Annotated in this window: 104 protein-coding genes, 3 rRNA genes, 1 pseudogene and 1 riboswitch (2 of these 109 cut by a window edge); of the genes and pseudogenes, 62 read left to right on the forward strand and 46 right to left on the reverse strand. The window is 70.1% G+C overall.

Annotated features, from left to right (window positions below; all coding sequences use genetic code 11):
* Positions 1-181, forward strand: partial view of a hypothetical protein gene (locus OG623_RS30640; RefSeq protein ID WP_406150836.1) — the 3' end only. It extends 734 nt beyond the left edge of the window; 181 of the gene's 915 nt are visible here — the last part of the coding sequence; the start codon falls outside the window, past its left edge; the stop codon is at positions 179-181.
* 129 nt (positions 182-310) lie between these two features.
* Here the strand turns inward: OG623_RS30640 and ptsP are convergent, their stop codons facing one another.
* Together ptsP and OG623_RS30650 are read right to left on the reverse strand one after the other, a co-directional pair.
* A complete protein-coding gene (gene ptsP / locus OG623_RS30645; RefSeq protein ID WP_406150837.1) occupies positions 311-1,981 on the reverse strand; it encodes a phosphoenolpyruvate--protein phosphotransferase in 1,671 nt (556 codons plus the stop codon).
* Positions 1,982-2,067: 86 nt separating this feature from the next.
* Positions 2,068-2,517, reverse strand: coding sequence for a PTS glucose transporter subunit IIA (locus OG623_RS30650; RefSeq protein WP_406150838.1), 450 nt, complete (start codon positions 2,515-2,517; stop codon positions 2,068-2,070).
* A 738-nt stretch (positions 2,518-3,255) separates the two neighbouring features.
* Here OG623_RS30650 and OG623_RS30655 point away from each other — a divergent pair.
* The 13 genes from OG623_RS30655 (at position 3,256) to OG623_RS30715 (ending at position 18,615) form a co-directional block, all read left to right on the forward strand.
* Positions 3,256-4,781 (forward strand): 16S ribosomal RNA (locus OG623_RS30655).
* 296 nt (positions 4,782-5,077) lie between these two features.
* Positions 5,078-8,202: ribosomal RNA gene (locus OG623_RS30660) — 23S ribosomal RNA — on the forward strand.
* 79 nt (positions 8,203-8,281) lie between these two features.
* A 5S ribosomal RNA gene (gene rrf, locus OG623_RS30665) occupies positions 8,282-8,398 on the forward strand.
* The 16S, 23S and 5S rRNA genes sit together here, the layout of an rRNA operon.
* A gap of 147 nt (positions 8,399-8,545) precedes the next feature.
* Positions 8,546-9,154 carry a CDP-alcohol phosphatidyltransferase family protein gene (locus tag OG623_RS30670; RefSeq protein ID WP_401516905.1) on the forward strand — a complete coding sequence of 203 codons (609 nt, stop codon included), beginning with the start codon at positions 8,546-8,548 and terminating at the stop codon, positions 9,152-9,154.
* A gap of 113 nt (positions 9,155-9,267) precedes the next feature.
* Positions 9,268-11,763: a sugar phosphate nucleotidyltransferase gene (locus tag OG623_RS30675; RefSeq protein WP_406150839.1), complete on the forward strand. Its 2,496-nt coding sequence runs from the start codon at positions 9,268-9,270 to the stop codon at positions 11,761-11,763.
* A gap of 97 nt (positions 11,764-11,860) precedes the next feature.
* Positions 11,861-12,781, forward strand: a complete 921-nt coding sequence (locus OG623_RS30680; RefSeq protein ID WP_406150840.1) for a DUF881 domain-containing protein — start codon at positions 11,861-11,863, stop codon at positions 12,779-12,781.
* On the forward strand, positions 12,778-13,110 hold the full coding sequence (locus OG623_RS30685) for a small basic family protein (protein WP_003970459.1): 333 nt from the start codon (positions 12,778-12,780) through the stop codon (positions 13,108-13,110). The genes OG623_RS30680 and OG623_RS30685 overlap by 4 nt, the downstream gene beginning before the upstream one ends.
* Before the next feature lie 5 nt (positions 13,111-13,115).
* Positions 13,116-13,982 carry a DUF881 domain-containing protein gene (locus OG623_RS30690; RefSeq protein ID WP_406150841.1) on the forward strand — a complete coding sequence of 289 codons (867 nt, stop codon included), beginning with the start codon at positions 13,116-13,118 and terminating at the stop codon, positions 13,980-13,982.
* Positions 13,983-14,172: 190 nt separating this feature from the next.
* Entirely contained in the window at positions 14,173-14,949 is a 777-nt protein-coding gene (locus tag OG623_RS30695) for an FHA domain-containing protein (protein WP_406150842.1), read from the forward strand.
* Positions 14,950-14,991: 42 nt separating this feature from the next.
* Positions 14,992-15,738, forward strand: a complete 747-nt coding sequence (locus tag OG623_RS30700) for a MerR family transcriptional regulator (protein ID WP_406150843.1) — start codon at positions 14,992-14,994, stop codon at positions 15,736-15,738.
* 53 nt (positions 15,739-15,791) lie between these two features.
* A complete protein-coding gene (locus tag OG623_RS30705; RefSeq protein WP_006123076.1) occupies positions 15,792-16,265 on the forward strand; it encodes a bifunctional nuclease family protein in 474 nt (157 codons plus the stop codon).
* A gap of 169 nt (positions 16,266-16,434) precedes the next feature.
* Positions 16,435-17,052, forward strand: a complete 618-nt coding sequence (locus tag OG623_RS30710; protein WP_406150844.1) for a MerR family transcriptional regulator — start codon at positions 16,435-16,437, stop codon at positions 17,050-17,052.
* Positions 17,053-17,127: 75 nt separating this feature from the next.
* On the forward strand, positions 17,128-18,615 hold the full coding sequence (locus OG623_RS30715) for a DNA polymerase IV (RefSeq protein WP_406150845.1): 1,488 nt from the start codon (positions 17,128-17,130) through the stop codon (positions 18,613-18,615).
* Here the strand turns inward: OG623_RS30715 and OG623_RS30720 are convergent.
* Positions 18,537-18,908 (reverse strand): PRC-barrel domain-containing protein, encoded by a 372-nt coding sequence (locus OG623_RS30720; protein ID WP_406150846.1) that lies wholly within the window; start codon positions 18,906-18,908, stop codon positions 18,537-18,539. The two genes, OG623_RS30715 and OG623_RS30720, sit on opposite strands and share 79 nt — an antisense overlap.
* A 132-nt stretch (positions 18,909-19,040) precedes the next feature.
* Positions 19,041-19,136, forward strand: a riboswitch (glycine riboswitch).
* Positions 19,137-19,326: 190 nt separating this feature from the next.
* On the opposite strand from OG623_RS30720, the gene gcvP reads away from it, so the two are divergent.
* Positions 19,327-22,212, forward strand: a complete 2,886-nt coding sequence (gcvP, locus tag OG623_RS30725; RefSeq protein ID WP_406150847.1) for an aminomethyl-transferring glycine dehydrogenase — start codon at positions 19,327-19,329, stop codon at positions 22,210-22,212.
* A gap of 137 nt (positions 22,213-22,349) precedes the next feature.
* On the opposite strand, the gene OG623_RS30730 is transcribed toward gcvP, so the two are convergent.
* Complete coding sequence (locus OG623_RS30730) at positions 22,350-22,556, reverse strand: DUF5999 family protein (protein ID WP_406150848.1); 207 nt, start codon at positions 22,554-22,556, stop codon at positions 22,350-22,352.
* A gap of 287 nt (positions 22,557-22,843) precedes the next feature.
* A complete protein-coding gene (locus OG623_RS30735) occupies positions 22,844-23,449 on the reverse strand; it encodes a hypothetical protein (protein ID WP_406150849.1) in 606 nt (201 codons plus the stop codon).
* Positions 23,450-23,948: 499 nt separating this feature from the next.
* On the opposite strand from OG623_RS30735, the gene OG623_RS30740 reads away from it, so the two are divergent.
* Together OG623_RS30740 and OG623_RS30745 are read left to right on the forward strand one after the other, a co-directional pair.
* Positions 23,949-25,454 carry a glutamate-cysteine ligase family protein gene (locus OG623_RS30740; RefSeq protein ID WP_406150850.1) on the forward strand — a complete coding sequence of 502 codons (1,506 nt, stop codon included), beginning with the start codon at positions 23,949-23,951 and terminating at the stop codon, positions 25,452-25,454.
* 103 nt (positions 25,455-25,557) lie between these two features.
* On the forward strand, positions 25,558-26,337 hold the full coding sequence (locus OG623_RS30745; protein WP_406150851.1) for a CPBP family intramembrane glutamic endopeptidase: 780 nt from the start codon (positions 25,558-25,560) through the stop codon (positions 26,335-26,337).
* 24 nt (positions 26,338-26,361) lie between these two features.
* Here OG623_RS30745 and OG623_RS30750 read toward each other — a convergent pair whose 3' ends face one another.
* Entirely contained in the window at positions 26,362-27,228 is an 867-nt protein-coding gene (locus OG623_RS30750; RefSeq protein ID WP_406150852.1) for a PhzF family phenazine biosynthesis protein, read from the reverse strand.
* 127 nt (positions 27,229-27,355) lie between these two features.
* On the opposite strand from OG623_RS30750, the gene OG623_RS30755 reads away from it, so the two are divergent.
* Complete coding sequence (locus OG623_RS30755) at positions 27,356-28,414, forward strand: phosphotransferase (protein WP_406150853.1); 1,059 nt, start codon at positions 27,356-27,358, stop codon at positions 28,412-28,414.
* Between the two features lie 44 nt (positions 28,415-28,458).
* Here the strand turns inward: OG623_RS30755 and OG623_RS30760 are convergent, their stop codons facing one another.
* Positions 28,459-28,683: a helix-turn-helix domain-containing protein gene (locus OG623_RS30760; RefSeq protein WP_406150854.1), complete on the reverse strand. Its 225-nt coding sequence runs from the start codon at positions 28,681-28,683 to the stop codon at positions 28,459-28,461.
* A gap of 146 nt (positions 28,684-28,829) precedes the next feature.
* Between OG623_RS30760 and OG623_RS30765 the strand changes: the two genes are divergently transcribed.
* From OG623_RS30765 to OG623_RS30780, 4 genes are all read left to right on the forward strand, one after another.
* Positions 28,830-29,429 carry a PadR family transcriptional regulator gene (locus OG623_RS30765; protein ID WP_406150855.1) on the forward strand — a complete coding sequence of 200 codons (600 nt, stop codon included), beginning with the start codon at positions 28,830-28,832 and terminating at the stop codon, positions 29,427-29,429.
* A 232-nt stretch (positions 29,430-29,661) separates the two neighbouring features.
* The gene (locus tag OG623_RS30770; protein ID WP_406150856.1) at positions 29,662-30,207 is read left to right on the forward strand and encodes a Clp protease N-terminal domain-containing protein; all 546 of its coding nucleotides are present in this window, start codon (positions 29,662-29,664) and stop codon (positions 30,205-30,207) included.
* A gap of 67 nt (positions 30,208-30,274) precedes the next feature.
* A complete protein-coding gene (locus OG623_RS30775) occupies positions 30,275-31,300 on the forward strand; it encodes an EamA family transporter (protein WP_406150857.1) in 1,026 nt (341 codons plus the stop codon).
* Between the two features lie 154 nt (positions 31,301-31,454).
* Positions 31,455-32,408 carry a DMT family transporter gene (locus OG623_RS30780; protein WP_406150858.1) on the forward strand — a complete coding sequence of 318 codons (954 nt, stop codon included), beginning with the start codon at positions 31,455-31,457 and terminating at the stop codon, positions 32,406-32,408.
* 33 nt (positions 32,409-32,441) lie between these two features.
* Here the strand turns inward: OG623_RS30780 and OG623_RS30785 are convergent, their stop codons facing one another.
* Entirely contained in the window at positions 32,442-33,140 is a 699-nt protein-coding gene (locus OG623_RS30785; RefSeq protein ID WP_406150859.1) for a pyridoxamine 5'-phosphate oxidase family protein, read from the reverse strand.
* A gap of 35 nt (positions 33,141-33,175) precedes the next feature.
* On the opposite strand from OG623_RS30785, the gene OG623_RS30790 reads away from it, so the two are divergent.
* Positions 33,176-34,507 (forward strand): aminotransferase class I/II-fold pyridoxal phosphate-dependent enzyme, encoded by a 1,332-nt coding sequence (locus tag OG623_RS30790; RefSeq protein WP_406150860.1) that lies wholly within the window; start codon positions 33,176-33,178, stop codon positions 34,505-34,507.
* Here OG623_RS30790 and OG623_RS30795 read toward each other — a convergent pair.
* Positions 34,498-35,457 carry a DMT family transporter gene (locus tag OG623_RS30795; RefSeq protein ID WP_406150861.1) on the reverse strand — a complete coding sequence of 320 codons (960 nt, stop codon included), beginning with the start codon at positions 35,455-35,457 and terminating at the stop codon, positions 34,498-34,500. The genes OG623_RS30790 and OG623_RS30795 overlap by 10 nt on opposite strands.
* Before the next feature lie 73 nt (positions 35,458-35,530).
* On the opposite strand from OG623_RS30795, the gene OG623_RS30800 reads away from it, so the two are divergent.
* On the forward strand, positions 35,531-36,457 hold the full coding sequence (locus tag OG623_RS30800; protein WP_406150862.1) for a LysR substrate-binding domain-containing protein: 927 nt from the start codon (positions 35,531-35,533) through the stop codon (positions 36,455-36,457).
* Here OG623_RS30800 and OG623_RS30805 read toward each other — a convergent pair whose 3' ends face one another.
* From OG623_RS30805 to OG623_RS30820, 4 genes are all read right to left on the reverse strand, one after another.
* A complete protein-coding gene (locus OG623_RS30805; RefSeq protein WP_406152081.1) occupies positions 36,458-37,663 on the reverse strand; it encodes a cytochrome P450 in 1,206 nt (401 codons plus the stop codon).
* Between the two features lie 133 nt (positions 37,664-37,796).
* A complete protein-coding gene (locus tag OG623_RS30810) occupies positions 37,797-38,825 on the reverse strand; it encodes an ABC transporter substrate-binding protein (RefSeq protein ID WP_406150863.1) in 1,029 nt (342 codons plus the stop codon).
* An 82-nt stretch (positions 38,826-38,907) separates the two neighbouring features.
* Positions 38,908-39,822, reverse strand: coding sequence for an ABC transporter permease (locus tag OG623_RS30815; protein ID WP_406150864.1), 915 nt, complete (start codon positions 39,820-39,822; stop codon positions 38,908-38,910).
* Positions 39,812-40,627: an ABC transporter ATP-binding protein gene (locus OG623_RS30820; RefSeq protein WP_406150865.1), complete on the reverse strand. Its 816-nt coding sequence runs from the start codon at positions 40,625-40,627 to the stop codon at positions 39,812-39,814. Before OG623_RS30820 ends, OG623_RS30815 begins: the two co-directional genes overlap by 11 nt.
* A gap of 212 nt (positions 40,628-40,839) precedes the next feature.
* Between OG623_RS30820 and OG623_RS30825 the strand changes: the two genes are divergently transcribed.
* Both OG623_RS30825 and OG623_RS30830 read left to right on the forward strand, forming a co-directional pair.
* Positions 40,840-42,528: an ATP-binding protein gene (locus tag OG623_RS30825; RefSeq protein WP_406150866.1), complete on the forward strand. Its 1,689-nt coding sequence runs from the start codon at positions 40,840-40,842 to the stop codon at positions 42,526-42,528.
* Positions 42,525-43,217, forward strand: a complete 693-nt coding sequence (locus OG623_RS30830) for a response regulator (RefSeq protein WP_406150867.1) — start codon at positions 42,525-42,527, stop codon at positions 43,215-43,217. The genes OG623_RS30825 and OG623_RS30830 overlap by 4 nt, the downstream gene beginning before the upstream one ends.
* Positions 43,218-43,253: 36 nt before the next feature.
* On the opposite strand, the gene OG623_RS30835 is transcribed toward OG623_RS30830, so the two are convergent.
* Positions 43,254-44,819 carry an AMP-binding protein gene (locus OG623_RS30835; protein WP_406150868.1) on the reverse strand — a complete coding sequence of 522 codons (1,566 nt, stop codon included), beginning with the start codon at positions 44,817-44,819 and terminating at the stop codon, positions 43,254-43,256.
* Positions 44,820-45,039: 220 nt separating this feature from the next.
* Between OG623_RS30835 and OG623_RS30840 the strand changes: the two genes are divergently transcribed.
* Complete coding sequence (locus tag OG623_RS30840; RefSeq protein WP_406150869.1) at positions 45,040-46,206, forward strand: TetR/AcrR family transcriptional regulator; 1,167 nt, start codon at positions 45,040-45,042, stop codon at positions 46,204-46,206.
* Positions 46,207-46,234: 28 nt separating this feature from the next.
* Here the strand turns inward: OG623_RS30840 and OG623_RS30845 are convergent, their stop codons facing one another.
* Positions 46,235-47,443 (reverse strand): oxygenase MpaB family protein, encoded by a 1,209-nt coding sequence (locus OG623_RS30845; protein ID WP_406150870.1) that lies wholly within the window; start codon positions 47,441-47,443, stop codon positions 46,235-46,237.
* A gap of 257 nt (positions 47,444-47,700) precedes the next feature.
* Here OG623_RS30845 and OG623_RS30850 point away from each other — a divergent pair, with 257 nt between their 5' ends.
* The 11 genes from OG623_RS30850 (at position 47,701) to OG623_RS30900 (ending at position 58,429) form a co-directional block, all read left to right on the forward strand.
* Complete coding sequence (locus tag OG623_RS30850; RefSeq protein ID WP_406150871.1) at positions 47,701-49,326, forward strand: succinic semialdehyde dehydrogenase; 1,626 nt, start codon at positions 47,701-47,703, stop codon at positions 49,324-49,326.
* 8 nt (positions 49,327-49,334) lie between these two features.
* On the forward strand, positions 49,335-49,802 hold the full coding sequence (locus tag OG623_RS30855) for a DUF4334 domain-containing protein (protein WP_406150872.1): 468 nt from the start codon (positions 49,335-49,337) through the stop codon (positions 49,800-49,802).
* Positions 49,799-50,851: an alcohol dehydrogenase catalytic domain-containing protein gene (locus tag OG623_RS30860; RefSeq protein WP_406150873.1), complete on the forward strand. Its 1,053-nt coding sequence runs from the start codon at positions 49,799-49,801 to the stop codon at positions 50,849-50,851. Before OG623_RS30855 ends, OG623_RS30860 begins: the two co-directional genes overlap by 4 nt.
* Positions 50,852-50,903: 52 nt before the next feature.
* Positions 50,904-52,067: an acyl-CoA dehydrogenase family protein gene (locus OG623_RS30865; protein ID WP_406150874.1), complete on the forward strand. Its 1,164-nt coding sequence runs from the start codon at positions 50,904-50,906 to the stop codon at positions 52,065-52,067.
* A 259-nt stretch (positions 52,068-52,326) separates the two neighbouring features.
* Positions 52,327-53,211, forward strand: a complete 885-nt coding sequence (locus tag OG623_RS30870; protein ID WP_406150875.1) for a HipA family kinase — start codon at positions 52,327-52,329, stop codon at positions 53,209-53,211.
* The gene (locus tag OG623_RS30875) at positions 53,208-53,591 is read left to right on the forward strand and encodes a DUF3037 domain-containing protein (RefSeq protein WP_406150876.1); all 384 of its coding nucleotides are present in this window, start codon (positions 53,208-53,210) and stop codon (positions 53,589-53,591) included. The genes OG623_RS30870 and OG623_RS30875 overlap by 4 nt, the downstream gene beginning before the upstream one ends.
* 156 nt (positions 53,592-53,747) lie before the next feature.
* Complete coding sequence (gene fabG / locus OG623_RS30880; RefSeq protein ID WP_406150877.1) at positions 53,748-54,509, forward strand: 3-oxoacyl-ACP reductase FabG; 762 nt, start codon at positions 53,748-53,750, stop codon at positions 54,507-54,509.
* A 39-nt stretch (positions 54,510-54,548) separates the two neighbouring features.
* On the forward strand, positions 54,549-55,304 hold the full coding sequence (locus OG623_RS30885) for an SDR family oxidoreductase (protein WP_406150878.1): 756 nt from the start codon (positions 54,549-54,551) through the stop codon (positions 55,302-55,304).
* Positions 55,305-55,422: 118 nt separating this feature from the next.
* The gene (locus tag OG623_RS30890; protein WP_406152083.1) at positions 55,423-57,003 is read left to right on the forward strand and encodes an ABC transporter substrate-binding protein; all 1,581 of its coding nucleotides are present in this window, start codon (positions 55,423-55,425) and stop codon (positions 57,001-57,003) included.
* Between the two features lie 68 nt (positions 57,004-57,071).
* Positions 57,072-57,791: a uracil-DNA glycosylase gene (locus OG623_RS30895; RefSeq protein WP_406150879.1), complete on the forward strand. Its 720-nt coding sequence runs from the start codon at positions 57,072-57,074 to the stop codon at positions 57,789-57,791.
* 74 nt (positions 57,792-57,865) lie between these two features.
* Entirely contained in the window at positions 57,866-58,429 is a 564-nt protein-coding gene (locus OG623_RS30900; RefSeq protein WP_406150880.1) for a hypothetical protein, read from the forward strand.
* A gap of 66 nt (positions 58,430-58,495) precedes the next feature.
* On the opposite strand, the gene OG623_RS30905 is transcribed toward OG623_RS30900, so the two are convergent.
* Complete coding sequence (locus OG623_RS30905; RefSeq protein WP_406150881.1) at positions 58,496-59,008, reverse strand: DinB family protein; 513 nt, start codon at positions 59,006-59,008, stop codon at positions 58,496-58,498.
* Positions 59,009-59,023: 15 nt separating this feature from the next.
* Positions 59,024-59,674: a TetR/AcrR family transcriptional regulator gene (locus OG623_RS30910; protein WP_406150882.1), complete on the reverse strand. Its 651-nt coding sequence runs from the start codon at positions 59,672-59,674 to the stop codon at positions 59,024-59,026.
* An 82-nt stretch (positions 59,675-59,756) separates the two neighbouring features.
* On the opposite strand from OG623_RS30910, the gene OG623_RS30915 reads away from it, so the two are divergent.
* Positions 59,757-60,965, forward strand: a complete 1,209-nt coding sequence (locus OG623_RS30915) for an FAD-dependent monooxygenase (RefSeq protein WP_406150883.1) — start codon at positions 59,757-59,759, stop codon at positions 60,963-60,965.
* Between the two features lie 33 nt (positions 60,966-60,998).
* Complete coding sequence (locus OG623_RS30920) at positions 60,999-61,904, forward strand: Gfo/Idh/MocA family protein (RefSeq protein ID WP_406150884.1); 906 nt, start codon at positions 60,999-61,001, stop codon at positions 61,902-61,904.
* On the opposite strand, the gene lnt is transcribed toward OG623_RS30920, so the two are convergent.
* From lnt to OG623_RS30940, 4 genes are all read right to left on the reverse strand, one after another.
* Positions 61,828-63,423: an apolipoprotein N-acyltransferase gene (gene lnt, locus OG623_RS30925; RefSeq protein WP_406150885.1), complete on the reverse strand. Its 1,596-nt coding sequence runs from the start codon at positions 63,421-63,423 to the stop codon at positions 61,828-61,830. The genes OG623_RS30920 and lnt overlap by 77 nt on opposite strands.
* Before the next feature lie 106 nt (positions 63,424-63,529).
* The gene (locus tag OG623_RS30930; protein WP_406150886.1) at positions 63,530-64,000 is read right to left on the reverse strand and encodes a nuclear transport factor 2 family protein; all 471 of its coding nucleotides are present in this window, start codon (positions 63,998-64,000) and stop codon (positions 63,530-63,532) included.
* Positions 64,001-64,146: 146 nt separating this feature from the next.
* Positions 64,147-65,019: an undecaprenyl-diphosphate phosphatase gene (locus tag OG623_RS30935; RefSeq protein ID WP_406150887.1), complete on the reverse strand. Its 873-nt coding sequence runs from the start codon at positions 65,017-65,019 to the stop codon at positions 64,147-64,149.
* 170 nt (positions 65,020-65,189) lie between these two features.
* Entirely contained in the window at positions 65,190-65,960 is a 771-nt protein-coding gene (locus OG623_RS30940; protein ID WP_406150888.1) for a TVP38/TMEM64 family protein, read from the reverse strand.
* A gap of 743 nt (positions 65,961-66,703) precedes the next feature.
* Between OG623_RS30940 and tuf the strand changes: the two genes are divergently transcribed.
* The 3 genes from tuf (at position 66,704) to OG623_RS30955 (ending at position 69,697) form a co-directional block, all read left to right on the forward strand.
* Complete coding sequence (tuf, locus tag OG623_RS30945; RefSeq protein WP_406150889.1) at positions 66,704-67,873, forward strand: elongation factor Tu; 1,170 nt, start codon at positions 66,704-66,706, stop codon at positions 67,871-67,873.
* A 69-nt stretch (positions 67,874-67,942) separates the two neighbouring features.
* The gene (locus OG623_RS30950) at positions 67,943-68,794 is read left to right on the forward strand and encodes a patatin-like phospholipase family protein (protein ID WP_406150890.1); all 852 of its coding nucleotides are present in this window, start codon (positions 67,943-67,945) and stop codon (positions 68,792-68,794) included.
* Positions 68,795-68,851: 57 nt separating this feature from the next.
* Entirely contained in the window at positions 68,852-69,697 is an 846-nt protein-coding gene (locus OG623_RS30955) for a spermidine synthase (protein WP_406150891.1), read from the forward strand.
* On the opposite strand, the gene OG623_RS30960 is transcribed toward OG623_RS30955, so the two are convergent.
* A complete protein-coding gene (locus tag OG623_RS30960) occupies positions 69,659-70,969 on the reverse strand; it encodes an MFS transporter (protein WP_406150892.1) in 1,311 nt (436 codons plus the stop codon). The two genes, OG623_RS30955 and OG623_RS30960, sit on opposite strands and share 39 nt — an antisense overlap.
* 66 nt (positions 70,970-71,035) lie before the next feature.
* Positions 71,036-72,070: a hypothetical protein gene (locus tag OG623_RS30965; RefSeq protein ID WP_406150893.1), complete on the reverse strand. Its 1,035-nt coding sequence runs from the start codon at positions 72,068-72,070 to the stop codon at positions 71,036-71,038.
* A gap of 109 nt (positions 72,071-72,179) precedes the next feature.
* Here OG623_RS30965 and OG623_RS30970 point away from each other — a divergent pair, with 109 nt between their 5' ends.
* A complete protein-coding gene (locus OG623_RS30970) occupies positions 72,180-72,617 on the forward strand; it encodes a DUF4442 domain-containing protein (RefSeq protein ID WP_406152084.1) in 438 nt (145 codons plus the stop codon).
* A 128-nt stretch (positions 72,618-72,745) separates the two neighbouring features.
* Complete coding sequence (locus tag OG623_RS30975) at positions 72,746-73,423, forward strand: DedA family protein (RefSeq protein WP_406150894.1); 678 nt, start codon at positions 72,746-72,748, stop codon at positions 73,421-73,423.
* On the opposite strand, the gene OG623_RS30980 is transcribed toward OG623_RS30975, so the two are convergent.
* The gene (locus tag OG623_RS30980) at positions 73,424-74,011 is read right to left on the reverse strand and encodes a gamma carbonic anhydrase family protein (protein ID WP_406150895.1); all 588 of its coding nucleotides are present in this window, start codon (positions 74,009-74,011) and stop codon (positions 73,424-73,426) included.
* Positions 74,012-74,171: 160 nt separating this feature from the next.
* Here OG623_RS30980 and OG623_RS30985 point away from each other — a divergent pair, with 160 nt between their 5' ends.
* Positions 74,172-74,924 (forward strand): acyltransferase, encoded by a 753-nt coding sequence (locus OG623_RS30985; protein ID WP_406150896.1) that lies wholly within the window; start codon positions 74,172-74,174, stop codon positions 74,922-74,924.
* Positions 74,925-74,950: 26 nt separating this feature from the next.
* Here OG623_RS30985 and OG623_RS30990 read toward each other — a convergent pair whose 3' ends face one another.
* Entirely contained in the window at positions 74,951-75,817 is an 867-nt protein-coding gene (locus OG623_RS30990; protein ID WP_406150897.1) for an EamA family transporter, read from the reverse strand.
* A 93-nt stretch (positions 75,818-75,910) separates the two neighbouring features.
* On the opposite strand from OG623_RS30990, the gene OG623_RS30995 reads away from it, so the two are divergent.
* The gene (locus tag OG623_RS30995; RefSeq protein ID WP_406150898.1) at positions 75,911-76,495 is read left to right on the forward strand and encodes a helix-turn-helix domain-containing protein; all 585 of its coding nucleotides are present in this window, start codon (positions 75,911-75,913) and stop codon (positions 76,493-76,495) included.
* A gap of 83 nt (positions 76,496-76,578) precedes the next feature.
* A complete protein-coding gene (locus tag OG623_RS31000) occupies positions 76,579-77,133 on the forward strand; it encodes a YbaK/EbsC family protein (RefSeq protein WP_406150899.1) in 555 nt (184 codons plus the stop codon).
* Positions 77,134-77,189: 56 nt separating this feature from the next.
* Here OG623_RS31000 and OG623_RS31005 read toward each other — a convergent pair whose 3' ends face one another.
* The gene (locus tag OG623_RS31005) at positions 77,190-77,990 is read right to left on the reverse strand and encodes an aminoglycoside N(3)-acetyltransferase (protein ID WP_406152086.1); all 801 of its coding nucleotides are present in this window, start codon (positions 77,988-77,990) and stop codon (positions 77,190-77,192) included.
* A 157-nt stretch (positions 77,991-78,147) separates the two neighbouring features.
* Positions 78,148-78,564 carry a CoA-binding protein gene (locus OG623_RS31010; protein WP_406150900.1) on the reverse strand — a complete coding sequence of 139 codons (417 nt, stop codon included), beginning with the start codon at positions 78,562-78,564 and terminating at the stop codon, positions 78,148-78,150.
* Between the two features lie 82 nt (positions 78,565-78,646).
* On the opposite strand from OG623_RS31010, the gene OG623_RS31015 reads away from it, so the two are divergent.
* The 3 genes from OG623_RS31015 to OG623_RS31025 are packed head-to-tail and all read left to right on the forward strand — an operon-like array spanning position 78,647 to position 83,587.
* Positions 78,647-79,282, forward strand: coding sequence for a YigZ family protein (locus OG623_RS31015; RefSeq protein WP_406150901.1), 636 nt, complete (start codon positions 78,647-78,649; stop codon positions 79,280-79,282).
* A gap of 49 nt (positions 79,283-79,331) precedes the next feature.
* Complete coding sequence (locus tag OG623_RS31020; RefSeq protein ID WP_406150902.1) at positions 79,332-80,498, forward strand: exonuclease SbcCD subunit D; 1,167 nt, start codon at positions 79,332-79,334, stop codon at positions 80,496-80,498.
* Positions 80,495-83,587, forward strand: coding sequence for an AAA family ATPase (locus tag OG623_RS31025; RefSeq protein ID WP_406150903.1), 3,093 nt, complete (start codon positions 80,495-80,497; stop codon positions 83,585-83,587). Before OG623_RS31020 ends, OG623_RS31025 begins: the two co-directional genes overlap by 4 nt.
* Before the next feature lie 39 nt (positions 83,588-83,626).
* Here the strand turns inward: OG623_RS31025 and OG623_RS31030 are convergent, their stop codons facing one another.
* From OG623_RS31030 to OG623_RS31040, 3 genes are all read right to left on the reverse strand, one after another.
* On the reverse strand, positions 83,627-84,502 hold the full coding sequence (locus OG623_RS31030; protein WP_406150904.1) for an ATP-grasp domain-containing protein: 876 nt from the start codon (positions 84,500-84,502) through the stop codon (positions 83,627-83,629).
* 90 nt (positions 84,503-84,592) lie between these two features.
* Complete coding sequence (locus tag OG623_RS31035; protein WP_406150905.1) at positions 84,593-86,281, reverse strand: DUF885 domain-containing protein; 1,689 nt, start codon at positions 86,279-86,281, stop codon at positions 84,593-84,595.
* 93 nt (positions 86,282-86,374) lie between these two features.
* Positions 86,375-86,878, reverse strand: a complete 504-nt coding sequence (locus OG623_RS31040) for an Lrp/AsnC family transcriptional regulator (RefSeq protein ID WP_406150906.1) — start codon at positions 86,876-86,878, stop codon at positions 86,375-86,377.
* Between the two features lie 60 nt (positions 86,879-86,938).
* Here OG623_RS31040 and OG623_RS31045 point away from each other — a divergent pair, with 60 nt between their 5' ends.
* The gene (locus OG623_RS31045) at positions 86,939-88,159 is read left to right on the forward strand and encodes a trans-sulfuration enzyme family protein (RefSeq protein ID WP_406150907.1); all 1,221 of its coding nucleotides are present in this window, start codon (positions 86,939-86,941) and stop codon (positions 88,157-88,159) included.
* Here the strand turns inward: OG623_RS31045 and OG623_RS31050 are convergent.
* The 3 genes from OG623_RS31050 to OG623_RS31060 form a co-directional block, all read right to left on the reverse strand.
* Entirely contained in the window at positions 88,089-89,495 is a 1,407-nt protein-coding gene (locus OG623_RS31050; protein ID WP_406152087.1) for a GNAT family N-acetyltransferase, read from the reverse strand. The genes OG623_RS31045 and OG623_RS31050 overlap by 71 nt on opposite strands.
* A 107-nt stretch (positions 89,496-89,602) precedes the next feature.
* Positions 89,603-91,177 carry an alkaline phosphatase D family protein gene (locus OG623_RS31055; RefSeq protein ID WP_406150908.1) on the reverse strand — a complete coding sequence of 525 codons (1,575 nt, stop codon included), beginning with the start codon at positions 91,175-91,177 and terminating at the stop codon, positions 89,603-89,605.
* Between the two features lie 155 nt (positions 91,178-91,332).
* A complete protein-coding gene (locus OG623_RS31060; protein ID WP_406150909.1) occupies positions 91,333-92,835 on the reverse strand; it encodes a PLP-dependent aminotransferase family protein in 1,503 nt (500 codons plus the stop codon).
* A gap of 47 nt (positions 92,836-92,882) precedes the next feature.
* On the opposite strand from OG623_RS31060, the gene OG623_RS31065 reads away from it, so the two are divergent.
* From OG623_RS31065 to OG623_RS31075, 3 genes are all read left to right on the forward strand, one after another.
* Positions 92,883-93,827, forward strand: coding sequence for an EamA family transporter (locus OG623_RS31065; protein WP_406150910.1), 945 nt, complete (start codon positions 92,883-92,885; stop codon positions 93,825-93,827).
* 67 nt (positions 93,828-93,894) lie between these two features.
* Complete coding sequence (locus OG623_RS31070; protein ID WP_406150911.1) at positions 93,895-94,779, forward strand: RNA polymerase sigma-70 factor; 885 nt, start codon at positions 93,895-93,897, stop codon at positions 94,777-94,779.
* A 236-nt stretch (positions 94,780-95,015) separates the two neighbouring features.
* Complete coding sequence (locus tag OG623_RS31075) at positions 95,016-95,783, forward strand: GntR family transcriptional regulator (RefSeq protein WP_406150912.1); 768 nt, start codon at positions 95,016-95,018, stop codon at positions 95,781-95,783.
* A gap of 48 nt (positions 95,784-95,831) precedes the next feature.
* Here the strand turns inward: OG623_RS31075 and OG623_RS31080 are convergent, their stop codons facing one another.
* The 3 genes from OG623_RS31080 to OG623_RS31090 all read right to left on the reverse strand — a co-directional run bounded on the left by OG623_RS31080 (position 95,832) and on the right by OG623_RS31090 (position 98,954).
* Positions 95,832-96,989, reverse strand: a complete 1,158-nt coding sequence (locus OG623_RS31080; RefSeq protein ID WP_406150913.1) for an ROK family transcriptional regulator — start codon at positions 96,987-96,989, stop codon at positions 95,832-95,834.
* 131 nt (positions 96,990-97,120) lie between these two features.
* Positions 97,121-97,771, reverse strand: coding sequence for a response regulator (locus OG623_RS31085; protein WP_406150914.1), 651 nt, complete (start codon positions 97,769-97,771; stop codon positions 97,121-97,123).
* Positions 97,772-97,775: 4 nt separating this feature from the next.
* A complete protein-coding gene (locus OG623_RS31090; RefSeq protein ID WP_406150915.1) occupies positions 97,776-98,954 on the reverse strand; it encodes a sensor histidine kinase in 1,179 nt (392 codons plus the stop codon).
* A 107-nt stretch (positions 98,955-99,061) separates the two neighbouring features.
* On the opposite strand from OG623_RS31090, the gene OG623_RS31095 reads away from it, so the two are divergent.
* The 3 genes from OG623_RS31095 to OG623_RS31105 all read left to right on the forward strand — a co-directional run bounded on the left by OG623_RS31095 (position 99,062) and on the right by OG623_RS31105 (position 101,307).
* A complete protein-coding gene (locus OG623_RS31095) occupies positions 99,062-99,994 on the forward strand; it encodes an ABC transporter ATP-binding protein (RefSeq protein ID WP_406150916.1) in 933 nt (310 codons plus the stop codon).
* Positions 99,995-99,999: 5 nt separating this feature from the next.
* Complete coding sequence (locus OG623_RS31100; RefSeq protein ID WP_406150917.1) at positions 100,000-100,743, forward strand: ABC transporter permease; 744 nt, start codon at positions 100,000-100,002, stop codon at positions 100,741-100,743.
* A 126-nt stretch (positions 100,744-100,869) separates the two neighbouring features.
* Positions 100,870-101,307, forward strand: coding sequence for a hypothetical protein (locus tag OG623_RS31105; protein WP_406150918.1), 438 nt, complete (start codon positions 100,870-100,872; stop codon positions 101,305-101,307).
* Here the strand turns inward: OG623_RS31105 and mug are convergent.
* From mug to OG623_RS31120, 3 genes are all read right to left on the reverse strand, one after another.
* Complete coding sequence (gene mug, locus OG623_RS31110; RefSeq protein WP_406150919.1) at positions 101,241-101,876, reverse strand: G/U mismatch-specific DNA glycosylase; 636 nt, start codon at positions 101,874-101,876, stop codon at positions 101,241-101,243. The two genes, OG623_RS31105 and mug, sit on opposite strands and share 67 nt — an antisense overlap.
* Before the next feature lie 25 nt (positions 101,877-101,901).
* Entirely contained in the window at positions 101,902-103,344 is a 1,443-nt protein-coding gene (purB, locus tag OG623_RS31115) for an adenylosuccinate lyase (RefSeq protein ID WP_406150920.1), read from the reverse strand.
* An 80-nt stretch (positions 103,345-103,424) separates the two neighbouring features.
* Positions 103,425-103,790 (reverse strand): winged helix-turn-helix transcriptional regulator, encoded by a 366-nt coding sequence (locus OG623_RS31120; RefSeq protein ID WP_406150921.1) that lies wholly within the window; start codon positions 103,788-103,790, stop codon positions 103,425-103,427.
* A 110-nt stretch (positions 103,791-103,900) separates the two neighbouring features.
* Here OG623_RS31120 and OG623_RS31125 point away from each other — a divergent pair, with 110 nt between their 5' ends.
* The gene (locus tag OG623_RS31125) at positions 103,901-104,758 is read left to right on the forward strand and encodes an SDR family oxidoreductase (RefSeq protein ID WP_406150922.1); all 858 of its coding nucleotides are present in this window, start codon (positions 103,901-103,903) and stop codon (positions 104,756-104,758) included.
* An 11-nt stretch (positions 104,759-104,769) separates the two neighbouring features.
* Here the strand turns inward: OG623_RS31125 and OG623_RS31130 are convergent, their stop codons facing one another.
* From OG623_RS31130 to OG623_RS31145, 4 genes and pseudogenes are all read right to left on the reverse strand, one after another.
* On the reverse strand, positions 104,770-105,606 hold the full coding sequence (locus tag OG623_RS31130) for an SGNH/GDSL hydrolase family protein (protein WP_406150923.1): 837 nt from the start codon (positions 105,604-105,606) through the stop codon (positions 104,770-104,772).
* A gap of 69 nt (positions 105,607-105,675) precedes the next feature.
* The gene (locus tag OG623_RS31135) at positions 105,676-106,695 is read right to left on the reverse strand and encodes a hemolysin family protein (protein ID WP_406150924.1); all 1,020 of its coding nucleotides are present in this window, start codon (positions 106,693-106,695) and stop codon (positions 105,676-105,678) included.
* Entirely contained in the window at positions 106,692-108,032 is a 1,341-nt protein-coding gene (locus OG623_RS31140; protein ID WP_406150925.1) for a hemolysin family protein, read from the reverse strand. The genes OG623_RS31135 and OG623_RS31140 overlap by 4 nt, the downstream gene beginning before the upstream one ends.
* Before the next feature lie 166 nt (positions 108,033-108,198).
* Positions 108,199-108,312, reverse strand: a pseudogene (locus OG623_RS31145) (GNAT family N-acetyltransferase); the annotation flags it as partial.
* A gap of 112 nt (positions 108,313-108,424) precedes the next feature.
* Here OG623_RS31145 and OG623_RS31150 point away from each other — a divergent pair.
* Together OG623_RS31150 and OG623_RS31155 are read left to right on the forward strand one after the other, a co-directional pair.
* Complete coding sequence (locus OG623_RS31150) at positions 108,425-108,652, forward strand: hypothetical protein (protein ID WP_014157595.1); 228 nt, start codon at positions 108,425-108,427, stop codon at positions 108,650-108,652.
* Complete coding sequence (locus tag OG623_RS31155; RefSeq protein WP_406150926.1) at positions 108,649-109,020, forward strand: fic family toxin-antitoxin system, toxin component; 372 nt, start codon at positions 108,649-108,651, stop codon at positions 109,018-109,020. The genes OG623_RS31150 and OG623_RS31155 overlap by 4 nt, the downstream gene beginning before the upstream one ends.
* Positions 109,021-109,052: 32 nt before the next feature.
* Here the strand turns inward: OG623_RS31155 and bioD are convergent, their stop codons facing one another.
* The 3 genes from bioD to bioB are packed head-to-tail and all read right to left on the reverse strand — an operon-like array spanning position 109,053 to position 112,228.
* Positions 109,053-109,745, reverse strand: coding sequence for a dethiobiotin synthase (gene bioD, locus OG623_RS31160; protein WP_406150927.1), 693 nt, complete (start codon positions 109,743-109,745; stop codon positions 109,053-109,055).
* A 1-nt stretch (position 109,746) separates the two neighbouring features.
* A complete protein-coding gene (locus tag OG623_RS31165; protein ID WP_406150928.1) occupies positions 109,747-111,051 on the reverse strand; it encodes an adenosylmethionine--8-amino-7-oxononanoate transaminase in 1,305 nt (434 codons plus the stop codon).
* A complete protein-coding gene (bioB, locus tag OG623_RS31170) occupies positions 111,044-112,228 on the reverse strand; it encodes a biotin synthase BioB (RefSeq protein ID WP_406150929.1) in 1,185 nt (394 codons plus the stop codon). Before bioB ends, OG623_RS31165 begins: the two co-directional genes overlap by 8 nt.
* A gap of 143 nt (positions 112,229-112,371) precedes the next feature.
* Here bioB and OG623_RS31175 point away from each other — a divergent pair, with 143 nt between their 5' ends.
* On the forward strand, positions 112,372-113,241 hold the 5' portion of the coding sequence (locus tag OG623_RS31175; protein ID WP_406150930.1) for an 8-amino-7-oxononanoate synthase. It continues 279 nt past the right edge of the window; the window shows 870 of its 1,149 coding nt (coding positions 1-870); the start codon lies at positions 112,372-112,374; the stop codon falls past the right edge of the window.

Below are 113,241 nucleotides of genomic sequence, written 5' to 3' on the forward strand. Positions count from 1 at the left end.
CCCGGACCGGGTGCACGGCTGGCGGCTGCACCGAGGAAGTCTCCTGCCGCTCACGGCGGGCGCGGTGTTCAGCGCCTACTGCACCGACGCCGACACGGGAGAGCCGGTCCCACCGGAATCCGGCGTCGAGTACTGCGCGGGATTCGACCTCGGCGCCGACGCCCCGGAGGACCACCACTGACTGATCACCACGGACGGGCCGTCACCGACGGCCGGCACAGACGGCCATCACCGACGCGAAGGGGTTCCCACCGGAACCGGCGGGAACCCCTTCACCTCGGACACGTCCTGCCGCGCGCGGCGCCCGGCATCACTCGCCCGACAGCACCGCCTGTGCGGCGAGCCGGGCCTCGTCGGCGGAGTCCGCCGCACGCGCGGCGGATGCGGCGCGCTCGCACTGCGCGAGCGTGTGCTTCGCCAGCGTCGCCCGCACATAGGGAATGGACGCCGCACCCATCGAGAGGGAGGTGACACCCAGGCCGGTCAGCACACACGCCAGCAGCGGGTCCGAAGCGGCCTCACCACAGACACCACAGCTCTTGCCCTCGGCACTGGCGGCATCGGCCGAGAGCGCGACCAGGTCGAGCAGCGCCGGCTGCCACGGGTCCTGGAGCCGGGACACGGCCCCGACCTGACGGTCGGCCGCAAAGGTGTACTGCGCCAGGTCGTTGGTGCCGAGCGACAGGAACTCCACCTCCTGGAGGACCGAGCGCGCCCTGAGCGCGGCGGACGGAATCTCCACCATCGCCCCGAACTTCGCCTGGAGCCCCGCCTCACGGCAGGCGTCGGCGAACGCCTTCGCGTCCGCACGGTCGGCCACCATCGGGGCCATGACCTCCAGGTACACCGGAAGGCCCTCGGCCGCCTTGGACAGCGCCGTCAGTTGGGTCCGCAGCACGTCCGGGTGGTCGAGCAGGCTGCGCAGACCACGTACACCGAGCGCCGGGTTCGGCTCGTCGGCAGGGGTCAGGAAGTCCAGCGGCTTGTCGGCGCCCGCGTCCAGCACCCGCACCACGACACGTCCCTCGGGGAACGCCTCCAGCACCGCGCGGTACGCCGCGATCTGCTTCTCCTCGGACGGAGCCTGCTTGCTGTCGTCCAGGAAGAGGAATTCCGTACGGAACAGCCCGACACCCTCGGCACCGGCTTCCAGTGCCGCCGGAACATCACCGGGGCCGCCCACATTGGCGAGCAGCGGCACCTTGTGACCGTCGGAGGTGGCCCCGGGACCGGTCACCGCCGACAGCGCCGCCTTGCGGGCCGCAGCAGCGCTCTCCATCTCGGCACGCTTCTCCGCGCTCGGCTCGACGAAGATCTCACCGGTGCTGCCGTCCACGGCCACGACCGTGCCCTCGCCGATCTCGCCCGCTCCGGGGAGAGCCACGACGGCGGGCACCCCGAGCGCACGCGCGAGAATGGCGCTGTGGCTGGTCGGCCCGCCCTCCTCGGTGACGAAGCCGAGCACCAGCGTGGGGTCGAGCAGCGCCGTGTCGGCGGGAGCCAGATCTCGCGCGATCAGCACATACGGCTCGTCACTGTCGGGCACACCCGGCATCGGAACGCCGAGCAGCCGAGCCACGATCCGGTTCCGTACGTCGTCGAGGTCGGCGACCCGGCCCGCGAGGTACTCCCCGGCGTTGGCCAGCAGAGCGCGGTACGCGGCGAACGCGTCGTACACACCACGCTCGGCGGTGCTGCCGACCGCGATACGCCGCTCGACGTCGGCGATGAGCTCGGGGTCCTGCGCCATCATGGCCTGGGCTTCGAGCACGTGCTGTGCCTCGCCGCCGGCCAGATTGCCGCGCGCGATCAGGTCGGCGGCAACCGCTTCCACGGCCTGACGGGCACGTCCCTGCTCGCGCTCGGCCTCGTCCGCGGGAATCTGTTTGGCCGGCGGCTCGAGCACGGCGGTCCCCATGTGCCGAACCTCGCCGATCGCCACACCGTGGCTGACGCCGACGCCTCGCAGCGTTGTCTCCATTTCACCCGTCTCCGATTGTGCGGCGGCTGCGCCGCCGTGGTGGTTGCCCAACTGGCCGGTCACTCCCTCTTGCTGTTCCGAGGGTGTCACTGCCAGCCGAAGAGCGTGTCGCCGACCTTCACCTCGCCGTCCTCACGGACGTCGGAGAGGGACTCGGCAGTGGCTTCCAGAGCCACGACGGGACAGATGGCCGACTTGCCGGCGGTCTCGACGGCGGCCGGGTCCCAGCGGACGATGCCCTGCCCCCGGGTCACGGTGTCCCCCTTGTTCACAAGGAGCTCGAAGCCCTCACCGTTGAGCTGCACGGTGTCGATCCCGAGGTGGGTCAGCACGCCGTGGCCCTGGTCGTCGACAACGACAAAGGCGTGCGGGTGGAGGGAGACGACGATTCCGTCGACCGGCGAGACAGCCTCGGACGGCTCGCGCACGGGGTCGATGGCCGTACCGGGACCCACCATCGCTCCGGAGAACACGGGGTCGGGAACCGCGGTGAGCCCGATGGCACGGCCGGCAAGAGGGGACGTCACTGTGGTCATGGGGGCCTCTCAGAGGTGGGGATCCGTATGTCACCGCCGGGGCTGCTGGAGGGCGGCGTACTGATCAGCAGCGTAAGTCATATGAAGTCCCGGTTCCGCCTGAGAGCTACCGGTTGACCGACCTAGGGGTGCACCGGAAACGATTTGCCTCGTCTCACAGCCGCCGTGTACTGTCGTATCCCTGCTTGGCCCCCACACGACCTCGAGTCAGGGGCCGACAGTGACTCCCAAGCCCAGACTGTAACTCTTCTGATTATGCTCTCGCATGCCCGCGAGGCCTTCGATCGAAGAGGGACCCCCGGTCAAAGAGACCGGTAAAGGCCTGCTAGAGTCGGACTCGCCGGAAAGGGAAACGCGTAAAGCGAAGAACTGGAACGCGAATCGGTGGTGATTTAATCGCCGAGCAGTAACCCGCAGGATCCCGCTTCGGCCGGGAATCGGACACGAAAGAGTCTGATAGAGTCGGAAACGCAAGAACACGAAGGGAAGCGCCCGGAGGGGCCCGGTGAAACGGGACCGAAGGAAGCGTCCGTTCCTTGAGAACTCAACAGCGTGCCAAAAGTCAACGCCAGATATGTTGATACCCCGGCCTGCTTCGGCAGGTTGGTGGTTCCTTTGAAAAGTCCTACCGGTCCTTCGGGTCGGGTAGGCAACAACAGCGAGGACGCTGTGGACGACCGGTCTTATTCCGACTTGGTTGTTCCGCTCTCGTGTTGTGATCCCGATTACGGGAAAACATTCACGGAGAGTTTGATCCTGGCTCAGGACGAACGCTGGCGGCGTGCTTAACACATGCAAGTCGAACGATGAAGCCTTTCGGGGTGGATTAGTGGCGAACGGGTGAGTAACACGTGGGCAATCTGCCCTTCACTCTGGGACAAGCCCTGGAAACGGGGTCTAATACCGGATAACACTCTGTCCCGCATGGGACGGGGTTAAAAGCTCCGGCGGTGAAGGATGAGCCCGCGGCCTATCAGCTTGTTGGTGGGGTGATGGCCTACCAAGGCGACGACGGGTAGCCGGCCTGAGAGGGCGACCGGCCACACTGGGACTGAGACACGGCCCAGACTCCTACGGGAGGCAGCAGTGGGGAATATTGCACAATGGGCGAAAGCCTGATGCAGCGACGCCGCGTGAGGGATGACGGCCTTCGGGTTGTAAACCTCTTTCAGCAGGGAAGAAGCGAAAGTGACGGTACCTGCAGAAGAAGCGCCGGCTAACTACGTGCCAGCAGCCGCGGTAATACGTAGGGCGCAAGCGTTGTCCGGAATTATTGGGCGTAAAGAGCTCGTAGGCGGCTTGTCACGTCGGATGTGAAAGCCCGGGGCTTAACCCCGGGTCTGCATTCGATACGGGCTAGCTAGAGTGTGGTAGGGGAGATCGGAATTCCTGGTGTAGCGGTGAAATGCGCAGATATCAGGAGGAACACCGGTGGCGAAGGCGGATCTCTGGGCCATTACTGACGCTGAGGAGCGAAAGCGTGGGGAGCGAACAGGATTAGATACCCTGGTAGTCCACGCCGTAAACGTTGGGAACTAGGTGTTGGCGACATTCCACGTCGTCGGTGCCGCAGCTAACGCATTAAGTTCCCCGCCTGGGGAGTACGGCCGCAAGGCTAAAACTCAAAGGAATTGACGGGGGCCCGCACAAGCAGCGGAGCATGTGGCTTAATTCGACGCAACGCGAAGAACCTTACCAAGGCTTGACATATACCGGAAAGCATCAGAGATGGTGCCCCCCTTGTGGTCGGTATACAGGTGGTGCATGGCTGTCGTCAGCTCGTGTCGTGAGATGTTGGGTTAAGTCCCGCAACGAGCGCAACCCTTGTTCTGTGTTGCCAGCATGCCTTTCGGGGTGATGGGGACTCACAGGAGACTGCCGGGGTCAACTCGGAGGAAGGTGGGGACGACGTCAAGTCATCATGCCCCTTATGTCTTGGGCTGCACACGTGCTACAATGGCCGGTACAATGAGCTGCGATGCCGCGAGGCGGAGCGAATCTCAAAAAGCCGGTCTCAGTTCGGATTGGGGTCTGCAACTCGACCCCATGAAGTCGGAGTTGCTAGTAATCGCAGATCAGCATTGCTGCGGTGAATACGTTCCCGGGCCTTGTACACACCGCCCGTCACGTCACGAAAGTCGGTAACACCCGAAGCCGGTGGCCCAACCCCTTGTGGGAGGGAGCTGTCGAAGGTGGGACTGGCGATTGGGACGAAGTCGTAACAAGGTAGCCGTACCGGAAGGTGCGGCTGGATCACCTCCTTTCTAAGGAGCATCTAGGTTCCCTTCGGGGAATCCAGAGACCATTTCGTCGGCAAATGTTCGACGGTGGTTGCTCATGGGTGGAACGTTGACTATTCGGCACGGTGAGCTTGTTGTGTGAGTACTGCTTCGGCGTGGAAAGCGGAACAAGTTGATCGGGCCGGGCACGCTGTTGGGTATCTGAAGGTATGGCCGTAAGGCTGCCTTTGGTTGCCGGCCCCAGTGAACTCGCCTGTAAGGGTGGGGTGGTGGGTGGCTGGTCGTTGTTTGAGAACTGCACAGTGGACGCGAGCATCTGTGGCCAAGTTTTTAAGGGCGCACGGTGGATGCCTTGGCACCAGGAACCGATGAAGGACGTGGGAGGCCACGATAGTCCCCGGGGAGCTGTCAACCAAGCTTTGATCCGGGGGTTTCCGAATGGGGAAACCCGGCAGTCGTCATGGGCTGTCACCCGCTGCTGAACACATAGGCAGTGTGGAGGGAACGAGGGGAAGTGAAACATCTCAGTACCCTCAGGAAGAGAAAACAACCGTGATTCCGGGAGTAGTGGCGAGCGAAACTGGATGAGGCCAAACCGTATGCGTGTGATACCCGGCAGGGGTTGCGCATGCGGGGTTGTGGGATCTCTTTTTCATAGTCTGCCGGCTGTGAGACGAGTCAGAAACCGTTGATGTAGGCGAAGGACATGCGAAAGGTCCGGCGTAGAGGGTAAGACCCCCGTAGCTGAAACATTGACGGCTCGTTTGAGAGACACCCAAGTAGCACGGGGCCCGAGAAATCCCGTGTGAATCTGGCGGGACCACCCGCTAAGCCTAAATATTCCCTGGTGACCGATAGCGGATAGTACCGTGAGGGAATGGTGAAAAGTACCGCGGGAGCGGAGTGAAATAGTACCTGAAACCGTGTGCCTACAAGCCGTGGGAGCGTCGCTGGCAGCACTTGTGTTGTCAGTCGTGACTGCGTGCCTTTTGAAGAATGAGCCTGCGAGTTAGCGGTGTGTAGCGAGGTTAACCCGTGTGGGGAAGCCGTAGCGAAAGCGAGTCCGAATAGGGCGTTTGAGTTGCACGCTCTAGACCCGAAGCGGAGTGATCTAGCCATGGGCAGGTTGAAGCGGAGGTAAGACTTCGTGGAGGACCGAACCCACCAGGGTTGAAAACCTGGGGGATGACCTGTGGTTAGGGGTGAAAGGCCAATCAAACTCCGTGATAGCTGGTTCTCCCCGAAATGCATTTAGGTGCAGCGTCGTGTGTTTCTTGCCGGAGGTAGAGCACTGGATAGGCGATGGGCCCTACCGGGTTACTGACCTTAGCCAAACTCCGAATGCCGGTAAGTGAGAGCGCGGCAGTGAGACTGTGGGGGATAAGCTCCATGGTCGAGAGGGAAACAGCCCAGAGCATCGACTAAGGCCCCTAAGCGTACGCTAAGTGGGAAAGGATGTGGAGTCGCAGAGACAACCAGGAGGTTGGCTTAGAAGCAGCCATCCTTGAAAGAGTGCGTAATAGCTCACTGGTCAAGTGATTCCGCGCCGACAATGTAGCGGGGCTCAAGCGTACCGCCGAAGTCGTGTCATTCCAGCACATACCTCTAACGGGGGCTGGGATGGGTAGGGGAGCGTCGTGTGCCGGGTGAAGCAGCCGTGGAAGCGAGTTGTGGACGGTTCACGAGTGAGAATGCAGGCATGAGTAGCGATACACACGTGAGAAACGTGTGCGCCGATTGACTAAGGGTTCCTGGGTCAAGCTGATCTGCCCAGGGTAAGTCGGGACCTAAGGCGAGGCCGACAGGCGTAGTCGATGGACAACCGGTTGATATTCCGGTACCCGCTTTGAAACGCCCAGTACTGAATCAGGCGATGCTAAGTCCGTGAAGCCGGCCTGATCTCTTCGGAGTTGAGGGTAGTGGTGGAGCCGATGAACCAGACTTGTAGTAGGTAAGCGATGGGGTGACGCAGGAAGGTAGTCCAGCCCGGGCGGTGGTTGTCCCGGGGTAAGGGTGTAGGACGCACGGTAGGTAAATCCGTCGTGCATATAGTCTGAGACCTGATGCCGAGCCGATTGTGGTGAAGTGGATGATCCTATGCTGTCGAGAAAAGCCTCTAGCGAGTTTCATGGCGGCCCGTACCCTAAACCGACTCAGGTAGTCAGGTAGAGAATACCGAGGCGTTCGGGTGAACTATGGTTAAGGAACTCGGCAAAATGCCCCCGTAACTTCGGGAGAAGGGGGGCCATTTCTGGTGATCCGATTTACTCGGTGAGCTGGGGGTGGCCGCAGAGACCAGCGAGAAGCGACTGTTTACTAAAAACACAGGTCCGTGCGAAGCCGTAAGGCGATGTATACGGACTGACGCCTGCCCGGTGCTGGAACGTTAAGGGGACCGGTTAGTGCACTTTCGGGTGTGCGAAGCTGAGAACTTAAGCGCCAGTAAACGGCGGTGGTAACTATAACCATCCTAAGGTAGCGAAATTCCTTGTCGGGTAAGTTCCGACCTGCACGAATGGCGTAACGACTTCTCGACTGTCTCAACCATAGGCCCGGTGAAATTGCACTACGAGTAAAGATGCTCGTTTCGCGCAGCAGGACGGAAAGACCCCGGGACCTTTACTATAGTTTGATATTGGTGTTCGGTTCGGCTTGTGTAGGATAGGTGGGAGACTTTGAAGCGGCCACGCCAGTGGTTGTGGAGTCGTCGTTGAAATACCACTCTGGTCGTGCTGGATGTCTAACCTGGGTCCGTGATCCGGATCAGGGACAGTGTCTGATGGGTAGTTTAACTGGGGCGGTTGCCTCCTAAAGAGTAACGGAGGCGCCCAAAGGTTCCCTCAGCCTGGTTGGCAATCAGGTGTTGAGTGTAAGTGCACAAGGGAGCTTGACTGTGAGACCGACGGGTCGAGCAGGGACGAAAGTCGGGACTAGTGATCCGGCAGTGGCTTGTGGAAGCGCTGTCGCTCAACGGATAAAAGGTACCCCGGGGATAACAGGCTGATCTTCCCCAAGAGTCCATATCGACGGGATGGTTTGGCACCTCGATGTCGGCTCGTCGCATCCTGGGGCTGGAGTCGGTCCCAAGGGTTGGGCTGTTCGCCCATTAAAGCGGTACGCGAGCTGGGTTTAGAACGTCGTGAGACAGTTCGGTCCCTATCCGCTGTGCGCGTAGGAATATTGAGAAGGGCTGTCCCTAGTACGAGAGGACCGGGACGGACGAACCTCTGGTGTGCCAGTTGTTCTGCCAAGGGCATGGCTGGTTGGCTACGTTCGGAAAGGATAACCGCTGAAAGCATCTAAGCGGGAAGCCTGCTTCGAGATGAGTATTCCCACCCTCTTGAAGGGTTAAGGCTCCCAGTAGACGACTGGGTTGATAGGCCAGATGTGGAAGCCCGGTAACGGGTGGAGCTGACTGGTACTAATAGGCCGAGGGCTTGTCCTCAGTTGCTCGCGTCCACTGTGTTGGTTCTGAAATAACGAACGGCCGTGTTTTTGTCCGGTGTTGGTTAATTTCATAGTGTTTCGGTGGTCATTGCGTTAGGGAAACGCCCGGTTACATTCCGAACCCGGAAGCTAAGCCTTTCAGCGCCGATGGTACTGCAGGGGGGACCCTGTGGGAGAGTAGGACGCCGCCGAACTATTATTCCGGGAAAGCCCCGTGCCCTTGTGGCACGGGGCTTTTCTGCGTTCCGTGGGCCCTTCCTCCACCCCTGTGCACCGGTGCTCGGGGGCTGAGGGTAGGGTCAGGGGGCATCATTGGCACGTTCTTCACAGGAGGCCCCCGGGTGGAGGTCCAGGAGACTCGAGTTCAGACGGACCGAGTACTCACCATCCCCAACATCCTCAGCATGGCTCGCCTCGTCGGCGTACCGCTCTTCCTGTGGCTGATTCTCCGCCCCGTGTTCGGCGGGTCCAACAGCGACGGCTGGGCCCTGCTGGTTCTGATGCTGAGCGGTGTCAGTGACTACCTCGACGGCAAGCTCGCCCGCCGGTGGAATCAGATCAGCAGCCTCGGCCGGCTTCTGGACCCGGCTGCCGACCGCCTCTACATTCTTTCGACCCTCGTCGGGCTCACCTGGCGAGAGATCCTGCCACTCTGGCTGACAGCGGCCCTCCTCGCCCGTGAGCTGATGCTCCTCGTGATGGTAGGAATCCTCCGGAGGCACGGCTATCCGCCGCCCCAGGTGAACTTCCTAGGAAAAGCTGCAACATTCAACCTGATGTACGCCTTCCCCTTGTTGCTGCTCAGTGACGGAAGTGGTTGGCTTGCTTCGCTGGGCACCATTTTCGGATGGGCGTTCGCTGGGTGGGGTACAACCCTCTACTGGTGGGCAGGGATCCTCTACGTGGTCCAGGTCCGCCGTCTCGTCAAGGCGGATCAAGTAGCCGATTAGCTCGTTGATGTGGGGCCGCGCAGAGTCGCCGGCCCGCACCGGATGTGCTGTGGTGGTGCCCCGACGGGTGAAGTCGGCTCGACCGTCGTCTCTTCAAGGAGGACGTTTCCGACATGAAGGCCGTCGTGATGGCAGGCGGTGAAGGCACCCGCCTTCGCCCCATGACCTCGAGCATGCCCAAGCCGCTTCTTCCCGTGGCCAATCGGCCGATCATGGAGCATGTGCTGCGGCTGCTCAAAAGGCATGGGCTCAACGAGACAGTCGTTACCGTCCAGTTCCTCGCCTCTCTCGTCAAGAATTACTTCGGCGACGGCGAAGAGCTCGGGATGGAGCTCAGCTATGCCAACGAGGAGAAGCCACTCGGTACCGCGGGAAGCGTCAAGAACGCCGAGGAAGCCCTGAAGGACGACACCTTCCTGGTGATTTCCGGTGACGCCCTCACCGACTTCGACCTCACCGATCTCATCGCATTCCACAAGGAGAAGGGCGCACTCGTCACGGTGTGCCTCACCCGGGTCCCGAATCCACTCGAATTCGGCATCACGATCGTGGACGAAGAGGGAAAGGTGGAGCGCTTCCTGGAGAAGCCGACGTGGGGCCAGGTCTTCTCGGACACGGTGAACACGGGCATCTACGTCATGGAGCCCGAGGTCTTCGACTACGTCCAGGCCGACACCTCCGTGGACTGGTCCGGCGATGTGTTCCCGCAGCTCATGAAGGAAGGCAAGCTGATCTGCGGCTACATCGCGGAGGGCTACTGGGAGGACGTCGGCACGCACGAGAGCTATGTGAAGGCCCAGGCCGACGTGCTGGAACGCAAGGTCGACGTGGAGCTGGACGGCTTCGAGATCTCGCCCGGGGTGTGGGTCGCGGAAGGGGCGGACGTCCATCCCGACGCGGTACTGCGGGGGCCGCTGTACATCGGTGACTATGCCAAGATCGAAGCCGGTGCCGAGATCCGCGAACACACCGTCGTGGGCTCCAACGTCGTCGTGAAAACGGGCGCATTTCTGCACCGCGCGGTGGTCCACGACAACGTGTACATCGGGCAGCACAGCAATCTGCGCGGCTGCGTGATCGGCAAGAACACCGACATCATGCGTGCCTCGCGTATCGAGGACGGCGCCGTGATCGGCGACGAATGCCTTGTCGGCGAAGAGTCGATCATCCAGGGCAATGTCCGCGTCTACCCGTTCAAGACCATCGAGGCCGGTGCCTTCGTCAACACCTCGGTGATCTGGGAGTCGCGCGGGCAGGCGCATCTCTTCGGTGCCCGCGGTGTCACGGGCATCCTGAACGTCGAGATCACCCCGGAGCTCGCCGTCCGGCTCGCCGGCGCGTACGCGACGACCCTGAAGAAGGGCGCGACCGTCACGACCGCGCGTGACCACTCCCGTGGTGCGCGTGCGCTGAAGAGAGCGGTCATCTCGGCCCTCCAGGCCAGCGCCATCGACGTCCGCGACCTGGAGAACGTCCCGCTGCCCGTCGCCCGGCAGCAGACCGCGCGGGGCAGCGCAGGCGGCATCATGATCCGCACGTCCCCGGGGGTGCCGGACTCGGTCGACATCATGTTCTTCGACGAGCGGGGATCCGATCTCTCCCAGGCACGTCAGAAGAAGCTGGACCGCGTCTACGCCCGGCAGGAATTCCGCCGGGCCTTCCCCGGCGAGATCGGTGACCTGCACTTCCCGTCGAGCGTCTTCGACTCCTACACCGGGTCCCTGCTCCGGAACGTCGACACCGGAGGCATCGCCGACGCGGGCCTCAAGGTGGTCGTGGACGCGTCCAACGGCAGTGCGGGGCTTGTTCTGCCGAGCCTGCTCGGACGCCTCGGTGTGGACGCGCTGACGATCAATCCGGGGCTCGACGAGTCCCGTCCCACCGAGTCCGCCGAGTCCCGACGGGCCGGTCTTGTGCGGCTTGGAGAGATCGTGTCGTCCGCGCGGGCCGCCTTCGGTGTGCGGTTCGACCCCGTGGGTGAGCGGCTGTCCCTCGTGGACGAGCGGGGCCGCATCATCGAGGACGACCGGGCCCTGCTGGTCATGCTCGACCTCGTGGCCGCGGAGCGCAGGAGCGGACGGGTGGCCCTGCCGGTCACGACCACCCGCGTCGCCGAGCAGGTCGCGGCGTACCACGGTACGCAGGTGGAGTGGACGACCACGTCACCCGACGATCTGACCCGGGTGGGCCGTGAGGACACCACCATCTTCGGCGGCGACGGGCGCGGTGGCTTCATCATCCCGGAGTTCAGCAGCGTCTTCGACGGTGCGGCGGCCTTCGTCCGGCTCATCGGGCTCGTGGCCAGGACGCAGCTCACGCTGAGCCAGATCGACGCCCGTATCCCGCGTGCGCATGTCCTGCGCCGGGACCTCGCCACCCCGTGGGCGGTCAAGGGGCTCGTCATGCGCCGCGTCGTGGAGGCCGCGGGGGAGCGCAGCGTGGACACCACCGACGGAGTGCGCGTCGTCGAGACCGACGGCCGCTGGGTGATGGTGCTGCCCGACCGTGCGGAAGCGGTCACGCATCTGTGGGCCGAGGGCCCCGACGACGCCTCGGCCCAGGCGCTCCTCGACGAGTGGGCGGCGGTCGTGGACAGCGCGGGCGACTGAGCGGACGACCGCCGGTCCGGAAGCCGGATGTCATGGCTTCCGGACCGACGGTGGGGCCATTCGGCGGTAGCAGGCATGACGTGCGACGATGTGCGGCATGTCGCAGCCGCCCCCCGATCGGAGCAGCGCCCCGCCGCGTCCTCGCCCCGACGCGTCCATGTCGCTGCTGACCACGGTGATGGAACACAGTCTCGACGAGGGATACGCCGAGGCGTCGGCCCGTCGCAGGTCACAGGGGCGTGACGGCCTGCCGCGCACGCTGAGGGCGAAGCTCGGCCTCGCCGCCGGCCTGGTGCTCGCGGCTCTCGTCGTGACGCTCGGTGCCGCGGAGGCCCGGGTGGCGGCCCCGGTCGTGGCCAAGGAACGCGAAGAGCTCATCGACCGGGTGAACGCCGAGACGGCCACGGCGGACACGCTCGAAGCGGATGTCGAGAAGCTGCGCAAGGACGTCGGTGAGCGGCAGCGCAAGGCACTCCAGAAGCACGGCGGGGACCAGGGCGGTCTGGTGGCGCTGCTGTCCGGGGCCACCGCCGTGGAGGGCCCGGGCATCAAGCTGGTGGTGGACGACGCCGAGGACACCGACCAGGGCGGTGGCGGACCCCGCGAGTCCACCGGTTTCGCCGACACCGGACGTGTACGCGACCGGGACATGCAGCGCGTGGTCAACGGGCTGTGGCAGTCGGGGGCCGAGGCGGTAGCCATCAACGGGCAGCGGCTGACGGCCCTCTCGGCGATCCGGGCGGCCGGCGACGCCATACTGGTCGACAACAGGCCGCTCGTGCCGCCGTACACGGTGCAGGCGGTGGGGGACGGCAAGAAGCTCGCCACCGCCTTCCGGAACAGTGCGGACGGCCAGTATCTTCAGGCGCTGCACGACGGCTTCGAGATCCGCACCAGCCTCTCCGAACAGGAGAAGGTGGTCCTGCCGGCGGCGCCCAGCCTGATCGTACGTACAGCAGAGCCTCAGGCCGCAGACACGGGTAGTGGTGCGGCAGACACAGGGAAGGGCACATCGTGATCGCCGTACTGGGCCTCGTCGTGGGAGTCGTGGTCGGACTGTTGGTCAGGCCCGAAGTTCCGGCGGTGGTCGAGCCCTACCTGCCGATCGCCGTGGTGGCCGCGCTCGACGCCGTCTTCGGTGGTCTGCGGGCCATGCTCGACGGAATCTTCGTGGACAAGGTCTTCGTGGTGTCGTTCCTGTCGAACGTCGTGGTGGCCGCGCTGATCGTCTTCCTCGGGGACAAGCTGGGCGTCGGGGCCCAGCTCTCCACCGGTGTGGTGGTCGTGCTCGGCATCCGGATCTTCTCCAACGCCGCGGCCATCCGCCGGCACGTCTTCCGGGCGTGAGGCCGATGAGCGACGAACAGAGCCCGGACGACGGGCAGCGGCCCGACAAGAACCTGTGGCGCGGCAGGAACCACGCGGGGGCGCTCCCGCCCGAGACGCCCGCGTCGGCGCCCGACCCCGAGCAGTCCCGGCCCGCCGCCCCTCCCGAGGGGACCTCGGGCCGTCAGCGGCTGCGTGCCGGCCTCTGGCCGCCGAGGGTGAGCAGGGCCCAACTGATCGTGGCGCTCCTGTTGTTCGTCCTCGGTCTCGGCCTGGCCATCCAGGTGAGGTCGAACAGCGACAACAGCGCGCTGCGTGGAGCCCGCCAGGAGGACCTGGTGCGCATCCTCGACGAGCTGGACAACCGCACCCAGCGCCTGGAGGACGAGAAGCAGCGCCTCGACGACCAGCGCACGGAGCTGGAGAACAGCTCGGACCAGGCGGAGGAGGCTCGTAAGCAGACGCTCGAGAAGGAGCGGCAGCTCGGGATCCTGGCGGGCACCGTCGCCGCGCACGGCCCAGGCATCACCCTGACCATCAGTGACCCGTCCGGTTCGGTGGAGCCAGACAAGCTCCTGGACACCATCCAGGAGCTGCGCGCGGCGGGCGCCGAGGCCATCGAGATCGATGGTGTGCGGGTGGTGGCCGACACCTATTTCTCCGGTGATGCCGGAGACCTGAGGGTCGACGGGCGGAAGATCGAGGCTCCCTACGAGTTCAAGGTCATCGGCAAGCCGCAGGACCTGGAGCCGGCGCTGAACATCCCTGGTGGTGTGGTGCAGACGCTCGAGAAGGAGCAGGCCACGGCGGAGGTGGCGCGTGCCGACGACATCGTCGTGGACGCCCTGCGGCCGGCGAAGCAGCCTGATCACGCTCGGTCGTCGTCCCGGTGAGGCGGTGCCGCGCCGTGTCGGAAGGACACGGGCACCGGGTTGCGGGGGGTCGGCGCAACGGATCGGTGACGTGTGGTGGAAACTGTCGGGTGGATACGGACGTTGTGAGAATGTCCGGGTCGGCAGGTGTGTTCATTCAGGGTTCGTCCTGCCCCACGGGCGGGTCTATTTCGGTCAAGGGGAAACGCCCGTGAAGTTGTTTGCGAAGTTGTTCGGAAAGAGCGCCCGCGAGGACAGCAACAGCGCTGCCCGCCACCGCGCTCCGCGTCAGAGTGCCGAGGAGCAGGGCTCGGAGCGCCCTCTCTTCCGTGACGAGGTCCAGGGCGCCGGCTCCGGCGCGTCGTCCGTTGACCCCGGAGGTGCAGGGCGCATAGGTTCTGGGGAACCATCGACCTCAAGTACGGGTGGAGGGTTCGCCCCCGCTCCGGAGGGCTCGTCCATGCCGGTTTGTACGAGGTGCGGGCATCGCAATGCCGAGACCAGCCGTTTCTGTTCCAACTGCGGTGCGCCGCTGAGGGGCGGCGTGCCCGAGCGTGCCTCCGAGACGACCTCGACCATCTCGATCTCCGGTATCGAGGCGTACGAGGCCGAGGCGACGGGCCAGACGGCCGTCCCCTCGCTCTCCCCGGAGGCCCAGGCCGCGGTCGACGCCCTGCCTGGAGGTTCCGCGCTGCTCGTGGTGCGTCGCGGGCCGAACTCCGGCAGCCGCTTCCTGCTGGACGGTGACCTGACGACGGCAGGCCGCCACCCGCAGAGCGACATCTTCCTCGACGATGTGACCGTGTCGCGGCGCCATGTGGAGTTCCACAGGGGTGCGGACGGTAGTTTCACCGTGGGCGACGTCGGCAGCCTCAACGGCACCTACGTCAACCGCGAGCGGATCGATTCCGTCGCGCTGACCAACGGCGACGAAGTCCAGATCGGTAAGTACCGGCTGGTCTTCTACGCGAGCCAGCGGGGCGTGTGACCCTTCCCCGGACGCTGTCCGGGGGGACCCCCAGGAAGGTCCATGCTGCGAACACCGACAGGCGGTGCCGGTCACGGCACCGCCGCCGCGGGCAAGCGCGCCATGAGCATCGGCACGGTGCTCACGCAGCTGCGCGACGAATTTCCCGAAGTCACGATCTCCAAGATCCGGTTCCTGGAGACGGAAGGGCTCATCGAGCCCCAGCGCACACCGTCGGGCTATCGGAAGTTCGGCCCTGCCGACGTCGAGCGGCTGGCGCAGGTGCTGCGTATGCAGCGGGACCATTACCTGCCGCTCAAGGTCATCCGTGAGCATCTGGAGGCCGTGGCACGGGGCGAGCAGGCAGCCCTGCCGACCGGTGGTGGCGGCCGGAGTGATCCCACGGGTCCTCCGGGGGACCAGGACCCGGCGCAGGCCACTGCCGGCCGTATCGGACGTGCCGAGCTGCTGGCCGCCACCGGTGCCACCGATGAGCAGCTCGCCGAGTGGGAGTCGTACGGGCTGATCGTGCCGGCCACCGGCGGGAGCTACGACGCCGAGGCGGTGACCGTGGCGCGGCTGGTGGCGGATCTGGGTAGATTCGGTCTCGAACCTAGGCATCTGCGGGCCGTCAAGGCGGCCGCCGAGCGTGAGGCGGGGCTGGTCGAGCAGGTGGTGGCTCCCCTGCGCCGGCACCGGAATCCGCAGACCAGAGCCCATGCGGAGGCCACGGCGAAGGAGCTCGCCGAGCTTTCCGTCCGGCTCCACGCCGCGCTCGTGCAGAGCGCCCTGAAGGCAAGCTTCCTCTGAGGGCGGAGGAGCCCGACTATCCAAACATGGCGGGCACGTCCTAGGGTTGCTGTGTGAACGAGCTCGACGTTGTGGGTGTCCGGGTGGAAATGCCCTCCAACCAACCGATCGTGCTCCTGCGTGAAGTGGGAGGCGACCGGTACCTCCCTATTTGGATCGGCCCTGGGGAAGCGACCGCGATCGCCTTCGCCCAGCAGGGCATGGCTCCGGCCAGGCCGCTGACCCATGATCTCTTCAAGGATGTGCTCGAGGCCGTGGGCCAGGAGCTCACCGAGGTCCGCATCACGGACCTGAGGGAAGGGGTCTTCTACGCGGAGCTGGTCTTTGCCAGCGGGGTCGAGGTGAGCGCGCGTCCCTCCGACGCCATAGCGCTCGCCCTGCGCACCGGCACGCCGATCTACGGCAGTGACGGGGTGCTCGACGACGCGGGTATCGCGATCCCGGACGAGCAGGAGGACGAGGTGGAGAAGTTCCGCGAGTTTCTCGACCAGATCTCGCCGGAGGACTTCGGCACCAACAGTCAGTGACCCCGTCCGCGGTGGTGGTGCCAGCGCATCCGACAAGCCGTTCCCGGTAATCAGTCACGGGAAACCACTCTCAGGGTGATTATCACTCGGCGTGCCGAGTGTGGCGATCGTTGACGCACCCCTGGTGACTGCCTACCTTCGAGGTGGCAGGTCAAGGACGGAGGTCGGCGTGAGAAGCAGCGGCGACGGTACGGCTGTGGGTGGGCCGTACCGGCAGCACGGCAGTGCGGCCGACCACTCCATCAGACAGCCGGTTCAGCCGGCAGTGGTGGCAGCGGACGGTGTGGCAGTGGCAGGGGACATCGGCTACCGGGGGCCGACAGCGTGCGCGGCGGCCGGGATCACCTACCGACAGCTCGACTACTGGGCGCGTACGGGGCTCGTCGAGCCGAGCGTACGTCCGGCGTACGGGTCGGGGACACAGCGTCTCTACAGTTTCCGGGACGTGGTGCTCCTCAAGATCGTCAAGAGGTTCCTGGACACGGGTGTGGCTCTGCAGAACATCAGGACCACCGTTCAGCACCTGAGGGCACGCGGATTCACGGATCTTGAGCGGATGACCCTGATGAGTGACGGGGCGACGGTCTACGAGTGTTCATCGCCCGACGAGGTCGTGAATCTGCTCCAGGGCGGCCAGGGCGTCTTCGGTATCGCGGTCGGTGTGGTCTGGCGTGACGTCGACGCGGCGCTGTCCCAGCTCCACGGGGAGCGTGTCGACACGGGGGAGACCCTGATCGGCCACAACCCGGCCGACGAACTGGCACGGCGCCGCAATCGCGCGGGCTGAGTCACCGGGGCGGTACGGCGCGACGCGCGCGCGAGGTGGGGCGGTTGTCAGTGGCGTAGGGCAGCATCGGTCCATGTGAGAGCCGCGCCCACCATCCTGCATCTGGACATGGATGCCTTCTACGCCTCTGCGGAGCAGGCGGCGAAGCCGAGCCTGCGCGGAAAGCCGGTCGTGGTGGGCGGCCTGGGGACGCGGGGCGTGGTCGCCACCGCGTCGTACGAGGCGCGGCGTTTCGGAGTGCACTCGGCGATGCCGATGGCGCAGGCCAGGCGTCTCGCCCCCAACGCGGCCTATCTGGTTCCGCGTTTCGCGCTCTACCGGACGGTGAGCGACCAGGTGATGGAGCTGCTCGGGCGGCTGTCGCCGCTCGTCGAGCCGCTCAGCCTGGACGAGGCCTTCGTCGACCTGGAGGCAGGCGGGGTCGCCGACGACTCGGCGTCCGCGCGTGTGATCGGCGAGCAGCTGCGCACCGTGATCGCGGCGGTCACCGGACTCAGTGCTTCCGTCGGTCTGGCCGGCTCCAAGATGCTGGCCAAGATCGCCTCGGAGGAGGCGAAGCCCGACGGGCTGCTGCTGATCGAGCCGGGGACCGAGCGGGAGCTCCTGGCGCCCATGTCCGTGCGCATCCTGCCGGGCGTCGGGCCCGCCACAGGTGACCATCTGAGGCGTGCGGGGATGACCCTCGTCAGTCACCTGGCGGAGGCGGGTGAGGCGGAGCTCGTGCGGCTGCTGGGCAAGGCGCACGGCGTCGCGCTCCACCGCATGGCCCTGGGCCACGACGACCGTCCCGTCGTCGCCGAGCGGGACGCCAAGTCGGTGTCGGTCGAGGACACCTTCGACGTGGACCTGCACGACCGTGTGCGCGTCAGGTCTGAGGTGGAGCGGCTCGCGGACCGGTGCGTCCAGCGGCTGCGGGGCGCCGGCCGGTCGGGGCGCACCGTCGTCCTCAAGGTCCGCCGCTACGACTTCTCGACGCTCACCAGATCCGAGACGCTGCGCGGCCCCACGGACGACCCCACGGTGGTCAGGGAGGCCGCCGCACGGCTTCTGGAGGCCGTGGACACGACCGGCGGCGTCCGGCTGCTCGGAGTCGGTGTCACGGGCCTGGCGGACTTCACACAGGAGGACCTCTTCGCGCAGGCGGCCGACGCGCGGCACGCCGCCGACGAGTCCGCCGCTGCCGTCGCCCCGGAACCGGACGAGCGGGAGCCGGCGGGGGAGCACGCGGGGGAGGAGTCGGCCGCCGGGGCGGACGCGGGCGGGAGCGGGAGCGAGGAGCCCCTGGCCTCGCGGCGCTGGCCGGCCGGTCACGACGTACGGCACGAGGTGCACGGCCACGGTTGGGTGCAGGGCAGCGGTGTCGGCCGGGTCACCGTGCGCTTCGAGGAACCATGGTCGCCGCCCGGCCGGGTGCGCACGTTCAGGGTCGACGATCCGCAGCTGCGGACGGCCGAACCGCTGCGCCTGGTGCGCGACCCGGTGGACTACTCCTCGTGGCCGGCGAGCTTGCCGAAGTCCCTGTCGGGGCCCGTGCCGTCGGAGGGGGAGGTGTCGAGACCGTAGTGACGGTAGAGCTGGAGTTCCTGCTCGGGGGAGAGATGGCGGCCCACACCGAAGTCGGGCGCGTCCTTGATCAGGGCCCGCTCGAAGGGGATCACGAGCGTCCCGTCGACGAATTCGCTCGGCTCCAGCGGGACGAACGCGTCCCGGCTGAAGAGCCCGGTGCGTACGGCGGCCCACTCGGGGACCCCGGTGGCGTCGTCGAGATAGACCTCGTCCACCGTTCCGATCTTGGCACCTTGCCGGTCGAAGGCCTTGCGGCCGATCAGGCTGCGCGGATCGATGTCCGTCTGCACGGTGCCTCCCACTGGTCATGGCTGCATCAGGTGGTCGCGGCTGCTCCACAGGCACTACGAAAGGACAGATCCGGGCAGTCGGCCACTCGAGACGGCCCGCCCGTACCCCGCTGGTAGGCTGGAAGAGGCTGCTGACCCTGTGCGGGAGAGTCCTCCGGAGCGATCCGGGGGCGCCGAAGGAGCAACTCCTCCCCGGAATCTCTCAGGCCCCCGTACCGCACGGACGAGGTCACTCTGGAAAGCAGGGCGGGACCGTGCGGCACGTGCCGCGCCGGCACCGTCCTCACCGACGGTGAAAGCCGGGATGCCCCAGGGCGTGCCGGTGAAGCTCTCAGGTCGAGATGACAGAGGGGGAGGCCGTTCGGGCAGCCACGCCGTGGCTCCCCCCGCAGGTCGTCACAGACCAGGAGGCCTCCACATGACCCCCCGTCGCACTCCGCTCTCCCAGCTGGAGCAGGGCATTCCGTTCGAGCAGCGCCATATCGGGCCCGATGCCGGGGCCCAGGCGAAGATGCTCGCCCAGGTCGGCTACGGCTCCCTCGACGAGCTCACCGCCGCCGCTGTGCCCGACGTGATCAGGAGTGCCGAGGCGCTGGATCTCCCGCAGGCGCGCACCGAGGCCGAGGTCCTGGCCGAGCTGCGTACCCTCGCCGACCGTAACCAGGTGCTCGCACCGATGATCGGGCTGGGCTACTACGGCACGTTCACCCCGCCGGTCATCCTGCGCAACGTCATGGAGAACCCCGCCTGGTACACGGCCTACACGCCGTACCAGCCGGAGATCTCGCAGGGGCGGCTGGAGGCTCTCCTGAACTTCCAGACCATGGTCGCCGACCTCACCGGTCTGCCGACCTCGGGCGCCTCGCTGCTCGACGAGGGCACGGCCGCGGCCGAGGCCATGGCGCTGGCGCGGCGGGTCGGCAAGGTCAAGGGCGGTGTCTTCCTCGTCGACGCCGACACCCTGCCGCAGACCATCGCGGTCATCGAGACCCGCGCGGAGCCCACCGGTGTCGAGGTCGTCGTCGCCGATCTCACCGATGGCATCCCGGCCGATGTCGCCGAGCGCGGTGTCTTCGGTGTGCTCCTCCAGTACCCCGGAGCCTCCGGTGCCGTACGCGACATCAAGCCCGTCATCGACCAGGCCCACGAACTGGGCGCGATCGTCTCCGTCGCAGCCGACCTGCTGGCCCTGACGCTGCTCACCTCGCCCGGCGAACTGGGCGCGGACGTCGCGGTGGGCACCACCCAGCGCTTCGGTGTCCCGATGGGCTTCGGCGGGCCGCACGCGGGCTTCATGGCCGTGCGCGAGAAGTTCGCCCGCAGCCTGCCCGGCCGACTCGTCGGCGTCTCCGTCGACGCGGACGGCGACAAGGCCTACCGGCTGGCGCTGCAGACCCGCGAGCAGCACATCCGCCGCGAGAAGGCCACCAGCAACATCTGCACCGCCCAGGTGCTGCTCGCCGTCATGGCGGGTATGTACGCCGTGTACCACGGGCCCGACGGGCTGCGGACCATCGCCCGGCGCACCCACAGGTACGCCGCCATCCTGGCCGATGGACTGCGGGCCGCGGGCAGCGAGGTCGTGCACGGCGCGTACTTCGACACCCTCACCGTCCGTGTGCCGGGCACCGCGGCCGATGTGGTCGCCGACGCGCGTGAGCGCGGGGTGAACCTCCGGCTCGTCGACGCCGACCATGTCTCCGTCGCCTGTGACGAGACCACCACCCGCAGCCGGATCGAGGCCGTCTGGGCGGCCTTCGGGGCCGGCGGGGACATCGAGACGATCGACGCCGATGCGGCCGACGCGCTGCCCGACGGGCTCCTGCGCGGCGACGAGATCCTCACCCACCCGGTCTTCCACCAGCACCGCTCCGAGACGGCCATGCTGCGCTACCTGCGCAAGCTCGCCGACCGCGACTACGCGCTGGACCGCGGCATGATCCCGCTCGGCTCCTGCACGATGAAGCTCAACGCGACCGCCGAGATGGAGTCGATCACCTGGCCCGAATTCGGCGCGCTGCACCCGTTCGCGCCGGCCGAGCAGGCCGAGGGCTTCCTCACCCTCATCAGGGAGCTGGAGGAGCGTCTCGCCGAGGTCACCGGTTACGACGCCGTCTCCATCCAGCCGAACGCGGGCTCGCAGGGCGAATTCGCCGGGCTGCTCGCGGTGCGCGCGTACCACCGGGCCAACGGCGACGACCGGCGCACCGTCTGTCTGATCCCGTCATCGGCGCACGGCACCAACGCCGCGAGCGCCGTCATGGCCGGCATGAAGGTCGTCGTGGTGAAGACCGCCGACGACGGCGAGGTCGACATAGAGGACCTCCGGGCCAAGATCGCGGCCCATCGCGACGAGCTCGCCGTCCTCATGATCACCTACCCCTCCACGCACGGAGTCTTCGAGGAGCACGTCGCCGAGATCTGCGGGGAGGTGCACGACGCGGGCGGCCAGGTGTACGTGGACGGTGCCAACCTCAACGCGCTGGTCGGTCTCGCCAAGCCGGGCCACTTCGGCGGCGATGTCTCCCACCTGAACCTGCACAAGACCTTCTGCATCCCGCACGGCGGCGGCGGCCCGGGTGTCGGACCCGTCGGTGTGCGCGCCCACCTGGCGCCGTACCTCCCCAACCACCCGCTCCAGCCCGCCGCTGGTCCGGACACCGGTGTCGGCCCGATCTCGGCAGCCCCGTGGGGCTCGGCCGGCATCCTGCCGATCTCATGGGCCTACGTACGCCTCATGGGGGGCGAGGGCCTGAAGCGTGCGACGCAGGTCGCCGTACTCGCGGCCAACTACATCGCCAAGCGCCTCGAACCGCACTTCCCGGTCCTCTACAACGGCCCGGCCGGTCTGGTCGCGCATGAGTGCATCGTGGACCTGCGACCGGTCTCCAAGGCCACCGGCGTCACCATCGACGACATCGCCAAGCGGCTGATCGACTACGGCTTCCACTCGCCGACCATGTCCTTCCCGGTCGCCGGGACGCTGATGATCGAGCCGACCGAGAGCGAGGACCTCGCCGAGCTCGACCGCTTCTGCGACACGATGATCGCCATCCGCGGCGAGATCGACAAGGTCGCCTCCGGCGAGTGGACCGCGGACGACAACCCCCTGCGCAACGCCCCGCACACGGCCGCGGCGCTCGGTGGCGGGTGGAATCACGCCTACACCCGCGAGGAGGCGGTGTTCCCGGCCGGGGTGACGCCTTCGGACAAGTACTGGCCGCCGGTGCGCCGGATCGACGGCGCGTTCGGTGACCGCAACCTGGTGTGCTCCTGCCCGCCGCTGGACGAGTACGACCAGTAGGCACCGCGGACACGTGTGGGGGCCGGTGCGGAGACTTCTCCGGGCCGGCCCCTCGTGTTTCGGTTCGCCTTGCTGTCCGTGGTGCCTGCCCCGGTGCTGTTCCCCCGGTGCTGTTCCCCCGGTGCTGTCCGCCGTGCTCAGGCGGCTCTCACCACCTGGCCGCTCCTCGGCGAGCGGTGCGGGGCGACGATCTGCCCGTCCGGGAGCAGCTCACCGGTGTCCTCGAAGAGCAGGACGCCGTTGCACAGCAGGCTCCAGCCCTGTTCCGGGTGGTGGGCCATCAGGCGGGCGGCTTCCCGGTCGTTGGAGTCAGCGGTCGGGCAGGGCGGCTGGTGCTGGCACATGGGTGGGTTCTTTCGCTGCGTCGGTTCGCGTGTCCTGCGGTCGGGCGACGCGTCGACGGTCGCCGCCCTGTCAGGTCGGTCCGGTCCCAGTGTTGCCCTACGGACCTGACTCCGCAGGGATTTCGCGCCAGCGGCTCTTCTCCGTCCGAGACGCATCACCCGGCCGGACGGATCGGTGCAACTGTGCTGTCCGTTCGGATGGTTCGGGGTGACCGGACCGGACTAGTCCGGACGGGTAGCTGCGCGCCCCCGCCGGGTGTGCCGACAGGGGCGCGCGGGCAGGACGGTCAGGCGGGTGTGCCGAGGAGGCCCGGGACGTCCGGAAGGGGAGCCGGGGTGACACGCAGGGTCATCACGGGGAGCAGGTCCGCGACATGATGCGGCCGATGAGCCGTGATGCCCGTGGGGGCGGGTGCCAGGGGCACCAGGAGGTCGGTCGGCGCGAGTGTGCCGCCGCCCGCGTCCGCCTCGATGTCGTGATGCAGCCACAGCGTGAGCATGTACAGCTCGGGCACCGACAGCAGGCGCGGCTGATAGTGCGTCGCCGTCGACTCCGCCTGGCGCACGGCGAGTTCGGTGGAGGCGATGTAGGGGCCCTCGAAGAAGTGCGAGAAGGTCCAGCCGTCGGCGGTGAGCATGGTGTCCGCCGCGGCGACGGCACGCTCACCGCTGCGGACGAGGAAGCGCCAGCCGGCGAGCCGGGTGCGCGGTGCCGCTTCGTTCGGCACGATCCGGTCCAGTACATGGACGGGAAGCGGGAGTTCGGGGCTCAGCGATCCCTGGACGGACCGGAGAGCGGGCGTGTGGGCTTCGCGGACTGCGGTGGGAGAACCGAGTGCCGCGAGAACGCTGCGCAGTGCGGGCGCTGGGGCCGGGAAGACATGCAGCGGCATGGTGGGTCGCCTCTCACTTCGGAGACACGGTGATGCTGGGCGGGTGCGACGGCGCTGTCGGCGTGCGGGGCCATAGAAAGGCCGGTGACAGGACGGACGGGCCGGTGCGTCAGCTCCGTCAAGTCTCTGCCTCGTCCGCAGAGTTTATACGACAAATGTTCACACGGTGTTTCGGCTACCCGTCCCCCATATTGCCCGCAAGGGGGATTTCGGCCTTTGAATTGCGTGTTTCACGTGGGTTCGAGCCGCTCTCGACACGCATACCCAGGCACTTCCGCCACCCGGCGGTAGGCTGAAACTCATCGGTGTATCCACCGCGCAACTCGATCAGGCGCACTGCCTATGCCCCATGCCTTCGGAATGTGCCTCCGGCTTCGGTCTCCAGACTAGTGGGTGTGCGGGGCCGCCGGGGGCGTTACGGATCATCTCGTCGGGGCATTATCGATCGTGATACGAGCGGCCTGTGCCGCGGGCCGCCCACTCGAGGAGGGACCCTTCGATGGGCGAGAAGGTCGTGGCGGGCGCTTTTGCCGCGTCCGATCGGCAGGCGTACCGCGAGAAGCTCACCCAGTGCCTGGGCGGGCTGGAGAGGCTCCTGTCGGAGCGGAGGTTCGACCGCCCCAGGAATCTCATGGGGCTGGAGATCGAGCTGAATCTCGCGGGACCGGACGGTATGCCGAGGATGCGGAATGCAGAGGTGCTCCAGCGCATCGCGAGCCGGGATTTCCAGACAGAACTGGGGATGTTCAACCTGGAAGTAAATATTCTTCCCCACCGGCTGAGCGGCCGGGTATTCGATCAGCTCGCTGAGGAGTTGCGTACGGGGCTCGCCTATGCCCACAGGAAGGCCGCCGAGGTCGACGCGGGGATCGTGATGATCGGTATCCTGCCGACCCTCGGCCGGGACGATCTGGTTTCGGCGAACCTGTCGGACGGCGACCGCTACACGCTGCTCAACGAGCAAATGGCGGCCGCCCGCGGTGAGGAATTCGTCCTCGACATCGAGGGCGTCGAGCGTCTGGTCGCGACCTCCGCCTCGATCGCCCCCGAATCGGCGTGCACCTCCGTGCAGTTGCATCTGCAGGTGACACCGGACCGCTTCTCGGACGTCTGGAACGCGGCCCAGGCCATCGCGTCCGTACAGATCGCCCTCGGGGCCAACTCTCCCTTCCTCTTCGGCAAGGAGCTGTGGCGCGAGTCGAGGCCGCCGCTGTTCCAGCAGGCCACGGACGTACGGCCGCCCGAACTGAGGAACCAGGGCGTGCGGCCCAGGACGTGGTTCGGGGAGCGCTGGATCAGTTCGGCGTACGAGCTCTTCGAGGAGAACGTGCGCTACTTCCCGCCCCTGCTGCCGATCTGCGACGAGGAGGACCCCCTGCGGGTCCTCGACGAGGGCGGTGTCCCGAGCCTGGCCGAACTCTCCCTGCACAACGGCACGGTCTACCGCTGGAACCGGCCGGTGTACGGGCTCGCCGACGGCGTCGCCCATCTGAGGGTGGAGAACCGCGTACTGCCCGCCGGCCCCACGGTCGTCGACGTGATCGCCAACGCCGCCTTCTACTACGGTCTGGTGCGCGCGCTCGCCGACGAGTCCCGGCCGGTCTGGAGCAGGCTCCCCTTCGAGGCGGCGGCCGCCAACTTCGACGCCGCCTGCCGCCACGGGATCGAAGCCGAGCTGCTGTGGCCGCGCCCCGGCCGCTCCGGCGGTGTGGCGAAGGTGCCCGCCGCCAAGCTCGTACGGGACGAACTGCTGCCGCTCGCGGCCGCCGGGCTCGATGCCTGGAACATCGAACCCTCGGATCGTGACCGCTACCTCGGCGTCATCGAGGAGCGCTGCCGGCTCCGGGTGAACGGCGCCTCCTGGCAGGTGGACACCTACCACCGCGCACTGGAGGCGGGCCTCGGACGGGAGGCGGCCTTGGCGGCCACCACCCGGCGCTACGGAGAGCTGATGCAGGCGGGGGAGCCGGTGCACACCTGGCCCGTCGGTTTCCCCGCGCCCTGACCAGGAAGCGGGCCGGTGTCCCGCCGCCCATGACCCGTCGGGCAAGCTATGACGACATACGGACGCATGGCTGACGGCAGGGGTACAGGTGGAGGCGGGGCGCGTGGCTGAATCCATTCCTCACGAGGGGGTGTCCCGGCGGATCCTCCGCTCGGAGATGCTGCTCGTGCTGGCTCTCTCACTCGGGGCCAGCGGGGTGTCCGCCCTGATCAGCTTCATCGGGTCGCTGACGAAACCCGGGGGACTCAAGGACCAGGCGGCCACGCTCAACGGCTCGTACGCCATAGGGCGACCGTGGCTCGACCTCGCCTGGCAGCTCTTCGGCATCGCCACGGCCCTGGTGCCGGTCGCGCTGGTGGCGCACCTGCTCATCCGGGAGAGGGCCGGCCTGGGGACCCTCGGCCTCGACCGCACCAGGCCCTGGCCCGATCTGGGCCGGGGCACCCTGGTCGCGGCGGGGATCGGCAGCGTGGGGCTGGCCTTCTACCTGGTGGCGCGGACCGCGGGATTCAACCTGACGGTGGTCCCGGAGTCACTGCCCGACGTCTGGTGGAAATTCCCCGTACTGATCCTCTCCGCGGTGCAGAACTCCGTCGTGGAGGAGGTCATCGTCGTCGGCTATCTGCTGCGGCGGCTGGGGCAGCTGGGGTGGACGCCGATGGCCGCCCTGGTGGCGAGCTCCGTGCTGCGCGGCTCCTACCACCTGTACCAGGGCATCGGCGGCTTCATCGGAAACCTGGCCATGGGCGTCGTCTTCGTCCTGCTGTACAGGCGCTGGGGGCGGGTCGGGCCGCTGGTCGTGGCGCACGCGCTGATCGACATCGGGGCGTTCGTCGGATACGCGCTGCTCGCCGGGAAGGTGGACTGGCTGCCCACCCCATGACGGGGCGGCCGGTGCCCGAAGTCCTCAGAGCCCGCCGAGCAGCTCCCCCTCGATCACCGTGACGGCGCTGCCGGTGAGCAGCGTGCGTGCGCCGCGCAGCGAGGTGCGGACCAGGCCCGAGCGCGCGGAGGCCTGGAGACCGACGAGTTCGTCGCGGCCGAAGCGGGCCGACCAGAAGGGCGCCAGAGCGGTGTGGGCACTGCCGGTCACCGGGTCCTCGTCGATGCCTACCCCGGGGAAGAAGCCGCGCGAGACGAAGTCGTACCCGCTCGTCGGATCCGCGGCCGCCGCCGTGGCGATGACGCCCCGTCGGGAGCAGGAGACGAGCGCGGGGAAGTCCGGCCTCAGCGCCCGTACGGTCGCCTCGTCGGCCAGTTCCACCAGGAGGTCGCCGACGAGGTCACCTGTGTCGTGGACGGAGCGGATGGGGCCGGTGGGGTGCTCCGAGGCGCCGGACCGCTCCGAGGCGCCGGACAGGCCGAGGGCATCCGTCAGCCCGGCCGGTGGGTCCACCGGTGTCAGCGGCGCCGTGGGGAAGTCCAGCGTCAGGGAGCCGTCCCGGTGCGCGGTGGTGCGCAGTACGCCGGAGCGGGTGGCGTAGCGCACGGTGCCGCTCGCCACGTCCGACGTGTGCAGGACATGGGCGGCGGCGAGCGTCGCGTGCCCGCAGAGATCGACCTCGGTGGTGGGGGTGAACCAGCGCAGCGCCCAGTCGGCTTCCCCGTCCGGCGGCAGCGGATGGGCGAAGGCCGTCTCCGAGAGGTTGACCTCGCCCGCCAGGCGCTGAAGGCGGTCCGGCTCGGGGAAGCCCCCGGAGCCCAGGACCACGACCCCGGCAGGGTTGCCGGCGAAGCGCCGGTCGGTGAACGCGTCGACGATGCGGATCTTCATGAAGGTGACCGTAGGCGGGGCCGCTCCGCGTGGTCCAAGGCCAATCACGGGTCCGCGGCCCGGGGGTGGCAGACCCGGGGGTGGCAGAGACGCTCGCGTGTGCGAACACATGGCTATGCTCGTCGGCATGCCGAACCGTGTTCCGTTCGATGAGGCGCTCCTCCTGGCCGTGGGCACCCCCGAGCTGACCGAACCTCTGGACAGCAGCCCGCGGTCACGGGTATGGCGTGTCCGGCTGGCCGACCGGCGGCTGGTGATCGTCAAGCAGATCACCGACGACGGTGACACGGGCGCCGACGCGGACACGCGCTTCGCACGGGAGGTCGCCGGGCTGTGCCTGGCGGGGCGGGCCTCCGGACCCGCCCTGGCCCCCGCCGTGCTCGCCACGGATCCGTCCTCACGGGTGATGGTCCTCGAGCATGTGGACGACCTCGGCAGGACGGACGACTGGATGCCGGGGTACGCCGAGTCGCTGGCCCGGCTGCACGCCCTGACCGGGCCCTCCGATGCGGGCACACTGCCGGCCTGGCCGGGGCCCACGGCCGCCGATGCCGAGTCCTTCCTCACCCTGGCCAGGGCGCTCGACGTGCCCGTGCCGTCCACGGTTCCCGGTGAACTCGCCGGTCTCCTGGAGCGGTTGGACCCCACCCCGCACCATGCGTTGCTGCACGGGGATCCCTGCCCCGGCAATGACCTGCGCACCGCCGACGGTGTCCGCTTCGTCGACTTCGAGCGTGCCTCGCTCGGCAACGGTCTGATCGAACTCGCCTACTTCCGCATCGGCTTCCCCACCTGCTGGTGTGCCATGTCGGTCACCGCCGCCCCGCTCGCGGAGGTCGAGAACGTCTATCGGACCACCTGGCGCGGCCTCACCGGGAAGGACGTGCCGGGTGACCTCGCTGACGCGTGCGCAGGCTGGCTGATCCAGGGCGACGCACTCGTCGAACGGGCCCACCGCGGGACGGCCGACCAATTCGCCCGGGTGCCCGCCGAGGACTTCGAGTGGGGCTACGTCTCCGCCCGTGAGCGGCTCGTCCACCGCTTGGACGTGGTCGCAGGCATGACCCGCGACCACGATCACCTGCACGCCGTCGGCCGCCTCAGCTCCGCCCTGGCGAGCCGCCTGCTCGAACGCTGGCCGAAGCTGCGTCCACTGCCCACGCAGGACGCCCGCCCCTGGTACTAAGGCCTGTCTGACCATTCCCGTCGTCGCGAGGCAGACGGGAATGGTCAGACAGACCTTAGGTGTATTGACCCTCCCCGACGCTCAGGCTCCCAGGGCCTGTTGTGCTTCGCGCGCCAGAGTCCTGGCGATGGCTGCCGTGTGCGACGCCACGTCGCCGAGACGGCACAGGCCATCAGGAGGACCTGCTTGCCGGCGAAGTGCCGGTAGGGCGCCGCGGTGCTCACCCCCGCGCGACGAGCGACCTCCGCCACGGATCCCTTCCGGGGCATCTGGCGGCAGCCCGTGCGGGACCTTCAGGTACGACCGACGTGAGGAGGGTGTTGCCATGCGATAGCTTCCGATATATCGTTGAGGCATCGCGACCGTTCGAAGAAGAGTCGCGTGACCACAATGATGAGATGAGAGGAGCGCAGTCATGCGTTCACATGGAAACGACCACGGATACGGCCCCGGGCGCCGCGGCGCAGGCAGGGGAGACTTCGAAGGCGGCAGGCCCGCGTTCGGACCGTTCGGACCGCCCTTCGGCGGCGGACCCTTCGGTGGCGGGCGCGGTGGCCGCGGAGGCGGCCGGGGGAGGGCCAGGCGCGGCGACGTGCGTGCGTCCATCCTCGCGCTGCTCAAGGACCGCTCGATGCACGGGTACGAGATGATCCAGGAGATCGTCGAGCGCAGCGGTGGGGCCTGGAAGCCCAGCCCCGGCTCGGTGTACCCCACCCTCCAGCTTCTGGAGGACGAGGGCCTGATCATCAGCGCCAGTGAGGGCGGCAAGAAGCTGTTCACCCTCACCGACCTCGGTCGCGGCGAGGCCGAGTCCGGCCCGGACGCCCCCTGGGAAGAGGCCGGGCGTGGTGTCGACTGGGAGGGCGTCAACGAGATCCGGCAGGCCGGCTTCGGCCTCATGGAGGCTTTCGGCCAGGTCTGGAAGACCGGCTCGGCCGACCAGCGGGAGAAGGCTCTCTCGGTGATCAACGACGCCCGCAAGAAGCTCTATCTGATCCTTGCCGACGAGGACTGAGCCGTGCGGTACGAGCAGCTGGAGAAGGGCCCCCGATGTGGGGCCCTTCCTCATGTGCCTGGCGCGTGCCTCATGTGTCTCGTGCGTGCTCCGGTGTGGCCGATGCGCTGCCCCTAGTGGCGCGTTCTCATCCCCAGGGATGACGACCCCCCACTGTTCCCCGCCTTCCGCGGGATGACGGATGGGCCGTGACGGGGATGTTTTCGCTCGAAGGGACTGATGGGGTGGAGAGGTGCAATTCCGGACGTCAGGGATCCCCGAGCAAGCCGCGCCGAACCACGCCTCGTGGGCAGGTGACGGGCTGAGTGCCGCGATGGCCATGGTGGTCACGGGCGCGCGCAGGCGAGCGGTGCGCGACGGTGACCGTCATGTCGACACGGCCCATCTCCTGCACTCCCTCGTCGAGTCCGACCCGGAGGTACGGGAGGCCTTCGAGGGCGGGCCGCAGCTGGCCAGGGTGCTCGGTTATCTCGTACAGCGCAGCATCGGATACGGCCTGCGCTGGCAGGGCACGCAGGAGGACTCGGGGGCGTTCCCCGCCGTACGGGAACCGGCGGGCGAGGGCTGGTCGCCCTCGGCGGCGGCAGCCATGGACCGCGCAGCCCGCGACGCGCTGCTGCGCGGGGAGCGCCATGCCGACGGCCTCGGTCTGCTGGCGGAGCTGGTCGCGGATTCCCGCTGCCGTGCGGTCGAGGTGCTGGAGCGGGCCGGGGTCGACGTCGAGCGGCTGCGCGCCCGCGCGCAGGACCGTGCGGCCGCCGGGGGCCCGCAGGGGTGATCATGACCACCCGGCGGACAGGTGTCACAGGGGTGACGCTGCTGACGCCTGCTGTCATGATGTGCCGATGCACGCGACTCAGGGGAGAAGTGCCGGTCTGGGCCTGGCCCTTGCCTCCGCCCTCGCATTCGGCGGTTCAGGGGTTGCGGCCAAGCCGCTGATCGAGGCGGGGCTCGACCCGCTGCACGTGGTGTGGCTACGGGTGACCGGCGCCGCCCTCGTCATGCTGCCGGTCGCCTGGCGGCACCGGCGGCTGGTGCGGGAGCGGCCCGTACTGCTGGCCGGTTTCGGACTGTTCGCCGTGGCCGGAGTGCAGGCCTTCTACTTCGCCTCCATCTCGCGCATCCCGGTCGGTGTCGCCCTCCTCATCGAGTATCTGGCCCCCGCGCTCGTCCTCGGCTGGGTGCGTTTCGTTCAGCGGCGGCCCGTGACCCGCGCCGCCGCCGCTGGTGTGGTGCTGGCGGTCGGGGGGCTCGCCTGCGTCGTCGAGGTGTGGGCGGGGCTGAGCTTCGACGTGGCCGGACTGGCGCTCGCCCTCGGCGCGGCCTGCTGTCAGGTGGGCTACTTCGTCCTGTCGGACCAGGGCGCGGGCCACGGGCCCACGACGGACGCCCGGCCTGCGAACCCGGTCGGCGTGATCGCGTACGGACTGCTGGCCGGCGCGGCCGTCCTGACGGTGGTAGCCGGACCCTGGTCCATGGACTGGGCGGTCCTGGGCGGGACGGCGGACATGGACGGGCACGACGTCCCCGCCTGGCTGCTGCTCGGCTGGATCGTGCTGCTCGCGACCGTGCTGGCCTACGCGACCGGCGTGGTGTCGGTACGGCTGCTCTCGCCCCAGGTCGCGGGCGTCGTCGCCTGCCTGGAGGCGGTCATCGCGACCGTGCTCGCCTGGGTGCTGCTGGGCGAGCACCTCTCGGCGCCGCAGCTCGTGGGCGGCGGGGTGGTGCTGCTCGGTGCCCTGATCGCGCAGTCGTCCGCGCCCAGGCCGCCTTCGGGTCCTGTGGCGTCGGGGCCGGGCGTCGCGGTGGCCCGGACGGCCGAGCCGGCCGATGCCGAGGGTGAGTTGTTCCGGCCCCCGCCGTCGTCGTAGGGTGCCGATCATGACGCTGACCGTACTTCCGCCTCCTGTCGCTTAGCGCGAGGCGGCCACTCCGGACGAAGACCGGGCTCGGGCAGGTCCCGAGCGGTTCGTCGCTGCCCGCGCGCGGAGCCGAGCGACCACCACTCTTCTTCTGGAGCGTCACGTGTCCCACCCTGTTTCCGGCCTGCCCGTCGGGCGGAGCCTTGTCTATCTCGTCGTCGCGGGTATCGCCTGGGGTACGGCTGGCGCGGCCGCATCGCTGCTCTTCCGGATCAGCGATCTCGGGCCGCTCGCCCTGTCGTTCTGGCGCTGCGCCGGCGGACTTATCCTGCTGGCCGGAGCTCTCGCGCTGCGCCCCCGCCGCCCCCGCGGTTCCGCCGAGCCGCGTCGTCGGAGGCTGTTGCGCATCCTGGGGACCGGCGTCGGTCTCACCGTGTTCCAGAGCGCCTACTTCGCGGCGGTCGAGGCGACCGGACTCGCCGTGGGCACCGTCGTCACGCTGGGCGCGGGGCCCGTCCTCATCGCGGTCGGCGCGCGCCTGACGATGGGGGAGCGGCTGGGCAGGGGCGGTCTCGCAGCCGTGGTAGGCGCCCTCGTCGGTCTCGCCGTACTGGTGCTCGGCGGCGAGCGGGCCGAAGTGCGGCCCACGGGGCTGCTGCTGGCGGTGCTGTCAGCCGCCGGGTACGCGGCGATCACCCTGTTGACCCGGTGGCTCGGGCGGGACGGTGCGGCGGGTGACCCCCTCGCCACGAGCGCGTGGGCCTTCGGTATCGGTGCCGTGGGCCTGTTGCCCATGGCGGCGGCCGAAGGCCTCGTGCCGCACACCGTCGAGGCCGGCCAGGTGCTGTGGCTGCTCGTCTATGTGGCGGCGGTGCCCACCGCACTCGCGTACGCCCTCTACTTCGCGGGCGCCGCGGTGGTCCGCTCGGCGACCGTCTCCGTGATCATGCTTCTCGAACCGGTGAGCGCCGCGATCATCGCGGTGACCGTACTGCGGGAGCGGCTCACCGCGGCCACGGTCATCGGCACGCTGCTCCTGCTCACGGCCGTGGCGGGTCTTGCCTTCGCCGAGACACGCGGCGCGGCGGCCGCCCGCCGGGCCGCCGTGGCGGCCTGACCCGGGCCGCTCAGGGCCCGCCGGCCGACGGGCTCAGAGCGCGGTGAGGTAGTCCGGCACCTGGATCGCGGGGTCCAGGTCGTCGGACGGCACCGGCGCCGCGTATCCGGGCGTCAGCGGGACCACGCCTGCCCAGTGCGGCAGTGAGAGGTCCGCCGGGTCGTCGTTCGGGCCGCCCGTACGGATCTTGGCGGAGACCTCATCGAGGTCCAGACGGATCACCGCGGTCGCGGCGAGCTCCTTCGCGTCGGCGGGGCGGGAGTCCTTCGACCTGCCTGGCACGACCTGGTCGACGATGGCATCGAGCGCGGTCCGGCGCTCCTCCGGGTCGGTGACCGTCCTGGCGATGCCGTGGACCACCACGGAGCGGTAGTTCATCGAGTGGTGGAAGGCGGAACGCGCCAGCACCAGGCCGTCCACATGCGTCACGGTCAGGCAGACGGCGAGGCCCGGATCGGCCGCGCCGGTCTCGCGCAACGGACGCGATCCCGTCGAGCCGTGGACGTACAGTCGCTGTCCGACCCGGGCGAAGAGGGTCGGGAGGACGACGGGTGCACCGTCCCGGACGAAGCCCAGATGGCAGAGGTAGGCCGTGTCGAGTATCGAGTGGACCGTCGTGTGATCGTACGAGGCGCGTTGCTTGGAGCGGCTCGGGACCGTACGCGCGGTCGGGTCGTATGCTTCGGCGGCCTCGGGGAGGCCGGTGCCGTCGGGCGTGGGGGTGTCCGGCATTGCGTACTCCATTGCACTAGTGCATAGTTGACTTTGTGCTAGGAGAGTATCGGATCAGTGGGCGGCGTGCATCCGACATCGCCGCGAGTGTGGAGCGAGGCGTCGCGTCGGGTGACCTCGCACCCGGCCATGTGCTGCCGCCCATGCGGGAGTTGGCGGCCGTGCTGGGCGTCAATCCGAATACGGTGGCCGCCGCCTACCGGACCCTGCGCGAGCGCGGGGTGATCGAGACGGCGGGGCGGCGGGGGAGCCGGGTGCGGCCGCGCCCCGCGAGCACGGCGCGCGGTTCGCTCCGGGTCGAGGTCCCCGATGGCGTGCGTGACCTCGGCGACGGAAACCCCGACCAGGCCCTGCTGCCGGACCTCGGCGATGCGCTGGCGACGGCTGCGAAGGATTACGTCGGTCGGGCCGGCCGCTACGGGGACGCGGCGGTGCTTCCCCGGCTGGCGGAGCTCGCACGGGCCGGTCTGGACGCCGACGGTGTGCCGGCGGGCCCGGTGGCCGTCACCTCCGGAGCCCTCGACGCGATCGAGCGCGTGCTCGCCGCGCACCTCAGGCCCGGCGACGCGGTGGCCGTAGAGGATCCGGGGTGGGGCGCCCTGCTCGACCTCGTCCCGGCGCTCGGCATGCGCGTCGTACCGATGGCGCTGGACGAGGAGGGCCCGCTGCCCGGGGAGGTGGAGCGGGTGCTGCGGGACGGCGCCGCGGCCCTGGTGGTCACCGACCGGGCGCAGAACCCGACCGGTGCCAGGGTCGGCGGCGAGCGTGCGGCGCAGCTGCGTTCCGTCCTCGCGGAGCACCCGGGTGTCCTCCTGATCGAGGACGACCACGGCCACGCCATGGTCGACCTGCCGGTGCACCCGCTGGCGGGGGTCACGGAGCGCTGGGCCTTCGTGCGGTCCGTCTCCAAGGCGTACGGGCCTGATCTGCGCCTCGCCGTGCTCACCGGTGACGGGCTCACCGTGGACCGGGTGACGGGGCGTCAGGCTCTGGGGCCCGGCTGGGTCAGCGGACTTCTGCAGTGGACCGCGGCGCACCTGTGGGCGACGGGGGCGGTCGACACGGCGGCCGTCGCCCGCGCCTACGGGGAGCGCCGGGACGCACTCGTACGGGCGCTGGGGGAGCGGGGCGTCCCCGCGTACGGGCGGACCGGGATGAATGTGTGGGTACCCGTGGGCGACGAGACCGGGGCGGTGTCCAGAATGCTGCACGCGGGCTGGGCCGTGGCCCCGGGTGCGCGGTTCCGGCTGGTCTCGCCGCAGGCGATGCGCCTGACCGTCTCGACGCTGTCCGCCGCCGACATCGAGCCGCTGGCCGACGCGGTGGCGGCAGCGGTGACACCCGTCCGTCCGGTGAGCTACGGCTGAGTGGCCGCACGGGGGCGGAGCTGGGTGAGCGCGGCTCCCGCGATGACCACCAGGGCGCCCACCGGGGTGTTCCAGCTCAACCGCTCGCCGAGCAGGGTCACTCCGGCGGCCGTGGCGATCACCGGGATGAAGTAGGTGACCATCTGGGCGGTCGTGGGGCCGACTTCCTGCACGAGGCCGTACTGGAGGAGGACGGCGAGTCCGGTGCCGAGCGCCCCCAGGGCGACCACGGCGAGCGTGGGCAGCAGCGGGAAGTGCGCGGGTGCCGTGGTGAACAGGGGCAGGACCAGGGCCAGTTGTACGGTGCCGAGGAAGAGCTGGCTGCCGGTCAGCGCCAGCGTGGACGATCCTGAGCCCGCCAGGGTGCGCCGGACGTAGATCCAGCCGATGGGATAGCTGAGGGAGGCCAGCAGCGCCATCGCCGTACCCGTCACGTCCAGGCCCGTGAAGCCCTGCCAGGCGCCGAGCACCGTCAGTACGCCGATGAAGCCCAGGCCGAGCCCCGCGACGCGGCGGCGGGTGGGCCGGTCCTCGGAGAGCGCGACCAGCGAGAGCGCCATGCCCCACAGGGGTGAGGTCGCGTTGCAGATCCCGGCGAGGGTGGACGGGATGGTCAGCTCGGCGTACGCGAAGAGCGAGAAGGGCAGCGCGTTGAGGAAGAACGCGGCGACGAAGAGGTGGGCCCAGGTCCGGCCGGAGCGGGGCGGCCTTTCACGGCGTACCGCCATCGCGACGGCGAGTACCGCCGTGCCGGACAGCAGCCGTCCGAACGTCACCTGGAACGGGGCGTACCCGTCGGTGCCGACCTTGATCAGCAGGAAGCTGAAACCCCAGATGAGCGACAGCGCGGCGAAACGGACCCGCCAGTCCAGGACCGGGCGCCGCGCCGGGGGTGCGGGGGGCGGAGTGTCGGACGGCGGCCGGGTTCTCGGTGCGGTGGGAGCGCTCATGGGTCCACCATGCCGAGCAGGACCGCGTAGGACAAGTGAGACTTCGTTGGCCGCTTGGCGTAGCATTGCTTACATGTTGAATCTGGAACGCCTGCGGACCCTGGACGCCCTGGCACGGCACGGTTCCGTGAGCGGAGCGGCCGACGGCCTCCATGTCACCACCTCCGCGGTGTCCCAGCAGATGGCCAAACTGGAGCGAGAGGTGGGGCAGCAGCTCCTGGCCAGGAACGGGCGAGGCATCCGCCTCACCGACGCCGGCCGGCTGCTTGCCGACCACGCCGCGAAGATCCTCTCGCAGGTGGAGGTCGCGCAGTCCGACATCGAGGCCCAGCGCGGCCAGGTGGTGGGCGAGGTGCGGCTCGCGGCCTTCCCGACGGCCGCCCGTGGTCTGTTCCCCGCCGCTCTCACCCTGCTCCGCGCCGACCACCCCGAGCTCAGGCTGCGCACGACGGAGCTGGAACCGGAGAGCGGGATCCGTGCGGTGCTCCGGGGCGATGTCGATCTCGCCGTGGTGCTCGACTGGAGCAACAAGCGCCTGCCGGTCCCCGGGGGCATGGCCAGGGCCGAACTCCTCGACGACGCACCGGACATCGCCATGCCCGCCGGCCACCCCCTGGCCGGCCGGGCCGAGGTGGACATCGAGGACTTCGCCGACGACGACTGGGTGTCCTGGCCGGAGGGCGAATTCTGTTACGACTGGCTGATGTTCACCCTGCGATCCACCGGCATCGAGCCCCGCATCGCGCACCTCGCGGGCGAGCACCACACACAGCTCGCCCTGATCGCCGCCGGATTCGGTGTCTGCGTGGCACCCCGGCTGGGAAGAGGGCCGGTGCCGGACGGTGTGAGCCTGGTGCCGGTGCGCCAGCCGATGCGACGCCATGTCCACGCGGTGTGGCGCGCGGACGCGGACCGGCGGCCGTCGATCAGGGCCGCCGTCGGGGCCCTGCGCGCCGCCGGCCGGGCCCTGCACACCCCGATGCCCGCCACTTCTGCGTGATCAGCTCCGCAGGCGTACCGGCAGCGCCCGCACGCTGTTGCCCACGAAGGAGGCGTGGCGGGGCAGTTCGGCCTCAGGGACGGCGAGATCGAGGTCCGGGAAACGCGTGAACAGCTGGGCCAGCGCGGTGGTGCCCTCGAGGCGGGCCAGCGGGGCGCCCATGCAGTAGTGCGCGCCATGGCCGAGCGAGAGGTGCCGGGTCCCGCCACCACGGGTGACGTCGAAGCGCTCGGCGTCCGGGCCGTACGCCGAGGTGTCGCGGCCCGCCGCGGAGTATCCCGCGAGCACCGGCGTCCCCTTGGGGATCAGGGTGCCGTCGAGCGTCAGGTCACGGGTCGGGTAACGGAACGGGAAGTAGCTGACCGGGCTGTCCCAGCGCAGCGTCTCCTCCACCACGTCCGCCCAGCTCGCCCCGCCCGAACGGACCAGGGCGAGCTGGTCCCGGTGGGCGCACAGGGCACGTACGGCGTTGGTGATCAGATTGAGCGTCGTCTCGTGACCGGCGATGACCGTGAGCATCAGGGTGCCGATCAGCTCGTGCGGGCCGAGCCGGTCGCCGTCCGCCTCGCGGGCCGCGAGCAGCGCGCTGATGAGGTCGTCCCCCGGATCCTCCGCCTTCGTTGCCGCGACCGCGCCGAGCACCTCCAGCATCTCCCGGTTGGCCGCCATGGCCTCATCGGGTGCCGTGTCGGTGGCGACCACGCGATTCGACAGTTGGTGCAGCCGGTCGTGGTACCGGGCGTCCACGCCCAGCAGTTCACAGATGACGCTCATGGGCAACGGCAACGCGAAGTGCGTACGCAGATCGACGACACCATCACCGACGGATGCGGCCCGGTCCAGACCGTCCAGCAGCGAAGCCGTCAACGCCTCGACACGCGGCCGTAGTTCCTCGACACGGCGCGCGGTGAACGCCTTGCTCGTCAAGGACCGCAGCCGCCGGTGGTCGGCGCCGTCCGCGGTGGTCACCCCCTGTACCGTCGCGAACGCCTTCAGCGGCCAGCCGTCAGCTATCTCGCCGGCCTGGAGCGCCGCGAAGTGCCGTGCGTCCTTGGCGACATCGGGGTGCGCGAGGAAGTCCCTGAGGGCCTCGTGGCCCAGCACCGCCATGCCCCGCACCTCACCGGGCAGGACCACCGGGGTGACCGAACCCCGCGCCAGCAGGCGGGCGTTGGCCGCGTGGGGGCAGCCGCCCGAGGGATCCATGCGGTGGGGGCTGCCGGGTGCGGAGTTGACCGGTGGCGTGTTCAACGGGGCTCCAGACGGAAAAAGGAAGCGGGCATCGCTGCCCGCCCACGGCACCTTTCGATTATGGACCGGCCGCCCCTCCGCGTGGTGGTCAGCCCGCCTTCTCCACGAACTCCGTGGTGTAGGTCTTGCTGAGATCGACCTTCGTGTCCTTGAGGTTGGGGTTGAACGCCTTCAGGACCCGCTCGACGGTCTCCGGGCCGTCCTTCGGCATCACACCGTCCTCGGTGAACATCGGCAGGGTGCTCTTGATGGCCTTGGCGTACAACTCCGCGCCGCCCTGGGCGTAGTCGGCCGGCATCTTCGCGGCGATCTCCTCCGGTGAGTGTCCTGCCATCCACTTGAGGGTCTTCACGAAGGCGTCGGCCAGCTTCTGCACCGTCTCCTTGTTCTCGTTCACCCAGCTCGTGTTCATGTACAGGCTGGATGACGGGTAGGGGCCGCCGAGCGCCTCCTGCGAGCCTTCGGGGGTGCGCATGTCGACCAGTACCTTGCCGACCTTCTTGTCGAGGATCTGCGTGACCGTCGGGTCGGTGGTCATGCCCGCCTGGATGGAGTTCTGCTGGAGGGCGGAGATGAACGTCTGCCCGGCGCCCACGGCCACGGGGGTGATCCGGTCGGTCTGCACCCCGTTCTTCACCGCCAGGTACTTGGTGAGGAAGTCGGTGGAGGAGCCGAGGCCGGTGACGCCCAGCTTCTTGCCGGAGAAGTCCTTCGGGGACTTGATCTCGTCCGCTGCGGCGTTGGACACCACCTCCACCTCTCCCGAGGTGTGCGAGAGCTGCACGACCGACTCGACCTCCTTCCCCTTCACCTGAAGGTCGAGGGTGTGGTCGTAGAAGCCCACGACACCCTGCACATCACCGGAGATGAGCGAGGTGGTGGCCTGTACGCCGGCGGGCTCGGTCAGCAACTGGACGTCGAGCCCCTCGGCCTCGAAGTAGCCGAGCTTCTGGGTGAGCATCGCCGGCATGTAGATGACCTTGTCCAGGCCACCGACCATGATCTTGACCTGGCCGCCCTCGGTCCCGGCGGACGAATCCCCGCCGCAGGCGCTTGCGGAGGTCAGGGCCAGCACGGTCGCGGCAGCGGCAACGGATGCCTTGAGATGGGTACGCATGGTCACGTCCTTGTGAGTGTGGTGAGGCCGGAGGTTCCGGGATTTCGCGGGTTGCCCTGGTTTCCCGGGCAGGCGGCGAGGGTCAGCGGCCGTCGCCGGCGTCGGCCGGCTTCCATCGGAAGAGGCTGCGTTCGAGGAAGGACAGCAGGGCTTCGGCGAGCAGGGCGACGACCGCGAGGATCACCATGGCCGCGTAGACCCCGGCGGCGTTGAAGGTGCCCTGGGACGCCGAGACGAGCAGTCCGAGGCCCTTGGTGGCGCCGATGTACTCCCCGACGATCGCGCCGATCAGGGCGAAGCCGAAACTCACATGCAGGCTGGTGAAGATCCATGAGGTCGCCGACGGAATGACGACCTGGAAGGTGACCTGCCGGTTGGTCGCGCCGAGGATCCGCGCGTTGGCGACCAGATTCCTGTCCACCTCCCGGGCACCCTGGAAGGCGTTGAAGAAGACCGGGAAGAAGACGAGCACCACGGCCGAGGCGATCTTCGAGGCCGGGCCGAGACCGAACCAGATCAGGAAGATCGGTGCGAGGACGATACGGGGCAGCGCGTTGAGCACCTTGATGTAGGGCCCCAGCACATCGGACAGGAAGCGGACCCTGCCCAGCGCGATCCCGAGGATCACACCGGCGATCACGCCGATGATCCAGCCGACCAGGGCCTCGTACAGCGTGTACCAGATCTGTTCCCACAGGCTGCCCTGCGGGGTGCCGTCCGTCGCCCACCGGCTGATCTGGTCCCAGATCTTCGACGGCATGGAGAAGTTGAACGGATCGATGACCGCCGACCTGGCCAGCCACTCCCACAGGCCCAGCAGGGCGATCAGCAGGAGGACACGGGCGCTGTAGACGGTGATACGACGGTTACGCGCGGCCCGGGCGCGAGCCTGGGCGCGTGTTCCGCCCGGGGTCCCGTCCCGGGGCCCGGCCGTGTCCGCGCTCCTGGCCTCGGTCTGTGCTTTCCCGGCGGGTGCCGAGGTGCTGTCAAGCGGCATCGGACGCACTCCGTTCACGGGTGATGCGGACCTCTTCACCGAGCGAGGACCAGATCTCGCGGTAGATCTCCACGAAACGCGGTTCCAGCCGTACCGCCTCGACCTGCCGGGGGCGCGGCAGATCGATGGTGAAGATCTCCTTGACGGTCGCGGGACCGGCCGTCATGACGACGACCTTGTCCGCAAGGGCGATGGACTCCTCCAGGTCGTGGGTCACGAAGACGACCGAAGCACCGGTGCCGGCCCACAGGTCCAGCAGCTCGTCGGACATCAGAGCCCGCGTCTGCACATCGAGCGCCGAGAACGGCTCGTCCATGAGCAGAAGCTCCGGGTCGTTCACGAAGGTGGCCGCGAGCGCGACGCGCTTGCGCTGCCCACCGGACAGCTGGTGCGGGTAGCGGTCCTCGAACGAGCTGAGGCCGACACGCGCCAGCCAGGAGCGCGCACGATCCCTGGCCTCCGCCTTGGGCACCCCACGGAACCGTGGCCCCGCCATCACATTGGAGAGAACCGACCGCCAGGGGAACACCGCGTCCTGCTGGAAGACGAAGCCGACCTTGTCGCCGATGCCGGACACCGGAGCCCCGCTGACGAGGACCTCGCCCTCGGTGGCCTCCTCCAACCCGCTCACCAGCGTCAGCGTGGTGGACTTCCCGCAGCCGGTGGGGCCCACCACGGCGACGAACTCGCCCTGCTCGACCGTGAGGTTGAGATCGCGTACGGCAGTGTGCAGGCCACCCGACGGGGTGCGGAACACTTTGCTCGCTCCCCGCAACTCGATGACCGGACGTTTCTGAATGTTCATGACCGGGACCGTAGGAGCGGCCCTCGCACGGCGACAGCCTTGTGGGCACAACTCGCCCTTGTGCCCGTAGTACCTGTTCTGCTCGTTGTGCTCACTCGAGAATCACGATCCCGCGCACAGGGGTGGGCAGAGATCCGTGAGCCGTTTACCTTGCGGTTACACAGGAGCAAAGGGGACGGCTCCGCACAGGCCCACGGAAGGAAGGGGAGACCATGCGCCCACGCTGGCCCCAACGGCTCTCCGGACAGGTCCTGGCCGTGCAACTGGCCCTCACGACCGGAGTCGTGGTCCTGGCCATAAGCCTCTTCACCGCGCCCCTCGCCCGCGAGCTCGACGAGGAAGCCATGCACCGCGCCCTGGCCATCGCCCAGACCACCGCGGCGGATCCGGCCATCGCCCGGGGGCTCGTGGCGACCCCGCCGACACCGGACGGTCCTGTCCAGCGGGAGGCCGAGCGCATCAGGCGCGCCACCGGGGCGCTCTACGTGGTGACCATGGACACGCGTGGTGTGCGCTGGTCGCACACCACGACGGCCGAGATCGGCAGGCACGTCTCCACCGACCCGAGCGACCCGCTGTCCGGCCGTGAGGTCAGACAGATCGACAACGGCACGCTGGGCCGTTCGGCACGCGCGAAGGTCCCCCTGTACGACAGCTCCGGTGATGTCGTCGGAGCCGTATCCGTCGGCATCGCCTACGACAGCGTGCGCCACCGCCTGATCGGAGCGCTCCCCGCGCTCCTGCTCTGCGCGGCGGCGGCCCTCGCGGTGGGGGCAGGCGTGGCGGTCGTGGTCTCCCGGCGCCTGCGCCGACGCACCCACGGCATCGCCTTCTCCGACATCTCCTCGCTGCTCGACGAACGGGAGGCGATGCTGCACGGAATCCGTGAGGGTGTGATCGCCTTCGACCCGCGCGGCAGGATCCGGCTCGTCAACGACGAGGCGGCGCGGCTGCTCGGCCTCGACACCGACATGACGGACTACGACCTCGACGCCGTCATGCCGGCCGGCCGCACCGCGGACGTACTGGCAGGGCGGGTCGAGGGCGCCGACCTCCTGACCGTGAGCGGTGACCGCGTGCTGGTGGTCAACCGGATGCCGACCGGCGACGGCGGCGCCGTGGTCTCCCTGCGGGACAGGACCGAGGTCGAACTGCTCGGACGCGAGCTCGACAGCACGCAAGGCCTTCTGGAGGCGCTGCGCGCACAGGGCCACGAGCACGCCAATCGACTGCACACCGTGCTCGGGCTGCTGGAGCTGCGCAGATACACACAGGCCGCCGACTTCGTCACCCACGCCGTGGGCGATCACCGGAGCTCCGCGGAGGAGATCGCCGAGCGGGTCCACGATCCCCTGGTCTCCGCGCTCCTCGTCGGAAAGGCCGTCGTGGCCGCGGAGCGCACGGTCGAGCTGCGTGTCTGCGCGCGTACACGACTGCACGACCGGGTGGCCGCCCCGCGCGATCTCGTGACGGTGCTGGGAAACCTGATCGACAACGCGCTCGACGCCGCCGTGGAGAAGCGCGCCACGGACCCCTTCGTGGAGGTGGAGCTGTGGGCGGAGGGTGCCACCGTGCTGCTCCAGGTCTCCGACACGGGACCCGGTGTCCCCCCTGAGGCCCGCGACGCCATCTTCACCGAGGGGTACAGCACCAAGACCCCGGGCCGCGGCGGCTCCCGTACCGCAACGGTCAGGGTGGGCGGTGTCCGCCCGCACGGCCGGGGAATCGGCCTGTCCCTGGTCCGCCGGCTCGCCGAACGCTACGGAGGGACGGCCCGGGTGACCGCCCGCCCGGGAGGCGGCGCGGTGTTCACCGTGATCCTGCCTGAAATGATCATTCAGGGTCCGGACACGGGAGAGTGCGCCGGCGCCGAGCTCAGCACGGTCGGTGGTGAACGATGATCAACGTCCTGGTCGTGGACGACGACTTCCATGTGGCCGAGATCAACTCCGCCTATGTGGCCCGTGTCCCAGGATTCACCGTGGTGGGCCACGCGCACAACGCGGCCCAGGCGCTGCTCAGCGTGGAGCGCACCACCGTGGACCTCGTCCTGCTCGACCACTACCTGCCGGACGAGAACGGGGTGACCCTGATCCGCCGGCTGCGCCAGCTGGGCCATCACACAGACGTGATCATGGTGACGGCCGCCCGTGACCTGGCGACCGTGCAGCTGGCGCAGCGCTACGGGGCGCTGCAGTATCTGGTCAAGCCCTTCACCTTCTCCAGCCTGCGCGCGCGGCTGGAGGGCTACGCGGCCCTGCGCCGCTCGCTCGACGACTCGGCCAGGACCAGTGAAGCGGGCCAGGACCAGATCGACCGGATCTTCAGCGCGTTCAAGACGGCCGAGCCACCCAGGCCCGCCCTGCCCAAGGGCCACTCGACCGCCACGGTCGGCCTGATCCGCGGAGCCCTGACAGGCAGTGCTCTGCCGCTCTCGGCCCACGAGGTCGCGGCGCGGACGGGCGTCAGCCGGTCCACCGCCCAGCGGTATCTGAAGTACCTCGAAGGCGTGGGACACATCAGGCTCACCCTGAAGTACGGCGACACGGGCCGTCCTGAACACCTCTACTCCTGGGTGGGAGCCTCCTGAGTCCGGACGGCACGGACATGGGCCGAGGCGGCCTGTTCACGCCGCTCGTCCTACGGACCCCAGCTTGCGCTTGTCGACCTTCCCTCCGGCATTGCGCGGGAGTTCGGAGAGCACGACCAGGTCCTTGGGCATCTTGAACGAAGCCAGCCGCCCGTCGAGGAAGCCTGTGAGCTGGGTCAGCGACAGGGCCGTCCCTGGTGCCAGCGTGGCGAAAGCGACCGGCACCTGGCCCCATCGCTCGTCGGATCGACCGACCACCGCGATCTCGCGCACCGAGGGGTGTTCGGCGATGGCGTTCTCCAACTCGGCGCAGTAGATGTTCTCGCCACCGCTGATGATCATGTCCTTCTTGCGGTCGACGACCCAGACGAATCCGTCATCGTCCTGCTTGACCAGGTCTCCGGAGTGGAACCACCCTCCGTGGAAGGCCGCCGCGGTCTCCCGGGGCTTGTTCCAGTACCCCTGAGTCACCGTCGGGCCCCGGTAGACGATCTCGCCGACCTCGCCGGCCGGCACGTCCTCCATGGCCGCGTCGACGATGCGGTACTGGAGGGTCGGGATCGGCCGGCCCACCGATCCGAGTTTGCGCAGCGAGTCCTCGCCTCGTAGCACACAGGTGATCGGCGATGTCTCGGTCTGTCCGAACACCGCGACGTTCAGCGCGTCGGGGAAGCAACGACTCATGGCACGGAGGGTCGCATCGCTCGCGGGCGCGGCCCCCCAGCTGATGACACGCAGCCGCAGATCGCGTTCGCGGATGCCGGGCCGGGCACAGATCAGGTCCCACTGCTGCGGCACGTTGAAGACGACGGTGGCACCCTCCTGTTCGTAGGCGTCGAGTACGGCCTCGGGGTCGAACGCTCCGAGCGGGTGGATCACCACGGTGCTGCCGACCAGGATGTTCGCGACGATCGACCCCAGCCCCGCGATGTGGAAGAAAGGGGCGGTGAGGAATCCGATGTCGGAGTCGTCGAAGATGTCCATGGCCCGGATACAGGTGACCGCCTGCGCCTGCATGTTGCGGTGGGAGAGCATCACACCCTTCGGCTGCCCTGTGGTGCCCGAGGTGTACATGATCAGCGCGGTGGCTTCCTCACTGATGTCGAGCGGTGCCATCGGCTCGTGCCCGGCGAGGAAGTCCTCGTAGGGGAGATGCTCACCGGTCGCGTCACCGGTCGCGTCACCGGGCTCGCCGATGACGATCACCGTGTCGGTCGAGGCAGCCGGTACCCGCCGGAGCAGCGGCAGCAGTGCTGCGTCGACCACGATCGCGGAGGGCGTGCAGTCGGCCAGGATATGGCCGAGTTCCGGCGCGGCCAGCCGGAAGTTGAGAGGGACCGCCATCGCTCCCAGGCTGTTCGTGGCGAGGACGCTCTCCACGAACCAGGGATGGTTCAGGGTCAGCAGGGCCACCCGGTTCCCTTCACACACGCCCAGGGAGGCGAGCGCGGCCGCCAGCTGCAGCGAGCGCCGCGCGAGCCCCGCCCAGGTCGTGGTGGCGCCGAGGTATCGCAGGGCGGGCTTGTCCGGCCGCATCATCGCGTGCGTGGCCGCGTGCGCCATCCAGTGGTTCCGGAAGGACCAGGCGGGAGCAGTATCCATGGCCGTGCCACTCCTTGCACTCTGAGGGGATCGAGGTGGAGGACGGGCGTCATTATGCCCGCGAAACAGTCACCCAAGAAGGGTTTTGTTAATCAGAAATCACAGGGTGTGAAGCGGAGGCCGCTTGTCGCGCGGGCGTTGCCCCGGCCGTTTCAGCCCCGCGGACGTCCTGTGATTGACTTGCGGCCATGCTTCGGTCCCCCTGTTCGCCCGCTCGCCTGTGAGCGCCGATCCGGTCGCGGAAACGCGGCCGCGCAACCGCAGGCAGCTCATCGTCGAGGCCGCCGGCCCGGTGTTCAGCGAGCGCGGGTATCACGCGGCTTCCATGGGCGAGATCGCCGCCGAGGTGGGCATCAGTGCGGCGGCCCTGTACCGGCATTTCCCCAACAAGTACGCGCTGTTCGCCGAGTGCGCGACCATCACGGTGAACAGGCTGGTCGAGGCCGTGGACGGAGTGCCGCCCGAGGCGGGCCTTCCGGAGTTGCTGCATGCGGTGACCCGCGTCGCCGTGGCCCATCGCGCCGAGGGCGGGCTGTACCGGTGGGAGGCCCGCTACCTCGACCGCGAGGACCGTCGACTTCTGCGGGCGGAGTTCGCACGCGTGGTGGGAAGGGTGACCGAGGCGGTGCGCCGGGAGCATGCGACACCGCTGGCGGAGCTGAGTGCCGTGTCGGCCCTCGGAGCGATCGGGTCCATCTCCATGCACCGCGTCTCCATCGCCCAGCGCCGGGCTGAGGACGTCCTCCTGTCATCCGCCCTCGGTGTGGCCGCCACCGATCCCGCGGAACGGACGTGCGGGCCGCGCTCCGTCGAACTGCCCGCCCGTCCGGAGCCGCGCACGCGACGTGCGGAGATCCTGGCCGCCGCCGTCCCGTTGTTCGCCAGGGACGGGTTCGCCAAGGTGACCAACGGTCAGATCGCCGAGGCGGTCGGGCTGGTCCCGTCCGCCATCTACCGTCACTACCCCACCAAGATGGACATCCTGGTGGCGGCGTGCCTGCAGGCCGCGGAACTGCTGGCCCAGGCGGTCGGCCGGAGTGTCGACGCGACCGCCGACCCGCACGAGGCCCTGGCCACACTGGCCGCCACCTACGTGGCCTACAGCTTCGAGCACACCGCTCTCACCGGCGTCGCCGAAGCCGAGGTCATCGGTCTGCCCCACGAACTGCGAGAGCCACTCGTGCGCGCGCAGCGCGACCACATCGCCGTGTGGGAACGGCAACTGCTTCTGGCGCGATCGGAGTTGGATCCCCGGCAGGCGCGCGTGCTGGTCCATGCGGGATTCGGCGTCGTGGTCGAGGCAGGTCGCGCGGTGCACTGGCGGGACACCCCAGAGCAGCGCAGTTCCGTCACCGCTCTGGTCATCGGCGCCCTCGGTCTGACGTAGCGAGGAGGGCCTGTGCGGCGGGGCCGGTTCAAGCCCCCGGCCGGTTGGCGGCGGGGAGGGTGATCGGAGTCTGCGTCGGCGAGGTCGCGTTGTTCAGGAACAGCATCGCAACGCCACGCACGAACTGGTCGAACAGATAGAGGCCGTCCGGGACGACGGGCGAGAGCCCCTCACGGAACGCGACGTAGGTCGGCCAGGCCACCTTGATCAGGGCCCGTGACACCCAGTCCCGCGGCAGCTCCAGCCAGTCGGCGTATGTGTCACCGATCAGGTAGCGGACCATCTCGTTGACGAAGCCGGTGGTCAGTCCCAGGGTCGCGTCCTCGATGTACCCGAGTAATGTCCTGGCCAGGCTGATGCCCTCGACCGTCGGCGAGACCACGGGCCAAAGCATCTGGTCGGCCTGCTTCTGCGCCTCGGCCCAGCTGGCCGGAATGAACTGGTGCTGCACGCCGAGCAGGTGAAGAGCGACCTGCCAGGCGTGCAGGTCGGCGGCCTCCTCGTCGGCCGATACCTTGACGCCCCATTTCTTCATGTTGTTGTACGCGACGGTGGCCACGGAGTGGAAGGTGACCAGGATGTCCCCGTTGCTGATGGGCTTCGGCTGGTCCGCGGTCTCCATGAAGCGCTTCGAGGTCACCAGCAGGTTGCGGACCACCGAGTGCACCAGGCGCGTCTTGTTGGCGCTCACGACGAAGTACCCCGAGGGCTGCCAGGCCGTCGGACTGTGCAGGTCGTATCCGAAGGTGAAGGTCTTCGCCGCGCGTTCCTTCATGTCGGCGCCGCCGGCCGACCAGTAGACAGCCCTGGCCTCCCGAGGGATCACGGTGCTGAGAATCCCGCTGCCCAGGCTCTCCGATACGAACAGATAGCTGTTCATGCGCTTGTAGAACTTCTCGGACGCGGCGAGCAGTTCGGAGTTCGCCCACGTGGGAAGTCGGTTGGCCTCCCCCAGGTAGTCGGTCAGGTGGCCGGGCATGCCGGACGGCAGAGCGTCGCCGTTACGGATCCATGAGTCCCAGGCCTTGTTGACCGCGGGGATCGAACCGTCGGCGAGGAGTCGCGCGGCGACCTCGTCCGCGTCCGGGTCCCAGATCTGGAAGGGGTCGGTGACCGTGTCGGTACCGGTGATCGAGCCGGCCGAGGACCACGACCAGGCGCTCGGGGTACTCGCGATGCTAGCGAGGCCAAGTACGGCGCCGATCGACAGGGCGCGCCTTCGAGTGAGATCTTCCATTTACTTCTCTACCTTCCACGCGATCGGACAGCACCTCATAGAAGCAGGCAGGAAGCCAACTTCGAGCTGGCCACAAGGTTGTCCTGCGGTGTGATTTCTGATTAACATAACGATGCGTCGATTGCTCGGCAAGACCCGTGCACGCCCTGGAACGCCGCTTCGGGCCGACGCCGTCGGTGTTGTCCGTGCCGCGGACCGCGGCGGCAGCGGCCCCACCGGACCCCCGCACCTGCCAGGCCCCCTCGCTAGGAGTCCTCATGAACACGGAGCAGGACCCGTTGGAAGCTCCTTCACCCATGGCGCGGACGGGTGCGCGTCCACCCTGGGTGAGCGAAGAGCTGATCAGGGGGTGGTGTGCCTGGGTGCACCACGACGCGACCGGTCCGAAGCCGCGTGCCGCGGAGCCTCTGACCGCGCTCGCGCCGTTCGACCTGTCGCCGATCGCCCCCGTTCCCTCCTGCGTTCCGAAGGACGTCGAGTCCGCCGCCGCTGTGGCCGCCGCTGCCCAGGGGGAGTGGGCACGAACGCCGTTCGGGCGTCGCGGTGAGACCGTGCTGGCCTTCCACGATCTGCTCCTCGACCGGCAGGACCAGGTGCTCGACCTGATCCAGTGGGAGACAGGGAAGGCCCGCTACCACGCCTGGCAGGAAGTGGCGCAGGTCGCGACCATCGCCCGGCACTATGCGCGGCGCGGCGGCAAGTATCTGGCCGCCCGCCGGGTGCGGGGTATGGTCCCCGGCCTCACCAAGGTCAGACAGGTGCGGGTACCCAGAGGTGTGGTCGGGGTCGTCTCCCCATGGAACTACCCGCTCTACCTCGGGGTCGGCGACGTACTGCCGGCGCTGCTGGCCGGGAACGGCGTGGTCTCCAAGGCAGACCCCCAGGCCGCCCTCACCCTGCTGTGGGCACGAGCCCTCCTGGACGAGGCGGGCCTGCCTGCCGACCTGTGGCGGATCGTCGCCGGTGACGGTGTCGTCCTGGGAACCGCGCTGGTCGATGCGGTCGACTTCGCTTGTTTCACCGGGTCGACCGCCACCGGCCGGACCGTCGCCGAGCGTGCCGCCCGGCGGCTGATCGGCACCTCGCTCGAACTCGGCGGGAAGAACCCACTCATCGTGCGTGAGGATGCCGACATCGCCGCGGCGGCGGTCGGCACCGCCGTGGCCGCGTTCACGAACACCGGGCAGATGTGCGTCCACGTCGAACGCGTCTACGCGCACGAGAAGGTGTACGACGCCTTCCGAGACGAACTGGTCAGGGTGACCGAGTCGCTGAGGCTGGGAAGGTCGTACGACTACACCACCGACCTGGGATCGCTGGTCTCACCGGCACGGCTCGCGGCAGTCGAGGCCCATGTCGAGGACGCCTTGGCCAAGGGCGCCAAGGTGCTCACGGGCGGCCGGGCGCGGCCCGACGCCGGGCCGCTGTTCCACGCGCCCACGATCCTTGAGGGCGTCACCCCGGACATGGACGTCCACGCTCATGAGACGTTCGGGCCGGTCCTCTCGCTGTACCGGTACTCCACGGACGACGAGGCGCTGGACCTGGCCAACCAGGGGTCCTACGGTCTGTCGGCGTCGATCTGGACGAAGGACACCCGGGAGGCCGCCCGGATGGCCGGGCTGATCCGCTCCGGATCGGTCAACATCAACGACGGCGCGACCGCCGCGGCGGGAAGCGTCGAGGGCGAGATGGGCGGTAGGGGCGACAGCGGGCTCGGCCGTCGGCACGGTGCGGAGGGCATCCGCAAGCACACCGAGGCCCAGACGGTCGCCACGCAGCGCCTCGTACGGCTCGGGCCGCCGCCCGGCCGGTCGGCGGAGAGCTTCGTCCGCCTCACCAACGGCCAACTGGCTCTGCTCCGCCGGCTGCGTGTGCGATGAGCGGCGGCATGCATCCCGTGCGCGAGCGATGGGACGCTCTGCGGACGGCGACGGAACAGGTGGACCCAGCAGCGCTCGACGCCCTGTGGCCCGACCTCGAAACGGTCGACGCCTCGTCGATCCTCGGCTCCTGGCGGGGCTTCGCCTTCCGCACCGGCCATCCGGTGGAACGGGTGCTGGCACGCAGCCGATGGTACGGAAAGCACTTCGTGGCCCTGGACGACGCCAAGCCGTTGATCTGCCGGGCGGAGGACGGCGGCCTCTACTCCGACACCGTGTCGTGCCGCGGCGAGGCCGGCCTCTGGAACATCGAGTTCCGTGGCGAGGTGACCGCTGCCATGGTGTACGACGGGGTACCGGTGTTCGACCACTTCAAGCGGGTGGACGACACCACCCTCCTCGGCGTGATGAACGGCAAGGCCGCCACGGTCTCCGACACCGGCCACCTCTTCTACTTCGGCCTGGAGCGCGAATGAGAGTCGCCGCGGTCCTGTCCCGCGGTGCGGCGCCCAGCGAGATGGTGGACGCCGAACTCGACGATCCCCGGTCCGACGAGGTGATCGTCCGGATCGAGGCGGCAGGCGTATGCCATACGGATCTGGTGACCCGACAGGGGCTCGGAGAGCGCCCGGCCGTCCTCGGCCACGAAGGGTGCGGCATCGTCGAACACCTGGGTCCCGCTGCCACGGGGCTCGCGGCCGGAGACCGGGTCGTTGTCTCCTTCGCCTCGTGCGGTGGATGCGCGCAGTGCCGGGCCGGACTTCCGGGTTACTGTGCATGGGCAACCGCACTCAACGGTTCCGGACGGCGTATCGACAGTTCACCGACGATACGTGTACGGGGCGAGCCCGTCTTCGCGTCCTTCTTCGGCCAGTCGTCCTTCGCCACGGCCGCGTTGACCGCCGCCCGCTCCTGTGTACCCGTCGGTGACATCCCTCCGGAGGTGGCCGCGCCGCTGGGATGCGGGTTCCTGACCGGCGCGGGCGCGGTGCTCAAGGTCCTGCGCCCCCGGCACGGCGACCGTCTCCTGGTCCTCGGGGCGGGCGCTGTGGGCTCGGCCGCCGCACTCACCGCGCTGTCCGAGGACGTCGAGGTCGTGGTGGCGGAGCCGGTCCGGGCCCGGCGCGCACTTCTCGAGCGGTGTGGTGCCGCAGCCGTCGTCTCGCTGGACGAGCCGATGCCACCGGTGACCCACGTACTCGACACCACAGGCCGCCCGGAGCTGATCGTCCGGGCGCTTGCCCTGCTCCAGCCGTGCGGAGTGCTCGTCCTGGTCGGGCTCGGTCCCGCCGAAGTCTCCCTCGATCTGCGGTCCCTGATGATGCGCGGGCTCCGGATACGCGGTTGTGTCGAGGGCGATGCCGACCCCGCGGCGCTCATCCCCCATCTGATCCAGCGATACCGGCGCGGTCGGCTGCCCCTCGACCGTCTGGTGACCACCTACCCGCTGGCCGACCTCGACCGGGCAGTGGCCGACCAGCGGTCCGGCCTGACGACGAAGCCGGTGCTTCTGCCCGGCGGCTGACCGCAGGCCACACCCCGAACCCCTCCGACGTGGATCTCAAAGAGGAGTCCTGATGACCGACGTGACCTCTGCCGAACGGTCGCTCTACGACGGGGAACACGAAATGCTCCGGGCGACGGCTCGCGCCTTCGCCGACAAGCACGCCGCACCCCACGCCGAGCGCTGGCGGCACGAGGGGAAGGTCGATCGGGAGCTCTTCGTGGAGGCCACACGGGCCGGGATCCTCGGTTTCGGCATCCCTGAGAAGTACGGCGGCGCCGGGGTCACCGACTACCGCTTCAACGCGGTGATCGGCGAGGAGTTCTCGCGCCACCCCGCGGCGGACGGCCTCGCGGCGGTGACACTGTCCAACGACATCGTGTTGCCCTACTTCACCGATCTGACCGACGACCGGCAGAAGTCCCGCTGGCTTCCGGGTATCGCAGCCGGGGACGTCGTCGTCGCCGTGGCGATGACCGAGCCCGGTACCGGCAGTGACCTGGCCGGGATCGCCACGACCGCCGTCCGCGACGGGGACGACTACGTCGTCGACGGCAGCAAGGTCTTCATCTCCAACGGGCAGAACGCCGACCTCGTCGTCGCCGCCGTCAGGACCGGTCCGGACCGCCACGGAGGCATCAGCCTGCTGGTGATCGAGGCCGACCGGCCCGGATTCTCGCGGGGCCGCAACCTGGAGAAGATCGGGCTGCACGCGCAGGACACCAGCGAACTGTACTTCCAGGGCGTGCGGGTACCCGTCGCCAACCTGCTGGGTGAAGAGGGCGCGGGCTTCAAATCCCTGATGCGCAATCTCCCGCAGGAGCGGATATCGATCGCAGCCAACGCCGTGGCCTCCATCGAGGGAGTGCTTGAGCGGACCCTTGACTATGTGAGGGAACGCAAGGCGTTCGGCCGAACGATCGGCTCCTTCCAGAACACCCGCTTCCAGCTGGCTGAGATGGTCACCACGGCGCGGGTCGGCCGCGTGTACCTGGACGATCTGCTGGCCCGGCACTCCCGCGGCGCTCTCACCGCGGTGGACGCCGCGTCCGCGAAGTTCTGGGCCACCGAACACTACGTCGACATCGTCGGGCGCTGCCTTCAACTGCACGGCGCCTACGGCTACATGCGGGAGTACCGCATCGCCCACGACTACCTCGACTCGCGGATCACCACCATCTACGGGGGCACCACCGAGATCATGAAGGAGATCGTCGGCCGCGATCTGGGCCTGTAGTTCCCACCCTAGGAGCGTGCCGGACGCCACGGCGTCGGCAAGACCGTCAAACGCGCCGAATCGATCAAGGAACACCGAGGTCATCACCGTTGAACGCCGAGCTCAGCCGCATCTGCGCGCCGTCGCAGTGGAGGGCCGCATCGCCCGCGATCACGCTCGGTCACTATGCTGACTTCGTGGCGGCGGCCGGGCCGTGTGGGCCTGGACCGGGGCGGCCCGTCGTGGACGGCACGGTGAGAGACATGGATGGCCTGGGAAAATGCTGAACGAAGTGACCGCAACCCGCTATGTCACGCCTCTACGGGAGGGCGGCTCGCTGCCCGGGATCGTCGAGGCCGACGATCTCGGCACGTACGTCATGAAGTTCACCGGAGCCGGCCAGGGGCGTAAGACCCTCGTCGCCGAGGTCATCTGCGGAGAGCTCGGCCGGCGGCTCGGGCTGCGGGTGCCTGACCTGGTGACCATCCAGCTGGACCCCGTCATCGGCCTCGCCGAGCCGGACCAGGAGGTGCAGGAGCTCCTCAAGGCCAGCGCCGGGCTGAATCTCGGCATGGACTTTCTGCCCGGCTCGCTCGGCTTCGACCCGCTCGCGTACGAGGTGGGTGCGGCGGAGGCCGGCAAGGTCGTCTGGTTCGACGCGCTGATCAACAACGTCGACCGCTCGTGGCGCAACCCCAACATGCTCGTCTGGCACGGTGAACCGTGGCTGATCGACCACGGGGCCACCATGATCTGGCACCACAACTGGCCCGGGGCACAGGCCTCGGCGGCGAAGCCGTACAACGCCTCCGACCATGTACTCGCACCCTTCGGGCCCGACATCGCCGCCGCGGCCGCCGAGCTCGCCCCGCTCGTCACGGAAGAGCTCCTGACCGAGGTGGCGGCCCAGGTGCCGGACGCGTGGCTGGCGGACGAGCCTGGCTTCGGGAGCACGGACCAGCTGCGCCGGGCGTACGTGGAGCCGCTGCTGGCCCGTGCCGGGAGCATCCATGAGCGCATCCTCATGGACGAACCCGTGAAGTCCCGGCAGTCCCAGGCCCCCGGATGGCTCACCGAGCATCTGACTCCCTGGCCGCACCCCACCAAGAAGGACCGGGACGCGTCCGCGGGCGCCGGGCGTGACAGCAAGGACGGCGGCCGATGAGCGAGCGTGATGTCTTCGAGTACGCGGTTCTGCGGGTCGTCCCGCGCGTGGAGCGCGGTGAGTGCTTCAACGCGGGCGTGCTCGTCTACTGCCGGGCCAAGTCCTTCGTCGCCGCGCGGACACACCTGGACGAGAACAAGCTCAGGGCGCTGGACCCGCAGGCCGACGTGGTCGGGGTGCGGGCCGCGCTGCGGGCCGTCGAAGGGGTCTGCGGGGGCGGCGAGGCGGCGGGTCAGGCGGCCGGCGACGACGCCGGGCGGCGCTTTCGCTGGCTGATCGCGCCACGCTCCACGGTCGTCCAGCCGGGCGTCGTGCACAGCGGTCTGACCATGGACCCGGCTGCCGAGACCGAGCGGCTCCTCGACCTGCTGGTGCGCTGATCCGGATGTGACATGCGCCCGGGCACCCGTGTGCCGTTGACACCGGGTGCCAGGGCTTCTAGCGTCTCGTCTGCTGAAGGTACTAAGCGGTTGCTCAGTTATCGGGAACTTCCTGACGTCCGCTGAGCCGCGATCCAAGGGCGAGGAGAACCAAGCATGTCCACCACCGAGCAGCGCGTCGCCATCGTGACGGGAGCGGCACGGGGCATCGGCGCCGCCACCGCCGTACGCCTGGCGGCCGAGGGCCGCGCCGTCGCCGTACTCGACCTCGACGAGGCGGCGTGCAAGGACACGGTCGAGAAGATCACCGCCGCCGGGGGCAAGGCCCTCGCCGTCGGCTGCGACGTGTCGGACAGTGCCCAGGTGGACGCCGCCGTCGCGCGTGTGGCCGCCGAGCTGGGCGCCCCGACGATCCTCGTCAACAACGCGGGCGTGCTCCGCGACAACCTGCTCTTCAAGATGAGCGAATCCGACTGGGACCTCGTGATGAACGTCCACCTCAAGGGTGCGTTCCTGATGGCCAAGGCCGTCCAGTCGCACATGGTGGAGGCCAAGTTCGGCCGGATCGTCTCGCTCTCGTCCTCCTCGGCGCTGGGCAACCGGGGTCAGGCCAACTACTCCGCCGTCAAGGCCGGTCTCCAGGGCTTCACCAAGACGCTCGCCAAGGAGCTCGGCAAGTTCGGCGTGACCGCCAACGCCGTCGCTCCCGGCTTCATCGTCACCGAGATGACCGCACAGACGGCGGCGCGGGTCGGCATGGGCTTCGAGGAGTTCCAGGCCGCCGCCGCGACGCAGATCCCCGTGCAGCGTGTGGGGCGTCCCGAGGACATCGCCAACGCCATCGCCTTCTTCACCGGCGAGGACGCGGGCTTCGTGTCCGGACAGGTCATGTACGTCGCCGGCGGACCGCTCAACTGACCCCGCCGCACAACTGACCCCGGAAGGGCAACGGACAACATGACTGTGCAGGACAGTGGCAAGGTCGCGCTCATCACGGGCGCGAGCCGGGGCATCGGCTACGGCATCGCCGAGGCGCTCGTCGCCCGTGGCGACCGGGTCGTCATCACCGGCCGTGGCGAGGACGCGCTGAAGGAGGCCGTCGAGAAGCTCGGCGCCGACCGGGCGATCGGCGTCGCGGGCAAGGCGCACGACGAGGCGCATCAGGCCGCGGCCGTCGAGCGCGCCATGGAGGTGTTCGGCCGGGTCGACCATCTGATCAACAACGCCGGTACGAACCCCGTCTTCGGGCCGATGGCCGAGCTCGACCTCAACGTCGCCCGCAAGGTCTACGAGACCAATGTGATCTCGGCGCTCGGATTCGCCCAGCAGACCTGGAAGGCGTGGCAGCGGGAGAACGGCGGGGCGATCGTCAACATCGCCTCGGTCGCGGGTGTCTCCGCTTCACCGTTCATCGGTGCCTACGGCATGAGCAAGGCCGCCATGGTCAATCTGACCCTTCAGCTGGCGCACGAGTTCGCACCGGTCGTGCGGGTCAACGCGATCGCACCCGCCGTCGTGAAGACCAGGTTCGCCGAGTCCCTGTACGAGGGCCGTGAAGCCGAGGCGGCTGCCGCCTACCCGCTGGGCCGGCTCGGTGTCCCGCAGGACATCGGCGGAGCGGCGGCATTCCTCACGTCCGAGCAGTCCGACTGGGTCACGGGGCAGACACTCGTGGTCGACGGCGGTATTTTCCTGAACGCGGGCGTCGGCTGAGGGACACACGCGCCAGTTTGGCCCTGATTGCCTCAAGTGCCCTGCCGGGTCAGCCAATTGCCCGGTAGGGCGCTGCGGTATGGTCTGCCGACGCCAAGGCCGATCGAGAGGCATGCACGTGTTCTATCGGGCCAGTCTGCAGGTCGCTGCAGCCGTTGCTTCCCTGTCAGTGCTGGCCGGCTGTGGCCTGCTGTCCGACAGCGGTTCGGAAACCGACCGGGAGATCTCGGTCGGAACGACGAGCTCGCCCTCGACCCTCGATCCGGCGGCGGCCTGGGACGGCTCCTGGGAGCTGATGAGGAACGTCTTCCAGACCCTGGTGAGCTTCCCGACCGGCACCACCAGCCCCGAGCCGGACGCGGCGCAGGAATGCCGGTTCACCGACTCGACGAGCATGGCGTACCGCTGCACCCTGCGTTCGGGCCTCAAATTCTCCAACGGGGAGAAGGTCGACGCCCAGGCCGTGAAGTACTCCATCGACCGGATCAGGAAGATCAAGGCCAAGAGCGGTCCGGCCGGCCTCCTCGGGTCTCTCGACCGGGTGGAGACCAAGGGGGACGACACGGTCGTCTTCCACCTCGACAAGGCGGACGCGACCTTCCCGTTCATCCTGGCGACGCCCGCGATGTCGATCGTAGCGCCCGGTGACTATCCCGCGGACAGCATCCGCGACGACGGCAAGGTCACCGGTTCGGGGCCCTACGTCATGGATTCCTACGAGCAGGGCAAGCGGGCCGAGCTGACCAAGAACCCCAGCTACAAGGGGTTCGCCGACCGGAAGAACGACGCGGTCACGATTCGCTACTTCGACGACTCCACGCCCATGGTGGAGGCGCTGAAGAAGAAGGAGATCGATGCCACCTACCGCGGACTGACCGCCGAGGAGGTCATCGGTCTCGAGGACGACAAGGAGGACAACAACGGTCTGCAGATCGTGGAGTCGGTCGGCGCCGACATCCGCTTCCTCGTCTTCAACCCCAAGGACCCGGCCGCGGGGAAGCTCCCCGTCAGGCGGGCCATAGCCCAGGTGGTGGACCGCGACGCCCTGGTCGCCAAGGTCTACCAGGGAACGGCGGAACCGCTCTACTCCATGGTTCCGAAGGGCATCGCAGGTCACACCACCAGCTTCTTCGACACCTACGGCGACCCGGATGTCGCGAAGGCCAAGAAGATACTCACCGACGCCGGCATCACCGAGCCGGTCGAGATGACCTTCTGGTTCACCACGGACCGCTACGGCTCCTCCACGGCCCCCGAGTTCGCCGAGCTGAAGCGCCAGCTGGAGGCGTCGGGCCTGTTCCGCGTCACCCTGAAGAGCGCGCCGTGGACGTCCTTCCAGGAGGGCTTCAGCAAGGGCCAGTACCCGGTGTTCGGACGCGGCTGGTTCCCGGACTTCCCGGACCCGGACAACTTCGTGGCCCCCTTCGTCGGCAAGGAGAGCGTGACCGGCACCCCGTATCTGACCGACGAGATCACCCGGGAGCTGCTGCCGTCCTCCCGTAAGGAGAGCGACCGCGGCGCCGTCTCCGAGCAGTTCCAGCGGGCCCAGGAGATCCTCGTCAAGGATGTGCGGCTGCTGCCCCTGTGGCAGGGCAAGCTCTACGTGGCCTCGGGGGAGGACATCGGCGGCGGCGAGCGCGCACTCGACCCGCAGACGGTCATGCAGATGTGGGAGCTGTACCGCAAGACCAGCTGGTAGAGATCGATGTCAGTGGCCCCCGGTAGGTTCTGTACGCAAGAACCGATTGCTCACCGGAGGTTGTGGACGTGACCGACACCGACCTGCTGCCCGAGTCCTGGCGCGGCGTTCTCGGCGAAGAACTGCAGAAGCCCTACTTCAAGGAGCTCATGGACTTCGTCGACGAGGAGCGGGCCAGGGGGCCGGTGTATCCGCCGCGCGATCAGGTCTTCGCCGCGCTGGAGGCCACACCGTACGACCGGGTGAAGGTGCTCGTGCTCGGCCAGGACCCGTACCACGGCGAGGGACAGGGGCACGGCCTCTGCTTCTCGGTGCGGCCGGGCGTGAAGACGCCGCCGTCGCTGCGCAACATCTACAAGGAGATGAACGACGAGCTCGGCCTGCCGGTCCCGGACAACGGATATCTGATGCCCTGGGCCGAGCAGGGCGTCCTGCTGCTCAACGCGGTGCTGACGGTTCGTGGCGGCGAGGCGAACTCGCACAAGGCCAAGGGGTGGGAGAAGGTCACCGACGCGGTGATCCGTGCCGTCGCCGAGCGGCCCGACCCGGCCGTCTTCGTCCTCTGGGGCAATTACGCCCAGAAGAAGATCCCGCTGATCGACCAGGACCGCCATGTGGTGGTCAAGGGTGCGCATCCCTCGCCGCTCTCCGCCAAGAAGTGGTTCGGCTCCCGTCCCTTCACGCAGATCAACGAGGCCGTCGCCGCGCAGGGCCACGAGCCCATCGACTGGCGGATCCCGGATCTGGGAAGCGGCGTGACCCGGCCGACGGCGGGGGCCCGCGCCTGAGCGGGTTTGCCGGTGGCTGCGGCTAGCGTCTGAGCCACCGGAACAGGCCGGCGGTGATCAGGGAGACCTCTGTAGTGGAGCAGCGGGAAGTGTCGGGGGACGTCGTCATGACCAGGATCGGCCAGGCGATCATGCTGCTCCACGCGGGGGACAGGGAAGAGGCGCGCAATCGGCTCGGGGCCATCTGGTCGGAGCTCGGTGAGCACGGTGCGGCCCTGCACCGCTGCACCCTGGCCCACTACATGGCCGATGCCCAGGACGATCCGGGGGACGAGCTGGCCTGGGACCTCCGGGCACTGACAGCCGCGGAGGGCCTGACGGGGGCGGTGGACGCGGATCCGGGGGTCGACGCGGGCCCTGGGGCGGACGCGGCCACGGCTGCGCATCCGGCGGCGGACACCGACCCGGCCGCGGAGCACCGGGACGCCATCGCCCTGCGGGCCTTTGTCCCCTCGCTGCACCTCAGCCTGGCGGCGGACTATCTGAAGCTCCAGCGCTTCGGGTGTGCCCGGATCCACCTGGACCGGGCCTGGGACGCCGCCCGGATGCTGGAGGACGACGACGCGTACGGCGGCGGGATCCGTGCGGCCATCGGACGGATGGAACAGCGGATGCGGGGGAGTGCGACGGGGGAGTGACCTGTCCTCCCCGCGGGAGCGAGCTGATTTCCCCGTCGGGGAGTGGCCACCCGGCGTCCTGGGGCCTCAGGCGCCGGTCGCGCCGTCGATCCGTTCGCGTACGAGGTCGGCGTGGCCGTTGTGCCGGGCGTACTCCTCGATCATGTGCGTGTAGATCCAGCGGAGGTTGAAGGGCTTGCCCCGCTTGCCCACACCGACGGAGAAGTCGTCGAGCGTGAACCTCGCGGCGTTCGCCCGGGCCGCCTCGATCTCCGCGAGCCATGTGGTCCTGGCCTCGTCCCAGGTGTCGGTGTCGGCGAGATGGAACTCCCCGTCCGGGTCCTCGTCCGTCCCGTAGATCGGCGGCAGGTCCTCGCCCGCCAGCACCTCGCGGAACCAGCCGCGTTCGTTCTCGGCCAGGTGCCGGACGAGGCCGAGCAGTGTGAATTCCGACGGGGGTACGGACGCCTCCCGCAGCTGGGCGTCCGTCAGCCCCTCGCACTTCATGGCCAGAGTCGTGCGGTGGTAGTCCAGCCACCCCTCCAGCATCCGGCGTTCGGCTGCGTCGATCTCGGGCGCGGAGCGTTCCTGGGTCGTCATACGCCTCATCCTCGCTCAGAGGTGATCGACGGCGCCATGGGATTGATCGCCGCCGAGCATCCCCCTGAGCAGCTCGCCGCAGCCTCTGCGCAGCTCCTCCTCGGTCGGGATGGCCCGGTGGTAGGAACCCACCGCGCAGGCGAACATCATGCCTTCCGCCCAGGCCACGACGGACAGTGCGTGACGTTCCGGTTCGGCGGATCCCGCTGCCGTCATGAGGGCCACCAGGGGTTCGCGGAACCGTCGGCCCGCCTCGTCGTAGTGGGCCCGGAGGGCGGGGCGTCGGGTGGCCTCCAGGGCCAGTTCGTAGCGGCAGACCAGGAGGTCGGTGGAGCCGGTCAGATACCGGTGCAGCGCGCGGGCCAGGCCCGCGGCCGCCTCGGCCGCTCCAGTTGGCCAGGCCGCCCCGGCGGCCCCGGCCGGATCACCGGCCGTGAGCAGTTCCCCCGGAGCGAGCACCCGTGCCTCCAGCTCGGCGAGCCGGCGGACGGCGGCTTCCAGCAGCGCCTGCCGGGTGCGGGCGTGGTTGGACGTCGAACCCTGGGGGAGCCCGGCGCGCTCGTCCACCGCCCGGTGGGTGAGCCCCCTCATCCCGTGCTCCCTGAGCAGGGCGAGTGCGGTGTCGGCGATCAGCTCGGCGCGAGAGGGCGCGGTGCGTGTGGGCATGGAACCAATCTACCGCCGCCACTACAGCTGTAGTACGGTGGAATCTGGGCACTACAGGTGTAGTTCCGAGAGGGAGTCGGTCATGGCGACATTGCGAGCGGTGGTCATCGGCAGCGGGATCGGCGGACTCACGACCGCCGCCGCGCTGCACCGGAGCGGCTGGCAGGTCACCGTGCTGGAGCGGGCGCCCTCCCTCGAACCCGTCGGCAGTGGCATCAGCCTCGCCCCCAACGCCCAGCGGGCCTTGGACGTCATCGAGCTCGGGGACGAGGTCAGGGCGCTCGCGGCCTGGCAGGGCGACGGCGGCATGCGCACACCGAAGGGGCGCTGGCTCGCCCGCACGGACAGCACCGCCGCGGCCGAACGGTTCGGCGGCCCGCTCGTCCTGCTGCATCGCTCAGCGCTCATCGGCCTGCTCCGCACCCGGCTTCCCGAGGACGCCGTACGCACCGGAACACCGGCACGGCTCGTGGATCCGGGGCGCCCCGGCGGCAGCCCGGCGATCGTCGGGACGGACTCCGGTGAGATCGAGGCCGACCTGGTGATCGGTGCCGACGGCATCGGATCGGCCGTGCGCGCCGAGCTGTTCCCCCGTCACCCGGGCCCCGCGTACAGCGGATTCACCACCTGGCGTGTCCTCGCTCCGGGGACGGGACGCGCCTTCAGCTCGCACGAGACCTGGGGCCGAGGCGAGCTCTGGGGCAGCCACCCGCTGAAGGACGGCGGGATCTACGCCTATGCGGCGGCCGTCGCGCCCGCCGGGGAACGGGTCGCCGACGAGAAGGCGGAGCTGGTGCGCCGGTACGGCGACTGGCACGACCCGATCCCCTCCATCATCGACAGTGTCGAGCCGGACCAGGTCCTGCGCCACGACGTGTACCAGCTGACCGATCCGCTGCCCTCCTTCCACCGGGGCCGCACCGTGCTCGTCGGTGACTCCGCGCACGCCATGTTGCCCTCCCTCGGCCAGGGCGGAAACCAGGCCATCGAGGACGCCGTCGTGCTCGTCCACCACGTCACGCCGGGCGGCGACCTGGGAGCGGGCCTTGCGGCCTACAGCGCGGACAGGCACCCCCGTACGACCGCCATGGTCCGTAAGGCGGTGCGGATCTCCCGGATGACCGGGCTGTCGGGTGCGCCGGCCGTCGCCCTGCGGGACGGACTGATGTCGGCGGTCGCCCGCTTCGGACCCGGTCTCGTCCTGCGCACCTTCGACGGCATCTGCGACTGGCAGCCGCCGCAGCGCACGTATGCTGCCGGGGCCAGGGGAGGACGGACGGCCGGACCGTGACGCGTCCCTGGTCAAGACGACAGGGAGAATCTCGTGAAGGTCGGCTGCATCGGGCTCGGCGACATCGCGCAGAAGGCGTATCTGCCGGTACTGGCCACGCGGCCCGGAGTCGAACTGCATCTGCAGACCCGCACCCCGGCCACGCTGGCGGCCGTCGCCGACGCCTACCGGATTCCGGGGCGGCAGCGCCACGAGGACCTCGACTCGCTGCTGGCCCAGGGGCTGGACGTCGCCTTCGTGCACGCGCCCACCGCCGTGCATCCGGAGATCGCGGGGCGGCTGCTCGAAGCGGGCGTCCCCACGTACGTCGACAAGCCCCTCGCGTACGAACTCGCCGAATCCGAGCGGCTGGTGGACCTCGCCGAGGAGCGCGGGGTCACACTCGCGGTCGGCTTCAACCGCAGGCTCGCCCCGTCGTACGCGCAGTGTGCCGAGCACCCGCGCGACCTGATCCTCCTTCAGAAGAACCGCGTCGGACTGCCCGAGGCCCCGCGCACCATGGTGCTGGACGACTTCATCCATGTCGTCGACACCCTGCGCTTCCTGGCCCCTGGGCCGGTGTCCGGGGTCGTCGTGCGGGCGCGGATCGTCGAAGGGCTCATGCACCATGTGGTGCTCCAGCTGTCCGGCGACGGATTCACCGCCATCGGCACGATGAACCGGCTCAACGGGTCGACGGAGGAGATCCTGGAGGTGTCGGGCCAGGACTCCAAGCGCCAGGTCCTCAACATCGCGGACGTCGTCGACCACAAGGGTCAGCCGACGCTGCGCCGGCGCGGCGACTGGGTGCCGGTCGCCAGGCAGCGCGGCATCGAGCAGAGCGCGCTGTCCTTCCTCGACGCGGTGCGGGCCGGCGAGGTCCTCAGCGCCAGGGACGCCCTGGAGACCCACCGGCTGTGCGAGCGAGTGGTCCTGGACGCGTCGGAGCAGGCGTCCTGAGGTACCGCAGCCCCGCCGCGGCGAAGAAGACGGCCAGCACCGCCGACGCGCCGTACACGGGCCAGGCTCCCAGCCGGACGTAGAGGGTGGTGCCCCGGGCGAGCGGTACGTCGTACACGGCCGCCGCGCTCGCGTCCGTGCCCAGCGGCGTCCCCAGGCGCTCGCCCCGCGGGCCGTACGCGGCGCTCACACCCGTGAGGGTGGCGTGCACCATCGGGCGGCCCGTCTCGGCCGCCCGCAGCGCCCCGAGCGAGGCGTGCTGCTCGGGGGCCCAGCTGTGCTGGAACGTGGAGGTGGACGACTGGGCGACCAGCACCTGCGCGCCGTCCCTCGCCAGCTGCCGGCTCATGTCGGGGAACGCCGTCTCGAAGCAGACCACCGGGCCCACCCGCAGCCCGTCCGGCAGGTCCATCACCACGGGACCGCTGCCGCGCAGCCGGTCCTCGCCCGCGGCCTTGCCCACGGAGGTGGCCCAGCCGAGCAGTGCGCGGGCCGGGATGTACTCGCCGAAGGGCACCAGGCGCATCTTGTCGTAGCGGTCCCCTGTGGGGCCGTCAGGTCCCACCAGCACCGCCGACTTGAAGATCCCCGCGCGGTCGGGGCCGTCCGCCCGCCGGGCGTCCATGTTGACCAGCACATCGGCGCCGGTCAGGCGCGACAGCGCGGCGACGCGCTCCGACGTCTCCGGGCTCCGGGACAGATCGACGGCCACACTGCTCTCGCCCCAGACCACCAGGTCCACGTCCCGGTCCGCCAGGCCGCGGGTCAGCTCCTCACCGCGCGCGAAGCGGCGTCCGATGCTGCCGGGGCCCTCGACGACACCCGGCTGCACCACGGCGATCCTGGTCGTGCCGGTCTCTTCGGGCCGTGGCGCCCAGAGCGCTGTCGCACCCACCCCCAGCGCCCCCACCACCAGGCACGCGGCCCCGGCCGTGCGGGCCGGTGGCACGGCGAGGAGTACGGCGACCACCGTGTTCACGGCCACGACGCCCAGACTCACCAGCCACACGCCTCCCACCGAGGCGACCCGCAGCGCCGGCGGAACGTCCCACTGACTGGCGCCCAGCAACCCCCAGGGGCCACCGAGCCCTTCCCAGGAGCGGACCAGCTCGATCATCAGCCACCCGGAGGGCACCACGACCACAGCGGCCAGGGAATTCCGGACGGACGGCGCACCGCCGAGAAGCCGGGCCACGAGCAGGCCCCAGGGCACCCACAGCAGCCCCAGCAGGGCGGCGAGCAGCAGAATGAAGACATGGAGGCTCGGCATCAGCCAGTGGTGCACGGCGAGTATGAAGCCCGTGCCGCCGAGCCAGCCGTCGAGCGCCGCACGACGTCCCGTGCCCGCCGACCGGATCAGCAGCAGCCAGGGCACCAGCGCGACATAGGCGAACCACCAGAGCGAGGGCGCGGGAAACGTCAGGGCCGGCAGGGCCCCCGCGCACAGGGCGAGGACGCCGCGCCCGGTACGTGAACGCAGCAGCCGCTCGTACGGAAGCCGCCCGCGCCACATCGGCATGCGTGCCCTCCTCGCCGGTCGTGCGCCTGATCCATCCCAGTGTGGTGCAGAAGATCAGCAGCGCACAGAGGGCGTGCCGTGGCCACCCGGGCTCCTGTGCCGCGGATCAGCCGGCTGCCGCGCCCGGGGCGAACCGCCACTTCTGGTGCGCGGTGAGGCTCCGGATCCGCCAGCCCGGTGCCGTACGCCGCAGTTCGAAGACGTACCGGCCGCCGGTGACCAGCGCGGGAGCCGACTCCCCGTCCCAGGCCTCAGGGCCCGTCGGGCTGAGATAGTCGGCCCGCACCTGGGCCCGGTCGCCGGGGTATCCGCCCAGATCCTGGAGATCCAGCCGCCTGTTGACGATCAGATGCTGGCGGCCGGGGAAGGGCCGCAGACTCTCCGCCAGCCACCGTGCGGCCTCGGCGGCCGACCCTTCGGAACCGCCCGCGCTCCGGTAGTCGGCGCGCCCGTCCGGGGTGAACAGGGCGCCGTAGTCCTCCCAGACGCCGTCGTCCACGGCCACGGCGTAATCGGTGATCACTGCATCGATGGAGAGCCGGTCCATCACCGTCGCGAGAGCCACGCGCTGTGTCATCGCCCAAGTCTCGGCCGTCGGGAGCCGCACGCCAAGGGGCCGTGCGCCACCGCCGTCCGCGCCAGGCGGACCGCAGCCCGGCCTCCGAGGCCTCGTGCGCGAGCCGCACGGTGGCCGGGAGTGACTCCCGCCCGCGACAAGCCGGATCAGCCGGCCGACTCGCCCGCGTGGGGGCTCAGCACACCCGCCCCGATCAGGGCGAACAGCAGAATGCCGAGGACCACGCGGTAGATCACGAACGGCATGAAGCTCTTGGTGGTGATGAACTTCATGAACCATGCGATGACGGCGTAACCGACGACGAACGCGATGATGGTCGCGAAAATCGTGGGCGGCCAGGAGACATGTCCCTCGCCCGCGTCCTTCAGCTCGAAGACACCCGAAGCCAGCACCGCGGGAACCGCGAGGAGGAAGGAGTAGCGGGCCGCGGCCTCACGGGTGTAGCCCATGAGCAGCCCGCCGCTGATCGTCGCACCCGAGCGGGAGACGCCCGGGACCAGGGCCATCGCCTGGCAGAAGCCGAAGATCAGACCGTCCTTGACGCCCAGCTCCTTCAGCGTCTTGCGTTCCTTGATCGCCCGGTGCTTGCCGCCGGTCTCGTCGCGGGCCGCGAGCCGGTCCGCCACACCCAGGATGATGCCCAGCACGATGAGCGTCGTCGCGATCAGGCGCAGGTCGCGGAACGGGCCCTCGATCTGGTCCTTGAACGCCAGGCCGAGTACGCCGATGGGGAGGGAGCCGATGATGACCAGCCACCCCATCTTGGCGTCGTGGTCGCTGCGCATCGAAGCATTGAACAGTGACCTGAACCAGGCCGAGAGGATCCGGGCGATGTCCTTGCGGAAGTAGATGAGGACCGCGGCCTCCGTGCCGATCTGCGTGATCGCGGTGAACGCGGCTCCCGGGTCGTGCCAGCCCGCGAAGGCCGCGGCCAGCCGCAGATGCGCGCTGGAAGAGATCGGCAGGAACTCGGTCAGTCCCTGAACGAGGCCCAGGACGAATGATTCGAACCAGCTCATGGGGCTTAGGCCATCCCGGAGGTACTCATGCAACGGCCGACGGACGTGGAGGCCGTCGGCGGCGTGCGGATGCGGTCAGAAAGGGGACGGGACGCCACGGCCCCGGACATCCTCTGTCGGTTGCGCGCAGCGTATCGCCTACAGGTGAACAGACTCCCGCCTGCCCCTGGCTACGCCGCGTCGCCCGCGCGTGCCCCCGCCTTCGGCGCCGCCTCCCCGGAGGCGGCGCCCGCCCGGCCCAGCCGGTGCCGCCTGCGCCAGGCGACCAGTGCCGCACCCGCCCCGGACAGCACGATGAACCCCATCGCGGCCAGGAACACCGGCGATGTCGGGGAGGAGGCGGAGCTGCCCGCTATGACGTACGCGGCCGTGTTCGGGATGGAGCCAAGACCGGTGGCCAGCAGAAACGGCGGGTAGCCCATGCGGGAGGTCGCCGCGCAGTAGTTGGCCGCGGCGAACGGCACCCCGGGGAAGAGCCGCAGCGCGAGCATCGACCTGAACCCGTGCCGGCTGAGCAGCCCGTCAGCCGCCTTCAGGTACTTGCCGCGCAGCAGCGTCCGGAGCGCGTCCTGCCCGAGCACCCGGCCGAGCAGGAAGGAGACACCGGCGCCGAGGACGGTGCCGGCCAGCGCGGCCGCGAGCCCGGCCTGGGCACCGAACAGCGCACCGGCGGCCAGATTGAGCAGCGGCCGCGGCACGAAGGCCACGGTGCACACGCCGTACGCAAGCCCGAACAGCATCGCGGCGGCGGAACCGTCGAGGTGCGGAGGCCAGCCGCCGGAGGCCAGCAGCCGCTGTGGCTCGAACAGCAACATGATGACGGCCGAGGCCAGCAGAACCGCCACGAGCAGGGAGAACCGGGACCAGGGGGAGAGCAGTGCCCTCGTACAGCGCACTGCGAGGCCTGTTGAGGACCGTGTTGCGGGGACGGGGTCGAGCATCTGGGGAGCGTAACCGAAACAGGTGTGTGATCGCCGTATGTGTGGACGAGGGCTATGGGCGACCGGAACGGGGGACCGTGGTCGGCCTCGACGCTCCCGGGGCCGCCGGACGTCGCCTCAGACGGCGCTGCCTCGCGGGAACCTGACCGCCCATGACATCGACGTCCCACCGGGGGACCCGGACTGCGCGCCCGATCCCCCAGTGGGACGAGCAGCGTGCTCATCCCGCGGTCAGGGTCAGGCCATGAACGGAGTGACCGGCGCGCTCCAGCAGCGGAACCACCGCCTCGAACGACCAGGCGCCGTGCCGGCCACCGGGCACCAGAACGAACGTCGCCATACGTTTCCCCTCCACCGAGCCGCGCCGTCGAAGCGCGCTACCTCGACGACACACGGGGCGGTCGGGTGCTCCGGGCGGCCGATGAACTCTCCCGCACGGCGGACATGTGCGGTCCGCCGGAAAACCATTCGACGCCTTCGCACCGCTCCGGCATGCTCAGGGACATGTTCCGGTACGCCTTCCTCGCAGCGCGGTCCGCAGTCGCGGACGCGCCGAAGGCTGCCCTGAGCCTCGTGGCCGCATCTGCCGCGGCAGCACCTGACGCAGCGTTCGCCGCTGCCGCAGCGGCCTTCGGCGGCGCCCGAAGCTGACCCTCCCCCGACAGTCCGGCGGACCCCGTAAGGGGAGGGTCGGCCGGGCCCTGGGGTCTTCTTCTCTCAGCTTCGAATCCAAGGAACGAGCCATGCCCAAGACGGCATACGTGCGCACCAAGCCGCACCTGAACATCGGCACCATGGGCCACGTCGACCACGGCAAGACCACCCTGACCGCCGCCATCACCAAGGTGCTCAGCGAGCGTGGCAGCGGCACCTTCGTGCCGTTCGACCGGATCGACCGGGCCCCCGAGGAGGCGCAGCGCGGCATCACCATCAACATCGCGCACGTCGAGTACGAGACCGACACCCGCCACTACGCGCACGTCGACATGCCCGGTCACGCCGACTACATCAAGAACATGGTCACCGGAGCGGCGCAGCTCGACGGGGCGATCCTCGTCGTGTCCGCGCTCGACGGCATCATGCCGCAGACCGCCGAGCACGTGCTGCTGGCCCGTCAGGTCGGCGTCGACCACATCGTCGTCGCCCTCAACAAGGCCGACGCGGGTGACCCCGAGCTCACCGACCTGGTGGAGCTGGAGGTCCGCGAGCTGCTCTCCGCGCACGGGTACGGCGGGGACAGCGTGCCCGTCGTACGGGTGTCGGGGCTCGGCGCGCTCCAGGGGGACCCAAGGTGGACCGCGTCCATCGAGGGGCTGCTGGACGCCGTCGACACGTACGTACCGATTCCGGTGCGCTACACCGACGCGCCCTTCCTCCTGTCCGTGGAGAACGTGCTCACCATCACCGGGCGCGGCACCGTCGTCACGGGCGCCGTGGAGCGTGGCACCGTGCGGGTCGGGGACCGGGTGTCGGTGCTCGGCGCGGACATCGAGACCGTCGTGACCGGCCTGGAGACCTTCGGCAAGCCGATGGAGTCCGCGGAGGCCGGCGACAACGTCGCGCTGCTGCTGCGCGGGGTCGAGCGCGACCGGGTGCGCCGCGGTCATGTGGTGGCGGCGCCCGGCAGTGTGACGCCGAGCCGTCAGTTCACCGCGCAGGTGTACGTCCTGTCCGCCCGGGAGGGGGGCCGGACCACGCCGGTCACCACCGGATACCGGCCGCAGTTCTACATCCGTACGGCGGATGTCGTCGGCGACGTCGACCTCGGCGATGTGGCGGTCGCGCGGCCCGGCGACACGGTCACCCTGACCGTCGAGCTCGGCCGTGACGTCCCGCTGGAGTCCGGCCTCGGCTTCGCGATCCGCGAGGGCGGCCGTACGGTCGGCGCCGGCACGGTCACCGCTCTGCTCTGACGGCCACGGTGCGGCCCGTCTCCCAGGCCCCGGGGAGGCGGGCCGCGCACCGTGCAGCAGACTGGGGTCATGGCAGACACAGCTCTTGTTCTGGGCGCCGGAGGCGTCACCGGCACCGCCTGGGAAACCGGCATCCTGCACGGGCTCGCCAAGGCGGGCGTCGATCTCTCCACGGCCGATCTGATCATCGGGAGCTCGGCCGGGGCCATCGTCGGGGCGCAGCTGGCCTCGGGACTCGTCGCCGTCGGTGACCTCTACGAGCGGCAGCTCGCCGATCCGGAGGACGGCAAGGGGGCCGCGGCCCGGCTCGGACCCGTCACCATCCTGCGGTACGCGCGAGCGATGCTCTCCTCCCGTACGCCCGAGGACTACGGCCGCAAGCTGGGCGCCCTGGCGCGCGACAGCCGGCCAGGAGCGACCGCGGCCGAGCGGCGCGAGGCGATCGCGAGCCGGCTCCCGTCGCCCGAATGGCCCGAACGCGACCTGCTGATCACCGCGGTGGACGCGTCGACCGGCGCGCTGCACACCTTCGGCAGGACGGGCGAGGTCCCGCTCACCGACGCGGTCACCGCGAGCTGCGCCGTTCCCGTGGTCCAGCCCGTGGCCGACGCCGGAGGCGGCAGCTGGATCGACGGGGGCGTGCACTCGCCGGCCAACGCCCACCTCGCCTCGGGCTACGGACGTGTCATCGTGATCGCCCCCACCGCAGGCGGCAACAAGGTGATCGTCTCGCCCCGTGCGCAGGCCGCCGAACTGGAGGCCGCGGGCGCCCGGGTCGAGGTCATCACCCCTGACGCGGACACGAAGAAGGCCATCGGCCGCAACTCCCTGGACCCCGCGCGCAGGGCCGCCGCGGCCAGGGCCGGCCTCGCCCAGGCCGCCGCCCACACCGAAGCGGTCGCCGCGGTCTGGAGCGGGTGAATCGGTGCGGCCCGGCTGTGGGCGGGGAAAGGCCCCGGCGCCCGTCACAATGGGGGCGTGAACGAGTCGATACCCGTCATCCGCGACACCGGCCTCGGCACCGCGAGGCTGCTGCCCGACGTCGACCGGGAGCGCGCCTGGCTGCTCACCGTCGACGGCGCCCCGCAGTCCTACGTCGATCTCGATGAGCCGGAGCACCTCGAATTCGAGTACGTACGCCGGCTCGGCCATGTCGTGGACCGGGCCGCCGCACCGGGAACCCCGCTGGACCTGGTGCATCTCGGCGGTGGCGCGCTCACACTGCCGCGCTACGTCGCCGCGACCCGACCCGGGTCGCGGCAGCAGGTCGCCGAGGCGGACCGGGGGCTCGTCGAGCTGGTCCACGAGCAGCTGCCGCTGCCCGAGCGGGCCGACGTCACCGTGCACGCGACCGATGCCAGGGGCTGGCTCGAAGCCGCAACCGAAGGGTCCGCCGACCTCCTGATCGCCGATGTCTTCGGAGGCGCGCGGGTGCCCGCGCATCTCACCTCCGTGGAGTACGCGCGGGCCGCGGGGCGGGTCCTGCGGGCGGAAGGCGTCTACGCCGCCAACCTGGCCGACAGCGCGCCCTTCACCTTCCTGCGGTCACAACTGGCCAACTTCGCCGAGGTGTTCGACGAGCTCGCGCTCATCGCCGAGCCCGCCGTCCTGCGCGGCCGGCGCTTCGGCAACGCCGTGCTGCTCGCCTCCCGCGCCCCGCTCGACATCGCGGCGCTCACCAGGCTGTGCGCGGCCGACGTCTTCCCCGCACGGGTCGAGTACGGGGCGGGGCTGACCCGGTTCATGCGGGGTGCGAAGCCGGTGCGGGACAGCGAGGCCGTGGCCTCACCGGAGCCCCCCGACGGCGCCTTCGGTATCGGCTGACTCCCGGGCCGGCTCGGGGACGCTGATGTTCCTGACCGCGCTGCGGCGCGTCAGATTCCGTACGTCGGGGACCAGCAGCACGCCCGCCGTCACGAGCACGATCAGAGCGGCACAGCCCCACAGAGCCTGGCTGCGGCCGACCAGCGTCTCGACCGGGCCGGCCACCGCAGTGGCCAGCGGCACCATCGCGACCGAGCCGAACCAGTCGTACGCCGCGACCCGGGAGAGCTTCTCCTCCGGGATCTCCTGGTGGAGTGCCGTCATCCAGGACACCCCGAACACCTCGATGGCGACCCCGGTCACGAACATCACCGTGCAGAGTCCGGCCACCGGCAGCGGGATCGCGAGCCCCGCGGACGGCAGGGCGAGCGGGAACACGCAGAGCGTCCCGGCCAGCAGCAGCCGTCTGGGCTTCCACCGCATCATCAGCAGCGCGCCGCCCAGCGTGCCGACGCCGAACGCCGCGAGAGCGAACCCCCAGGGGCGGGCGCCGCCGAGCTCGTCCCGCGCCACCAGCGGGCCGTACACCGCCTCGGCGGCCCCGACGACGGCCACGACCACGGAGAACTGGAGCACGACGGCCCAGAGCCAGGGCCGGCCGACGACCTCCTGCCAGCCGTCCCGCAGGTCGGCGAGCAGCCCGCCGCCCGGCACGCGCGAGGGGATGTGGCTCACATCGAGGAAGGCCCGCAGCACTCCTGCGATCGCGAACGCCGCCGCGTCGACGGCCAGCACCCAGCCCGGGTCCATGGCCGCGATCATGGCGCCGCCGAGCGCGGCACCGCCGATGGCCGCGCCGTGCATCGACATCCGGAAGAAGGCGAAGGCGCGGGCCGCCTGTTCACCGCTGACGCTGGACATCAGCATGCCCTCGGATGCCGGGCCGAAGAAGGCCTGTCCCGTGCCGCAGAAGGCCGTCAGCACCATCATGTGCCACAGCTCGGCGTTGCCGGTCAGCACCAGCCAGGCGAAGAGCGCCTGGGAGACACAGTTGAGGGTGTTCGCCGCCACCATCACCCGGTGACGCGGCAGCCGGTCCGCCACCGCGCCGCCGATCAGGAGGACGAGCACCAGCGGCGCCGTACGCGCGGCGGCGACCAGGCCGACGTCGCCCCCGTCGCCGCCCGACTCCAGGACCGCGAACGCCGCCGCGATCAGCGCGCCGTTGGCACCCAGACCGGAGATGACCGCGGCGCCGGTCAGCAGACCGAAATTGCGGCCTGCCGGCAGGGATCGGGGGGCGGGGGAGTGCGAGGAGGCGGCGGAGGTCACCAGGGGACTATCCCCGCCGCCGCGCCCCACCGCAAATACGGCGCCCCGGCCGCCGGGGCGGGAGACTCAGGACGTGGACTCCGCGCCCTCCACGAGACGTACGGTGCTGAGGATCTTCTGGATGGTGGCGTCCGGGAGTTCGTCGTCGACACCCGCGGCGGCGAAGAGGACCCAGGTCGAGTACTCGTCCTTGGAGTTCTTGAAGGAGAACGCGATCGACTTGCCGTCGGTGTCGCACTTGCCCTTGTTGGCCAGCCCCGTGGCGGTGGCCGTGACCGTGCTGCCCGAGAGGCCCGACTTGGTCGTGTACGCCTTGGGCTCGGCGGTCTTGACCTTGTCCTTGGGGTCCGACTGCGCATAGGCGGCCCAGACCCAGTTGGACGCCTCGTTCGTCGCGGCCTCGTCGGTGCTCTTGGCGCCCTGCGCGCCCTTGGTGCCGACACCGGCCAGCTCGGTGTCCTCCTTGGTGCCGTCCTTGTCGGCGTCGTCGGTGCACCACTTGGACTTGTAGTACGCGGGTGCGGAGAAGCCCACGGCGGGCGCGCCCTCGGGGTCCTTGTGGTCCGAGAAGCCCGCGAACACTCCGGAACCCGAGACCTCCCAGTCGCCGGGCACGTCGAACTGCGTACCCCACTTGGGGTTGGTCACGACCTTCCAGCCAGGAACCGTGGGCGCCGCGTCCTCGCCGCCGCGCGGGTTCTCGGCGGGGGCCGAAGCGGACTCGGAGGCCTTCGCGGACGGCGACGAGGACGCCTTGCCCTCGGCCACGTTCGAGCCGCCCTTGTCGTCGTCCTTGTTCATGACGACGACACCGGTGACGACCGCCGCGACGACGACCGCGGTGGCGGCGACGACGGCGATGATCGTCGTCTTCCTCTTGTCGTCGTCCGGCTTCTGGCCGCCGGGCCCGCCCGGCACGGCGTACTGCGGCACCGTGGGCTGCTGGTACGGGTTGGGCTGCTGGTATCCCGGCTGGCCCTGCTGTTGGTATCCCGGCTGCTGATACGGATTCGGCTGTTGGTACCCCGGCTGCTGGTACGGGTTCTGATTCTGGTCCTGCGGGTTCTGCTCGCCCCCGGGCGGCTGCTGTCCTGGCCACATGGCCAGTAACCATAGAGGGGTGGGGAGCGCTCAGCTACCGGCGCCCCTGTGAGGGGATGGTCAAAGACTGCTACCCGCTAGTAACATCGCGGCCATGAGCACTGAAGAGATGACAGTCGGCGAGATCCTTACCGCGAGCGTCCCGATGGTCAGGACCCTCGGCATCACGTACCTCGAGACGACCCCGGAGCGCGCCGTCCTCTCGCTGCCCGACCGGGCCGAGTACCACAATCACCTCGCGGGCCCCCACGCCGGCGCGATGTTCACGCTCGCGGAGTCGGCGAGCGGCGCGATCGTCGTCGCCGCCTTCGGTGACCAGATGACCAGGGCCGTACCGCTGCCCGTCACCACGGAGATGGCCTTCAAGAAGGTGGCCATGGGCGACCTCACCGCGACCGCCGTGCTGCGCCGCCCGGCGGCCGACGTGGTCGCCGAACTGGACGAGGGGAAGCGCCCGGAGTTTCCCGTGAGCGTCGAGATCCGGCGTGCCGACGGCGCCGTCACCAGCGAGATGAGCGTGGTCTGGACCCTGCGTCCGAACCGTTGACCCCCGGCCCAGGCCCCGTGCCCGGACAAGGGGGGCGCGGCCGACACGACCGCTGCCCGGCCCGGTAGGCTGACGCCGTGCACCATCCGTGGTGCACGGCTGCTGATCTCTTACGGGGAGGACCCGCGTTGCACGTCCAGGAGTGGCTCGAGACCGTCCCCGCGGTCAGCATTTACCTCCTGGTGGGGGTCGTCATCGCGGTCGAGAGCCTGGGCATTCCGCTGCCCGGCGAGATCGTCCTCGTGAGTGCGGCGCTCCTCGCCTCCCAGCACGGTCAGATCGACCCCGTGGTGCTCGGCGCCTGCGCGTCGGCCGGTGCGGTCATCGGTGACTCCATCGGCTATGCCATCGGCCGTAAGGGAGGGCGCCCCTTGCTCGCCTGGCTCGGCGGGAAGTTCCCACGTCACTTCGGGGCTCCCCAGATCGCCATGGCGGAGCGGTCGTTCGAGAAGTGGGGCATGTGGGCGGTCTTCTTCGGCCGCTTCGTCGCACTGCTGCGGATCTTCGCGGGGCCTCTGGCCGGAGTCCTGCGCATGCCGTACTGGAAGTTCCTCATCGCCAATGTGCTCGGCGGAATCGTCTGGGCCGGTGGTACGACCGCCGTCATCTACTCGGTGGGAGTCGTCGCCGAGGCGTGGCTCAAGCGCTTCTCGTGGCTGGGGCTGCTGGCCGCCGTGCTGATCGGCGCGATCTCCATGCTGGTGCTGAAGAACCGCGCCAAGAAGGCCGCGGAGCAGGCCGAAGGGCCGGAGCAGCCGGGCCCGGCGCAGTCCTCGGAGCCTGACACCGTCCCCGCGGCCGACTGATCAGCTCCCGTTCGCGTCCGCGTCCGAGTTCGCCTTCCTGTTCTCGTTCTCGTTCTCGTTTTCGCGGAGCGCCTCGCGGTGCGCCTTCGCCAGTTCCACGTAACCGGCCGCGTTGAAGGTGACGCCCTCACGCTCCTCGGCGGTCAGTTCCCGCTTGACCTTCGCGGGTACGCCGGCGACGAGGGACCCCGGCGGCACCCGCATCCCCTGCGGTACGAGGGCCTGCGCCGCGATCAGCGAACCGGCTCCGATGTGTGCGCCGTTGAGCACGGTGGCACCCATGCCGACCAGGACGTCGTCCTCGATGACGCAGCCGTGCAGCACCGCGTTGTGACCGACGGAGACCCTGGCACCCACCGTCATCGGGAATCCGGGGTCGGTGTGCACGCTGCAGTTGTCCTGGATGTTGCTGTCGGGGCCGAGGGAGATCGGACCGCCGTCGCCACGCAGCACGGCGTGGTACCAGACGCTGGAGCCCGCGGCCATCGTCACCTCGCCGACCACGACGGAGGTCGGCGCGAGGAAGGCGTCCGGGTCGATGTCCGGCTCCTTGCCGCCGATGCCGGTGACCAGTGCCTGCGATGCCATCGTCTGCTCCTCCGGTGAAACGGGGTGAGGTTGTGGTGCGAACTCGGGGCTCTTGCTCCGCACGAACCGTAATGGACGGTCCCGGCCTGCCGGGCCGGTGGGGTGAACATCACAGCACCTCGCGCGGACCGGCTCACGCCGGGCCGACTACCGTGAGCGGGTGCCGACGAACAGGAACACGTTCTCCTCCCTGGCCCTTCTGCGGCGTGGTCTCATGTCCCGCGCCGTCCACCGCGTCTGGGCCTGGGTGCAGGAGACGGGGGCGGTCACCGCACAGCACCCCGGACGGCTGCGGTTCGGCCGTATCGGTACGGGAACCAGGCTGGCCTTCCCGCAGGGGACCGTGTTCGGGGAACCCTGGATCGAGTTGGGCGATCACTGCATCATCGGCGAACAGGTGACCCTCACGGCCGGGCTGATGCCCGATCTGGATCTCGGCGCCGAGACCGTCCTGACCCTGGGCAACGGCGTGGTGCTGGGCCGGGGCAGCCATGTCATCGCGGACACCACGGTGTCGATCGGCTCGGACACCTACTGCGGTCCGTACGTCTACATCACCTCCACCAACCACAGTTACGACGACCCCCATGAGCCGGTCGGCAAGCAGTGGCCGCGCATGGAGCCGGTCGAGATCGGACCCGGCTGCTGGATCGGCACGGGAGCGGTGATCCTTCCGGGGGCCAGGCTCGGCCGTAACGTGGTGGTCGCCGCCGGGGCCGTCGTACGTGGAGAGGTCCCCGACCGCGCGGTGGTGGCGGGGGCGCCGGCCCGGGTGGTGCGGAGCTGGGACGCGGAGAAGGGCTGGCAGCCGCCGCTGCGTACGCCCGCACCTGTCCCGATCCCCGACGGGGTCACGTCCGAGCAGCTGGCCGCTGTGGCGGTGCTGCTGGAGGACGTGACCGACGGGGGATGACCGGTCCCGAGGACGCCCGGGGACCCTCAGCCGGTCGCCAGCAGCAGTGTCCCGAGCAGGGCCAGGCCCGCGCCCGCCGCCTGTACACCGCGCAGCCGCTCACCCAGCACGCCCCGTGCGGCCAGCGCCGTCACCACCGGGTACAGCGAGGCCAGGACGGCGGCCACGGTGACCGGGCCGTGCTGGGCGGCGATCGAATACGTGCCGTTGGCCGCGACATCGGCGAGCCCGACGAAGGCCAGCGCGGGCAGCGCGGCCCGTACGACGCCGGCCCCGCCCTCCTCGGGCAGCGCGCGGCCGCCCCGGCGCACGGAGACGTACAGGGCTGTTCCGCCCACCGCGATGTTCGTGACCCGCTGGACGAAGAGGGCGAGGAAGAGCCCGGTCACGGTCGTGGACGCCTCCGAGATCAGCGCCATCACCGCGCCGAAGCCGAAGGCGGCCAGCAGGGTCAGCATGATCGCCTGGCGCTGCACCGGTGCGCCGCGCAGCTGCGGGCCTCCGGCCAGGACGATCCCCGCCACGGCGACCGCGATCCCGGCGAACTGCAGCAGTCCAGGCCGCTCACCGACGAGCAGCCCGACGCCGACCGGGACCGTCACACCGAGGGACCCGAGCGGCGAGACCACGCCCATCGGTCCCAGCGCCAGGGCCTTGTAGAAGCTCAGCATCGCGACCGGGCCGACGGCTCCCGCCGCCACCGCGAACCAGAGGCGGCCCCCGGCCTCGCTCCAGCCTCCGGTCGCCAGCACGACGATCCCGAGGACCGCGGCGGCTATGCACTGGGACACGACCACCACGGTGAGAGCGGGCGTGCGCCGGGTCAGGAGTCCGCCGCCGAAGTCGGCCAGTCCCCAGAGCAGGCTCGTGGCCAGGGCGAACAGCGCTGTCATGGGGTGCCTCGCAGTACAGTGCGGTGGTCGGGTGGGTACACCACACCGTAGTGCAGTATTTTTGACCCTGTCATCCAGAATATTGGACGGAATGTGTCTGACCTCGATCAGCTCACCCAGTCGCTCGCCCGCAACCTCAAGCGCTGGCGGGGTGAGCGCGGGTTCACCCTGGACACTCTCGCGGCCCGGGCGGGGGTCAGTCGCGGCATGATCATCCAGATCGAGCAGGCCCGTACGAACCCGAGCGTCGGCACCACCGTGAAGCTCGCCGACGCGCTGGGTATCAGCATCACCACCCTGCTCGACTACGAGCAGGGGCCCCAGGTGCGCCTGGTGCCCGAGAACCAGGCGGTACGCATGTGGTCGACGGAGGCGGGGAGTTCGACCACACTGCTGGTGGGCACGGAGGCCAGGGGGCCGATCGAGCTCTGGTCCTGGCATCTGATGCCGGGCGACTCCAGCGTCTCCGACCCGCATCCGGAGGGGACGGTGGAACTCCTGCATGTCACGGCGGGTGAACTGACCCTGATCGTCGACGGGGAGGCCCACGCGGTGCCGGCGGGTACCTCGGCGACGTTCGAGGCCCATGTGCCGCACAGTTACGGCAATGACGGCTCCGAGCCCGTCGACATGACCATGGCGGTCACGATCCCGCCGGTCCGGCGGGAGAGCAAGTGAGCCCGGCCCTCCCCGAGGGCGAGTGAGCCCGGCCCTGATTGAGGGCAAGTGAGCGGCTCGCGGGGGCTGTTAGCGTGAGCGACATGCGTGCTCTTCTGGACATCTTCAGCGATGTCTCCCCTGCCGTCGGCCGTCTCGACCTGCTCACCCCGCCCGTCGCGGAGGCGGTGACGGCCGGCTGGGGCGGCGTCCCCGCCGAGTCGGTCGTCTTCGTCGACACGGACCCCGGGATCGCCGACACGGCGGTGTTCGCCGAGCACTACGGCCCCGAGCTGCTCGACGCGTCGGCCAACTGCGTGGTGGTCGCGGGCAAGCGGGGTGGCGAGACCACCCTGGCCGCGTGCGTGGTGCTTTCCCGAGCCCGCGTCGATGTGAACGGGGTGGTGCGTAAGCACCTCGGCACCCGCAAGGCATCGTTCGCCGCGATGGATGTGGCCGTCGGCGAGACCGGCATGGAGTACGGGGGGATCACCCCGATCGGCCTCCCGGCGGCCTGGCCCCTGCTGGTCGACCCCGCCGTGGTGGATCAGGAGTGGGTTCTGATCGGCAGCGGCCGCCGCCGCGGCAAGCTGATCGTCCCGGGCAAGGCGCTGGCGGCGCTGCCGGGAGCGGTCGTGCTCCAGGGGCTCGGGGTCTGAGACAGGGCCGGGCTGCAGGGCCGCGGCCCGGCAGCAGGTGGGACGGAGCTCCGCCCTCAGCGGCCGTCGGCACGGCGGCGCCCGAGCCACCCCGTGGCGAAATCCACCGCCGCACGGAGCCGGAACAGTCGGCTGGGCGCCGCCCCCACCCGGCCGGTGTCGACCGCCCCGGGGCGCTCATGGCCGAAATCGGCTCCGATGGCGGCGAAGTCGCTGTCGTCGAGCGCGATGTCCTCGTACTCCCACCAGCGCCTCCGGCCCTCCCGCGCCACCACGCAGCGGTAGAGACGGCGGGGCGGTTCCGGGCGGCGGTACTCACCGAGGTGGAAGGCGGTGCAGCTGTCGAAGCCCGTCCCCAGCAGCAGGACCTGCGCATCGGCGTCGTACAGCCGGGCGAGGGGAGAGTCCTCGCCGAGGTGGCAGTCCTGGCGGTGGCCCCCGAGCAGCTTCGCCGCCGCCGGGCCGAGCGCGGCGAACGAGGTCTGCGGGTGGGCGCTGCGCCGCGCACCCGGTGACTGCCGGACCGTCTCGGCGAACGCCCCCATCGACGGCGCGGGAGACACCTCCGGGTCGAACGCCGGCATCGTCGCACGGACCTCCGCGCGGGCCCGGTCGCTCAGCCCCCTGACCCGGTCCAGGTAGGAGCGCGAGGTGTCGGAATTCTCCGGGGTGAAGGCTGGGACGACCAGCGTGCCCTCCGGGCCGAGAGCCCTGCGCAGCGCATCGGCCATGCTCCGGGCGCTGCCGCCCGCGGAGCGCATCGAGGCGTGCACCAGCAGCACACCGCCCCGCCGCACACCGAGCTCGCACAGCTGCGACGCGGTGCGTTCATCGCCGAGGAGGAGCTGCGGCGTCACGGGCTCCGGCACCACGGGCTCCGGCACCACGGGCTCCGGCACCACGGGTTGTGGCGTCACGAGATGCGAGGTCACGAGATGTGAGGTCACGGCGGACATTCTCCCCGTCGGAGGCCTCGCGCGACACCACGCCTCCCACCACAGGAGGCGGCCCCGGTCAGCGGCCGGCGCCCAGGCGGGGTATCTCGATGGCCGGGCAGCGGTCCATCACCATGGAGAGGCCGGCGGCGCGCGTGCGCCCGTAGGCCTCCTCGTCGATCACGCCGAGCTGGAACCACACCGCCTTCGCGCCGATCGCCACCGCGTCGTCGGCGACCGCGCCCGCCAGGTCGCTGTTGACGAAGACATCGACCACATCGACCGGGAAGGGTATGTCCGCCAGTGAGGCGTATCCCTGTTCGCCATGGACCGGCTCCGCCTTGGGGTGGACGGGCACCACCCGCTTGCCGAAGCGCTGGAGGACCTCCGCCACGCCGTAGGCCGCGCGGGAGCGGTTGGTGGACAGACCGACCACCGCCCAGGTGTCGCCCGTGTCCTGGAGGATCCTGCGAACCGTCTCATCGTCTGCGTACATGCCCTGACAACGGACGGCCGGGGCCGGCCATTCCCCACGGAAGGGTGAAAACGCGGGGCGGACCGGCGCATAGGGTGGGCGGATGCAGGAGCAGTACCGGACAGTCGCCCACGCGGGCGTGCACGAGACCGAGGTCAGCCGCTCGCGTTTCCTCTGCGCGCTCGCCCCCGCCGCCACGGAGCAGGAGGCGCAGGACTTCGTCGCACGCGTCCGCAAGGAGCACCCCGCCGCCAACCACAACTGCTTCGCGTACGTCATCGGCGCCGACGCCTCCGTGCAGAAGGCCAGTGACGACGGGGAGCCGGGCGGGACGGCCGGGGTCCCCATGCTCCAGATGCTCATGCGCAGGGAGGTCCGGTACGCCGTCGCCGTCGTCACCCGCTACTTCGGCGGGGTCAAGCTCGGCGCGGGCGGACTGATCCGGGCGTACGGAGGGGCCGTCGGTGAGGCGCTCGACGCCCTGGGCACGACGACCCGCCGCCGGTTCCGCCTCGCGACGATCACCGTGGACCACCAGCGGGCGGGCAAGCTGGAGAACGATCTGCGCGCGACGGGCCGGGCCGTTCACGAGGTGACCTACGCGGAGGCCGTGACCCTCGCGATCGGGCTGCCGGACGCCGAAGTCGAGGACTTCAGGGCCTGGCTGGCCGATGCCACCGCAGGCTCCGCGACGCTCGAACTGGGCGGCGAGGCGTACGGGGAAGTCGCGGGCGGATGAAGCGGATGAAGGGGAACATGCGGGCCGTGACCATGGTCGGAGTGACGCCGTGAGGATTCTGCACACCTCGGACTGGCATCTGGGGCGGTCCTTCCACCGCGTCTCGATGCTCGACGCCCAGGCCTCCTATCTCGACCACCTCGTGAGAACCGTCCGGGAACACGCGGTGGACGTGGTCGTCGTGGCGGGCGACGTCTACGACCGGGCCGTTCCCCCGCTGTCGGCCGTCCAGCTCTTCGACGACGCGCTGCACCGGCTCGCCGCCGCCGGAGTGCCGACGGTCATGATCTCCGGGAACCACGACTCCGCCCGCAGGCTCGGCGTCGGAGCCGGGCTGATCGCACGGGCCGGGATCCATCTGCGTACCGACCCCGCGGACTGCGCGACCCCGGTGGTGCTGCACGACGCACACGGCGACGTGGCCTTCTACGGACTGCCCTATCTGGAACCCGCACTCGTCAAGGACAGCCTCGGTGCGGCGAAGGCCGGTCACGAGGCCGTCCTCACGGCGGCCATGGACCGGGTAAGGGCCGATCTCGCCACCCGGCCCGAAGGGACCAGGTCCGTCGTGCTCGCGCACGCGTTCGTGGCAGGCGGTGAACCCAGTGAAAGCGAACGTGACATCACCGTCGGCGGTGTCGCCGCCGTGCCCGCAGGAGTCTTCGACGGCGTCGACTACGTGGCGCTCGGCCACCTGCACGGCTGCCAGAAGGTCGCGGAGCGCGTGCGCTACTCGGGCTCGCCGCTCGCGTACTCCTTCTCCGAGCACGCGCACCGCAAGACGATGTGGCTGATCGACCTCGGCCCTGGCCAGGACCTCGCCGCCGAGCGCGTCGACTGCCCGGTGCCGCGTCCGCTCGCCAGGCTCCGGGGCCGTCTCGACACGCTGCTCGACGACCCGGCCCTCGAACGCCACCGGGAGTCCTGGGTGGAGGCCACCCTCACCGACCCGGCGCGGCCGGACGAGCCGATGGCCCGGCTGACTGAGCGCTTCCCGCACACGCTCAGCCTGGTCTTCGACCCTGAGCGTTCCCCGCAGGACCCCCTCGCGTCGTACGCGCAGCGGCTGAAGGGGCGTGACGACCAGCAGGTGGCGGAGGACTTCGTGGCGCATGTACGCGGCGGCAGCGGGCCCAGCACACAGGAACGGACGGTGCTGCGCGCCGTCTTCGACGACGTACGGGTGAGCGACGCAGTGGACGAGGTGTCGCGTTGAGGCTGCACAGGCTGACCCTGACCGCGTTCGGACCGTTCGGCGGCACACAGGAGGTCGACTTCGACACCCTGTCGTCGGCGGGGATCTTCCTGCTGCACGGTCCCACAGGCGCAGGCAAGACCTCCGTGCTCGACGCCGTCTGCTACGGCCTGTACGGGGCGGTGCCCGGGGCCCGGCAGAGCCCCGGCACATCCCTGCGCAGTGACCACGCCCAGGTGGACCGGCCGACCGAGGTGCGCCTGGAGCTGACCGTCGGGGGGCGCCGCCTGGAGATCACCAGGAGGCCCGCCCAGCCCCGTCCCAAGAAGAGGGGCGGCGGCTTCACGACCGAGAAGGCGCAGAGCTGGCTGCGGGAGTACGACGCCGAACAGGGCTGGAAGTCGCTCAGCCGCTCCCACCAGGAGATCGGCGAGGAGATCGGCGGGCTCATCGGGATGAGCCGGGACCAGTTCTGCCAGGTGGTGCTGTTGCCGCAGGGTGACTTCGCGCGGTTCCTGCGCGCCGACGCCGAGGCGCGCGGAAAGCTGCTCGGCCGGCTCTTCGACACCCGGCGGTTCGCGGCCGTGGAGGAGCGCCTTGCCGAGCTGCGAAGGACGGCCGAGGCCCGGGTCAGGGCGGCGGACGAGCAGATACTCGCCCTGGCCCAGCGGATCGCACAGGCGGCCGGCCCCGCGGCCGGGGAAGCGGCGCTGCCCGAGGAGCGGCCGGGAGAGCCGGGCCTCGCCGAGGGGGTCCTGCAGTGGGCCGCCGTCGCGCGCGTCGCGGCCCATGAGCGGCTCGACATCGCCCGGTCGGTGCTGGACGCGGCCGAGGGCCGGAACGCCGCCGCGGGCCACCTGCTCGAAGCCCAGCGTGAACTCGCCCGGCTCCAGCGGCGGTACGAGGAGACCCGTCGCCGTGCCGAGGACCTCGAGGACCGCCGCGCGGAACGCGACCGCTGCCACGGACAGCTGGCCCGCGCGCGCAAGGCGGACCTGGTCGCCCCGGCGCTGGAGCTGCGCGAGGAGGCCGGACGGGCCCACCGCACGGCTGCCGCGGCCCGCGAACGCGCCCGCGCCGGGCTGCCCCCCGAGCTGTCGGAGGCCGGCTTCGAGCAGCTGGCCGGATCGGAACGCGGGCTGCGGGCGGAGCTGGGCGCACTCGACGCCGCACGCCGTGCCGAGCACCGTAGCCGTGACATCGACGCCGAACGGTCCCGCCTGGAGCGGCAGTCCCGTGCCGACGACGAACTGATCCAGGAGACGTCGCAGTGGCTGGCGGGCTGGGACGTCACCCGCAGCGCCCTCATGGAACGCATCGAGAGGGCCCGGGACGCGACGACGCGCGCGGAACAGCTGTTCGGCCGGCTCGACCCCGCGCGCAGAAGGCTGGAGGCGGCGCGCCGCCGTGACGCTCTCGGCGCCCAGGAGGAGACGGCGGCGACAGCTCTGACCGCGGCTCGCGAGCGCGCCGTGGACGCGCGCGAGAGCTGGCTGGAGCTGCGGGAGCAGCGACTGCGCGGTATCGCGGCGGAGTTGGCAGGGCAGCTCGTCGACGGAGTCGCCTGTACGGTGTGCGGCTCGGCGGAGCACCCGGACCCGGCCCGCGCGGAGGCCGGCCATGTCGACCGGGCCATGGAGGAGGCGGCGCTCGCCGCCCTCCAGCAGGCCGACAAGGCACGCGCGGAGGCGGAGCGCGAGCTCGGGGTCCTGCGCGAGCGACTCGCGGCGGCCCGTGCGGAGGCGGCGGACCCGGGGGACGGTGCGGACGCCCCCGCCGCGGCGGATCGGCAGGCCGCGACCGGAGCCCCCGCCCCGACGTCCGCCTCCGCCTCCGTGGCCGCGTTGCAGGAAGCCGTCGACCGCCTGGGCAGGGAGCACGCGGAGGCGCATCGGCTGGCCGCGGGAACGCATGCGGCCAGCGAAGCGCTCGCCGCCGCCGAGCGTGAGCATCTGGGCCGCATCGACGACCGGCAGCAGGCCGAGCGGCGCGCGGCTGCCCGCACCTCGCAACAGGAAGCGCTCGACCGCGAACAGGCCGCGCTGGAAGCAGAGTTGGAAAAGGCCCGCGGTCACTGCGCCTCCGTGGCCGAGCACGCCGCTCTGCTGGAGCGCCGCGCCGGGCTGCTCGCCGACGCCGCCGAGGCGCTGCGCGCCGAGCAGGGCGCGGCCGAGCGGCTCAAGGAGGCCGACGGCAGACTGGCCGACGCCGCGTTCCGGGCCGGATTCGCCACGCCCGAGGCCGCCGTGGCCGAGCTCCTCGACGACACGGCGCAGCGGGAGCTCCAGCACCGGATCGACGCCTGGCAGACGGAGGCGGCCACGGTCGCCGACCGGCTTGCCGAGGAGGACGCCAGGGCCGCCGCCGAACAGCCCGCCGCGACACCGGACGCCGCGCAGGAGGCGTACGACCGCTCCGTGCGGGCGCTGCGCGAGGGCGCCGCCGCGCACGCCGCCGCACAGGAGCGCGGCGCGGAGCTCGCCCGCCTCTCGCGCCGTGCGGAGGCGGAGGTGCGCGACCTGGGACCGCTGCGCCAGGAGTACGAGAGGGTGGCCCGCCTCGCAGGGCTGACCGCCGGCACCTCCGCGGACAACGAGCGCAAGATGCGCCTGGAGGCGTACGTACTGGCCGCCCGCCTCGAACAGGTGGCCGCAGCGGCGACGGCCCGCCTCCAGCGGATGTCGGCCGGCCGCTACACGCTGGTCCACTCCGACGAGCGCAGCGGGGGCCGCAGGGCGGGCCTCGGCCTGCACGTCGTGGACGCCTGGACGGGCCGGGAGCGCGACACGGCGACACTGTCGGGAGGCGAGACCTTCTTCGCCTCGCTCGCCCTCGCACTCGGCCTCGCCGATGTGGTGACGGACGAGGCGGGCGGGGTGCGCCTCGACACGCTCTTCATCGACGAGGGCTTCGGCAGCCTGGACGACCAGACGCTGGACGAGGTGCTGGACGTCCTGGACTCCCTGCGCGAACGCGACCGCAGCGTCGGCATAGTCAGCCACGTGGCCGACCTGCGCCGCCGCATCCCCGCCCAGCTGGAAGTGGTCAAGGAACGGCACGGCTCGGCGGTGGTCCACCGGGCCGCGGGCACGGGCACGCTCAGCGGCTGATCGCCCGGCGGCTGCGGCTGCTGAACAGCGGGGGCCGGCTCACGCGCCGAGGAGCGCCTCGAACAGGCCCTCACCGTCGTCGTCGGCGGGCAGGCCGCTGACCTGGGCGTCACCCACCTCCACCACCCGCCACGCGCCGTCCTCCCGCAGGGCCATGTCGGTGGTCACCCACCGACAGCCGAGCGCGCGCACGGCCTCGCCGACGGCGTCGAGTTCGGGCACCGGGAGCAGACCGGGTGTGTCCGGATGGGCTGTCACCCGCACCGCCCGGCCGTCCAGCCACCACACCCGTGCCTCGCCTCCGGGTACGAACGGCTCGTAGGCGCGCAGCACCACTCCGCCGGCCAGGAAATCCCCCTGCAGTTCGAGGAACCGGCCGACGACTCCGGCGAGCCGCTCCGTGTCCGTCAGCTCCGGCACGAAGCACGCCTCGTGCCATTCGTGCTTACGGGACTTCACGAAGTCCTTGACGATGCCGGGGCCAGGGGCGGGCCCGAGATCCCCGGCGAGGTCCGACCACTCGGACGGATCCGGTACGGGCTCTCCCGGGGACAGGGCACGCCAGGAGCTGCGCGGGGTGACGGCGGTGAACGCCTCGTACCAGCCGGGGAGTTCATGGGCGGTGCGGTACGCGGTGGAATCGGTGAGCAGCGAACAGCCCCGGGCGGCGAGCGCGCGCTCAAGCTCCGCGTAGCGCAGGGGCGGAATCATCCAGCCCCGGTACCAGTACGGGCCGGAGTCCCGGGGGACGCGGCTCACGGCGGCCTCCGGATCCCCCGCGAGCAGCGCGTCGTGATCGATCAGGACGGTCCGCGCTCCGGCGCGCCCCGCCGCCGACGCCTCCTGGGCGAACTCGGAATCGGGATGCCGTGGCCGCAGCGGGTCGCAGCAGAACAGGAAGCCGGGCGGAGTCATACGGATCTCGTCCTTCGGACGGTCGGTGGAGGGGCACAGGCGTGCCGGTGGCGCGGGGCCTGTGCCGTGCACCGGCCCCGCGCTGCCGGGTCAGAGCTTGGAGAGCTCGTCCAGCAGGTCGTCCAGGCCGAGCGAACCCTGCGAGAGGGCCGCCATGTGCCAGGCCTTGAGGTCGAACGCGTCGCCGTGGGCCTTCCTGGCGTTCTCCCGGCCCAGCAGCCAGGCGCGCTCGCCCAGCTTGTAGCCGATGGCCTGGCCGGGCATCGACAGATAGCGGGTCAGTTCGCTCTCCACGAAGTCGGCGGGCCGGCCGCTGTGGCTGCCGAAGAACTCCTGGGCCAGTGCCGGGGTCCACCGCTCACCGGGATGGAACGGGGAGTCCGCGGGGATCTCCAGCTCCAGATGCATGCCGATGTCGACGATCACCCGGCAGGCACGCATCATCTGTGCGTCCAGATAGCCGAGGCGGCGCTCCGCGTCGGGCAGGAAGCCCAGCTCGTCCATGAGGCGCTCGGCGTACAGCGCCCAGCCCTCGGCGTTGGCGCTGACCTGGCCGACCGAGGCCTGGTAGCGGGAGAGGCTGTCGGCGACATGCGTCCACTGCGCGATCTGCAGGTGGTGTCCCGGCACGCCCTCGTGGTACCAGGTGGACACCAGGTCGTAGACCGGGAAGCGTGTCTCGCCCATGGTGGGGAGCCAGGTGCGGCCCGGCCGCGAGAAGTCCTCCGAGGGCCCGGTGTAGTACGGAGCGGCGGCGCCCCCGGCGGGAGCGATCCGGGACTCCACCTTCCGGACCCGCTCGGCGAGTTCGAAGTGGGTGCCGTCGAGCGCCTCGATGGCCTCGTCCATCAGGTTCTGCAACCAGACCCGGACCTCGTCCACGCCCTCGATGTGCTTGCCGTGGACATCGAGATGGGCGAGCGCCTCCCAGGGGCCCGCGCCCGGGAGGATCTTGTCGGCCTCGGTCCTCATCTCGGCCAGCAGCCGGTGGTATTCGGACCAGCCGTAGGCGTACGCCTCGTCGAGGTCCAGGTCCGTGCCGTTGAACTGGCGCGCCCAGCGGGCGTAACGCTCCCGGCCCACCGTGTCGGGGGCGCCCTCGACCGCGGGGGCGTACACGTCCCGCATCCAGTTCCGGAGCGAGGCGAGGGACGCGGTGGCCTGCTCCGCTGCTTCGTCCAGCTCCGGGCGCAGTGACGCGGGGCCCTCGGTCACGAAGTCCTGGAAGAAGCCGGGGTCGCCGTCCTCCCCGGCCCAGGCCCCCAGCTGACCGATGAACGTCGCCGTCGGGCGCGGGCCGCCGTGGAGCTTGCGTTCCAGACCCAGGGCCAGCGAGGCGCGGTAGCCCTCAAGCGCCGCGGGGACAGCCCGCAGCCGGTCCACGACCGCGGCCCAGTCCTCGTCCGTCGCCGTCGGCGTCGCCGAGAACACATCACGGAGGCTGTGCGCGGGGGAGTGGATGTTGGAGACGGCGCGCAGGCCCTCCTCGGCATCGTGGACGGCGAGTTCGGCCGTCAGGCGCTCCCGGAGGAGTCGCGCGCAACGCCTCTCCTCGTCGGTGTCCGCGCCGGGGAGCCGCTCGGCTGCGTCGAGTCGTACGAGGGTGTCGCGGATGAGTCCCGCCATGGCGTCCTGGCCTGCGGGCGAGAAATCGGGCAGCCGGCGGGAGCTTTCCGCGACACCGAGATAGGTACCGGTGATCGGGTCGAGTTCGATGTACGCGTCGACGTAGGCGTCGGCGACCTGGCGCGGCAGTGCGCTGCTCGATGTGTCTGACATGGGGACATCCTCGTACGGCGAAGGCCTCCACGTCACGGGGGAACCGGATTCGGCCGGAGGAAGCGCCTTCGTGGCGCGGAGACGCCGGGAAGCTCAGGGGTGCCCGGCCCGGTCCGAGGTGCCCGTGGCGGGCGGCATCAGGGGGCCGCACTCCCACTGCTGGAAGATCAGCCGGGTCTCCACGCGGGCCACCTCACGGCGTGAGGTGAACTCGTCCAGCACCAGGCGTTGCAGATCCGTCGGGTCGGCGACCGCCACATGCACCAGATAGTCGTCAGGACCGGTGAGGTGGAAGAAGGCCAGGGACTCCGGCAGCGCCCTGATCCGCTCGACGAACGGGCCGATGAGCTCCCTGCGGTGCGGCCGCACCTGCACCAGCAGCAGCGCCTCCAGGCCCCGGCCGAGTCGCGCCGGATCCAGCCGGAGCCGGTGGCCGAGGATCACACCGGACCTGCGCAGCCGCGCCACACGGTCGAGACACGTGGACGGCGCCACTCCGACCTCCGCCGCGAGCTCCCGGTACGTCGTCCGCGCATCGTTCTGCAGGAGACGCAAAATGTGCAGATCAACCGGATCGAGAACGACGGATTCAGACATCGGGCGAACGTAGCACGGCCGATGGACACCGATCGCCGGTCCCTGTTCAGGCTGGGTGACATGGACACCGAAGCCTCCTCGCTGACATCCCAGCCCTCCTTCCGGTCCAGGGCGCTCGCCACCGAAGCCGTGCACGCGGGACGCGACGATCTCGCCTCCCTCGGACTGCACGCCGCGCCGATCGATCTGTCCACCACCTATCCCTCGTACGACTCCAGGGGCGAGGCCGAGCGCATCGACGCCTTCGCCACCACCGGTGCCAGGCCGGAAGGCCCGCCGGTGTACGCACGCCTCGACAACCCGACGACGGCCCGCTTCGAGACGGCGCTGGCCCGGCTCGAGGGGACGGACAGCGCCGTCGCCTTCGCCAGCGGAATGGCGGCGCTCACGGCGGTCCTGCTCGCCCGAGCGAGCCTGGGGCTGCGCCATGTCGTCGCGGTACGCCCGCTCTACGGCTGTAGTGACCACCTGCTGGGCGCCGGCCTGCTGGGCACCGAGGTGACCTGGACGGATCCTGCGGGCATCGCCGAAGCGATCCGCCCGGACACCGGTCTGGTGATGGTCGAGACGCCGGCCAACCCCACCCTCGCCGAGATCGACACCAGGGCCGTGGCGCACTCCTGCGGCTCCGTGCCGCTCCTCGTCGACAACACCTTCGCCACGCCCGTGCTGCAACGGCCGATCGAGGAGGGCGCGCGGATCGTGCTGCACAGCGCCACCAAGTACCTCGGCGGTCACGGCGATGTGATGGGCGGAGTCGTCGCCTGCGACGAGGAGTTCGCCGCGACCCTGCGGCAGGTGCGCTTCGCCACCGGGGGAGTGCTGCACCCGATGGCCGGCTATCTGCTGCTGCGCGGTCTCTCCACCCTGCCGGTACGCGTACGGGCCGCCTCGGCCGCCGCGGCGGAACTCGCCCGCAGGCTCTCGGCCGACCCCCGTGTCGCCCGGGTGCACTACCCGGAGGTGGGCGGCGCGATGGTGTCCTTCGAGGTGTTCGGGGATCCGCACAGCATCATCGCGGGGGTCCGTCTGATCACGCCCGCCGTGAGCCTGGGCAGTGTGGACACCCTCATACAGCATCCGGCCTCCATCAGCCACCGCATCGTGGGTGAAGGAGACCGGAGGGCCGCCGGGGTCGGTGACCGTCTGCTGCGGATGTCGGTCGGCCTGGAGGACGTCGAGGACCTCTGGGCGGATCTGTGCCAGGCGCTCAGCGCCGGAAGTGCTGATCTGCCGGTTCCGTCACCGGCGGGACGGACCGCTGTGCAGGAGTCGCGGTGAGCCTGGCGGTGACGACGAGGGTGCCTTCCTCGATCTGGTAGTCGAGGGGCAGCGAGAGCGCCCGCATGGCGGCGACCATCCCCGTGTTGTGGGCCTGTGTCACCGCGTAGACGCTCTCGCAGCCCGCCTCGACGGCCAGGGCCACCAGCCGGGCGAGTAGCTCGGAACCGATGCCCCTGCGCTGCCAGTCGTCCTCGACGATGAGGGCGACCTCGGTCTCGTCGCCGTCCCACAGCAGATGACCGAGCGCCACCAGTCGGCCCGATGCCGTCTGCACGGCGAGGGTGCGGCCGAAGCGGGGGCTCAGCAGGTGGTCCAGATACCGGTCGGCGTCACGGACCGGACCGTGGTAGCGCAGGCCGAGTGTGCTCTCGGAGCAGCGGCCGTGCATGGCGAGGGACGCGTCGAGGTCACCCCGGTCCGCGCGGCGCACGGTGATCTCGTTGCCCTCGGGCAGGGTCAGGACGTCCTCACTGCGCGGTACACGCGGGCCGAGCCGTGCGTCCAGCTCGACCAGGGCCCTGGCGCGGGCGAACTCGGTCGGGGTGAAGGGGAGGTACGGGCGCTCCACGGTGATGACACCGCCCGAGGGATCGCGCAGCCGCATCACGGTGTCCTCCAGGACGCCTTCCACCGGTGCGCTCTCACCCGTCGGGCGGCCGGTGACCGACAGGGCGGGCAGCGAGTGGATGGTGCACCGGCCCAGGAGCTGACGCAGGGCGAGCGGGAGCTCGGCCGCGTCCAGCGCCGTGCGGGTGGCGAGGCCCAGGACCCGGGTGGGCGTGTCCACCAGGTCGTGGGCGTCCGCGCGCTCGATCCAGGTCGACGATCCGCCGGCGGCGGAGATCTCCCGGGTGAGCTGCTGGGCCGGCAGTGCCGCGGGCGCGCGCAGCAGGAACTCGTCGACGGTGCCTTCGGCCAGCGGGTGGGTCTGCAGGGTCAGGATGTCTATCCGGTGTCCGGCCAGGGCGACGCAGAGGGCGGCCAGGGTGCCGGGAGCGTCCCGCACCGTCGTCCGCATCCGCCAGAGCACCGTCTCGCCGGTCTCATCGACGCCGGCCCCTTCGACGGCTTCGGCCCCTTCTGCCGCTTCTGCCGCTTCGAGCCCCGTATCGGGGGGCGGCGCGTGGCTGTGCCGCCTTGCCCACCATGTGTGGAAGGTGGCCGTGGCCACCAGGGCCACGGCCGACGCCATGAGCAGATAAGGCCCGTCGGGCTGGTGCCCGATCAGGTTGGCGACCGCGTCGGCCACCGCCACCGCGGTGAAGAGCGCGGCCAGTTCGATCAGGTCCCGCCGCCAGTGGTGCGGACGGCGGGCACTCTTCGCGGATGTCACATCAGTCATGTCTTCCACTCTGACCGAACGGTGTTGCCTGATCACGAACGCACTGTGACTGATGGGTTACGTGTGGATCTGGTCACCTTCAGGCGATATTGCATGGATCACTGCCCGATACGCCCGGGCTGGAGCACCTTGGTGAACAGGACATCGCCGCCCTGCGCCCTGAGCCGTACGGTCAGCTCCCCGCTGCCGCCGTCGATGTCGACCTCTCCGAAGAACTGCGGCTGCTCCATCGGGGACACGTTCTCCCGGTCCGGTGCCCTGACGAACACCCGGTCAGGGCCGAACGTGCCGTCCAGCGCGTTGGCCGGGAAGCTGCCCGCGGCCAGCGGGCCCGAGACGAACTCCCAGAACGGCGCGAAGTCCTTGAAGGCCGCGCGCTCGGGAGCGTAGTGCTGGGCGGAGGTGTAGTGCACATCGGCCGTCAGCCAGACGGTGCCCGTGATGCGCCGGTGCTTGATGTGACGCAGCAGCTCCGCGATCTGCAGCTCGCGCCCCAGCGGTGCGCCCGGGTCGCCCTGGGCGACCGCTTCGAAGTCCGTGTCGCCGTCCGTGACCACCAGGCCCAGCGGCATGTCGGCGGCGATCACCTTCCACACCGCACGCGACCGCGACAGCTCGCGCTTCAGCCAGGTCAGCTGCTCGGCGCCGAGGATGCCCGTGGTGTCGTCGGGCTGCCTGCCGGGGGAGTTGGCGTCGCGGTAGGATCTCATGTCCAGGACGAACACATCGAGCAGCGGACCGTGCCGCACGACACGGTGCATGCGCCGCTCCTGCGGCGGCACCTGGAGCGTCGGGACCGGGAAGTACTCGCGGAACGCCCGCATCGAGCGCGAGGCCAGCAGATCCACGTTCTTCTCGGTGTAGCGGACGTCGTCGAGGATCTGCCCCGGGTACCAGTTGTTGCGTACCTCGTGGTCGTCCCACTGGATGATGGCGGGAACCTGCGCGTTGAACGTCCGCAGGTTGTCGTCGAGCAGGTTGTACCGGAAGTTCCCGCGGTACTCGTCCAGGGTCTCGGCGACCTTCGACTTCTCCGGGGTCGTGATGTTGCGCCAGATCCGCCCGTCGGGCAGTGTCACGCTGGGTTCGAGCACCCCGTCCGCGTAGATGTTGTCGCCGCTGCACAGGAAGAAGTCCGGGTCCAGACGGCGCATTTCGTCGTACACCCGGTAGCCGCCGATGTCGGGGTTGATGCCCCAGCCCTGTCCGGCGATGTCGCCGGACCAGAGGAACCGCACCCCGTCACGACGGCGGGCCGGGGCCGTGCGGAAGGTTCCGTACACCGGCTTGCCCGAGCGGCGGGGGTCGTCCGGGTCGGCGAGCGTGACGCGGTAGTGCACCTGCTCGCCGGCCGGCAGTCCGTGCAGCGGGGTGGTGCCCGTGTAGTCCGTGGACGCGCCGATGAGCGGGCCGTGCCAGGTGCGGGCGCGGCGGAAGGACTCGGTCGCCGATGTCTCCACCACCATCCGGGCGGGGCGGTCGGAACGTACCCACACCAGGGCGGACGACGCCGTGACATCACCGACCTGCACACCCCAGGACGCGCTCGGCCGGCCCGACCGTGCGAACGCGGGCGCGGCGGCGGCCGTCACGGGCACGGCGACGGCCGCCGAGGCCAGGAGCGAGCCGCGCAGCACGGTGCGACGGCCGGGGACGAGGGGACGGTGGGACATCGGTGCGCCTCCAGGGGCGGATGCGGCTGCCGGAACAGCGGGGTCGTGCAGGCTGGGTGCAGACCCATGCCTAGTCCCCGGCAGCGGCCGGTACGCCAACCGCAGATGAACAACCGGTTCGGTCCGCCCCTGAGACCCGCCCCTACGCCGCGCCCCTACGACCCGTTCGGTGCGCCTCGCCCGCCGGGGGCCCGGGACGCCGGGCCGCGTCGTGCCGCCTCGGCCAGGAGGCGTACGCCGTGCTCGATGGCGGAGGGCGCCAGATGCGCGTAACCGAGTACCAGACGGATGGTGCCGTCCTTCGCGCCGCCCGCCGTGCAGTCGCTCAGCGGGCGCAGCGCGATCCCGGCGGCCGTCGCCCGCCGCAGGAACTCCTCCTGCGGACCGAACCGTTCGGGCAGCCGGGCGATGATGTGCAGACCCGCGGAGATCCCGCTGACCCGCGTCCCGGGGAAGTGCGCGTCCAGTGCTCCCGTCATGGCGTCACGGCGCTCCCGGTACGCGCGCTGACAGCGGCGAAGCTGCCGGTCGTAGCCGCCGCCGGCCACGAAGTCCGCCAGTACGGCCTGGTCGACGGCCGGATTGCCGAGGTCCATCGTGCGCTTTCGGGCGACCACGGCGTCGGTCATCGACTCGGGGGCGATGAGCCAGCCGAGCCTCAGGCCGGGAGCCAGGGACTTGCTCACCGAGCCGGTGTACACGACGTGTTCCGGGTCCAGCCCCTGCAACGCCCCCACCGGCGCCCGGTCGTAGCGGAAGTCGCCGTCGTAGTCGTCCTCCATGATCACGCCCGAGGTGCGCCGGGCCCAGTCGAGCAGCTCACCGCGTCGCCCGGAGGAGTACGCGATGCCGGTGGGGAACTGGTGCGCCGGGGTCGTGACCACGGCGCGCACACCGGAGCGCACCAGCGGGTCCACCGCAAGCCCGCCGGCGTCGAGCGGCAGCGGAACCGTGGTCAGGCCGGTGGAGGCGAACAGCGAGGTGTGCTCGGGGCTGCCGGGGTCCTCGACACCGACCGTCGTCGCCCCGCGCTCGCGCAGGACGAAGCCGAGCAGGGTCGTCGCCTGGGCCACTCCCGAGCACACCACCACCCGCTCCGGGTCGGCCACCACGCCACGACGCCTGGTGAGCAGGGACGCCAGCGCCACGCGCAGCTCCGGCAGGCCGCGCGGATCCGGGTAGCCGAGGGAGCTGTGCGGCAGCCGGTCCAGGACCGCCCGATGGGCCGAGGCCCAGGCGCTCCGTGGGAAGAGCGAGAGATCCGGGGTGCCGGGCCGGAAGTCCACCCGAGCGCCGGGCCCGCGCGGTGACAGATCCCGCGCCACCCGGGCGGCGGGCCGCACGGCACCGCTCACCCAGGTGCCCGCGCCGCGGCCGGCGCGGAGGTAACTCTCCGCCGTCAGCTGCTCGTACGCCTCGGTCACCAGGCCGCGCGACACCCCGAGGTCGGCGGCGAGTTCACGGCTGGCCGGCAGACGGGTACCGGCCGGCAGCCGGCCCGAACGCACCGCATCGCGCAGGGCCTCCTGGAGCGCGCGACCCCGGCGGCGTGCGGGGGCCGAGGCGGCGGGGAGCAGCAGTTCCCAGGCGGCGGAGGCGCCTCCTCCGCCGCCCGGCGAGGCCGGAGACGGTGATGGATTGGTCCCCGAAGACGTCATGGAAGTGGACCTTAATCCGGACCGCCGCGAAATCTAGCGTCGGCCCCATGAAAGCGACTTCCCTGCGCGGAGCCCTTCTCGCGGCCTTCGCCTGCACCCTCGTGGGCGCCTCCTTCACGGCGAACAGCGTCCTCGGAGACTTCCCGTACGCGGGCGGCCAAGCCCTGCGATACGGTCTGGCCGCGCTGCTGCTCCTGCCGCTGCTGCGCCCGGGCGGCGGCCCCCGGCCCTCCACGGTCCTGAAGACACTCACCCGCAGGCACTGGGCCCGGGTGGGGGCACTCGCGGCCATCGGAATGGTCGGCTTCAACCTGGCGGTACTGGCCGCGGAACGCACCGCGGAACCGGCGGTACCCGGAGTGCTCGTCGGCTGTGCGCCGATCGTCGTCGGCGTTCTGGTACCCGTCCTGGAAGGGCGCCGGCCGGCCCGGGCCGTCCTGTGCGCGGCGGGGCTCGTGGCCGTCGGCGCGTTCACCGTCCAGGGCTGGGGCCGGACCGACCTGGCGGGCCTCCTCTTCTCGGTGGGCGCGTTGGGCGGCGAGGTCGGATTCGCCGTCCTCGCCGTACCCGTGCTGCGCCCCCTCGGACCGAAGCTGCTCTCGGCCGTGGTGTGCGCGGTGGCGGCCGTGGAAGCCACGCTGCTCGGCCTCCTCTTCGACGTCCTGTCCGGTGGGGGCGGCTTTCTGCGGGCGCCCACCGCGGGGGAGGCACTGGCGCTGCTGTGGCAGGCGGCCGTGGTCACCGTCATCGGCTTCGTGTGCTGGTACAGCGGTATGCGGCGCATCGGGGCCGAACGCGCCACGCTCTTCTCCGGGCTGATCCCCGTATCGGCCGCGCTGACCGCGCCGCTGGTCGGCACGGGGACGTACGGCCTGGGGCAGGGCGTGGGAAGCCTGCTGGTGGGACTCGGGGTGGTCCTCGGCTCGGGTGTGCGGGCGCCGGGCGCCCGCGGTGGCCGGGACGCCGTGCCCGCGGTGACCACTGCCGGGTAGCGCCCAGTTCACGGGGCGAGCGCGTTTCCCGCTGGACACCCCCGGGCCCGTCGGCTGGGATGGAAGAGTGACTGCCGCGACCGTGACCGAACTCTTCGAAGAACACCGGCCCTTCCTCACCGGGGTCGCCTACCGCATGCTCGGCCGTGTCGCCGACGCGGAGGACGTGGTGCAGGAGGCGTGGCTGCGCTGGTCGTCGGCGGACCGGGAGGACGTGAGGGAGCCGAGGGCCTATCTCGTGCGGATCACGACCCGTCTGTCCATCGACCGGCTGCGCCATCTGCACGCGCGTCGGGAGGCGTACGTCGGGCCATGGCTGCCCGAACCGGTGGTCACCGAATTCGGCCCGGCCGTGGCCGACTCGGCGGAGCGGGCGGTGCTCGCCGACTCCGTGTCACTGGCCGTACTGGTCGTCCTCGAAACCCTCTCCCCGCTGGAACGCGCGGTCTTCGTCCTGCGCGAGGCCTTCGGCTTCCCGTACGCGGAGATCGGCGCCGCCCTCGACCGGTCCGAGGCCGCGGTGCGGCAGCTCGCCGGCCGTGCCAAGCACCATGTGGAGGAGCGCAAACCGCGCTACGACGTGGACCCCGCCGTGCGGCGCGACCTCACCGAGCGCTTCCTCGCCGCGGCTTCGGGCGGGGACCTGGAACAGCTGCTCGCCCTGCTGGCGCCCGATGTGCGCCTGGTCGGTGACAGCGGGGGCAAGGCGAAGGCACCGCGGCGGGTCATCGAGACCGCCGACAAGGTCGGCCGCTTCCTCCTCGCCGTCGGCCAGGAGTGGCCGGCCGGTGCGCAGGCCGGGATCGTCGAGCTCAACGGCGGGCCCGCCCTGGTGTTCAGCGTCGACGGGAAGGTGGACACCGTCTTCCAGACCGAGGTCGCCGACGGGGCGATCCGGTGCGTCTACATCATCCGCAACCCGGACAAGCTGGCCGGCGTGCGCCCGGCCTGAGGCCCTTCCGTTCGCATCACCCCGGGTCCCTCCCGGGGTGATGCGTGTTGCCGTGGCTCACGGCGGCACGAACGTCCCGTGAACGCTCTGCGGCAGTGCGTCGTTCCGCACGGTGACGGGGCGAGGATTGGTCTTGACCAAGGTGGTTCGCCGTCCTAAGGTCTGAACGATAAGGCAGGAACCTTTAATAAATAACGTCGGGGAAAACAAGCCACCGGGCGGATGCGGAGGACAGGGTGGGGACCACGCAGCTGGAATCGGTGCAGGAGCCGAAGTACTGGCACCTCAAGACCTTGCTCAGTGAGGCGCTCGACTCGGACTTCGCGGTGGGTGAGGTACTGCCCAACGAGCGGGACCTCGCCGCGCGTTTCGGTGTCGCCAGGGCGACGCTCCGTCAGGCGCTGGAGCAGCTGGAGCTCGAAGGCCGGCTGCAGCGACGCCGCGGTGTGGGCACCACCGTCGCACCGCCCCGGGTCAAGGTGGCCGTGACCACCGCACCGCACGGCCGGCCGGGCAGCGACCCCGACGAGGCGTGGCAGCCGCTCGACTGCGCCATGGACCCCGTGCCCGCCTCGGTCGCCGTGCTGCTGGGCATGGAAGCCGACGAGCCCGTGCATGTGGTGCGCCGTATCCGGGTCGCCCACGGGCAGGCCGTGGCGGCCGAGCTGCTGTACGTACCGGCGGGGTCCGTGCCCGAACTCTCCGCCATCGAGGCGCCGTCCGGGCCTGTCAGGGCGCGGAGCGTCCTGCGGGAACTGCACCGGCTCGACCTCGACGGCCAGGACCGCTCGGTCGAGCTCGGTTCGGCGCGGGCGGACGACGCCAGGGAACTCGACCGGCTGCCCGGGGCCCCGGTCCTCGTGGTCACCACCCGGTATCTGGCCGCCGCCGGCACGGCAGCGGTCTCCGTCGCCACCTACAGGGCGGACACCTGCCGGCTCACCTTCGGGGACTCGGGTGCGCTGGAGATCAGTCACGAGGAGCAGGAGCGCAAGGCCTCCTGACACCGGGCGCTCGCCACCCGTCCATCGCCCAGGCCAGGCCCGGCCCGCTCAGCGACGGGCCGTCACCGTCCCTTCCACGGCGAAGAGTTGCTCCTCGACATGGTCCAGCGCCAGCCGCAGCGCGCCGGTGGCGACGGCCGCCTCACCGAGGAGCGACAGGGTCACCCGGGGCGGCCGCAGACAGTAGCGGGCGAGCTCGTCGCGGAGCGGGTCGAGGACACCGTCAAGACCGGCGGCCCACCCGCCGATCACCACGAGCTCCGGATCGAGCGCCAGCACCAGAGCCGCGACATCGTGCACCAGCCGCTGTATGAACCGCTCGACGGCTGCCCGCGCCCCGGCGTCGCCGAGCCTGGCCTTGGCGAAGACCTCGGCGACCGCATGCTCGTCCAACGGGTCCAGCGGGGTGTCCGTCGTGGAGAGCAGATGCTCCGGGGTGACCTCACGGCCGAGGAGATGCAGCGCCCCGATCTCTCCGGCGGCCCCGCCGAACCCACGGTGCAGCCTCCCCCCGATGAGTGACCCGGCGCCGGGGCTCAAGCCCGCCAGAACGAAGACGATGTCGTCGGACTCCGTCGCCGCGCCCTTCCAGTGTTCGGCCACGGCCGCCGCGTTGGCGTCGTTCTCCACCAGGACGGGGCACCGGAAGGAACGCCGCAGCCTTTCGCCGAGCGCGAGACCGGTCCAGCCCGGCAGGGCCGTGCCAAGACGCACGGTGCCGTCCGCCTCCACGATGCCCGGACTGCCCACGCCCACCGCGCGCAAGCTGCTGCGCTGCACACCGGTGCGCCGCAGCACATCGGCGATCATGCCTCTGACCTGGTCGAGCCTGTCATCCGCGCACGCCGTCTCGGAGACGTCCCGCGATCCCGCGCCGACGATCCTGCCGTCGAGCCCGGACAGCAGGGCGGATATCCGGTGCGGGCCGATCTCGATGCCCAGCAGGTGCCCGGCCTCCGCACGGAACCTGAAGCGCCGCGCGGGCCGGCCCTGACGCCTGGCCCCGCTCTCGTCGGGCAGGGCCTCCACCACCAGCCCGGCCGCGATGAGCCCTTCGACGACACCTTCGACCGTGGGACGCGACAGACCTGTGATCCGGGTCAGGTCGGTGAGCGTGGGCGAATCCGCCCCGCGCAGAGCGTGCAGCACCACCGCGGAATTGATCCTCCGCAGCAGCGACGGGTCCCCACCGGTCAGCCTGCTCACCGTGTGTCCTCCCAGGTCGTGCCCATGTCTGCCGGATCGTACTCGCTGACCCCGACCTCGGCGACCAGCACCCACACAGACCCAACCGGAACCACTCCCGGCCACCCGCCGCCCGCCACTCCACGCCGGCGTCAGCGTGGAGACACGAAGCCGGACTCGTAAGCCGCGATCACCGCTTGCGTACGATCCCTGGCCCCCAACTTTGCGAGGACCGCGCTGACATGTGTCTTCACGGTCTCCACGCCCACGATCAGTTCGGCGGCGATCTCCGCGTTCGACCGGCCCCGTGCCATCAGGCGGAGCACTGCCGCCTCACGCTCGGTGAGCGCCGCCCGTTCCATGGCGTCGCGCGCCCTGCTCGTGCCGTAGTCCGCAGCGAGCTGCCGGACCGCGGCGGGAAACAGCAGCGACTCACCCTCGGCCACGAGCCTCACCGCGTGGACGATCTCCGCGGGCCGGGCTCGCTTGAGCAGAAAACCGTCCGCCCCCGCGCGCAGAGCCTCGTACACGTACTCGTCGTTCTCGAAGGTGGTCACCACCAGAATCTTCGGCGGATCGGCAACGGTGCGCAGTACCGCTCGGGTAGCCTCGATCCCGTCCATCAGGGGCATGCGCACATCCATGGCCACGACGTCGGGCCGAAGCCGACCGACGAGGGGGATCACGGCGGCGCCGTCGGCCGCCTCGCCCACCACCTCGATGTCGCCCTGCGCTTCCAGGACCGCGCGGAGCCCTGCGCGCACCAGAGGTTCGTCGTCGACCAGAAGCACGGTAACCGGCATCCGATCAGCCTATGGGATCCAGTGGAAGGGTCGCCCGCACGATCCATTCCCCTTTGTGCGGGCCCGTCATGGCCTTGCCGCCCAGCAGAGCGGCCCGCTCCCGGATACCTCGCAGCCCGCTGCCGCTGCCCGGGCCGCGCGACGAAGCCCCCAGCGGATTGGCCACCTCCAGCTCCAGCCTCTCCTTCGCCACGGCGATCCTCACCCGTACGGGAACGGTGCCGGCGTGACGCAGCACATTGGTGAGCGATTCCTGCAGAATCCGGTAGCCCTCGCGTGACACAGGGCCGGGGAGCAGACCCAGTGCCCCGGTCATCTCTACGTCCATCTTCACACCGGAGCCGCGAGCCGATTCCAGCAGCCGGTCGGCCTCGGCCAGGGTGGGGTGGGCCCCGGCGGGAAGGTCGGATTCCCTCAGCACGCGCAGGACTCGCTCCAGATCGTCCAGCGCCTGCCGACCCGTCTCCTCGATGGCGGTCAACGCTCGCTCGGTGAACTCTGCGCTGCCGGCTGTCCGGGCGGCGCCTGCCTGTACCACTGCGACCGTCAGCGCGTGCCCGATCGAATCATGGAGCTCGCGCGCTATCCGATTACGCTCCAGCAGCTGCTCGGTGCGCTCTTCCAGCGCGGTCATCCGCTCGGTCGGTGACGGTCCCAGCAGCCCACGGGCCGCTGCCGTGGCCACTTCGCCGCACAGGACGACCCATCCGAGAAGTACCAGGATCGGTAGGGGCGCGAGCAGCGCGCACAGCCACCGCACTTCGAGGAAGCCGGTCAACCACCCGAGGCTCGGATCCGCGCCTGCCGAGGTCCGGATGAGGTCGAGCGTCGTGACCGGCAGCCAGACGGTGGCGAAGCCTGCTGCGGCTGTGAGGAGCAGCCTGACCTCCAGCCAGGCCACGGTGCGCCAACGGTCCGCCCATGTGGCCGCGGGCGCCGCGGATATCGAGGGGCCGGCCCGGCTGCTTTCGCCGGGTGTGAGGAGGAACTGCGCCTGTGCGCCCTCGACGAGGCGGACTGGTGGCAGCAGACCGATCGGAATCGCGAAGACGAACGGCATCGGCATCCAGGCGGTGTCGATGGCGATGAACATCCACACACTGACGACGGCGGCAGGAATGAGCAGATGCAGCCAGCGGCTGTACGTGACAGGCGCGGCCAGCGGCCCGAGAAAGTGGCGCATGCCGTCATCGTCTCAGCGCAGGGTCACGGACGGTTCCCCCGAGCGAGGGAGACGAACCACCCTGGCGGGGGAGGATTCCACCGAGGGTTGGGAGCCAGCCTTGGGTCATGACCAGCATCGACGTCGACGAACTGACCAAGGACTACGGGTCCACGAAGGCGGTTGACCGGCTCACGTTCAGTGTGCGCCCCGGCCGCGTGACGGGCTTTCTCGGCCCCAACGGCGCGGGCAAGTCCACCACCATGAGACTCGTCCTCGGCCTGGACCGGCCCACATCCGGCACCGCCACCGTCGGTGGGCACCCGTATGCGACGCTGGGAGCCCCGTTGCACCGGGTCGGCGCCCTGCTCGATCCACAGGCGGCTCATGGCTCACGTACGGCGCGTGACCACCTTCTCGCTCTCGCGGTGAGCAACGGCATAGCCGCCCGCAGGGCCGACGAGGTCCTGGGGGAGGCCGGGCTCGAGGCGGTTGCCGGGCGGAGGATCAAGACGTTCTCGCTCGGAATGCGCCAACGCCTCGGGGTCGCGGCCGCGTTGCTGGGCGAGCCGGATGTGGTGATGCTCGACGAACCGTCGAACGGGCTGGATCCGGAAGGCATCATCTGGATCCGTGAGCTCATGCGAAGCATGGCCCGGGAGGGACGCACCGTCCTGGTCTCCAGCCACCTGATGAACGAGACCTCGTCATTCGCCGACCACCTGATCGTCCTCGGCCGAGGACGGCTGCTCGCGGATCTGCCGATGCGGGAGTTCCTCGACTCCCGCAGCCGGCCCGGTGTCCGGCTACGCACCTCCGAAGACACTCGGCTCCGGGAGGCCGTGATCCGCAAGGGATACGTGCCGGTGCGGGAGGAGGACGGGTGCTGGACGGTCGACGGGGCAAAGGCGGAGGAGATCGGCGCGGCAGCCGCGGCCGAAGGGATCCCCCTGCTCGAACTCACCGACCCGCGGACCACCCTGGAGGATGCCTACCTGGATCTCACCGCAGACGCATCAGAGTTTGAAGCGGTCGCACCGCTCACGGCACAGGAGGCCTGACCACCGTGACCACCTCGACGAAGGCCGTGCTGCACTCCGAATGGATCAAGATCAGATCAGTGCGGTCCATCGTGTTCTCGCTCATAGCGGTATTCGCTGTAACGCTTGCCGTCACCGTGCTCACGTTCGCCACCGTGGGTCGCGCGGAGGCGAACAACCCCGACCATGACCTGCTGTTCTCCGCCTTCTACGCGCTGAACTTCGGGCAGATCGCGGCGCTGAACTTCGGGGCGACGGCCCTGTCCTCGGAGTTCGTGAACGGCGTTCTGCGTCAATCCCTCTCGGCCGTCCCCCGGCGAGGCCTTCTCTATGCCGCGAAGATATCGGTGATCGGCGGACTCGCCCTCGCCATCGGGATGGTCACCAGCTTCGCGGCGTTTCTGGTGGGGCAGATGTTCATGGGGGAGTATGCGATAGGCCTGGGTGACACCGGCGCGCTGCGCGCTTCGTTCGGCGGCGGAATCTATCTTGCGCTGATCGCCCTGCTCGCCGCCGGTCTCACGACGGTGTTGCGCAGCGCCGTCGCCGTGCTCAGCACGCTCATTCCCTTCCTGTTGATCGTCTCCTTCGTCGTCGGAGATGTCGCCGGGGACATCGTCCGGTATCTGCCCGATCAGGCGGGGCAGCTGGTGCTCCACCAGAATCCGGAAGGGAGTCTCGGCGCCTGGGGAGGCTTGGCGGTCACCGCCGTGTGGGCGGGGGCTGCGCTGGTCGCCGGCTGGTGGACCCTGCGGACGAGAGATGCCTGAGGGAGGGCGAGGGGCGAGTCGAGGCGCGGGCGTCGGCAGGCGGAAGGAGCCCGGTTTCCGGCATCGGAGGCGGGTGGGGAGACCCGGCAGGCACCATGTGTCAGTGGCAGACGGTTTACTGACGGTATGACCACCGCACATCACCTCCGCCTCATCGACGGGATGCGCACCCAGGACTTTCCCTCGGAGCGGGTTCCGACGGGCTCGGGAATCAGCGGGCCCGGCTACCACACGGCGCTCCTCCTCGGTGAGGACGACCACGGGGAGGGGGACGAGGCGGATCGGCTCGCATTACAGGCGCAGTGCCTGGCGGAGCACGATGCCCTGCTCTCGCTGCTCACCCTGCGCTGGGGCGAACCGCAGAGGATCAGCCTCTGGAGCGCACAGGAGCGGATGATGGCGGGGGAGGTGATAGCCGAGCCCTGGGCCGAGCCTGTCGCGAGTTGTGAGCATCTGCCGCTCTGGTGGGCACAGGACCGGTGGATCGCCGTCGTGCTCTACCTGGAGGAGGACGGGCCCGGCTGTGAGTTGGGCGTGCTGGTGACCGTGGTCGACCCGCCCTGAGGGCTCCGGGTCGGCCGTGGTTCCGGGGTGCCGGCCGGGCCGACCGCCGCCAGCAGCCGCGCGTACTCGTCCGCCATGGTGGCCACGGTCCAATGGGCGTTCAGGCCGCTCGGGTTGGGCAGCGCCCATACGCGGGCTCCGCCGATCGTCCGCTCCTGCGGGCCGATCCGGGCCCGGCGTTCGCCGAAGGCCGTGCGATAGGCGGTGACTCCGACCACGGCCAGCCACAGCGGGCCCAGCTCTTCCACCTTGGCCGACAGGACCCGTCCCCCCGCACGGAATTCCTCCGCTTCCAGCTCGTCGGCGCGTGCCGTGGCCCTGGCCACCACATTGGTGATGCCAAGGCCGTAGCCCGGAAGCTGATCCTGTTCCGAGGGTTTCAGCTGCCGGGGTGTGAATCCCGACCGGTGGAGCACCGGCCAGAACCGGTTGCCGGGATGGGCGAAATGGTGGCCCGTGGCGGCGGTCATGAGGCTCGGGTTGATTCCGCAGAACAGCACACGCAGACCGCCCGCGACCACGTCGGGTACGACGCGATCGCGGGCAGCCAGGAGCTCCTCGGGGGTCATCCGGCGGTGGAGGGGGCCGTCACCGTCAGAGAATGGAGCCGGGGGTGTACGCGGCGGCTTCCGGGTGCTGCTTGGTGATCTCCTCGATCCGGGACACCAGGACGGCGATCTGGTCGCCGGCCGCACCGGTGAACGAGAGCTTGTCGGCCATCAGGGCGTCCAGCTCACCGCGGTCGAGCGGGATCCGGTCGTCGGCGGCCAGCTTGTCCAGCAGTTCGTTGCGCTCGGCGCCCTGTTCCCGCATGGCGAGGGCCGAAGCGACCGCGTTCTCCTTGATGGCCTCGTGCGCGACCTCACGGCCCACACCGGCCCGCACCGCGCCCATCAGCACCTTGGTCGTGGCGAGGAAGGGGAGGTAGCGGTCCAGCTCACGCGCGACGACCGCGGGGAAGGCGCCGAACTCGTCGAGCACGGTGAGGAAGGTCTCCAGCAGGCCGTCGAACGCGAAGAAGGCGTCCGGCAGCGCGACCCGGCGGACCACGGAGCAGGACACATCGCCCTCGTTCCACTGGTCGCCCGCCAGCTCGCCCGTCATCGACGCATAGCCGCGCAGGATCACCATCAGGCCGTTGACCCGCTCGCAGGAGCGCGTGTTCATCTTGTGCGGCATCGCGGACGAGCCGACCTGGCCCGGCTTGAAGCCCTCGGTCACCAGCTCGTGTCCGGCCATCAGCCGGATGGTCTTGGCGACCGACGAGGGCGCGGCGGCCAGCTGCACCAGCGCGGTGACCACGTCGTAGTCGAGGGAGCGGGGGTAGACCTGGCCGACGGAGGTGAAGGCGTGGGCGAAGCCCAGGTGCTCGGCGACGCGCTGCTCCAGGTCGGCGAGCTTGCCCGCGTCACCGCCGAGCAGGTCCAGCATGTCCTGCGCCGTGCCGACCGGCCCCTTGATGCCGCGCAGCGGATAGCGGCCCAGCAGGTCCTCCAGCCGCCCGTACGCCACGAGCAGCTCGTCCGCCGCGGTGGCGAAGCGCTTGCCGAGCGTCGTCGCCTGCGCGGCGACGTTGTGCGAACGGCCCGCCATCACCAGCTCGCCGTACTCCGCCGCCTGCCGGCCCAGCCGCGCCAGGACGGCCACCGTGCGGTCGCGCATCAGCTCCAGCGAGAGCCGGATCTGCAGCTGCTCGACGTTCTCGGTGAGGTCCCGGGAGGTCATGCCCTTGTGGACCTGCTCATGGCCGGCGAGCGCGTTGAACTCCTCGATCCGCGCCTTCACATCGTGCCGGGTCACCTTCTCGCGCTCGGCGATCGAGGCGAGGTCGACCTGGTCGATCACGCGCTCGTAGTCGGCCGGGGCCGCGTCGGGTACCTCGATCCCGAGGTCCTTCTGAGCGCGCAGCACCGCCAGCCACAGCTGGCGTTCCAGCTTCACCTTCTGCTCGGGGGACCAGAGGACGGCCAGCTCCGTGGAGGCATAGCGGCCGGCCAGGACATTGGGGATGCGAGGCTTCGCAGACACAGCAGTCACGTGTCCGGAGTTTACCGGCCGTCCATACGAGGTCCGAACCGTCGGCCTGATGTAGGAAGCTCCAGGTCAGAGGTGATGCGTCACTCCCGCGGTGACAGCCGCAGGGTGATCCGGTCGAACAGCTCGGTCAGCGGCTCGCCGATGTCACGGCCGAACTCGGTCAGTCCGTAGGTGACCTGGGGCGGCGTCGTCGGGGCGACCTCCCGGCGGACCAGACCGTCCTCGACCAGTGCGCGCAGGGTCTGGGCGAGCATCTTCTCGCTGATGCCTCGGATGCTCTCGCGCAGTTCGTAGAAGCGCAGGTCGCTGCCGCGCAAGGAGATCAGCACCCAGATGCCCCACCTGCTGGTCACATGGTCGACCACGTCGCGCGCCGGGCAGTCGGTGTGAAACACGTCATACCGCTTGCCTGTCCCGACCGCCCTGTCCTGCATGCCTTCTGTCATGTCATGAACTTACCTCGAGGTATGTCCTTACCAAAAGTAAGCCTCAGCTCCTAGCGTGACGGCCACGGACGACATACGGACGTCGTTCACATCCCGACGAGGAGCAGAACATGATCGTGGTGACCGGAGCCACCGGAAACATCGGCCGACCGTTGACGCAGGCGCTGACCGAGGCGGGAAGGCATGTGACAGCCGTGTCGCGGCACACGGCGACGGTGCCGAACGGGGCCCGCCATGTGGCGGCCGACCTGGCCGAGCCCGCCGGTCTCAAGCCCGCGCTGGACGGGGCGGACGCGTTGTTCCTGCTGCTGTCGGGCGACCTGCACGCCGTTGGGGCCAACCCCGCCGACATCATCGCGGAAGCCGCGGCCGCAGGGGTACGCCGGGTCGTCCTGCTCTCCACGCTCGGCGTGGTGACCAGGCCCTTCGGCACCACGCGGGTCGCGATGCGCGCCCTTGAGGACACGCTGCGGGAGTCCGGCCTCGAATGGTCCGTCCTGCGGCCGGGCGGCTTCGCCTCCAACGCCCTGTGGTGGGCGGATTCCGTCCGCGGACAGCAGGTCGTGCACGCGCCCTTCGGGGACATCGGGGTGCCGATCATTGACCCGGCGGACATCGCGGCGGTCGCGGCCGCCTGCCTGCTGGATGACCGGCACAACGGCGGTGTGTACGAGCTGACCGGCCCGGAGGTGATCACTCCGCGCCAGCAGACGGAGGCCATCGCCGCCGCGCTGGGTTCGCCGGTGACGTTCCATGAGCTCACCCGGGATGAGGCCAGGGCAGCCATGGCCCGGAGCATGCCGGTGGAACTCGCCGATGACACCCTCGACATCATCGGCTCGCCGACCCCGGCCGAACTGCACGTGAGCCAGGACGTCCAGCGGGTCACCGGCCACGCTCCGCGGACCTTCGCCGACTGGGCCGTACGCAACGTGGCCGCGTTCCGCCGAGGCGGAGACGTGGCCTGACGAGTGCCAGGTCAGCCGTCCAGGCGGCGCCAGCCGGTCACCGGTCCTGGCGTCGCCCCGTCCGCCGGAGTGATCCAGAACGCCTTGCCCAGCTCCGCGTCGAAGTGCGCGCCGGCCCGGCCGTCGCCTGACGAGCGGCCGGTCAGCCGCCGTCCTATCCAGGGCAGCAGATGCTGCTTGGCGAACCGGGCGTCGTCGATGCGTCGCCGCGTCCACCGCGCCGGCGGGGACTCCGGCAGCGGGGTCCGCCAGTCGCTCTCGGCCGGCAGGCCCAGCGTCTGCCAGACCGCCTCCGCGACCCGGCGATGGCCATCGGCCGTCAGGTGCAGCCGGTCCACGTCCCACATCCGCTGGTCTCCCAGCGACGCCGCGCCGTACAGATCGGTCACCCGTGCGCCATGGCGCTCGGCGAGGTCATCGACCAGCGAGAACAGCTCCTCCATCCGCGGGCGGAAGCGTTCCATCACGGGGCCGTTCCGGCCGGGGCTGCGCATCAGCACCAGGGTCTTGCACGACGGCGCGAGACGCTCCACCGCCTCCTCCAGTCGGCCGCGGACCATGCCCATGTCGCACTTCGGGCGCAGGGTGTCGTTGAGTCCGCCGACGAGTGTGATCACGTCCGGCTGCAGCGCGGCGGCGACCTCGACCTGCTCGTCCACGATCTGGCCGATGAGCTTGCCCCGTACGGCGAGATTGGCGTACCGGAAGCCGGGTGCGCGGGCCGCGAGCCGGGAGGCGAGGACGTCGGCCCAGCCGCGGTAGGAACCGTCGGGCAGCAGGTCCGACATGCCCTCGGTGAAGGAGTCGCCGACCGCGACAAGACTGGTGTAGGAGGCATTCAGTTCCATGGCGCTGCCGATCGTACCGCGACAGGCCCCGTCACCCGTGGGTGGCGGGACCTGTCGGCGGACCGGGCGTCAGCGGGTCCTGGGCCTGCCCACCAGTTCGCGCAGCACGTCCTCCATCGTGACCATGCCGGCCAGCCGGCCGTCCTCGTCGAGCACGGCCGCCAGATGCGTACGGCTGCGTCGCAGTGCCGTCAGCACATCGTCCAGCGGTGTCGCCGCACGCACCCGGGCGATCGGCCGCAACGCCGTCACGGGGAAGGGCACATCACGCGGCATGGCGTCCAGGGCGTCCTTCACATGGAGGTACCCGACGATGCGCTGCTCGCTGTCCGTCACCGGGAAGCGCGAGAAGCCGGACTCGTGCGAGAGCCGCTCCAGCTCCTCGGGGGTCGTGCCGACCCGGGTGTAGAGCACCCGGTCGACCGGAAGGACCACGTCCTTCACCGGACGCCGGCCCAGTTCCAGCGCGTGCCGCAGACGGTCCGCCGAGCGGTCGTCGACGAGCCCGGAGTCCTCGGCGTCCTTGACGAGGCGTGCCAGTTCGTCGTCGGAGAAGGTCGCGGAGACCTCGTCCTTGGTCTCCACCCGCAACAGCTTGAGCAGCGTGTTCGCGAAGGTGTTGATCGTGAAGATCACCGGCTTCAGGGCCCTGGCGAGCGTCACCAGGGGCGGTCCGAGCAGCAGAGCGGTGCGGGCCGGCTCGGCCAGCGCGATGTTCTTCGGCACCATCTCGCCCAGCAGCATGTGCAGATAGGTCGCCGCCGTCAGCGCGATGACGAACGAGATAGGATGTACGAGCCCGTGCGGCACGCCCACCCCGTCGAAGACGGGCTCCAGCAGATGGGCGATGGCGGGCTCGGCGACGATACCCAGCACCAGCGTGCAGAGCGTGATGCCCAGCTGCGCCGCCGCGAGGAGCGCCGACACATGCTCCAGGCCCCAGATGACGCTGCGGGCCCTTCGGTCACCGGCTTCGGCCGCGGGCTCGATCTGACTGCGGCGTACGGAGATCAGCGCGAACTCCGCGCCGACGAAGAAGGCGTTGACGACCAGGGTGAGCAGACCGATGAAGAGCTGGACGGCGATCATCGGTCGTCCTCCGCCGGGTCGTCGTCGGCACCCGGAAGCGGGGCGTGCAGCAGAGCACGCGCCGCGCGGTGGCCCGAGGCGTCGACCACGTCGATGCGCCACCCCGTGAGCTCGACGGAGTCACCGACGACCGGGATGCGGCCGACCTCCGTCGCGATCAGACCGGCCAGCGTCTCGTACGGCCCGTCCGGTACCCGCAGTCCGATCGTGCGGAGCTGGTCCGTGCGGGCCGCGCCGTCGGCCGACCAGAGGGTGCGTCCGTCCGCGTCCTCGCCCGCGGCCGCCAGGTCGGGGGTCTCGTGCGGGTCGTGCTCGTCCCGCACCTCGCCGACGACTTCCTCCACGATGTCCTCCAGCGTCACGACTCCCGCCGTGCCGCCGTACTCGTCGATGACGACGGCCATGGCCAGCTTTCCGGAGAGCCGGTCCAGCAGGCGGTCCACGGTGAGTGTCTCGGGCACGAGCAGCGGTTCACGCAGCATGTCCGACACCCGCTTACGGGGCCGCTGGTCCGCCGGAACGGCCAGTACGTCCTTGATGTGCGCGACGCCGACGACCGTGTCCAGGCTGCCCCGGTAGACGGGGAAGCGGGAGAGGCCGGTCGCCCGGGTGGCGTTCGCGACGTCCTCCGCGGTCGCCAGCACGTCGAGGGCGGTGACCTGGACCCGGGGGGTCATGACGTTCTCCGCGGTCAGTTCGGACAGGTTGAGGGTGCGTACGAAGAGTTCGGCGGTGTCCGCCTCCAGCGCGCCCTCCTTCGCGGAGTGGCGCGCGAGTGCGACCAGCTCCTGCGGACTGCGTGCGGAGGCGAGTTCCTCGGCCGGTTCGAGGCCGAAGCGGCGCACGATCCGGTTGGCGGTGTTGTTGAGGTGGCTGATGAAGGGCCGGAAGACCGCTGTGAACGCGCGCTGCGGCGTCGCGACCGTGCGGGCGACGGCGAGCGGGGAGGAGATCGCCCAGTTCTTCGGGACGAGTTCACCGATCACCATCAGCACCACGGTGGACAGAGCCGTGCCGATCACCAGGGCCAGCGATGAGGACACACCGGGCGAGAGCCCGGTCGCCTCCACAGGTCCCCGGATGAGCTTGGAGATGGACGGCTCGGAGAGCATGCCCACCACCAGGTTGGTGACGGTGATGCCGAGCTGCGCGCCGGAGAGCTGATACGTGAGGCTGCGTACGGCCTTGAGCGCTCCCGCAGCACCACGGTCACCCCGCTCGACGGCGCGTTCGAGATCGCCGCGCTCCACGGTGGTCAGGGAGAACTCGGCCGCCACGAAGGCGCCGCAGGCGAGGGCGAGCAGCAGCGCCACGAGCAGCAGGAGCACTTCGGTCATCGGTTCACCTCCGTCCCATGATCGGGCAGGGGCAGAGGCTTCGCTCGATGTCGGCGGTATCTACTACTGGGGGGCTCGCCCATGGGCGGACGCTCACACCTTTCGAAAGGGTCGGACGGTCGAGGATCCATAGTAAAGGATAGGCAAAATCCACTGTATGGCGGGCGGCCACTCCGTCGTGGTCGTCGCTGATGCTGGTGCCCTCCGCGGCCTCGGCCCAGAAGCGCAGCACGCTGTCGGTGTCGGACGGGGTGGCGCGGCGGATGCGGAGATCAGTCATGACACGAGCCAATCAGAGCGCGGGGGAAAACAGCGAACCTCATTCGCCCCGCTGCTGCTGTGCCGTCCCGCTCCCCTTGCGGGTGCTAGCGCACGCGCGCTAGCGTAAGGGCGTGCCCAAGACTCAGCTGAACGTTCGTGTGGACGAGGCCACCGCCGAGGCGGCGCGACAGCGCGCGCTGCAGCGGGGGATGAGCGTGAACCGCTACATAGAGGAGCTGGTCAAACAGGATGCGGGCGAGGTGGGACACACCTTCGTCGAGGCCGCGGCCGACTTCATGAAGCAGTACGAGTCGGTGTTCGCCGAAGAGTTCGGCCCGGAGCGCGAAGGCACCCGTTGAACCTGCAGATCGACCTTTCGTGGCTGCTCATGGTCGCGGAGCACAAGACGCCAGGTGACCCGCAGGTCGTCGACTGGGGCGCGCTCGTCGCCGCCGTCAGCCGGCACGAGGCGGAGATCTTCGGTAGCCCCGTCTACAGCGACCCCCACTCCAGGGCGGCCGCCCTGTTGCAGCTGCTCCTCCATGTGCCCGCGCTCGAACACTCCAACGCGATGTTCGCCTCCGCCGTCGCCTACGGCTATCTCGTCGCCTCGGGGCTGAAGGTCATCACCTCTCCCGAGCAGGTGCGCGACCTCGCCCGGCTGGTGAAGGAGGGCAAGGCCGACGTCCGGATCATCGCCGACGAGCTGCGCCGTTGGAGCCTGTGACCCGCGTCCCTCAGGCGGCCTGGGAGCCCGGCTCAGCCGCCGCTCCCGAGGTTCCCGCCGAGCTCCGGTGCCAGCCAGTCCGCAGCCCGCGTCCGGAAGACCCCGGGATCCAGCGCACCCGCGCCGGCCGGCACCGCCCCGAGCAGCGGGACGCCGGCGGCGACCGGCAGGTCGTCGACGTTGCACCGTGAGGCCAGATCGGGATCGGCCGGCATGCTCCCCACCACCACCCCGGGACACGTGAGACCACGGGTGCGCAGCGCCTCCGTCGTCAGCGCGGTGGCGTTCAGGGTGCCAAGACCCGCAGGGGCCACCACCAGCACGGGAGCCGCCATCAGCCGCGCGGCGTCCGCGAGCGTGGCCCCCTGCTCGTCGTAGCGGACCAGCAGCCCGCCCGCGCCCTCGACCAGCACCAGGTCGTGCTCGGTCGCCAGCTTCTGGGCTGCCTCCGCGATCTCGTACGGGCGTACGGGCGCGAGACCCGCTCGGCGTGCCGCTGTCTCCGGGGCCAACGGCTCCGGGAAACGGGCCAGTTCGACGGCGGTCACATGGGCGCCCGCCAGCCGTGCCACCTCGGCGGCGTCTCCGGCCTCCTCCGGTGCGAGACCCGTCTGTGCGGGCTTGAGCACCGCGACCCGACGGTCACGGAACGCGGCCGCCACCGCCGCTGTCACGATCGTCTTGCCGATCTCGGTGCCCGTCCCGGTCACCACGAGGATCGTCATCTCAGCCCTCCCTCGCCGAGGCGCACACGGCCCGGCAGATCCGTGTCACATCGTCATCACCCGTCACATACGGCGGCATCGTGTACACGAGGTCGCGGAACGGGCGCAGCCACACGCCCTCGCGGACCGCGGCCCGTGTCGCGGCCTCCATGTCCACCTCGTGATCCAGCTGTACGACGCCGATCGCGCCCAGCACCCGGACGTCCCGTACGCCCGGCAGACCGGCCGCCTCCGCGAGACCCCGGCGCAGACCGTCGCCGATCCGCTTCACCTCAAGATCCCAGTCCTGGCTCAGCAGGAGATCCACGGAGGCGCAGGCCACCGCCGAGGCGAGCGGATTGCCCATGAACGTCGGACCGTGCGCCAGCACCGGCACATCGCCGCTCGAAATGCCCTCGGCCACCTCGGAGGTGCACAGGGTGGCCGCCAGCGTCAGGTAGCCGCCCGTCAGCGCCTTGCCGACACACATGACATCGGGTGACACCCCGGCGTGGCCGGCCGCGAACAGCTGCCCGGTACGGCCGAATCCCGTCGCGATCTCGTCGAACACCAGCAGGACGTCGTTCGCGTCGCACGCTTCGCGGAGCACCCGCAGATACGCGGGGGAGTGGAAGCGCATGCCGCCGGCGCCCTGGACCACGGGCTCCACGATCACCGCTGCCAGCTCGTGGGCATGGGCGGCCACCAGCTCGCGCAGATGCGCCACGTACGCGTCGTCGGGCTCGGCGTCGAAGCCGTCCGGCGGGGCGTCCGCGAAGATCTGCCGGGGGAGGGAACCCGACCACAGCTCGTGCATCCCGCCCTCGGGGTCGCACACCGACATCGGCTGCCAGGTGTCCCCGTGATACCCGCCGCGCCAGGTCATCAGCCGGTGCTTGGCGGGCCGCCCCGCCGAACGCCAGTACTGCAGGCACATCTTGACGGCGACCTCGACGGAGACGGACCCCGAGTCGGCGAGGAAGACATGCCGCAGCGGCTCCGGAGTGATCTCCACCAGGCGGGTCGCCAGCCGTACGGCGGGCTCGTGCGTGAGCCCGCCGAACATCACATGGCTCATCCGGTCCAGCTGGCCGCGTGCGGCCTCGTCGAGCACCGGATGGCTGTAGCCATGGACCGCCGACCACCAGGACGACATGCCGTCCACCAACTCGCGGTGACCGTGGGCGGGTTCGGCGAGCCGGAGGCGCACCCCCGACGCGGACTCCACCACCAGGGGCTCCTGCCGGCCCGGCATCGGACCGTAGGGATGCCAGACGTGGGCCCGGTCCAGGGCGAGGAGTTCGGCGGGGCGGAGCGGATCAGGCATTGGGCGCGAGGTCCGTCCCCGCACCGCGACGGCGGACCGCCACCAGATCCGTGCGGGCCGCCTGATCCGTACTCCCCGCCGCCAGGACCTCGGACAGCTCCGGGGCGGCCTCGGCGGGCTCCCCGCACGGAGCGCAGCCGCCCTCGTGCGAACCACAGCCGCCTCCGGCGGGCGCGCGGTGCTCGGGGAGCGTCGTCGTGTCCGCGCCCTCCACCTCGAAACCGGCGTCCGCGATCATGTCGAGGTCGGACTGTCCCGACTGGCCCTCGGTGGTGAGGTAGTCACCCAGGAAGATCGAGTTGGCCAGGTTCAGGGCGAGCGGCTGCATCGAGCGCAGATGGACCTCGCGCCCGCCCGCGAGCCGCACCTCGACGTCCGGGCAGACGAACCGGACCATCGCCAGGATGCGCAGGCAGCGCTGGGGCGTGAGGTGCCACTCCTTGGCGAGCGGGGTCCCCTCGATCGGGATCAGGAAGTTCACCGGCACCGAGTCGGGGTCCAGCTCGCGCAGCGAGAACACCACGTCCACCAGATCGGCGTCGGTCTCGCCCATGCCCGCGATCAGCCCCGAGCACGCGGAGAGCCCGGCGGCCTGGGCCTGCTGCACGGTGTCCACCCGGTCCGCGTACGTATGGGTGGTCGTGATCTCCCCGTACGTCCCCTCGGAGGTGTTGAGGTTGTGGTTGTACGCGTCGGCGCCCGCCGACCTCAACCGGTCGGCCTGGCCCTGCGACAGCAGGCCGAGGCACGCACAGACCTCGACGTCCTCGTGCTGCCCCTTGATCGCCTCGATGGTCTGCGACACCCGGTCGACATCCCGGTCCGTCGGTCCCCGGCCGCTCGCCACCAGACAGACGCGCTTGGCGCCACCGGCCACCCCGGCGGCGGCGGCCTGCGTCGCCTCGTCCGGCTTCAGCCAGGTGTACTTGAGGATTCCGGCCTTGGAGCCGAGCCGCTGCGAGCAGTACGAGCAGTCCTCGGGGCAGAGCCCGGACTTCAGGTTCACCAGATAGTTGAGCTTGACGCGCCGGCCGAACCACTGGCGGCGTACCTTGCCGGCCGCGGCCACCACGTCGAGCAGGTCGTCGTCCGAGGTCGCCAGTACGGCGAGCGCTTCGTCACGGGTCGGCAGTTCGCGCCGCAGCCCCTTGTCCACCAGCGTATTCAGCAGGTCCATGGCGTAGATCCTTACGTACGGCACCACGATCGGCCAAGGAGGAACCGGACAGGAGAGGCGGCCGATGCTGTGTGTATTGCCACACCCTGGCCTGTTGCGCACCCGGTTAGGGTCTGTGAGCTGCCTACAAAAAGGACCCGCTCATGTCCTACGCCCCGTTCGACTGGATCGACGACGAGGCCCGGCGCCGCGCCGACGCGGGGCTCGTACGGGCGCTGCGCCCCCGGCCCGCAGAAACGGAGCTGCTGGATCTCGCGAGCAACGACTATCTGGGGCTGAGCCGGCACCCCGAGGTCACATCGGCCGCCGCCGACGCCGCACTGACCTGGGGCGCGGGCGCCACCGGCTCGCGGCTCGTCACCGGTTCCACCGCACTGCACACCGAACTGGAGCGCGAGCTCGCCGACTTCTGCGGATTCGAGGCGGCCCTGGTGTTCTCGTCCGGCTACGCGGCCAACCTCGCCGCCCTCACCGCGCTCACCGGACACGACGGGCTGATCGTGTCCGACGCGGGCAACCACGCCTCGATCGTCGACGGCTGCCGGCTCGCCCGTGCCGCCACCGCCGTCGTCCCGCACGCGGACCCCGAGGCCGTGCGCGAGATGCTCAGGACGCACGACGGGCGGGCCCTTGCCGTGACCGACTCCGTCTTCTCGGTGGACGGCGACGCGGCCCCGCTGGCCCCACTCGCCGAGGTCTGCCGCGACGCGGGCGCCGCCCTCCTGGTGGACGACGCGCACGGCCTGGGCGTCCTGGGGGAGGGAGGCCGCGGCGCGCTCGCGGCTGCCGGGCTCGCGGGCCGCGAGGGGATCGTCGCCACGCTCACCCTGTCCAAGTCGCTCGGCAGCCAGGGCGGAGCGGTGCTCGGCCCCGACCGGGTCATCCGCCATCTGGTCAACACGGCCCGTACGTTCATCTTCGACACCGGCCTCGCACCGGCGGCGGCCGGCGCGGCGCTCTGTGCCCTGCGTCTGCTGCGCCGCGAGCCCGGACGCGCGGCGAGGGCCGGAGCG

It is taken from the genome of Streptomyces sp. NBC_01012 (genome assembly GCF_045162755.1).
Taxonomy (GTDB): domain Bacteria; phylum Actinomycetota; class Actinomycetes; order Streptomycetales; family Streptomycetaceae; genus Streptomyces.

Excerpts from the sequence above, each read along its gene's own strand:
- OG623_RS30740 (WP_406150850.1), top strand. The coding sequence starts at position 23,949 with ATGGGCGAGAAGGTCGTGGCGGGCGCTTTTGCCGCGTCCGATCGGCAG.
- OG623_RS31165 (WP_406150928.1), bottom strand. The coding sequence starts at position 111,051 with ATGCCTGATCCGCTCCGCCCCGCCGAACTCCTCGCCCTGGACCGGGCC.
- OG623_RS31065 (WP_406150910.1), top strand. The coding sequence starts at position 92,883 with ATGAAAGCGACTTCCCTGCGCGGAGCCCTTCTCGCGGCCTTCGCCTGC.
- OG623_RS30755 (WP_406150853.1), top strand. The coding sequence starts at position 27,356 with ATGCCGAACCGTGTTCCGTTCGATGAGGCGCTCCTCCTGGCCGTGGGC.
- OG623_RS31035 (WP_406150905.1), bottom strand. The coding sequence starts at position 86,281 with ATGTCAGACACATCGAGCAGCGCACTGCCGCGCCAGGTCGCCGACGCC.
- gcvP (WP_406150847.1), top strand. The coding sequence starts at position 19,327 with ATGACCCCCCGTCGCACTCCGCTCTCCCAGCTGGAGCAGGGCATTCCG.
- OG623_RS30820 (WP_406150865.1), bottom strand. The coding sequence starts at position 40,627 with ATGAACATTCAGAAACGTCCGGTCATCGAGTTGCGGGGAGCGAGCAAA.
- OG623_RS30865 (WP_406150874.1), top strand. The coding sequence starts at position 50,904 with ATGACCGACGTGACCTCTGCCGAACGGTCGCTCTACGACGGGGAACAC.
- ptsP (WP_406150837.1), bottom strand. The coding sequence starts at position 1,981 with ATGGAGACAACGCTGCGAGGCGTCGGCGTCAGCCACGGTGTGGCGATC.
- OG623_RS30860 (WP_406150873.1), top strand. The coding sequence starts at position 49,799 with ATGAGAGTCGCCGCGGTCCTGTCCCGCGGTGCGGCGCCCAGCGAGATG.
- OG623_RS31135 (WP_406150924.1), bottom strand. The coding sequence starts at position 106,695 with ATGATCGCCGTCCAGCTCTTCATCGGTCTGCTCACCCTGGTCGTCAAC.
- OG623_RS30950 (WP_406150890.1), top strand. The coding sequence starts at position 67,943 with ATGGCAGACACAGCTCTTGTTCTGGGCGCCGGAGGCGTCACCGGCACC.
- OG623_RS31095 (WP_406150916.1), top strand. The coding sequence starts at position 99,062 with ATGACCAGCATCGACGTCGACGAACTGACCAAGGACTACGGGTCCACG.
- OG623_RS30825 (WP_406150866.1), top strand. The coding sequence starts at position 40,840 with ATGCGCCCACGCTGGCCCCAACGGCTCTCCGGACAGGTCCTGGCCGTG.
- OG623_RS30680 (WP_406150840.1), top strand. The coding sequence starts at position 11,861 with ATGTCGCAGCCGCCCCCCGATCGGAGCAGCGCCCCGCCGCGTCCTCGC.
- OG623_RS31045 (WP_406150907.1), top strand. The coding sequence starts at position 86,939 with ATGGACACCGAAGCCTCCTCGCTGACATCCCAGCCCTCCTTCCGGTCC.
- OG623_RS31105 (WP_406150918.1), top strand. The coding sequence starts at position 100,870 with ATGACCACCGCACATCACCTCCGCCTCATCGACGGGATGCGCACCCAG.
- OG623_RS30870 (WP_406150875.1), top strand. The coding sequence starts at position 52,327 with ATGCTGAACGAAGTGACCGCAACCCGCTATGTCACGCCTCTACGGGAG.
- OG623_RS30910 (WP_406150882.1), bottom strand. The coding sequence starts at position 59,674 with ATGCCCACACGCACCGCGCCCTCTCGCGCCGAGCTGATCGCCGACACC.
- OG623_RS30760 (WP_406150854.1), bottom strand. The coding sequence starts at position 28,683 with ATGCCCCGGAAGGGATCCGTGGCGGAGGTCGCTCGTCGCGCGGGGGTG.
- OG623_RS30675 (WP_406150839.1), top strand. The coding sequence starts at position 9,268 with ATGAAGGCCGTCGTGATGGCAGGCGGTGAAGGCACCCGCCTTCGCCCC.
- OG623_RS30690 (WP_406150841.1), top strand. The coding sequence starts at position 13,116 with ATGAGCGACGAACAGAGCCCGGACGACGGGCAGCGGCCCGACAAGAAC.
- OG623_RS31120 (WP_406150921.1), bottom strand. The coding sequence starts at position 103,790 with ATGACAGAAGGCATGCAGGACAGGGCGGTCGGGACAGGCAAGCGGTAT.
- OG623_RS31060 (WP_406150909.1), bottom strand. The coding sequence starts at position 92,835 with ATGACGTCTTCGGGGACCAATCCATCACCGTCTCCGGCCTCGCCGGGC.
- OG623_RS30815 (WP_406150864.1), bottom strand. The coding sequence starts at position 39,822 with ATGCCGCTTGACAGCACCTCGGCACCCGCCGGGAAAGCACAGACCGAG.
- OG623_RS31125 (WP_406150922.1), top strand. The coding sequence starts at position 103,901 with ATGATCGTGGTGACCGGAGCCACCGGAAACATCGGCCGACCGTTGACG.
- OG623_RS30970 (WP_406152084.1), top strand. The coding sequence starts at position 72,180 with ATGACAGTCGGCGAGATCCTTACCGCGAGCGTCCCGATGGTCAGGACC.
- OG623_RS31090 (WP_406150915.1), bottom strand. The coding sequence starts at position 98,954 with ATGCGCCACTTTCTCGGGCCGCTGGCCGCGCCTGTCACGTACAGCCGC.
- mug (WP_406150919.1), bottom strand. The coding sequence starts at position 101,876 with ATGACCCCCGAGGAGCTCCTGGCTGCCCGCGATCGCGTCGTACCCGAC.
- OG623_RS30930 (WP_406150886.1), bottom strand. The coding sequence starts at position 64,000 with ATGACACAGCGCGTGGCTCTCGCGACGGTGATGGACCGGCTCTCCATC.
- OG623_RS30915 (WP_406150883.1), top strand. The coding sequence starts at position 59,757 with ATGGCGACATTGCGAGCGGTGGTCATCGGCAGCGGGATCGGCGGACTC.
- OG623_RS30990 (WP_406150897.1), bottom strand. The coding sequence starts at position 75,817 with ATGACAGCGCTGTTCGCCCTGGCCACGAGCCTGCTCTGGGGACTGGCC.
- OG623_RS30940 (WP_406150888.1), bottom strand. The coding sequence starts at position 65,960 with ATGCTCGACCCCGTCCCCGCAACACGGTCCTCAACAGGCCTCGCAGTG.
- OG623_RS30730 (WP_406150848.1), bottom strand. The coding sequence starts at position 22,556 with ATGTGCCAGCACCAGCCGCCCTGCCCGACCGCTGACTCCAACGACCGG.
- OG623_RS30800 (WP_406150862.1), top strand. The coding sequence starts at position 35,531 with ATGTTGAATCTGGAACGCCTGCGGACCCTGGACGCCCTGGCACGGCAC.
- OG623_RS31085 (WP_406150914.1), bottom strand. The coding sequence starts at position 97,771 with ATGCCGGTTACCGTGCTTCTGGTCGACGACGAACCTCTGGTGCGCGCA.
- OG623_RS31055 (WP_406150908.1), bottom strand. The coding sequence starts at position 91,177 with ATGTCCCACCGTCCCCTCGTCCCCGGCCGTCGCACCGTGCTGCGCGGC.
- OG623_RS31030 (WP_406150904.1), bottom strand. The coding sequence starts at position 84,502 with ATGACTCCGCCCGGCTTCCTGTTCTGCTGCGACCCGCTGCGGCCACGG.
- OG623_RS31040 (WP_406150906.1), bottom strand. The coding sequence starts at position 86,878 with ATGTCTGAATCCGTCGTTCTCGATCCGGTTGATCTGCACATTTTGCGT.
- bioB (WP_406150929.1), bottom strand. The coding sequence starts at position 112,228 with ATGGACCTGCTGAATACGCTGGTGGACAAGGGGCTGCGGCGCGAACTG.
- OG623_RS30700 (WP_406150843.1), top strand. The coding sequence starts at position 14,992 with ATGCTGCGAACACCGACAGGCGGTGCCGGTCACGGCACCGCCGCCGCG.
- lnt (WP_406150885.1), bottom strand. The coding sequence starts at position 63,423 with ATGCCGATGTGGCGCGGGCGGCTTCCGTACGAGCGGCTGCTGCGTTCA.
- OG623_RS30850 (WP_406150871.1), top strand. The coding sequence starts at position 47,701 with ATGAACACGGAGCAGGACCCGTTGGAAGCTCCTTCACCCATGGCGCGG.
- OG623_RS30905 (WP_406150881.1), bottom strand. The coding sequence starts at position 59,008 with ATGACGACCCAGGAACGCTCCGCGCCCGAGATCGACGCAGCCGAACGC.
- OG623_RS30795 (WP_406150861.1), bottom strand. The coding sequence starts at position 35,457 with ATGAGCGCTCCCACCGCACCGAGAACCCGGCCGCCGTCCGACACTCCG.
- OG623_RS30785 (WP_406150859.1), bottom strand. The coding sequence starts at position 33,140 with ATGCCGGACACCCCCACGCCCGACGGCACCGGCCTCCCCGAGGCCGCC.
- OG623_RS30875 (WP_406150876.1), top strand. The coding sequence starts at position 53,208 with ATGAGCGAGCGTGATGTCTTCGAGTACGCGGTTCTGCGGGTCGTCCCG.
- OG623_RS30965 (WP_406150893.1), bottom strand. The coding sequence starts at position 72,070 with ATGTGGCCAGGACAGCAGCCGCCCGGGGGCGAGCAGAACCCGCAGGAC.
- OG623_RS30750 (WP_406150852.1), bottom strand. The coding sequence starts at position 27,228 with ATGAAGATCCGCATCGTCGACGCGTTCACCGACCGGCGCTTCGCCGGC.
- OG623_RS30810 (WP_406150863.1), bottom strand. The coding sequence starts at position 38,825 with ATGCGTACCCATCTCAAGGCATCCGTTGCCGCTGCCGCGACCGTGCTG.
- OG623_RS30855 (WP_406150872.1), top strand. The coding sequence starts at position 49,335 with ATGCATCCCGTGCGCGAGCGATGGGACGCTCTGCGGACGGCGACGGAA.
- OG623_RS30735 (WP_406150849.1), bottom strand. The coding sequence starts at position 23,449 with ATGCCGCTGCATGTCTTCCCGGCCCCAGCGCCCGCACTGCGCAGCGTT.
- OG623_RS31010 (WP_406150900.1), bottom strand. The coding sequence starts at position 78,564 with ATGTACGCAGACGATGAGACGGTTCGCAGGATCCTCCAGGACACGGGC.
- OG623_RS30980 (WP_406150895.1), bottom strand. The coding sequence starts at position 74,011 with ATGGCATCGCAGGCACTGGTCACCGGCATCGGCGGCAAGGAGCCGGAC.
- OG623_RS30775 (WP_406150857.1), top strand. The coding sequence starts at position 30,275 with ATGCACGCGACTCAGGGGAGAAGTGCCGGTCTGGGCCTGGCCCTTGCC.
- OG623_RS30765 (WP_406150855.1), top strand. The coding sequence starts at position 28,830 with ATGCGTTCACATGGAAACGACCACGGATACGGCCCCGGGCGCCGCGGC.
- OG623_RS30835 (WP_406150868.1), bottom strand. The coding sequence starts at position 44,819 with ATGGATACTGCTCCCGCCTGGTCCTTCCGGAACCACTGGATGGCGCAC.
- OG623_RS30885 (WP_406150878.1), top strand. The coding sequence starts at position 54,549 with ATGACTGTGCAGGACAGTGGCAAGGTCGCGCTCATCACGGGCGCGAGC.
- OG623_RS31015 (WP_406150901.1), top strand. The coding sequence starts at position 78,647 with ATGCAGGAGCAGTACCGGACAGTCGCCCACGCGGGCGTGCACGAGACC.
- OG623_RS30845 (WP_406150870.1), bottom strand. The coding sequence starts at position 47,443 with ATGGAAGATCTCACTCGAAGGCGCGCCCTGTCGATCGGCGCCGTACTT.
- fabG (WP_406150877.1), top strand. The coding sequence starts at position 53,748 with ATGTCCACCACCGAGCAGCGCGTCGCCATCGTGACGGGAGCGGCACGG.
- OG623_RS30830 (WP_406150867.1), top strand. The coding sequence starts at position 42,525 with ATGATCAACGTCCTGGTCGTGGACGACGACTTCCATGTGGCCGAGATC.
- OG623_RS30935 (WP_406150887.1), bottom strand. The coding sequence starts at position 65,019 with ATGAGCTGGTTCGAATCATTCGTCCTGGGCCTCGTTCAGGGACTGACC.
- OG623_RS31130 (WP_406150923.1), bottom strand. The coding sequence starts at position 105,606 with ATGGAACTGAATGCCTCCTACACCAGTCTTGTCGCGGTCGGCGACTCC.
- OG623_RS31000 (WP_406150899.1), top strand. The coding sequence starts at position 76,579 with ATGCGTGCTCTTCTGGACATCTTCAGCGATGTCTCCCCTGCCGTCGGC.
- OG623_RS31140 (WP_406150925.1), bottom strand. The coding sequence starts at position 108,032 with ATGACCGAAGTGCTCCTGCTGCTCGTGGCGCTGCTGCTCGCCCTCGCC.
- tuf (WP_406150889.1), top strand. The coding sequence starts at position 66,704 with ATGCCCAAGACGGCATACGTGCGCACCAAGCCGCACCTGAACATCGGC.
- OG623_RS30650 (WP_406150838.1), bottom strand. The coding sequence starts at position 2,517 with ATGACCACAGTGACGTCCCCTCTTGCCGGCCGTGCCATCGGGCTCACC.
- OG623_RS30805 (WP_406152081.1), bottom strand. The coding sequence starts at position 37,663 with ATGGATCCCTCGGGCGGCTGCCCCCACGCGGCCAACGCCCGCCTGCTG.
- bioD (WP_406150927.1), bottom strand. The coding sequence starts at position 109,745 with ATGACGATCCTCGTGGTGACCGGGACGGGCACCGAGATCGGCAAGACG.